General features: G+C 59.5%; 102 protein-coding genes and 1 pseudogene (1 of these 103 only partly in view). 57 read left to right on the top strand and 46 right to left on the bottom strand.

Annotated features, from left to right (window positions below; translation table 11 throughout):
- The 6 genes from HU718_RS05760 to HU718_RS05785 all read left to right on the top strand — a co-directional run.
- Nucleotides 1-261 carry the 3' portion of a DUF3649 domain-containing protein gene (locus HU718_RS05760; protein ID WP_016986986.1) on the top strand. Its footprint begins 45 nt before the window's first position, so only the last 261 of its 306 coding nucleotides appear in the window; its start codon lies off the left edge, out of view; it ends in the stop codon at nt 259-261.
- The gene (locus tag HU718_RS05765) at nt 258-1,844 is read left to right on the top strand and encodes a PepSY-associated TM helix domain-containing protein (protein WP_186616530.1); all 1,587 of its coding nucleotides are present in this window, start codon (nt 258-260) and stop codon (nt 1,842-1,844) included. Before HU718_RS05760 ends, HU718_RS05765 begins: the two co-directional genes overlap by 4 nt.
- Nucleotides 1,844-2,170: a DUF3325 domain-containing protein gene (locus HU718_RS05770; RefSeq protein ID WP_186616529.1), complete on the top strand. Its 327-nt coding sequence runs from the start codon at nt 1,844-1,846 to the stop codon at nt 2,168-2,170. Before HU718_RS05765 ends, HU718_RS05770 begins: the two co-directional genes overlap by 1 nt.
- A 1-nt stretch (nt 2,171) precedes the next feature.
- On the top strand, nt 2,172-2,738 hold the full coding sequence (locus HU718_RS05775) for an RNA polymerase sigma factor (RefSeq protein WP_186616528.1): 567 nt from the start codon (nt 2,172-2,174) through the stop codon (nt 2,736-2,738).
- On the top strand, nt 2,735-3,724 hold the full coding sequence (locus HU718_RS05780) for a FecR family protein (RefSeq protein WP_186616527.1): 990 nt from the start codon (nt 2,735-2,737) through the stop codon (nt 3,722-3,724). The genes HU718_RS05775 and HU718_RS05780 overlap by 4 nt, the downstream gene beginning before the upstream one ends.
- A 211-nt stretch (nt 3,725-3,935) precedes the next feature.
- Complete coding sequence (locus tag HU718_RS05785) at nt 3,936-6,365, top strand: TonB-dependent siderophore receptor (RefSeq protein ID WP_186616526.1); 2,430 nt, start codon at nt 3,936-3,938, stop codon at nt 6,363-6,365.
- A gap of 200 nt (nt 6,366-6,565) precedes the next feature.
- Here HU718_RS05785 and HU718_RS05790 read toward each other — a convergent pair whose 3' ends face one another.
- Nucleotides 6,566-7,441: an AraC family transcriptional regulator gene (locus HU718_RS05790; protein ID WP_186616525.1), complete on the bottom strand. Its 876-nt coding sequence runs from the start codon at nt 7,439-7,441 to the stop codon at nt 6,566-6,568.
- A 139-nt stretch (nt 7,442-7,580) separates the two neighbouring features.
- Here HU718_RS05790 and HU718_RS05795 point away from each other — a divergent pair, with 139 nt between their 5' ends.
- Nucleotides 7,581-8,483, top strand: a complete 903-nt coding sequence (locus tag HU718_RS05795) for a DMT family transporter (protein WP_186616524.1) — start codon at nt 7,581-7,583, stop codon at nt 8,481-8,483.
- Between the two features lie 19 nt (nt 8,484-8,502).
- On the opposite strand, the gene HU718_RS05800 is transcribed toward HU718_RS05795, so the two are convergent.
- The 4 genes from HU718_RS05800 to HU718_RS05815 form a co-directional block, all read right to left on the bottom strand.
- On the bottom strand, nt 8,503-9,012 hold the full coding sequence (locus tag HU718_RS05800; RefSeq protein WP_077571198.1) for a DUF2165 domain-containing protein: 510 nt from the start codon (nt 9,010-9,012) through the stop codon (nt 8,503-8,505).
- Between the two features lie 147 nt (nt 9,013-9,159).
- Complete coding sequence (locus tag HU718_RS05805; protein WP_116029528.1) at nt 9,160-10,134, bottom strand: 2-hydroxyacid dehydrogenase; 975 nt, start codon at nt 10,132-10,134, stop codon at nt 9,160-9,162.
- 958 nt (nt 10,135-11,092) lie between these two features.
- A complete protein-coding gene (locus HU718_RS05810) occupies nt 11,093-11,467 on the bottom strand; it encodes a DUF6124 family protein (RefSeq protein ID WP_077571200.1) in 375 nt (124 codons plus the stop codon).
- A gap of 407 nt (nt 11,468-11,874) precedes the next feature.
- Nucleotides 11,875-12,843: a LysR family transcriptional regulator gene (locus HU718_RS05815; RefSeq protein WP_007914118.1), complete on the bottom strand. Its 969-nt coding sequence runs from the start codon at nt 12,841-12,843 to the stop codon at nt 11,875-11,877.
- Between the two features lie 275 nt (nt 12,844-13,118).
- Here HU718_RS05815 and HU718_RS05820 point away from each other — a divergent pair, with 275 nt between their 5' ends.
- The 5 genes from HU718_RS05820 (at nt 13,119) to HU718_RS05840 (ending at nt 18,985) form a co-directional block, all read left to right on the top strand.
- Nucleotides 13,119-14,618, top strand: a complete 1,500-nt coding sequence (locus HU718_RS05820) for an efflux transporter outer membrane subunit (RefSeq protein WP_186612376.1) — start codon at nt 13,119-13,121, stop codon at nt 14,616-14,618.
- Nucleotides 14,619-14,760: 142 nt separating this feature from the next.
- Nucleotides 14,761-16,953 carry an FUSC family protein gene (locus HU718_RS05825; RefSeq protein WP_186612377.1) on the top strand — a complete coding sequence of 731 codons (2,193 nt, stop codon included), beginning with the start codon at nt 14,761-14,763 and terminating at the stop codon, nt 16,951-16,953.
- The gene (locus HU718_RS05830) at nt 16,943-17,143 is read left to right on the top strand and encodes a DUF1656 domain-containing protein (protein WP_007914106.1); all 201 of its coding nucleotides are present in this window, start codon (nt 16,943-16,945) and stop codon (nt 17,141-17,143) included. Before HU718_RS05825 ends, HU718_RS05830 begins: the two co-directional genes overlap by 11 nt.
- A 10-nt stretch (nt 17,144-17,153) precedes the next feature.
- Nucleotides 17,154-18,011 carry an efflux RND transporter periplasmic adaptor subunit gene (locus tag HU718_RS05835; protein WP_095119399.1) on the top strand — a complete coding sequence of 286 codons (858 nt, stop codon included), beginning with the start codon at nt 17,154-17,156 and terminating at the stop codon, nt 18,009-18,011.
- A 236-nt stretch (nt 18,012-18,247) separates the two neighbouring features.
- The gene (locus HU718_RS05840; RefSeq protein WP_095119398.1) at nt 18,248-18,985 is read left to right on the top strand and encodes a hypothetical protein; all 738 of its coding nucleotides are present in this window, start codon (nt 18,248-18,250) and stop codon (nt 18,983-18,985) included.
- A 61-nt stretch (nt 18,986-19,046) separates the two neighbouring features.
- Here the strand turns inward: HU718_RS05840 and HU718_RS05845 are convergent, their stop codons facing one another.
- From HU718_RS05845 to yaaA, 15 genes are all read right to left on the bottom strand, one after another.
- Nucleotides 19,047-19,871, bottom strand: coding sequence for an SDR family oxidoreductase (locus HU718_RS05845; RefSeq protein ID WP_186612378.1), 825 nt, complete (start codon nt 19,869-19,871; stop codon nt 19,047-19,049).
- Between the two features lie 36 nt (nt 19,872-19,907).
- The gene (locus HU718_RS05850) at nt 19,908-20,372 is read right to left on the bottom strand and encodes a multidrug transporter (protein WP_123594994.1); all 465 of its coding nucleotides are present in this window, start codon (nt 20,370-20,372) and stop codon (nt 19,908-19,910) included.
- Nucleotides 20,373-20,606: 234 nt separating this feature from the next.
- Entirely contained in the window at nt 20,607-22,058 is a 1,452-nt protein-coding gene (locus HU718_RS05855; protein ID WP_186612379.1) for a mannose-1-phosphate guanylyltransferase/mannose-6-phosphate isomerase, read from the bottom strand.
- Between the two features lie 102 nt (nt 22,059-22,160).
- Complete coding sequence (locus HU718_RS05860) at nt 22,161-22,817, bottom strand: alginate O-acetyltransferase AlgF (RefSeq protein ID WP_007914291.1); 657 nt, start codon at nt 22,815-22,817, stop codon at nt 22,161-22,163.
- Between the two features lie 14 nt (nt 22,818-22,831).
- Complete coding sequence (locus HU718_RS05865) at nt 22,832-24,007, bottom strand: alginate O-acetyltransferase (protein WP_186612380.1); 1,176 nt, start codon at nt 24,005-24,007, stop codon at nt 22,832-22,834.
- Between the two features lie 10 nt (nt 24,008-24,017).
- On the bottom strand, nt 24,018-25,583 hold the full coding sequence (locus HU718_RS05870) for an MBOAT family O-acyltransferase (RefSeq protein ID WP_064118394.1): 1,566 nt from the start codon (nt 25,581-25,583) through the stop codon (nt 24,018-24,020).
- Between the two features lie 391 nt (nt 25,584-25,974).
- Nucleotides 25,975-27,099 carry a mannuronate-specific alginate lyase gene (locus HU718_RS05875; protein ID WP_186612381.1) on the bottom strand — a complete coding sequence of 375 codons (1,125 nt, stop codon included), beginning with the start codon at nt 27,097-27,099 and terminating at the stop codon, nt 25,975-25,977.
- An 8-nt stretch (nt 27,100-27,107) separates the two neighbouring features.
- Nucleotides 27,108-28,568 (bottom strand): alginate O-acetyltransferase, encoded by a 1,461-nt coding sequence (locus HU718_RS05880; RefSeq protein WP_186612382.1) that lies wholly within the window; start codon nt 28,566-28,568, stop codon nt 27,108-27,110.
- Nucleotides 28,569-28,578: 10 nt separating this feature from the next.
- Nucleotides 28,579-30,165 carry a mannuronan 5-epimerase AlgG gene (algG, locus tag HU718_RS05885; protein ID WP_186612383.1) on the bottom strand — a complete coding sequence of 529 codons (1,587 nt, stop codon included), beginning with the start codon at nt 30,163-30,165 and terminating at the stop codon, nt 28,579-28,581.
- A 26-nt stretch (nt 30,166-30,191) separates the two neighbouring features.
- Nucleotides 30,192-31,673 carry an alginate export family protein gene (locus tag HU718_RS05890; RefSeq protein ID WP_095119394.1) on the bottom strand — a complete coding sequence of 494 codons (1,482 nt, stop codon included), beginning with the start codon at nt 31,671-31,673 and terminating at the stop codon, nt 30,192-30,194.
- A complete protein-coding gene (gene algK / locus HU718_RS05895; protein ID WP_186612384.1) occupies nt 31,670-33,172 on the bottom strand; it encodes an alginate biosynthesis TPR repeat lipoprotein AlgK in 1,503 nt (500 codons plus the stop codon). The genes HU718_RS05890 and algK overlap by 4 nt, the downstream gene beginning before the upstream one ends.
- 15 nt (nt 33,173-33,187) lie before the next feature.
- A complete protein-coding gene (locus tag HU718_RS05900) occupies nt 33,188-34,357 on the bottom strand; it encodes an alginate biosynthesis protein Alg44 (protein WP_077571216.1) in 1,170 nt (389 codons plus the stop codon).
- 35 nt (nt 34,358-34,392) lie between these two features.
- Nucleotides 34,393-35,874, bottom strand: a complete 1,482-nt coding sequence (alg8, locus tag HU718_RS05905; protein ID WP_175555292.1) for a mannuronan synthase — start codon at nt 35,872-35,874, stop codon at nt 34,393-34,395.
- Nucleotides 35,875-35,972: 98 nt separating this feature from the next.
- Nucleotides 35,973-37,289 carry a nucleotide sugar dehydrogenase gene (locus HU718_RS05910; RefSeq protein ID WP_095119390.1) on the bottom strand — a complete coding sequence of 439 codons (1,317 nt, stop codon included), beginning with the start codon at nt 37,287-37,289 and terminating at the stop codon, nt 35,973-35,975.
- Between the two features lie 810 nt (nt 37,290-38,099).
- Nucleotides 38,100-38,879 carry a peroxide stress protein YaaA gene (yaaA, locus tag HU718_RS05915; protein WP_150729538.1) on the bottom strand — a complete coding sequence of 260 codons (780 nt, stop codon included), beginning with the start codon at nt 38,877-38,879 and terminating at the stop codon, nt 38,100-38,102.
- 252 nt (nt 38,880-39,131) lie between these two features.
- On the opposite strand from yaaA, the gene HU718_RS05920 reads away from it, so the two are divergent.
- The 6 genes from HU718_RS05920 (at nt 39,132) to HU718_RS05945 (ending at nt 44,460) form a co-directional block, all read left to right on the top strand.
- Nucleotides 39,132-40,271 (top strand): polysaccharide deacetylase family protein, encoded by a 1,140-nt coding sequence (locus HU718_RS05920; protein WP_437180872.1) that lies wholly within the window; start codon nt 39,132-39,134, stop codon nt 40,269-40,271.
- 337 nt (nt 40,272-40,608) lie between these two features.
- A complete protein-coding gene (locus tag HU718_RS05925; RefSeq protein WP_102900624.1) occupies nt 40,609-42,003 on the top strand; it encodes a PhoH family protein in 1,395 nt (464 codons plus the stop codon).
- A gap of 239 nt (nt 42,004-42,242) precedes the next feature.
- Nucleotides 42,243-42,716 carry a cyclic pyranopterin monophosphate synthase MoaC gene (moaC, locus tag HU718_RS05930; protein ID WP_038357633.1) on the top strand — a complete coding sequence of 158 codons (474 nt, stop codon included), beginning with the start codon at nt 42,243-42,245 and terminating at the stop codon, nt 42,714-42,716.
- A complete protein-coding gene (locus HU718_RS05935; protein ID WP_186612388.1) occupies nt 42,713-42,955 on the top strand; it encodes a MoaD/ThiS family protein in 243 nt (80 codons plus the stop codon). The genes moaC and HU718_RS05935 overlap by 4 nt, the downstream gene beginning before the upstream one ends.
- Before the next feature lie 3 nt (nt 42,956-42,958).
- Nucleotides 42,959-43,411, top strand: a complete 453-nt coding sequence (gene moaE, locus HU718_RS05940) for a molybdopterin synthase catalytic subunit MoaE (protein WP_038357637.1) — start codon at nt 42,959-42,961, stop codon at nt 43,409-43,411.
- 272 nt (nt 43,412-43,683) lie between these two features.
- Nucleotides 43,684-44,460, top strand: a complete 777-nt coding sequence (locus tag HU718_RS05945) for an ABC transporter substrate-binding protein (RefSeq protein ID WP_186612389.1) — start codon at nt 43,684-43,686, stop codon at nt 44,458-44,460.
- Between the two features lie 101 nt (nt 44,461-44,561).
- Here HU718_RS05945 and HU718_RS05950 read toward each other — a convergent pair whose 3' ends face one another.
- From HU718_RS05950 to HU718_RS05970, 5 genes are all read right to left on the bottom strand, one after another.
- Nucleotides 44,562-45,188, bottom strand: coding sequence for a helix-turn-helix transcriptional regulator (locus HU718_RS05950; protein WP_064393297.1), 627 nt, complete (start codon nt 45,186-45,188; stop codon nt 44,562-44,564).
- A gap of 93 nt (nt 45,189-45,281) precedes the next feature.
- A complete protein-coding gene (locus tag HU718_RS05955; protein WP_186612390.1) occupies nt 45,282-46,409 on the bottom strand; it encodes an NAD(P)/FAD-dependent oxidoreductase in 1,128 nt (375 codons plus the stop codon).
- Nucleotides 46,410-46,559: 150 nt separating this feature from the next.
- Nucleotides 46,560-47,504 carry an ornithine cyclodeaminase family protein gene (locus HU718_RS05960; RefSeq protein WP_186612391.1) on the bottom strand — a complete coding sequence of 315 codons (945 nt, stop codon included), beginning with the start codon at nt 47,502-47,504 and terminating at the stop codon, nt 46,560-46,562.
- Nucleotides 47,505-47,639: 135 nt separating this feature from the next.
- Nucleotides 47,640-49,118: an ATP-dependent RNA helicase RhlB gene (gene rhlB / locus HU718_RS05965; RefSeq protein ID WP_095119383.1), complete on the bottom strand. Its 1,479-nt coding sequence runs from the start codon at nt 49,116-49,118 to the stop codon at nt 47,640-47,642.
- Between the two features lie 97 nt (nt 49,119-49,215).
- A complete protein-coding gene (locus tag HU718_RS05970) occupies nt 49,216-49,872 on the bottom strand; it encodes an alpha/beta hydrolase (RefSeq protein ID WP_095119382.1) in 657 nt (218 codons plus the stop codon).
- Nucleotides 49,873-50,340: 468 nt separating this feature from the next.
- Here HU718_RS05970 and HU718_RS05975 point away from each other — a divergent pair, with 468 nt between their 5' ends.
- From HU718_RS05975 to HU718_RS05990, 4 genes are all read left to right on the top strand, one after another.
- On the top strand, nt 50,341-51,372 hold the full coding sequence (locus HU718_RS05975) for an amino acid ABC transporter substrate-binding protein (RefSeq protein WP_007914328.1): 1,032 nt from the start codon (nt 50,341-50,343) through the stop codon (nt 51,370-51,372).
- Nucleotides 51,373-51,438: 66 nt separating this feature from the next.
- Nucleotides 51,439-52,620, top strand: coding sequence for an amino acid ABC transporter permease (locus tag HU718_RS05980; protein ID WP_007914329.1), 1,182 nt, complete (start codon nt 51,439-51,441; stop codon nt 52,618-52,620).
- Nucleotides 52,621-52,630: 10 nt separating this feature from the next.
- Nucleotides 52,631-53,725 (top strand): amino acid ABC transporter permease, encoded by a 1,095-nt coding sequence (locus tag HU718_RS05985; protein ID WP_007949911.1) that lies wholly within the window; start codon nt 52,631-52,633, stop codon nt 53,723-53,725.
- 13 nt (nt 53,726-53,738) lie between these two features.
- The gene (locus HU718_RS05990; protein WP_038357653.1) at nt 53,739-54,503 is read left to right on the top strand and encodes an amino acid ABC transporter ATP-binding protein; all 765 of its coding nucleotides are present in this window, start codon (nt 53,739-53,741) and stop codon (nt 54,501-54,503) included.
- A gap of 52 nt (nt 54,504-54,555) precedes the next feature.
- On the opposite strand, the gene HU718_RS05995 is transcribed toward HU718_RS05990, so the two are convergent.
- Together HU718_RS05995 and HU718_RS06000 are read right to left on the bottom strand one after the other, a co-directional pair.
- On the bottom strand, nt 54,556-55,041 hold the full coding sequence (locus tag HU718_RS05995; RefSeq protein ID WP_134174754.1) for a type II TA system antitoxin MqsA family protein: 486 nt from the start codon (nt 55,039-55,041) through the stop codon (nt 54,556-54,558).
- Nucleotides 55,038-55,349 (bottom strand): annotated as a pseudogene (locus tag HU718_RS06000) (type II toxin-antitoxin system MqsR family toxin). The gene HU718_RS05995 and the pseudogene HU718_RS06000 overlap by 4 nt, the downstream one beginning before the upstream one ends.
- Before the next feature lie 166 nt (nt 55,350-55,515).
- On the opposite strand from HU718_RS06000, the gene HU718_RS06005 reads away from it, so the two are divergent.
- The 5 genes from HU718_RS06005 to HU718_RS06025 all read left to right on the top strand — a co-directional run bounded on the left by HU718_RS06005 (nt 55,516) and on the right by HU718_RS06025 (nt 59,506).
- Nucleotides 55,516-56,175, top strand: a complete 660-nt coding sequence (locus HU718_RS06005; protein WP_186612392.1) for a FadR/GntR family transcriptional regulator — start codon at nt 55,516-55,518, stop codon at nt 56,173-56,175.
- Complete coding sequence (locus HU718_RS06010) at nt 56,165-57,469, top strand: CynX/NimT family MFS transporter (RefSeq protein ID WP_186612393.1); 1,305 nt, start codon at nt 56,165-56,167, stop codon at nt 57,467-57,469. Before HU718_RS06005 ends, HU718_RS06010 begins: the two co-directional genes overlap by 11 nt.
- Before the next feature lie 204 nt (nt 57,470-57,673).
- Nucleotides 57,674-58,144, top strand: a complete 471-nt coding sequence (locus HU718_RS06015) for a nuclear transport factor 2 family protein (protein WP_077571232.1) — start codon at nt 57,674-57,676, stop codon at nt 58,142-58,144.
- A gap of 39 nt (nt 58,145-58,183) precedes the next feature.
- Nucleotides 58,184-58,486, top strand: a complete 303-nt coding sequence (locus tag HU718_RS06020) for a GIY-YIG nuclease family protein (protein ID WP_008083651.1) — start codon at nt 58,184-58,186, stop codon at nt 58,484-58,486.
- Nucleotides 58,487-58,570: 84 nt separating this feature from the next.
- Complete coding sequence (locus HU718_RS06025) at nt 58,571-59,506, top strand: glutathione S-transferase family protein (RefSeq protein WP_186612394.1); 936 nt, start codon at nt 58,571-58,573, stop codon at nt 59,504-59,506.
- Nucleotides 59,507-59,608: 102 nt separating this feature from the next.
- Here the strand turns inward: HU718_RS06025 and HU718_RS06030 are convergent, their stop codons facing one another.
- Both HU718_RS06030 and yejK read right to left on the bottom strand, forming a co-directional pair.
- Complete coding sequence (locus HU718_RS06030) at nt 59,609-59,959, bottom strand: glutaredoxin family protein (RefSeq protein ID WP_186612396.1); 351 nt, start codon at nt 59,957-59,959, stop codon at nt 59,609-59,611.
- Nucleotides 59,959-60,963, bottom strand: coding sequence for a nucleoid-associated protein YejK (gene yejK, locus HU718_RS06035; RefSeq protein ID WP_007909053.1), 1,005 nt, complete (start codon nt 60,961-60,963; stop codon nt 59,959-59,961). The genes HU718_RS06030 and yejK overlap by 1 nt, the downstream gene beginning before the upstream one ends.
- 395 nt (nt 60,964-61,358) lie before the next feature.
- On the opposite strand from yejK, the gene HU718_RS06040 reads away from it, so the two are divergent.
- The gene (locus HU718_RS06040) at nt 61,359-61,640 is read left to right on the top strand and encodes an HU family DNA-binding protein (RefSeq protein WP_003221909.1); all 282 of its coding nucleotides are present in this window, start codon (nt 61,359-61,361) and stop codon (nt 61,638-61,640) included.
- 192 nt (nt 61,641-61,832) lie between these two features.
- On the opposite strand, the gene rlmF is transcribed toward HU718_RS06040, so the two are convergent.
- From rlmF to HU718_RS06065, 5 genes are all read right to left on the bottom strand, one after another.
- Entirely contained in the window at nt 61,833-62,852 is a 1,020-nt protein-coding gene (gene rlmF / locus HU718_RS06045) for a 23S rRNA (adenine(1618)-N(6))-methyltransferase RlmF (RefSeq protein WP_186612398.1), read from the bottom strand.
- A gap of 233 nt (nt 62,853-63,085) precedes the next feature.
- The gene (locus tag HU718_RS06050; protein ID WP_150706011.1) at nt 63,086-65,932 is read right to left on the bottom strand and encodes a valine--tRNA ligase; all 2,847 of its coding nucleotides are present in this window, start codon (nt 65,930-65,932) and stop codon (nt 63,086-63,088) included.
- Between the two features lie 128 nt (nt 65,933-66,060).
- Complete coding sequence (locus HU718_RS06055) at nt 66,061-66,468, bottom strand: DNA polymerase III subunit chi (protein ID WP_150729527.1); 408 nt, start codon at nt 66,466-66,468, stop codon at nt 66,061-66,063.
- An 8-nt stretch (nt 66,469-66,476) separates the two neighbouring features.
- Nucleotides 66,477-66,905: a DNA polymerase III subunit chi gene (locus HU718_RS06060; RefSeq protein WP_186612400.1), complete on the bottom strand. Its 429-nt coding sequence runs from the start codon at nt 66,903-66,905 to the stop codon at nt 66,477-66,479.
- 57 nt (nt 66,906-66,962) lie between these two features.
- Nucleotides 66,963-68,453 carry a leucyl aminopeptidase gene (locus HU718_RS06065; RefSeq protein ID WP_077571238.1) on the bottom strand — a complete coding sequence of 497 codons (1,491 nt, stop codon included), beginning with the start codon at nt 68,451-68,453 and terminating at the stop codon, nt 66,963-66,965.
- A 576-nt stretch (nt 68,454-69,029) separates the two neighbouring features.
- Here HU718_RS06065 and lptF point away from each other — a divergent pair.
- The 8 genes from lptF (at nt 69,030) to pdxJ (ending at nt 77,433) form a co-directional block, all read left to right on the top strand.
- Nucleotides 69,030-70,151 (top strand): LPS export ABC transporter permease LptF, encoded by a 1,122-nt coding sequence (gene lptF / locus HU718_RS06070; protein ID WP_016986095.1) that lies wholly within the window; start codon nt 69,030-69,032, stop codon nt 70,149-70,151.
- A complete protein-coding gene (lptG, locus tag HU718_RS06075) occupies nt 70,144-71,205 on the top strand; it encodes an LPS export ABC transporter permease LptG (protein WP_102900609.1) in 1,062 nt (353 codons plus the stop codon). Before lptF ends, lptG begins: the two co-directional genes overlap by 8 nt.
- 173 nt (nt 71,206-71,378) lie before the next feature.
- Complete coding sequence (gene lepA / locus HU718_RS06080; RefSeq protein ID WP_038357686.1) at nt 71,379-73,178, top strand: translation elongation factor 4; 1,800 nt, start codon at nt 71,379-71,381, stop codon at nt 73,176-73,178.
- A gap of 5 nt (nt 73,179-73,183) precedes the next feature.
- Nucleotides 73,184-74,038: a signal peptidase I gene (lepB, locus tag HU718_RS06085; protein ID WP_095119368.1), complete on the top strand. Its 855-nt coding sequence runs from the start codon at nt 73,184-73,186 to the stop codon at nt 74,036-74,038.
- A 169-nt stretch (nt 74,039-74,207) separates the two neighbouring features.
- Nucleotides 74,208-74,897, top strand: coding sequence for a ribonuclease III (rnc, locus tag HU718_RS06090; protein WP_016986099.1), 690 nt, complete (start codon nt 74,208-74,210; stop codon nt 74,895-74,897).
- Entirely contained in the window at nt 74,890-75,792 is a 903-nt protein-coding gene (era, locus tag HU718_RS06095; RefSeq protein WP_016771562.1) for a GTPase Era, read from the top strand. Before rnc ends, era begins: the two co-directional genes overlap by 8 nt.
- Before the next feature lie 168 nt (nt 75,793-75,960).
- Nucleotides 75,961-76,650, top strand: a complete 690-nt coding sequence (gene recO / locus HU718_RS06100; RefSeq protein ID WP_186612402.1) for a DNA repair protein RecO — start codon at nt 75,961-75,963, stop codon at nt 76,648-76,650.
- A gap of 39 nt (nt 76,651-76,689) precedes the next feature.
- Nucleotides 76,690-77,433 (top strand): pyridoxine 5'-phosphate synthase, encoded by a 744-nt coding sequence (gene pdxJ, locus HU718_RS06105; protein WP_186612404.1) that lies wholly within the window; start codon nt 76,690-76,692, stop codon nt 77,431-77,433.
- A 126-nt stretch (nt 77,434-77,559) separates the two neighbouring features.
- On the opposite strand, the gene mltF is transcribed toward pdxJ, so the two are convergent.
- A complete protein-coding gene (gene mltF / locus HU718_RS06110) occupies nt 77,560-79,020 on the bottom strand; it encodes a membrane-bound lytic murein transglycosylase MltF (RefSeq protein ID WP_102900605.1) in 1,461 nt (486 codons plus the stop codon).
- A 285-nt stretch (nt 79,021-79,305) separates the two neighbouring features.
- Between mltF and purL the strand changes: the two genes are divergently transcribed.
- The 4 genes from purL to HU718_RS06130 all read left to right on the top strand — a co-directional run bounded on the left by purL (nt 79,306) and on the right by HU718_RS06130 (nt 85,756).
- Entirely contained in the window at nt 79,306-83,202 is a 3,897-nt protein-coding gene (purL, locus tag HU718_RS06115; protein ID WP_186612406.1) for a phosphoribosylformylglycinamidine synthase, read from the top strand.
- Between the two features lie 20 nt (nt 83,203-83,222).
- Nucleotides 83,223-83,534 carry a YqfO family protein gene (locus HU718_RS06120; RefSeq protein WP_042607740.1) on the top strand — a complete coding sequence of 104 codons (312 nt, stop codon included), beginning with the start codon at nt 83,223-83,225 and terminating at the stop codon, nt 83,532-83,534.
- A 1,338-nt stretch (nt 83,535-84,872) separates the two neighbouring features.
- Nucleotides 84,873-85,235 carry a DUF6124 family protein gene (locus HU718_RS06125; RefSeq protein ID WP_095119363.1) on the top strand — a complete coding sequence of 121 codons (363 nt, stop codon included), beginning with the start codon at nt 84,873-84,875 and terminating at the stop codon, nt 85,233-85,235.
- Between the two features lie 224 nt (nt 85,236-85,459).
- Entirely contained in the window at nt 85,460-85,756 is a 297-nt protein-coding gene (locus HU718_RS06130; protein WP_016986354.1) for a hypothetical protein, read from the top strand.
- Nucleotides 85,757-85,805: 49 nt separating this feature from the next.
- Here the strand turns inward: HU718_RS06130 and nagE are convergent, their stop codons facing one another.
- From nagE to HU718_RS06165, 7 genes are all read right to left on the bottom strand, one after another.
- Entirely contained in the window at nt 85,806-87,551 is a 1,746-nt protein-coding gene (nagE, locus tag HU718_RS06135; RefSeq protein ID WP_186612408.1) for an N-acetylglucosamine-specific PTS transporter subunit IIBC, read from the bottom strand.
- Nucleotides 87,552-87,574: 23 nt separating this feature from the next.
- Nucleotides 87,575-90,088 (bottom strand): phosphoenolpyruvate--protein phosphotransferase, encoded by a 2,514-nt coding sequence (gene ptsP, locus HU718_RS06140; RefSeq protein WP_186612410.1) that lies wholly within the window; start codon nt 90,086-90,088, stop codon nt 87,575-87,577.
- A 137-nt stretch (nt 90,089-90,225) separates the two neighbouring features.
- Nucleotides 90,226-91,248 (bottom strand): SIS domain-containing protein, encoded by a 1,023-nt coding sequence (locus HU718_RS06145; RefSeq protein WP_186612412.1) that lies wholly within the window; start codon nt 91,246-91,248, stop codon nt 90,226-90,228.
- A complete protein-coding gene (gene nagA, locus HU718_RS06150) occupies nt 91,229-92,335 on the bottom strand; it encodes an N-acetylglucosamine-6-phosphate deacetylase (protein WP_186612414.1) in 1,107 nt (368 codons plus the stop codon). Before nagA ends, HU718_RS06145 begins: the two co-directional genes overlap by 20 nt.
- Before the next feature lie 22 nt (nt 92,336-92,357).
- Nucleotides 92,358-93,089 (bottom strand): GntR family transcriptional regulator, encoded by a 732-nt coding sequence (locus tag HU718_RS06155; protein WP_102900597.1) that lies wholly within the window; start codon nt 93,087-93,089, stop codon nt 92,358-92,360.
- A gap of 283 nt (nt 93,090-93,372) precedes the next feature.
- Entirely contained in the window at nt 93,373-93,888 is a 516-nt protein-coding gene (locus tag HU718_RS06160; RefSeq protein WP_077571251.1) for a L,D-transpeptidase family protein, read from the bottom strand.
- An 87-nt stretch (nt 93,889-93,975) separates the two neighbouring features.
- Nucleotides 93,976-94,527 carry an NUDIX hydrolase gene (locus HU718_RS06165; protein ID WP_095119357.1) on the bottom strand — a complete coding sequence of 184 codons (552 nt, stop codon included), beginning with the start codon at nt 94,525-94,527 and terminating at the stop codon, nt 93,976-93,978.
- 147 nt (nt 94,528-94,674) lie between these two features.
- Here HU718_RS06165 and HU718_RS06170 point away from each other — a divergent pair, with 147 nt between their 5' ends.
- The 5 genes from HU718_RS06170 to purT all read left to right on the top strand — a co-directional run bounded on the left by HU718_RS06170 (nt 94,675) and on the right by purT (nt 98,136).
- Complete coding sequence (locus HU718_RS06170; protein ID WP_150729519.1) at nt 94,675-95,274, top strand: CoA pyrophosphatase; 600 nt, start codon at nt 94,675-94,677, stop codon at nt 95,272-95,274.
- A gap of 45 nt (nt 95,275-95,319) precedes the next feature.
- Nucleotides 95,320-95,844 (top strand): gamma carbonic anhydrase family protein, encoded by a 525-nt coding sequence (locus HU718_RS06175; RefSeq protein ID WP_095138284.1) that lies wholly within the window; start codon nt 95,320-95,322, stop codon nt 95,842-95,844.
- Entirely contained in the window at nt 95,841-96,050 is a 210-nt protein-coding gene (locus HU718_RS06180; protein ID WP_186612416.1) for a DUF1289 domain-containing protein, read from the top strand. The genes HU718_RS06175 and HU718_RS06180 overlap by 4 nt, the downstream gene beginning before the upstream one ends.
- Nucleotides 96,051-96,386: 336 nt before the next feature.
- Nucleotides 96,387-96,854 carry a VUT family protein gene (locus HU718_RS06185; protein WP_016986366.1) on the top strand — a complete coding sequence of 156 codons (468 nt, stop codon included), beginning with the start codon at nt 96,387-96,389 and terminating at the stop codon, nt 96,852-96,854.
- 100 nt (nt 96,855-96,954) lie between these two features.
- On the top strand, nt 96,955-98,136 hold the full coding sequence (gene purT / locus HU718_RS06190) for a formate-dependent phosphoribosylglycinamide formyltransferase (protein WP_102900595.1): 1,182 nt from the start codon (nt 96,955-96,957) through the stop codon (nt 98,134-98,136).
- A gap of 120 nt (nt 98,137-98,256) precedes the next feature.
- Here purT and HU718_RS06195 read toward each other — a convergent pair whose 3' ends face one another.
- The 3 genes from HU718_RS06195 to HU718_RS06205 form a co-directional block, all read right to left on the bottom strand.
- The gene (locus tag HU718_RS06195) at nt 98,257-99,573 is read right to left on the bottom strand and encodes an MFS transporter (protein ID WP_186612418.1); all 1,317 of its coding nucleotides are present in this window, start codon (nt 99,571-99,573) and stop codon (nt 98,257-98,259) included.
- 303 nt (nt 99,574-99,876) lie between these two features.
- The gene (locus HU718_RS06200; protein ID WP_186612428.1) at nt 99,877-101,118 is read right to left on the bottom strand and encodes a transporter associated domain-containing protein; all 1,242 of its coding nucleotides are present in this window, start codon (nt 101,116-101,118) and stop codon (nt 99,877-99,879) included.
- Nucleotides 101,119-101,130: 12 nt separating this feature from the next.
- Nucleotides 101,131-101,943 carry a cytochrome C assembly family protein gene (locus HU718_RS06205; protein WP_038357737.1) on the bottom strand — a complete coding sequence of 271 codons (813 nt, stop codon included), beginning with the start codon at nt 101,941-101,943 and terminating at the stop codon, nt 101,131-101,133.
- A gap of 210 nt (nt 101,944-102,153) precedes the next feature.
- Between HU718_RS06205 and ffh the strand changes: the two genes are divergently transcribed.
- The 6 genes from ffh to HU718_RS06235 all read left to right on the top strand — a co-directional run bounded on the left by ffh (nt 102,154) and on the right by HU718_RS06235 (nt 106,343).
- Nucleotides 102,154-103,530, top strand: a complete 1,377-nt coding sequence (ffh, locus tag HU718_RS06210; RefSeq protein ID WP_007908988.1) for a signal recognition particle protein — start codon at nt 102,154-102,156, stop codon at nt 103,528-103,530.
- 311 nt (nt 103,531-103,841) lie between these two features.
- Nucleotides 103,842-104,093 carry a 30S ribosomal protein S16 gene (rpsP, locus tag HU718_RS06215; RefSeq protein ID WP_016986371.1) on the top strand — a complete coding sequence of 84 codons (252 nt, stop codon included), beginning with the start codon at nt 103,842-103,844 and terminating at the stop codon, nt 104,091-104,093.
- A gap of 5 nt (nt 104,094-104,098) precedes the next feature.
- Entirely contained in the window at nt 104,099-104,635 is a 537-nt protein-coding gene (gene rimM, locus HU718_RS06220; protein WP_016986372.1) for a ribosome maturation factor RimM, read from the top strand.
- Between the two features lie 2 nt (nt 104,636-104,637).
- The gene (trmD, locus tag HU718_RS06225; RefSeq protein WP_095119350.1) at nt 104,638-105,390 is read left to right on the top strand and encodes a tRNA (guanosine(37)-N1)-methyltransferase TrmD; all 753 of its coding nucleotides are present in this window, start codon (nt 104,638-104,640) and stop codon (nt 105,388-105,390) included.
- 45 nt (nt 105,391-105,435) lie between these two features.
- Complete coding sequence (gene rplS, locus HU718_RS06230) at nt 105,436-105,786, top strand: 50S ribosomal protein L19 (RefSeq protein ID WP_003175895.1); 351 nt, start codon at nt 105,436-105,438, stop codon at nt 105,784-105,786.
- A 143-nt stretch (nt 105,787-105,929) separates the two neighbouring features.
- Nucleotides 105,930-106,343, top strand: coding sequence for an acyl-CoA thioesterase (locus HU718_RS06235; protein ID WP_186612430.1), 414 nt, complete (start codon nt 105,930-105,932; stop codon nt 106,341-106,343).
- Nucleotides 106,344-106,460: 117 nt separating this feature from the next.
- Here the strand turns inward: HU718_RS06235 and HU718_RS06240 are convergent, their stop codons facing one another.
- The gene (locus HU718_RS06240; protein ID WP_186612432.1) at nt 106,461-108,269 is read right to left on the bottom strand and encodes a cation:proton antiporter; all 1,809 of its coding nucleotides are present in this window, start codon (nt 108,267-108,269) and stop codon (nt 106,461-106,463) included.
- A 108-nt stretch (nt 108,270-108,377) separates the two neighbouring features.
- Between HU718_RS06240 and xerD the strand changes: the two genes are divergently transcribed.
- The 6 genes from xerD (at nt 108,378) to HU718_RS06270 (ending at nt 115,221) form a co-directional block, all read left to right on the top strand.
- Entirely contained in the window at nt 108,378-109,274 is an 897-nt protein-coding gene (gene xerD / locus HU718_RS06245; RefSeq protein WP_186612434.1) for a site-specific tyrosine recombinase XerD, read from the top strand.
- A 241-nt stretch (nt 109,275-109,515) separates the two neighbouring features.
- Nucleotides 109,516-110,247 carry a bifunctional protein-disulfide isomerase/oxidoreductase DsbC gene (dsbC, locus tag HU718_RS06250; RefSeq protein WP_095119347.1) on the top strand — a complete coding sequence of 244 codons (732 nt, stop codon included), beginning with the start codon at nt 109,516-109,518 and terminating at the stop codon, nt 110,245-110,247.
- A gap of 131 nt (nt 110,248-110,378) precedes the next feature.
- On the top strand, nt 110,379-111,683 hold the full coding sequence (locus HU718_RS06255; protein WP_007908972.1) for a homoserine dehydrogenase: 1,305 nt from the start codon (nt 110,379-110,381) through the stop codon (nt 111,681-111,683).
- A 109-nt stretch (nt 111,684-111,792) separates the two neighbouring features.
- A complete protein-coding gene (gene thrC / locus HU718_RS06260) occupies nt 111,793-113,202 on the top strand; it encodes a threonine synthase (RefSeq protein WP_102900587.1) in 1,410 nt (469 codons plus the stop codon).
- A 120-nt stretch (nt 113,203-113,322) separates the two neighbouring features.
- The gene (locus tag HU718_RS06265) at nt 113,323-114,696 is read left to right on the top strand and encodes a transporter substrate-binding domain-containing protein (RefSeq protein WP_095119345.1); all 1,374 of its coding nucleotides are present in this window, start codon (nt 113,323-113,325) and stop codon (nt 114,694-114,696) included.
- A 117-nt stretch (nt 114,697-114,813) separates the two neighbouring features.
- Nucleotides 114,814-115,221, top strand: coding sequence for a response regulator (locus HU718_RS06270; RefSeq protein WP_095119344.1), 408 nt, complete (start codon nt 114,814-114,816; stop codon nt 115,219-115,221).
- Nucleotides 115,222-115,343: the final 122 nt, after the last annotated feature.

Genomic DNA, 115,343 nt, shown 5'->3' on the forward strand with positions numbered 1-115,343 from the left:
GTCACTTCTCGGGTGCTGGCGGCGGTGTTTGGCGGCTATCTCGTTGCGGCGCTGGCCAGTGTCACCCTGACGCTGTGGCTGCCGTTGAGTCGCGCCGAAGCGGTGGTGACCGGCATGACTATTTCCTTTCTGGTCTATCTGGTGGCGGTGCTGTGGTGTTTCGCCTGCCGTACGGCGTGGTCAGCCTGGGTCGGTTTGCTGGTGCCGAGCGTGATTCTGGCAACCATCTCCGGCGCAGCACGCGGATTGGGCCTGGCATGAAAGAGGGCTTTCGTCAGGCGATGGCCTGGCTGCACACCTGGGCCGGACTGCTGTTCGGCTGGTTGCTGTTCGCGATTTTTCTGACCGGGACGCTGGCCTATTTCAAGGATGAGATCAGCCACTGGATGCAGCCGGAAATCCCCGCGCGATCGGTGACTGCCGAAACCAGCCTGACGCTGGCCCAGGATTATCTGCAGCAACACGCGGCGGGCGCGTCACGCTGGCTCATCGATTTGCCCGATGCCCGTGATCCCGGCCTGACCGTGCGTTGGCAGCAAGCACCGGCAAAACCGGGTGAGCGCGGACGTTTCGAAGCGAAAACCCTTGATGCGCAAACCGGCGCCGAAGTGCAGGGCCGCGACAGCATGGGCGGCGAGTTCTTTTATCGCTTCCACTTTCAGCTGCAAATGCCTTACCCGTGGGGCCGTTGGCTGTCGACCATCGCCGCGATGGTGATGTTTGTCGCGCTGATCAGCGGGATCATCACCCACAAGAAAATCTTCAAGGACTTCTTCACCTTCCGCCCGCGCAAGGGTCAGCGCTCCTGGCTCGACGGGCATAACGCGGTCGGCGTATTGGTGTTGCCGTTTCACTTGATGATCACTTACAGCAGCCTGGTGATTTTCATGTCGATGGTCATGCCGGCGAGCATCGTCGCGTCGTATGGCAGTGACGTGCGCACGTTCTATGACGAAGTTTTCCCCGCTTCGAAGACCCCGGAGCGCGCCGATGTAGCGGCACCGTTGGCGGCCATGGCGCCGCTGTTGAGCAAGGCCAGCGAGCAATGGTCGGGCGGCCATACGGCGCGTCTGTCGGTGAGCAATCCGGGGGATGCCAATGCCACGGTGGTGCTGTCCCGTGCGGGGGATCGTGTGGTGCATGATTTCGGCCGCGCCGTGACCTTCAACGGTGTGACCGGGCAGATGCTCGGCAGCACACCGGAGCAACCGCTGGCGATGGCGGTGGGGGGCGCGTTCTATGGTTTGCACATGGGCCACTTCGCCGGGCCGCTCTTGCGCTGGCTGTATTTCATCTGTGGGCTGGCCGGCACCGCGATGATCGGCACCGGGCTGGTGATCTGGCTCGGCAAGCGTCAGCTCAAACACGCCAAGAGCGGCGTGATGCCGTTTGAATTGCGGCTGGTCGAAGTGCTGAACATTGCCAGTATGGCCGGGCTGGTGTCGGCGGTGGCGGTGTTCTTCCTGGCCAATCGTCTGTTGCCGGTGAGCCTTGCCGGGCGTGCCGATTGGGAGGTGAACGCATTCTTTATTGCCTGGGGCTTGAGCGTGGCACACGCGATGTTGCGGCCGGGGCGCAAAGCCTGGATTGAACAGCTTGTGCTCGGTGCCGCGCTGTTTGTCGCGGTGCCGCTGATCAATGCGCTGACCACCCCTTGGAACCTCGGCGTGGCTTTGATGCAGAGCGATTGGGCGTTGGCCGGTTTTGATCTGACCTGCCTCGCCACAGGTCTGTTTCTGGCGTGGGCCGCATGGAAAATGCAGCGCGCCGGCAGCACCGTCAGCGTTAAAAAGCCACGTCGCGAAACGCCTTGGCCGATCACTCTTGAGCAAGGGGCTAACTGATGCTGCTGGCACTGTTGCTCACATACGCCGGATTCACCGCGTTGTGCCTGTCGATGCCTCGGCACCACGATGAATTGCTCAGCCGCAAGTCTTCCACGCGTCGCCGTCAGGGCCTGAAACTGGCCGGGTGGTTTTTGTTGGGCTTGTCGCTGTGGGCCGCCGTTTCTGCCAATGGCTGGAGCTTCGGTCTGGTCGACTGGTTCGCCGTGCTGATGCTCAGCGCCCTGGCGTTGGTATTGCTGCTGCCGTATCGCCCGCGTTTCGCATTGGCACTGGCCGGTGTCAGTCTGCTGGCCAGCCCGGTCGCCGCATGGGCGCAGTGCTGAAGTGCTGATCGATCATCCGCCGGAATCGCGCGACGACGAGCCGCGCGGGGCGCGTGCGCATTTTCTTCAGGTGTTTTTGTCCCAGCGTTCGCAAATGGAAGCGCTGGTGAGCCGGCGCGTCGGTTGCCGGGCGACGGCGGCGGATCTGGTGCAGGATCTGTTTCTGCGTTTCTGGCGGCGACCGCTGGTGCAGGTCGAAGAACTCAGCACCTATCTTTTGCGCTGCGCCGGCAACATCGCCATCGACCATCTTCGCAGCGAAGGCACGCGCACGCGCGTCAACGAGGGTTGGCAACCGGACGCGCCGGACAGCCACGGCAGCGAACCGCAAGCGGCGCTGGAAGCGGGCAATGATCTGAAGCATGTCGAAGCAGCGTTGCGTGCGTTGCCCGAGCGTACCCGGCAGATCTTTTTGCTCAATCGCATCCACGGCCGCAAGTACGCGGAAATCGCCAAAGCCATGGGCCTGTCACAAAGTGCCGTGGAAAAACATATGATGCGCGCCCTCGAGGCCTGCAAGGCCAGCCTGCGCGAACCCGCGCCACGCCTGCCAGGGAAAGCACCGTGAAGCCATCCGACTCCATCACCCCAACGCCCGCTCAGGAGCAGGCCGCGTTTGCCTGGTTGAGCCTGCTGCATGACCGGCCGAGCGCGGGTGATCAACTGACCTTCAGCCAATGGCTGCGTGCCGATCCTGCGCATGCCGAGGCGTATGCGCAGGCGCAAGTGCTCTGGGAACTGAGCGAAGGCCCGGCGCGAACGCTGGCCGATGAAGAGGCTGTGGCGTTGCAGGGCTATCTCGATGCGATGGATCGCCCGCGTCGTCCAGCGCTGTTGCAATGGTCGGGGGCGCTGGCGATGGCGGCGTGTCTGTTGTTGATGGTCAGCCTCGGCACCGGCTGGCAGCCGCAGCGCTGGATCGATGATCTGGGCGCGGATTACGTTTCAGCGCCGGGGGAAATACGCACCGTGACCTTGGCTGATCAATCGCAAGTAACGCTGGATGCTGACAGTGCGATTGCCGTGGATTTCAGCCGTGGCGAGCGGCATGTCCAGTTGCGTCGCGGTGCCGGATTTTTCACGGTGACGCACACCGGCGAGCCGTTTGTGGTCGAGGCCGAGAAAGGTCAGGCGCGGGTGCTCGGCACGCAATTCGAAGTGCGACTGCAACCGCATGGCGCACAGGTGACGGTGTTGTCCGGGCGCGTTGGGGTGACGGCGGATCGTGGTGGTGAACAGCAGATTCTCAGCGCCGGCCAGCAAGTTGCTTATGCTGAAGGCACGGCAGAAAAACTCCATGCGGTGGACAGTGAGGCGCAGTTGGCCTGGCGTCAGGGCTGGCTGACTTACTACAAGTCGACGCTGGCCGATGTGGTGGAGGATCTGCGCCGTTACTACCCGGGACGGATTGTGTTGCTCAACGATGAGCTGGCGGCGCGCAAGGTCAGTGGCAGTTTTCCGAGCAAGGATCCGCAGGCGGTGCTCAGTTCCCTGCAAGGGGTGATGGGGTTTGAGCAGCATCAGGTGTTGGGGCATCTGATAATTTTGCGTTGAGGCTTATGGCCTCTTCGCGAGCAGGCTCGCTCCCACAGGTAACGCATTCCAAAATGTGGGAGCGAGCCTGCTCGCGAAGGCGTCGGCCGAAACAACACACCTGCAAAAATATTTTCAGATTTGTGGTGAGGTAAACCCGAGCCCAATCCGTGTAGTGACTGAAACTGCGATTCATTCGCATCCGTTGCGTTTCTACACAGGTCATTGAGCAATGAAGTCCAGGGCAAAATCGGGTTCGGTCAAACAGTGGTTGGGCGTGTCGGCACTGAGTTTGTCGGCATTGGCATTGCTGCCGAAAAGCGTGTCTCTGGCCGCTGAAACCGTCAGCAGCCAGGCGCAAAAGCAGTTCAATTTTTCCCTGGCCGCCAAACCGCTGCCGCAAGCCTTGAGCGACTTCAGCCGCGTCACCGGGCAGAGCGTGGTCTACACCGACGAAGCGCCGTACGGCCTCACCGCACCGGCCGTCAATGGCCAGATGAGTGCCGAACAGGCCCTGCAACGTCTGCTCAGCGGTTCCGGCCTCAACTTCCGTCGCACCGATAGTCACACGCTGGCACTGGAACCCAAACCCACCGAAGGCGCGTTGAACCTCGGCGCCACCACCATCACCTCGACCCGCGACGAGTCGATGAGTTACCAACCACCGGAAACCAGTTCGGTGATGCGTTCCTCAGCGTCGTTGCAGGAAGTCCCGCAGACCATCAACGTCATCCCGGCGCAAGTGATCCGCGATCAGGCGCCGCGCAATCTGGATGACGCGCTGGCCAATGTCAGCGGCATTACCCAAGGCAACACCTTGGGCAGCACGCAGGATTCGGTGATGACCCGCGGTTTCGGTGACAACCGCAACGGCTCGATCATGCGCGACGGCATGCCGATCGTGCAGGGCCGTGGCATGAACGCCACGGTTGATCGCGTCGAAGTGCTCAAAGGTCCGGCCTCTTTGCTGTACGGCATTCAAGACCCCGGTGGTGTGGTCAACATGGTCAGCAAGAAGCCCGAACTGACGCAATACAATGCGCTGACCTTGCGCGGGTCGACTTACGGCGAGGACAAGAACGGCAGCGGCGGCACCTTCGACAGCACCGGCCCGTTGGGCGATTCCGGGCTGGCCTATCGCATGGTGCTCGACCACGAAGACGAAGATTACTGGCGCAACTTCGGCACCCATCGTGAAACCCTGATCGCCCCGTCGCTGGCCTGGTTCGGCGAAAGCACCAAGCTGTTGTTCGCCTATGAACATCGCGAATTTCTCACGCCGTTCGACCGTGGCACGCTGATCGATCCGCGCACCAATCACCCGCTGGATATCTCGCGCAAGGAGCGTCTGGACGAACCGTTCAACAACATGGAAGGCCGCTCGGACCTGTATCACTTTGAAGCCGACCACGACCTCAATGACGACTGGAAAGCGCATTTCGGCTACAGCTGGAACCGCGAAACCTACGACGCCAGCCAGGTTCGTGTCACCGCCATCGACACCAAAAAAGGCACGCTGACCCGCAGCATGGACGGCACCCAGAACGCGATCAGCACCGACCGTTTCACCACCGCCAGTCTCGAAGGCAAGGTCAACGTGCTGGGCATGCAGCATGATCTGGTGTTCGGCGTCGATGACGAGTACCGCAAGATCTACCGCGAGGACTTGATCCGGCAGAAAAGCCTGACCACGTTCAGCTACCTCAATCCGGTGTATGGCCGCGAAGTCGCCGGCACGACCGTCAGCGCCCCCGACAGTGCGCAGACCGATGAACTGCGCAGCGATTCGGTGTTCATGCAGGACTCGATTCACCTCAATGACCAGTGGATTCTGGTCGCCGGCGGGCGCTTCCAGGAGTACGACCAGCACGCCGGCAAAGGCGTGCCGTTCAATGCCAACACCGACAGCAATGGGCAGAAGTGGGTGCCGCGCGCCGGTCTGGTGTACCGCTACACCGACGCCTTGTCGTTCTACGGCAGCTACACCGAATCGTTCAAACCCAACTCGACCATCGCCCCGCTGAGCGGCAGCAGCACCGTGCTCGACGGCAGCATCGCGCCGGAAGAAGCCAAGTCATGGGAGCTGGGTGCGCGCCTGGATCTGCCGGGGCGCGTCACTGGCAACATTGCGTTGTTCGACATCAAAAAACGTAATGTGCTGGTGGCCAACTCTGAAGGCCCGACGACGATTTACAGCGCGGCCGGCGAGGTGCGTTCGCGCGGTCTGGAAATGGACCTGACCGGGCAGTTGAGCGATCACTGGAGCATGATCGGCAGCTACGCCTACACCGATGCCGAAGTGACCGAAGACCCGGACTACAAAGGCAAGCGCCTGCAAAACGTGGCGAAGAATTCCGGCTCGTTGTCGGCGGTGTATGACTTCGGCAGCGTGATCGGCGGCGATCAATTGCGCGTCGGCGCCGGGGCACGTTATGTCGGGGAACGTGCGGGTAACGCGGTGAATGATTTTGATCTGCCCAGCTATACCGTGGCCGATGCGTTTGCCACTTACGACACCAAAGTCGAGGGGCAGAAGGTCAAGTTTCAGCTCAATGTGAAGAACCTGTTTGATCGCACTTACTACACTTCGGCGGCGAGCCGGTTCTTTGTGTCGATGGGCGATTCGCGGCAGGTATCGCTGTCCAGCACCCTAGAGTTTTAAGGCAAGATCAGAAGCCCCTCACCCTAACCCTCTCCCGGAGGGAGAGGGGACTGACCGTGGGATATTCCAGAGGTACACCGACTTGAACGTGATGCTTTGAATCCATAATCGATTCGGTGTTTCAGGTCGATGTACAACGCCAGACAGCTCGGTCGGCTCCCTCTCCCTCCGAGAGAGGGCTGGGGTGAGGGGAAAAGGGCTCAACGCAAAAACGCCTGCCGATACTCTCCCGGCGTCCCGCCCAACACCTGCTTGAACCGATTAGTGAAATGACTGGCACTGGCAAACCCGCACGCCAGCGCAATCTCGCCCAACGGCAACGCCGTCCCGCGCAACAACTCCCGCGCGCGGCTCAAGCGCCGCGCCAGCACATATTGATGCGGCGGCAGGCCGAAACTCGTGCGAAACATTCGCGCAAAGTGGTATTCCGACAGGGCACACATCCCGGCCAGTTGCCCCAGGCTAATCGGCTCGGCCAACTGAGTGTCGATGAACTCCACCAATTGCCGACGCTGATGCGGTGCGAGCCCGCCCTTCAAACGCAAACCCTGACGTGCGCCGACCTGGCTGAGCAAGGTGTGGCTGATCAATTCATGGGCGAGGCTGCTGGTCAGCAAGCGTTCGGCGGGTTCATCCCAATTCAGCGTCAGCAACTGCCGGAAGCGTTGTGCCTGTTGTGGGTCTTCGAGGAAGGTCTGCTCGCGCAATTGCATCTCACGGGGTTCGCGATCCAGCAGCGTGACGCAACCGAGGGCAAATTGTTCGGCGCTGAAATACAGGTGCGCCAAGCGGATATCGCCGTTGATCACCCAGCCTGACTCGTGATCGGCCGGCAGGATGCACAGCTTGTCCGGCCCGCCTTTTTGACCGGGTTGATCGCGACGGAATGTGCCGGTACCACCGGCGATGTAGCAGGACAGGGTGTGGTGGCTCGGCGCTTCATAATCCTGCGCATCGTGGTGGTTGGTCCACAAAGCGGCAGACAAGCCGTCACCGAGCTCGGCGCTGTGCACAAGGCGTGCGTTCGGCGAGCTGTTTAACGCTTGAAAGACTTGCAGGGTATCGATGGCGGCCATGGTCGGTTCTCTTCAACGCCTTGCATCCTACTCCGTGGGCGCCGCGCTGCCAGCCTGCCGCCAGACAAAAGCGCAAGAATCTGCAAGCGCGCAACGCCCGCCCGGGCAGACACTCAAGGCCTATCGAGGAGTGTGTGCCATGAACCTGTCGTTGTATTTGCTGACCGTGCTGATCTGGGGCACCACGTGGATTGCCCTGAAATGGCAACTGGGCGTGGTGGCAATTCCGGTGTCGATCGTCTATCGCTTCGGCCTCGCCGCGTTGGTGCTGTTTGTGCTGTTGCTGCTCAGCCGGCGCCTGCAACCGATGAACCGCCGTGGGCATTTGATCTGCGTGGCGCAGGGGTTGTGTCTGTTCTGCGTCAACTTCATGTGCTTCCTGACCGCCAGTCAGTGGATCCCCAGCGGTCTGGTTGCAGTGGTGTTCTCTACTGCGACGTTGTGGAACGCGCTGAATGCGCGAGTGTTCTTTGGCCAGCGCATCGCACGCAATGTGCTGATGGGCGGTGCGCTTGGGTTGTTTGGGTTGGGCATGTTGTTCTGGCCGGAATTGGCCGGGCATCAGGCCAGCCCGCAAACCTTGCTCGGTCTGGGCCTGGCGTTGTGCGGCACCTTGTGTTTCTCGGCGGGCAACATGCTTTCGAGTCTGCAGCAGAAGGCCGGTCTCAGACCGCTGACCACCAACGCCTGGGGCATGGCCTATGGGGCGGCGATGTTGTCGGTGTGGTGCCTGGTCAAGGGCATTCCGTTCGACATGGACTGGAGCCCGCGTTACGTCGGTGCGCTGCTGTATCTGGTAATCCCGGGTTCAGTGATCGGTTTTACTGCGTATCTGACGCTGGTCGGACGCATGGGCCCGGAGCGCGCGGCTTACTGCACCGTGCTGTTCCCGGTCGTGGCGCTGAACGTCTCGGCATTTGCTGAAGGTTATCAGTGGACAGCGCCGGCGCTGGTCGGTCTGGTGTTAGTGATGCTGGGCAACGTACTAGTGTTTCGTAAACCGAAAGCGGTGGTGGCGCCGGTACAGGGAAAGTTGGCTTGAAATAAACGAGCGCTGAACTTCAGCGCTCGACTTTCAATGTGATGTAAATCATTGCCGGGAAGATGAAGTCAACGATATGTCGCGCCCAATCCTTGGCATTCCAAGATTGCGAAGTGTCCATGTCAAACCATTCCACACCCACGGTTTGCAGGCACACGTAATAAATGAAAATGGCTGCCAATATGCCCATGATCGAGAACTTTTTTGCCTCGTGGAATATCTCTGCGGAAGCATCGATGTGGCGATATAACTGATAAGTGCCTATCAGGCACAGGACGGTATACGTGACTTCCAGCGTGATGATGAACCAGTAGATCCGGTGATGAATCATCGGTGATTCAATGGCTCGGTACTTGATGGATTCACTGGCGGTGGTGGTGTCCATACTCAGGATATGAGCCACGTAGGTGTAGTTTGAATTGTAGTCGGTAAAGTTGTGGATCATCACCAGCACGCCAAAGAAGCTGATGTAAGCCATCAATATGACTTTGCTGTAACGAATGAGTTTTTCGGTTGTCAGGGTGTTCAAGGTATTGGCTCTCCATAGCGTTTGTCGATTATTCGACAGGCAGGCAGAGCTTATAATGCTGTTGTTTAATTGGCTTTGTTGTTCAATTTCAAGTTGTGTAAGGCATAACTAACGGGCAAGTGCGATAACGCACTTGCCCGTGTTTTTTTATCCGCGCCAGACTTGCGGGTTGACCAGATCCTGCGGGCGTTCGCCGAGCAGGGCGCTGCGCAGGTTGGCCAGTGCACGATTGGCCATGGCTTCACGGGTTTCATTCGTCGCCGAGCCGATGTGCGGCAGAGTCACGGCATTGCTGAGCTGGAACAGCGGCGACTCGGCCAGAGGTTCTTTTTCGTAGACGTCGAGGCCGGCGCCGCGAATGCGCTTGGTTTGCAGGGCCTCGATCAAGGCCGGTTCATCGACGACCGGGCCACGCGATATGTTCACCAAAATGGCGTCCGGTTTCATCAGGGCCAGTTCGTGATGGCTGATCAGGTGGCGGGTCTTGTCGCTGAGCGGCACGACCAGGCAGACGAAATCGGCTTCGGCGAGCAGTTGATCGAGGCTGCGAAATTGTGCGCCGAGTTCTTGTTCCAGGTCGGTCTTGCGGCTGTTGCCGCTGTAGATGATTGGCATATTGAAGCCGAAGCGGCCACGACGGGCGACGGCGGCGCCGATGTTGCCCATGCCGACGATGCCGAGGGTTTTGCCGTGCACGTCACAGCCGAACAGCGGGGCGCCGACGCTGGCTTGCCATTGGCCGGCCTTGGTCCAGGCGTCGAGTTCGGCGACGCGGCGGGCGCTGCTCATGATCAGGGCGAAGGCGAGGTCTGCGGTGCTTTCGGTGAGCACATCCGGGGTGTTGGTGAGCATGATTCCGCGTTGGTTGAAGTAGGCGAGGTCGTAGTTGTCGTAGCCGACGGAGACGCTTGAGACCACTTCCAGTTTTGTCGCGGTTTCGAGTTGGGCCTGGCCGAGTTTGCGGCCGACGCCGATGAGGCCGTGGGCGTGGGGCAGGGCTTCGTTGAATTGGGCGTTGATGTCGCCGGCTTTTGGGTTGGGGACGATGACGTCGAATTCTTGCTGGAGGCGTTCGATCATGGGTGGGGTGATGCGGCTGAAGGCCAGGACAGTCTTTTTCATCGTTTTTGGCTCTTGTTCGGGCTTGATACCAAGCACGCTAACATTTCTGGCTTGGGGTTGTCTTGGCGGCCTCTGGGCCGACCATGTTGTGGTTGTTCGGTGTGTATATCCGTTTCTTCGGTAACGGCGGCTTAGGGTTTCGCCCTGACGGCGACTCACTTTTTTTACAAACGCCTAAAAAAAGTAAGCAAAAAAACGCTTGCTCCTACGTGCGGCCCGCTCGCTGGGGCTCGGGGTTCCTTCGCTCCGGGATCGATCCGGGCGCAGCGCCTACGGTTTGCTTCGCTGCACCTCCTCTCGCTGTGTTTGGCTTCGCCAAACGGTCGCTGCGCTCCCACGCCCGGATCAATCCCTCCACTCAGCCTTCCGACGTCGCCCGTGGATCAAGATCAAGAGCTGCAGCCGAGCTAACGCTCATCCTGTTGAGTGGTGAAGAGCACGGGTGTTCGGCTTTTGATTTGCGTTGTTGCTGCCCCTCACCCCAGCCCTCTCCCCTGGGAGAGGGAGCCGATTTGTGGTCTTATCAAGGCCGGAGTTCAACGCGGTATTGCACGTCGGCGTAACTCTCGCAATCACCTCGGTCAGTCCCCTCTCCCTCCGGGAGAGGGCTAGGGTGAGGGGCTTTTGATCTGATTCAAAATCTGAGGGTCGACTCGGTATTTCACGTCGGCGTATCTCTCGCAATCACCTCGGTCAGTCCCCTCTCCCTCCGGGAGAGGGCTAGGGTGAGGGGATTTTGATCTGTTTCAGAATCTGAGTTCGACTCGGTATTTCACGTCGGCGTATCTCTCGCAATCACCTCGGTCAGTCCCCTCTCCCTCCGGGAGAGGGCTAGGGTGAGGGGCTTTTGATCTGTTTCAGAACCTGAGTTCGACTCGGTATTTCACGTCGGCGTAACTCGCCCAAACACCACGGTCAGTCCCCTCTCCCTCCGGGAGAGGGTTAGGGTGAGGGGCTTTTAGTTGTGTGCCGGGGATTGCGGGATTTCGTGATTATCCAGCACCCGGTTCACCGCCAGTTCGGCAAGCATGATGATCTGCTGAATCGCCAGAATCGTCCGCCGTTGCGGCAGGTCGATGTAGGCGGCGATGTCGCTGGTCATCAGGCTGGCCTGTGCCAGTGATTCGCAGGCGTGGACCAGCAGGCTTTCGCTGTCCTGTTCCGGGGCGACCTGGAACATGGTGCTCGGTTTGTGGAAGCGCAGGGTGAGGGCGTTGGGTTTGAGGTAGTGATCGAGGGCGCGTTCGGCGGCTTCGTGGAATTTCTTTGAGCCGGGGAATTCGTAGGGGGTAGTGTCGTCGGTTTCGGGTGGATTAGGTGTTGGTTTGAACATGGCAAAGATCCTTTTAAGAAAATGGAGCTGCCACTTTTCGTTTTCCAGACGAAGAGGGTGGCAGCTGTACGCGGACTGGAAAAACCGGCAAAAGGATCAACCCCGGCAGACCCGAAGGTCTCCCACGTACAGCCGCCATAACAAAACTTCGGCGCCGAAAAAGCGCGGCATTATGTCATGTGCTGTGATCCTGCGGGTTTTCCAGACCCGGTCGCTGATGCGTCAGCGACACCCAAATCCTAGCCACCGCACTTCCGACGGACAACCGTCAAAACCTGTCGGAAAGATCCGCGAAACCCTGATTTCTGTAGGCTCTGCCGTAGGCTGCGATCTTTTGATTTTTAAACATCAAGATCAAAAGATCGCAGCCTGCGGCAGCTCCTACACGTTTCGTGGTGTGTTGAAAATCAGTTAGCGACGCGCGCGCCGGCGAGGCTGCCGCTCAGTTCGTAGGCGGCCAATTCCGCCTGGTGCGCCGCCAGAATCTCCGGCAACGACCCACGCAGATACTCGACCCACGTCTTGATCTTCGCATCCAGATATTGCCGCGACGGGTAGATCGCATACAGGTTCAGCTCTTGCGAGCGGTAGTTCGGCATGACCCGCACCAGTGTGCCGTTACGCAAACCTTCGATCGCCGCATACACCGGCAGCACGCCCACGCCCATGCCGCTGGTGATCGCGGTTTTCATCGCGTCGGCGGAGTTCACCAGAAACGGCGAACTGTTGATGGTGACCATTTCCTGGCCTTCCGGGCCGTCGAAGGCCCACTTCTCCAACGGAATCACCGGGCTGACCAGGCGCAGGCAGGCGTGGTTGAGCAGGTCGCTGGGCTTTTGCGCGGCGCCGTTGGCTTTCACGTAGGCCGGCGAGGCGCAGACGATGCTGTAGGTGATGCCCAGCCGTTGCGAGACGAAACCCGAATCCGGCAGTTCGCTGGCGAGCACGATGGACACGTCGTAGCCCTCGTCGAGCAGGTCTGGCACGCGGTTGGCCAGGGTCAGGTCGAAGGTCACGTCGGGGTGGGTCTTGCGGTAGCGGGCGATGGCGTCGATGACGAAGTGCTGGCCGATGCCGGTCATGGTGTGCACTTTCAATTGCCCGGCCGGGCGCGCGTGGGCGTCGCTGGCTTCGGCTTCGGCTTCTTCGACGTAGGCCAGAATCTGTTCGCAGCGCAGCAGGTAGCGTTTGCCCGCTTCGGTGAGGGCGATGCGCCGCGTGGTGCGGTTGAGCAAGCGGGTTTGCAGGTGGGCTTCCAGGTTGGAGACCGCGCGCGATACGTTGGCGGTGGTGGTGTCGAGTTGCACGGCGGCGGCGGTGAAGCTGCCGGCTTCGGCCACGCAACTGAAGGCGCGCATGTTTTGCAAAGTGTCCATGGGGTGCTCTCAAGGGAGATGGCAAATTGTGACACGAAGTTTCCGGGGCGAGACCCCCGACTTAGGGATTATCTCGTTAACCGTAACAAAGATTCACAGAAATCCCAGCTTATCGCCGTACAGGGCCTTCCATAGAATTGCGCCGATCCCTGTAGGAGCTGCCGCAGGCTGCGATCTTTTGATTTTGTTTTAAGGGAATCAAGATCAAAGGATCGCAGCCTGCGGCAGTTCCTGCACGGGTCCTCGATCTACCCCTCTCTCAGGAATTCGCAGCTGTGCCGCGTCGCATCAACAGAGCGCTTTTGCCGCTCAGTGTTCTGGCTTTTACCCTGGGTCTTGGCGGCTGCATCTCAACGGACGGAATTGCTCCACAGGGCAAGGCGCTGGAGGCCAATTCACTGGCCACCGACGACGCCATCGCCCACGCCGCCCGTGACGCCAATTGGCCCACCGCGCAATGGTGGCAAGCCTACGGCGACCCACAACTCAATCGCTGGATCGACCTCGCCGTGCAGGGCAGCCCGAGCATGGCCATGGCCGCCGCACGAGTCCGCCAAGCCAAAGCCATGGCCGGCGTCGCCGAGGCGGCTGAGTCGTTGCAGATCAATGGCGAGTCGACCCTCAAACGCCACAACTGGCCGACCGATCAGTTCTATGGCCCTGGCGAGCTGGCCAACACCACCACCTGGGACAACAACGCTGCGCTGGGTTTCAGCTACGCCCTCGACCTCTGGGGCCGTGAAAGCAATGCCAGCGAGCGGGCAGTGGATCTGGCGCACATGAGTGCGGCCGAGGCGCGATTGGCGCAGCTCGAATTGCAGAACAACATCGTCCGCGCCTACATCGAACTGTCGCTGCATTACGCCCAGCGCGACATCGTCGGCGCGACGCTCAAACAGCAACAGCAGATTCTCGATCTGGCGCAGAAGCGTTTGAATGGCGGCATTGGTACGCACTTCGAAGTCAGTCAGGCGGAAACGCCGCTGCCGGAAACCCATCGGCAAATCGATGCGCTGGATGAGGAAATTGCCCTCAGTCGCAATCAACTTGCAGCGCTGGCGGGGAAAGGGCCGGGGGAGGGCGCGCAGTTGCAGCGTCCGACCTTGTCCCTCGGTGCGGCGTTGAAACTGCCGTCGGCATTACCCGCCGAGTTGCTCGGCCAGCGTCCGGATGTGGTCGCCAGTCGCTGGCAAGTCGCGGCGCAGGCGCGTGGGATTGATGTGGCGCACGCCGGGTTTTATCCCAACGTCGATCTGGTCGGCAGCCTTGGTTACATGGCCACCGGCGGTGGCGCGCTGGAGTTTTTGACCGGCAAGAAACTCAACTACAACGTCGGCCCGGCGATCTCGCTGCCTATCTTTGACGGTGGCCGACTGCGCGCCGAGTTGGGTGAAGCCTCCGCCGGTTACGACATCGCTGTCGCGCATTACAACCAGACGCTGGTGAATGCGTTGAAGAACATTTCCGACCAGTTGATCCGCCGCGAGTCGATGGACAAGCAGCAAGGTTTTGCCGCCGAGTCGGTCGCCACGGCGCAGAAGACTTACGACATCGCGATGATCGCCTATCAACGCGGCCTCACCGATTACCTCAACGTGCTCAATGCGCAGACGTTGCTGTTCAAGCAGCAGCAAGTGCAGCAGCAGGTGCAGGCGGCACGGTTGAGTGCGCATGCCGAGTTGGTGACTGCGCTGGGCGGTGGCCTCGGTGCCGGCAACGACGTGCCGACTGCCGAGAAAACCCAGGCCCCGAAAACCCCGGTTCTCCTGCGTTGAACACACAACCCAATGTGGGAGCGAGCCTGCTCGCGAAAGCGGTTTATCAGTCGACGTCAACGTTGAATATGAAAACGCATTCGCGAGCAGGCTCGCTCCCACAGGTTCTGCGACCAGACCGAATCTCTTTGAGCACAATTAAATGACCCCCTTGCCCGCACCTCTGCGCTGGCTCTACTCCCTGGAATGGCGCCGTGGTTTTTTCGACTGGGCGCGCAGCGATGGCGTGACCTGGGTCTACATCTTCAAGGTGCTGATCGCGGCATTCCTCACCCTGTGGCTGGCCATGCGCCTGGAATTGCCGCAGCCGCGCACGGCGATGATCACCGTGTTCATCGTCATGCAGCCGCAGAGCGGCCAGGTGTTCGCCAAGAGTTTCTATCGCTTCCTCGGCACGCTGGCCGGGTCGGCGATGATGGTCACGCTGATCGCGTTGTTTGCGCAGAACACCGAACTGTTCCTCGGCTCACTGGCGATTTGGGTCGGCATCTGCTCGGCCGGTGCCGCGCGTTGCCGCAACTTCCGCGCTTACGGTTTTGTCCTCGCCGGTTACACTGCCGCGATGGTCGGTTTACCGGCATTGGCGCACCCGGACGGCGCATTCATGGCAGCGGTGTGGCGGGTGCTGGAGATCTCGCTGGGGATTCTCTGCTCGACTCTGGTCAGCGCCGCGATCCTGCCGCAAACCGCCAGCGCCGCCATGCGCAATGCCTTGTATCAGCGCTTCGGCGTGTTCGCGCTGTTCGTCACCGATGGCCTGCGCGGGCGCAGCAAAGCCGAGTCCTTTGAAGCCAGCAACGTGCGCTTCATTGCCGAAGCTGTAGGCCTTGAAGGCTTGCGCAGCGTGACCGTATTCGAAGACCCGCACATGCGTCGGCGCAACGGCCGACTGAGCCGTTTGAACAGCGAATTCATGGGCATCACCACACGCTTTAACGCCTTGCATCAGTTGCTTGAACGCTTGCGCGGCAATGGCGAAGAACATGTGGTCGCGGCGATCAGACCGGGCTTGCAGGACTTGGCCGAAGTACTCGACGGCTTCAGTGGCCGCGCCCTGACCACCCCCGATGCCGCGCGCTTGGCGACAGCGCTGGCGAGCTACAAGGAAGGCCTGCCGGCACGCGTGCGCAGCCTGCGCGCTATCTTCCAGGAAACCGAGCCGAGCGACGCCGAGCAACTGGATTTCCACACCGCTTACGAACTGCTTTATCGCTTCGTTGACGATCTGCACAGTTATGCACAGACCCACGCATCCTTGGCCGATCACCGCCACGAACGCGAGCGCTGGGACGAACCGTTCACCCCGCAAACCAACTGGTGGGCCGCCGCTGCGTCGGGCATTCGCGCTTCGTTCATTCTCATCGTGCTGGGCAGTTATTGGGTCGCTACCGCTTGGCCAAGTGGCGCGACGATGACGTTGATTGCGGCCGCCACCGTGGGCCTTTCGGCCGCCACGCCGAACCCGAAGCGCATGGCATTCCAAATGGCTTGCGGCACTTTTCTCGGTGCCCTGATCGGCTTCGTCGAGATGTTTTTCATCTTCCCGTGGATCGACGGTTTCCCGCTGCTGTGCGTGATGCTCGCGCCGGTGATCGTGCTCGGCTCATTCCTGACGTCGCGGCCGCAATACGCCGGTGTCGGCCTCGGTTTGCTGATCTTTTTCAGCACCGGTTCGGTGCCGGATAACCTGACCATCTACAACCCCTATACCTTCATCAACGACTACATCGCCATGGTCATGGGCATGCTCGTTTGCGCCGCCGCCGGGGCAATTATTCTGCCGCCGAACAGTCGCTGGTTGTGGAAGCGTCTGGAGCAGGATCTGCGTGGGCAAGTGGTTTACGCGATCAGCGGCAAACTCAAAGGCCTCGCCTCGAGTTTCGAGAGCCGCACTCGCGATTTGCTGCATCAGGCTTATGGCCTCGCCGCTGGTGAACCGAAGGTGCAGAAAAACCTGCTGCGCTGGATGTTCGTGGTGCTGGAAGTTGGCCACGCGATCATCGAGCTGCGCAAGGAGCAGGCGATCTTGCCGGTGCACCCGGCCTATGCCGAATCGCAGCCGTGGCGGCAGGCAATCCGCGTGATGGGCCGCGCGCTGGTGCGACTGTTCCTGCAACCGAACTCCAGCAATCTCGAGCGCGCACTGGTCGCGGTCGATCATGCGATCAGCCGTGTGGCGGCCACCGATGAGCCGTTCGCGCCGCACTTCGATACCTCGGCGTTGCGTCGGGTGAAGAGCTATCTGCACTTCATCCGTACCTCGTTGCTCGACCCGCAATCACCACTCGCTGCCTACGCCATCGCCAAGCCCGAAGGACTTGCCCATGCCTCGTGAAATCGCCTTCCACGGCGTGTACATGCCGACCATGACCCTGATGTTTTTCATCGCTGCGGCACTGGCCTGGGCGGTGGACCGGTTCTTGTCCGGGTTCGACCTGTACCGCTTTTTCTGGCACCCGGCGCTGCTGCGCCTGAGTCTGTTTACCTGTCTGTTCGGCGCCATGGCGCTGACTGTCTACCGTTGAGAACGATCTGATGAAAAAGTTTTTCAGCCTGCTCGCGACCCTGCTGGTGCTGGCCCTGGCGTTGTGGATCGGCCGCACGTTGTGGGAGCACTACATGAATACGCCGTGGACCCGCGATGGCCGGGTGCGCGCCGACATTATCAACGTTGCCGCCGATGTTACCGGTGAAGTGATCGACGTGCCGGTGCGTGACAACCAACTGGTCAAGAAAGGCGATTTGCTCATGCAGATCGACCCCGAGCACTACCGCATCGCAGTGAAACAGGCGCAGTCGCTGGTTGCCTCGCGCAAGTCGACCTGGGAGATGCGCAAGGTCAACGCCCATCGCCGCGCCGATCTGGACAACCTGGTGATCTCCAAGGAAAACCGCGACGACGCCAGCAACATCGCCGACGCCGCACTGGCCGATTATCAACATGCGCAAGCGCAACTGGAAGCGGCCGAACTCAACCTGAAACGCACCGAAGTGCGTGCGGCCGTCGACGGCTACGTGACCAACCTCAACGTGCATCGCGGTGATTACGCGCGTATCGGCGAGGCGAAAATGGCCGTGGTCGACATGAATTCGTTCTGGGTTTACGGCTTCTTCGAGGAGACCAAACTGCCTCACGTGAAAGTCGGTGACAAAGCCGACATGCAGTTGATGAGCGGCGAAGTCTTGAAGGGCCACGTGGAGAGCATCTCGCGCGGCATTTATGACCGCGACAACCCGGAAAGCCGCGAGCTGATCGCCGATGTGAACCCGACGTTCAACTGGGTGCGGTTGGCCCAGCGGGTGCCGGTGCGGATTCACATTGATGAAGTGCCGGAGGGCGTGCTGCTGGCGGCGGGGATTACTTGCACGGTAGTTGTTGATGGTTTGAACTAATAGCAAGCATGTCGCGAGAGGTAAGTACTTTCGCGACTTGTGCTTTTAGTTGTGCTTGTTAGTGGGTTGTTTGCTGTTTTTTGAATTGTAAGTATCCGTTGTTTTTTGGTTCCTGACTTTATTCCCGTGTTAGTGTTTTTTCGTCGTCTGGAAAAGGCGCTATCTCGTTAATTTTAATATTGCCGATTGCAATCAGGCATTGGCAGCTATTGCTTTTTAAAAGGAAGTTTTAAGTTATGGAGCTGATTGATATCAGTATGGATGATTTTGTCAGTCATATAGTCAGCGGGGAACCGGTGACATTGGGCTTTACAATGTTGACCGATGGTACGCCACCCCCCGTTGGCTCGCGTATGCAGTTTCGGGCCTACAACGGCGCGGCATTTGTGCACGCTTCGATGCCCGCCAGCGGTGCGCAGATGAGCTATTCCGAAGCGTCAAACTCCGCCACTTTGACCATTACCGAAGATCAACTTGAAGGGTGGAATCCACGGCGCACGCTGACGTTTACAACACCTGCAAACATGAATCCTTCAGAAGTGCGCGAGATGTTAGGTATTGTTTATTATCAGCCCCGATATGAGGCTGGGTACTTTTCCGTACTCGTTCAGTCGGATGGAGAACAGGCCATTTCGTCCCGACAGGTATTAGCTGCAAAATGGCAGGACACTGTGACCGGCGGCTGGATATACAGTTACGACGTTATGGTTAAAGCAAATAATCAATCGTTTGCCCAATGGAAGTTTTCAAGTGCAGGGTTGCCGGTGGGAACGAAAATTCACACCAATCCGTGGCTTGACGTCGTTCATGATGCAAAAGAAGGCATTGTCGAACTGGCTACACCACCGGGAGACAGGTATTTGCTGACCCCGGGCCAGGAAGTCGCCATTTCGATCCAGCTCTTATACCCAGCCGCATCGGGACAATCTCCAGCGTTTGAATCCTTGCCTAATCTGATGGCCTTCCCGCGCTGACGCTAAGGGCAACCAGGTAGTGATGGTTTGAGCTCGCTGATGGCGAGCTCAAATCTCTGGATCAGAGCTTCCCGCGCAGCCCGAAGCGCTTCATTAACGTCGACTCCAGCAAGCCCTTGGGCAACAACGCCGCCAGCAACGGCAAAGCGCGGCTGCCGTTGCCGATGCGGATCAAGCGCGGCGGTTTGTTCTGCTGCACAGCCTTCAACAGTTCAGCAGCAAACTCCCTGGCCGGCGTCGGCTTGTCCTGCGACGCCTTGGCCCGCGCGCGAATGCCCTCACGCAGCGGAAACCACGGCGATTGTTCATTGATCAACTGCTCGGCTTCATGCCCGGCATTTTTGGCAAAACTCGATTGAATCGCCCCCGGCTGCACTTCCATCACGCGAATACCGAACGGTGCCAGTTCCATACGCAAGGCATCGCTCAACGCATGCACTGCCGCCTTCGATGCGCAATAGGCACCAGCGAACGGCGTGACCAAAATCCCGGACACACTGCCGATATTCACCACCAGTCCCTTGGCCCGGCGCAATACAGGAAACAGTGCGCGCGTAACGCCGACGATCGAAAACACATTGGTCTCGAACTGCCGTTGCATCGCCGCCACACCGCCATCGAGCAGCGGCCCCATGGCGCCATACCCCGCGTTGTTGATCAGCACATCGAGGCCGCCGTGTTGCTGGTTGATCCGCTCACCCAGTTGCTCCAGCGCCGCGCTGTCATTGACATCGAGTTGCACGGCGGTGAACCCGGCTGACGCCAGCAGCGCCACGTCTTCAGCCTTGCGCGCACTGGCCCAGACTTCGAAGCCGGCGGCTTTGAACGCATCGGCGAGGGCGCGGCCGATGCCGCTGGAACAACCGGTAATCAACGCAACGGGCATGGCGCATTCCTTGTGCAAATAGAGTGGGGAAGGGGATCAGTCGGAGAAACTACCCTGCAAGCGCTCGGCGCGAAATTCCAAGGTTTGCGGGCGATAACCGGGGCGCAGCGGTGGCATCGGCAGACAGTCTTCCCATTCGCCGCCGGCTTGCAGTTCGCCGGGGCCGCGATAGCGCGGGGCAGTGTATTGGTTGTCGGCCAGATTGACTGTGTCGCCCGGCGCATAGGCTGCGATGCGCCAGCGCAGTTCGGTCAGGGGCACGTCGTTGGCGTTTTTCATTTTCAGTTGCAGCGGACGATCAGCCGGGCATTGTTCCGGGGCGTAAGCGATACGCATCTCAAGACGCGCCAGTTGCTTGACCTCGCGGTTGTCCAGCCACACCACCCACATGGCCACAAAACCCAGGCCAATCGCCGCCGCCACCGAGACCGGCAAGGCCTTGGCCGGGTAGCGCAACAGCAGGATCAACCAGGTGATGACCAGCAGAATGCCGATGAACATGTCCACAACCTCGACGAGAGAGAGGGTCATCCTACCTAAGCGTAGGTGAGGTTGGCGATGGGCAGGGCAAAGTCAAAAGATCGCAGCCTGCGGCAGCTCCTACAGTTGGAACGCGTTTGTCCTGTAGGAGCTGCCGCAGGCTGCGATCTTCTGATTCTAAAAAAAAGCCCCCACCCAACCCGCTGCGGATAGGGGACGCAGCGGGCTGGACGAGGGCTTCTTATTGCAGATCGATCACTGCGCGATGGTTTTCACCGACACGCCGCGTTCGATCGGGGTGGAGCGGCCGTAGATATCTTCGAAGCGCTCGATATCGTCTTCACCCAAGTACGAACCCGACTGAACTTCGATGATTTCCAGCGGGATCTTGCCCGGGTTGCGCAGGCGGTGCACCGAGGCGATCGGGATGTAGGTCGACTGGTTTTCGCAGAGCAGGAACACGTTTTCATCGCAGGTCACTTCGGCAGTGCCGCTGACCACGATCCAGTGTTCGGCGCGGTGGTGGTGCATCTGCAGCGACAGGCACGCGCCCGGTTTCACCGAGATGTGCTTGACCTGGAAACGCCCGCCCATGTCCACCGAGTCGTACGAGCCCCACGGACGATAGACTTCGCAGTGGTTCTGGGTTTCGCTGCGGCCCTGCTCATTGAGCGTGTTGACCATCTGCTTGACGCCCTGAACCTTGTCTTTGTGGGCAATCATCATGGCGTCTTTGGTTTCGACCACAACGATGTTTTCCAGGCCGATCACCGACACCAGTTTGCCGTTGCCGTGGATCATGCAGTTCTTGCTGTCCTGAATCACCACATCGCCTTTGGTGACGTTGCCGTTGGCGTCTTTCGCGTTGACTTCCCACAGCGACGACCAGCAACCGACATCGCTCCAGCCAGCGGTCAACGGCACGACGCAGGCGCGCTGGGTTTTTTCCATGACGGAGTAGTCAATGGAGTTGTCCGGGCAGCAGGCGAAGGTGGCTTCGTCGAAGGTGATGGTGTCGGCGTCTTGCTGGCTGCGCTCGAGGGTCAGCAGGCAGGTGTCGTAGATGTCCGGATCGTGCTTTTTCAGCTCTTCGAGGAAGCGGCTGGCGCGGAACAGGAACATGCCGCTGTTCCAGTAGTAACCGCCGGATTCGACGTACTCGGTGGCACGTTTGACGTCAGGTTTTTCGACGAAGTGCAAAACGCGGCTGACGCCTTCGGGCAGCAGCGAATCGCCGGTGGATTTGATGTAGCCATAACCGGTTTCCGGTTTGGTCGCCGGCACGCCGAACAGGACCATTTCGCCGTTTTCGGCAGCGACGGTGGCCAGGGCGAGGGCGCGTTGCAGGGCTTTCTGGTCTTCCAGTACGTGGTCGGCCGGCAGCACCAGCATCAACTCGTCACGGCCTTCATTGACCAGCATCATCGCGGTCAGCGCCACGGCCGGCGCGGTGTTGCGGCCGAACGGTTCCATGAGGATGCGCTGGCATTCCAGTTTGCGATTGGCCAACTGCTCGTTGACGATGAAGCGGTGATCCTTGTTGCAGACCACGATCGGGGTGTCCATGCCTTCGAACACCAGACGCTCGAGGGTCTGCTGGAATAGAGTGTGTTCGCCGGTCAGGGCGAGGAACTGTTTAGGGAACTGCTTACGCGAAAGCGGCCAGAGACGCGAACCGCTACCACCTGACAAGATCACCGGAATCATATTGTTTACTCCATAAAATGCAGTTGAGAGCTGCAAGCTGCAAGTGGCGAGTTAGAAGCACTTCACTTGCAGCTTGAGGCTTGTAGCTGATAGCTCGAGCGATTAGCGAGTCGACACCGGGCGTTTTACCCAGACTGGCGACAGGCTGCTGCCGCTGCCGGTGACGTACAGCACTGCGGCTTCACCGCGCTCAAGGGCGACCGGTTTGACGTCGCCGACTTTCTTGTCACCTTCGTACAGCGCCAGGCTGACTTTCACCGGGTTGATTTCACGTTCGCCACGGCCCTTGGCTGCCACGTTCGGCACCACGTCGGTCTTGCCGTCGGCGGTCTTCAGGGTCAGCGGTTTGTCGCTGAGGTTCTGCACGCGTACCAGGGATTTCTGCTTGTTCTTGAACGGCGGCTCTTCGATCAGTTGCGGCGCGCCGGAAGCGTTGTTGACCAGGGTGTAGTAGTGGTCACCAGCCAGTTTCACCGGCAGGGTCTGGCTGCCAACTTTGGCGCTGTAATCACCGCCCGGCATGAAGCTGAAGTCACTGCTGGCCAGTGGCGCAACGTCGCTCAGGTTGGTGCTGCCGACAGTCGCGCTGACTTCAGCGTTGCTGGCGTTGTAGACACGCACAAAGGTCGAGCCTTTCGGTGCGGTCGGGCCGTACAGCGCGGCGTCGCCACCGGCGAAGGCAGGGACGGAAAGCACGCTGAGGCCAGCAACCAGTGCGAAGCTTTTAGCGAGACGACGAGGAGTAGTCGTGAAAGTCATGGTGTACCTCTCTTTCAGTTTTGCGCCCGATCGGGCGTCTCGGATTTAGTGTTTACAGCTACGTTTTGTTGGCGCGCGCCGGCTTGTTTAAGCTCTGCGACCCACTGCGGGTCGGCGTCGCCGATTTCGTTGTTCACAGGCAGATATCGTTCAGGGAACTCCCAGATCAGCACCTGTGGCGGGCTGTTCTTGAAGTCATCGCTTTTCAGGTAGCTGAGCATCGGCAGGATCGGGCCGTGGCCGTCTTCGGCGTAGCTCACCACGTCGCTGTGCAGCGCTTGTTTCAGTGCACCGACGAAGTTCCAGTTAGGGTTGGCGCTATAGCTGGTGCCGACCAGTGCCACTGGTACTTCATTGCTGGCGAACAGTGCGTCGTCACTGGCAGGCTGTTCGCCAGCCGCGACGGTGTTGCGCTTTTGCAGCGGCTCTTGCGCCGGCATCAGGTTTTCGAACAGCGGATCGAGCGGCAGGAACAAGCGCAGATCGCCCTTGTGCGTGACCTTCTCCGCCGGGGTGGTGACGAAGCGCTGCGGCTCACCGCTGAGCGGGAACTTGTCAGCGATGGTTTTCGCCAGGGTGTTCGCCGCGATCTCCGCGCCTTCCGGCGTCCAGTGGGTGTCGGTGCGCAGGAACACTTGCTGACCGTTTTGCTTGGCCTGTTGCAATGGCTTGAGCAGGTCAGGGGCGAGGATCTTGTCGGCCGCAACACGGGCGTGGAAATCCTCATAAAGGTTTTCGTGAATGCTCGCCGGTTTCACTTCACCCAGATGTTCCGGGTACAAACGAACCTTGGCCGGCACGATCGCCATCACCAGTTTCACGCCTTTGTCTTTGAGGGTCTGGCGCACGCCTTCGACCAGCGCGTAGTTGCCTTGCAGGTTCAGCTCTTCGTTGACGATCGGGTTGAATTCCTCATCGCTGTACAACCACTGATCGCGACCGAGCACGACGCCCGGACGACCTTCGTTGAACAGTTTGAAATCCAGCGCGGCCCAGAGATTGGTGCCCAGACGCTTGATCGGGAATTCATCGTCGTAGTGGGTTTCCACAGCCTTGGTCCAGCGGCCGTTGAGCACTGTCGCATCGGCGTTGGTGCTGAAGCCGAAGAAGCTGCGAACCGACCACAGACCGAGGACCAACAGCGTCACCAGGAACAGGGCGATGTAGAAGATGCGTAATGAGCGGGTCATGTCAGATCCCTCAGAACTGGAAGTAAAGGAACGGCGAGAAGCTTTGCGCCGAGAGTTTGAGAATCGAGGCGATGAACAGCAGCAGGATCAGGCCGCGCATCACATAGCGGGACCAGTCCGCGCTCCAGTAGGCCGGTTGCACCTGGGCTTCGACGCCGACGGTGTAGCCAGGCTCGTGGATGCTCGCCGGGTTTTCGCCAGGCGCTGCTTTGATCATTCCCGGGGTCGCGGTGGCAGGGCCGTTGGCCTCGACGTTGACTTCAGGCTTGGTCTTGGCTGGCGGCTGGTTGGTGTAGAGATCGCGCAGACCGAAAAAGGCCAGCGTCACGTACGCCACGACCAGAGTCGCCACTTGCAGACCGGTGAGGCTGGCCTGATTGAGTTCCGACAGCGACCAGTCGCCGAAGCTGAACATCGCGCCGTACATGCGCCCGGCAACGTGCAGGTTTTCCGCGCGGAAGATCACCCAGCCCATGACCACGAGCAGGAAGGTCAGCGCCCAGCGGATCGGGTTGAGGCTGCGCGGCGAAGTGTTCAGGCCCAGCGCTTTTTCAATCGCCAGCCACATGCCGTGCCAGGCGCCCCAGACGATGTAGGTGATGTTCGCGCCGTGCCACAGACCACCGAGGAGCATGGTCAGGAACAGGTTGCGATAGGTCATCAGCGTGCCTTTACGGTTACCGCCGAGGGTGATGTACAGATAGTCACGCAGCCAGGTCGACAGGCTGATGTGCCAGCGACGCCAGAACTCGGTGATCGACTGGCTGATGTACGGCTGTTTGAAGTTTTCCATGAAACGGAAACCCATCATCAAGCCCAGACCGATGGCCATGTCGCTGTAACCGGAGAAGTCGAAATACAGCTGCGCGGTGTACGCCAGCGCGCCGAGCCAGGCATCACCGGTAGTCGGGTTTTGCAGGGCGAAGCAATGGTCAGCGACCACCGCGAGGGTGTCGGCGATAAAGACTTTCTTGATGAAACCCTGCATGAACCGCGTGCAGCCCTCGGAGAACTTGTCGAGGGTGTGCGTGCGGTTGTTGAACTGGTCGGCGAGGTCGCGGAAACGCAGAACCGGGCCGGCAATCAAGTGCGGGAAGATCGCCACGAACGCCGCGAAGTCGATCAGGTTGCGCGTGGCCGGGGTGTCGCCGCGATACACGTCGATGATGTAGCTGATCGATTCGAAGATGTAGAACGAGATCCCGATCGGCAGCAGCACGTGGGTGAGGATGAACGGCTCAAGACCGACCGACGTCATCATCGCGTTGATGCTGTCGACGCCGAAGTTGGCGTACTTGAAGTAGCCGAGGATGCACAGGTCGACTGCTACGCCGAGCAACAGCCAGCGCTGCGCCGGTTTGGTCCGCACACCGGCGGCACCGACTTTGAGGCCGATCCAGTAGTTCCACAATGTGACGGCGGCGAACAGCGCGAGGAAGTCCACACGCCACCAGGCATAGAACACGTAGCTGGCGATCAGCAGCAGCAGGTTGCGATAGCGTTGCCCGCTCAAGTAGTACAAGCCGAGAAAGATCGGCAAGAACAGAAACAGGAACACGTTGGATGAAAATACCATCCCGATCTCTCCATGTTTGAACCAACAGTCAAGGGCCAAAGCCCCCCCAACCCCCCCGTGGTAGTGGAGGGGTGATGCGTGTTTGCTTGAGGTTTCGGGGAGGCCTTCAGACCGCGCCCCTCACCCCCCGCCCTCTCCCGGAGGGAGAGGGAGCCTGATCTCCATGGTTTTCAAAAATGGAGATCGACTCGGTATTTCCTTACAGCCTGATCTCAGATGTTTTTCAAAGCCTGAGATCGACTCGGTATTTCTGTGCAGCCTGATCTCGATTGTTTTTCAACACCTAAGATCGACTCGATGTATCAGGTCGGCGGATTTCTCAAAAGCACCTCGGTCAGTCCCCTCTCCCTTTGGGAGAGGGTTAGGGTGAGGGGCTTTTGCTGTTCGCCTTTCATGAACCCTTGTTGCCCTTCTCATGGGACGGGTCGTAGACCTTGGTCAGATCCCCACCCAGGCGGAAGGTCTTGAACGGCTGCATGCCGCGCTTCTTCTCGATCACATCCGGCGCACAGGTGTAGAGCGTGCAAAACGGTTCGAGCCAGGCGAATTTCATGTCCTCTTTCAGATCGGTCATGTCCTGCTCTTTGCCGTTCTTCTTCTCGAACTCATCCGGGTCTTTCACCCCCGCCAACACCCGATCACCAAGACGCTTCAGCGCACCGTTGTTTTCCTGACGCAAATCAACCCCGTTGACCTGGGCAAAACTGGCGATCATCGCCAGCGGCGGCAGGGCGTAGTTGTGATAGGCGAGAGCGCGTTGCTGACGCTTGAGTTCGTTCGGCAGGAAGCCGTCGGCATCGACTTGATTGACGCCGACCTTGTATTCCTTCACTGCCCAGTCAAACAGGTCGCGGCGGTTGGTCGCGACCGACGTCGCCATCACCGACCACGCTGCCCAGTACGAGTGGTTGTTGGTTTTTTCCAGCGGCAGGTTGTCCCAGTCGCTGACGACCTGATCGGCCATTTTGCTGAACCACGCCTCGATCAACTGCGCTTCCTGCTGATGCTGGGCCAGCGGGTGCGAGTCGGAGAACTTCAGACGAATGTACGAAGAGGCCATGCTGCCCAACGCCCATTTGCGCATCGACTTGCCGGTGTGGTTGAAGTCTTTCGACATCAACGCATCGGCCTTGGCCCACGCGGTCAGCCAGTTCAGCGTGCAGTCGAGCTGTTCCGGGCGACCGTCGCGCATGAACTGCATCACCCGTTTTGCAGTGCCGCGTTCCAGCGTGGTGATGTCTTTGGTGGTGTCGCGGAAGGCTTTTTCCGACTGCACGTTCAGCGTTGCGCGGGCCTTGTCCGAACCTTCGTATTTGCTGCGAAATTGCAGCGGCCCGGTATACGGCGTCGGCATCGCATCGCAGCCTTCGCTTTTGTCACCGGTCTTGAATTTATCCACAGGCGCGAAATAGCCCTGAGGTGGACGCAGTGGCGCGGCGGCCTGAGTCGCCCCGGCGAACATCGCCAGCCCGAGCAGCGTCGGCGCTAAAAGAGTTTTCAGTTTCGAGTTTCGCATAGCAGACCTCATTGCCCGACCTGAGCGGTTTGTTGCCCAGCGCCCGGGAATACGTTGCGTTTGCAGATTTTCGCTTCGACTTTCTGTGGCGCGGTGCCCGCTTCCGGGCCCTGGACTTCGACCGCCAGCAGGTTTTGCGAGGCCCAGTCTTCGTCCGTGCGCAACTCAAAGGCGAAACGACCGTCGGTGTCGGAGGTTTCCGGTTTCTCGATCTTGATGTCCTCGTGGCGACCGTTCATGTACCAGAGGGTGGCTTGCAGGGTTTTCACCGAAGGGTCGGCGAAGCGGATGTCGACCTGATGGCTGCTGTTCTGCAGGTTCAGGTTCTTGCTGTTGACCAGCAGTTCTTGTTTGCTGCCCGGCTTGAGCGTAGTGCTCGCGGACATTTGCGCGTCTTTGCCTTCGCAGCCGTTGTCGAGAAGAGACATCATCTGGCGATAGATGGTTTCCTGATCGAGGCGGTACAGCGGCGAGAATTCCCAGATGAGAATTTTCGGCGGAGTCTTCTGGAATTCGTCGCTGCCGAGGTACTGCAACATCGAACCTTCCAGACCACCGCCGGGGAAGGCGACGTTGAGAATGTCGGCGCCAATGGCTTCTTCGAGGAAGCCGGCGAAGTTGTAGTTCTTGCCGCTGTGCGAAGTACCGACGAGGGTAATTTGCGGGTTGCCGGAATCACCGAACAGGTCGCCGCCACCCGCTTCGCCCTTAGGCTCGGTGGTGAATTGATCCATGTACTGGATCGCGTAACTGGTGCCACAGAGTTGCCCGGCCATGTTGTGCAGGGTGCCGGTCTTGCCCATGCGCCCGGAGCGCTTGGTCTCGAATTCACGCTTGGGAATGTCGGCGAACGCCGGGATCTGCTTGACCTTCTCGGCGACGATTTTCGCTGTGCGCTGCGCACCGTATGGCGTCCAGTGCTGATCGCCACGGAAGTAGAAATCGTGGGCGGGCAGGGTGTCCGGCAGCGACTCGTTGGTCAGCGGCGACAGGTCCGGCACCACGTAACCCATCTTGGCAAAACGGCCGAGCATGGTCTTGTAGTTGCCCAGCGCTTTCTCGTAATCGAACGCGGCTTTTTCCTGCGGGTTGAGCTTGTTGCGGTTCACCAGGCCACGGGTTGGCTGATAGACGATCACCAGCTCAACGCCTTTGGCCTTGAACGCATCGTGCAGTTGTTGCAGGCGTTTGTAGCCGGCCGGGGTGGTGTTGAACTCGGTACGCAGATCTTCCTGAGTCCGGAACAACCAGTCGCCCTGGGCCTGCACCAGCGTGGTGAAGTTCTGCTGATAACGCGTGGTGTAGTTCTTCGCGTCATGGGCGGCCGGGCACAGGTTGCAGCACGGTTCGGCGCTGAATTTTGGCGGCGTGGCAGCGGCGCCTTCATCGGCGCGGGCGCCGTTGCTGGCCGCGAGAATGCCCACGGTCAGGGCCGACAGGCTGAGTAATCTGATCAAGTGTGGGTGCATAAAATTATCCTCAGTCCCGCATTTCGGTCTGGCGTTCGACAGGGTCGATCAGCACGGCTTTCTGCTGGCGCACCAGCAGGTCGAGAATTTCATCCTGGCGCTCGCCGAGGATGCCGTTGAAGCTGATGCCACTGGATTTGGTCGGCGCCAGCATCGACACGCGATACAGCTCGACACTCAAAGGCGAATCGATCGACAGCGGGCCGCTGCCATTGGCCGCCAGCTCACCGCCAACGACGATCAGCGACACCTGCGCATCGAACGGGTCGAGCTTGATGTCACGGTCGGTGTCGGTGAGGTCCTTGATGTGGCCGTAGACGCCGGTCAAACCGTTGGCCATGGCGACGTTTTCGTAGAGGCGGATGTTCACGCTGTTACGAATGCGGATGCCGTGGCGCTTGTTGCTGATGACCTTGTTGCCCCACAGCAGGTTGTCGGCAGACTCGTAGAGGGTGATGCCGTCGGTGTGGTTCTTGTAGATCTCGTTGTAGGCAATGATGTTGTTGACGCTGTTACGGTCGATCACCAGGCCCGAGAGGTGGTTGTCGAAGCTCTTGTTGTTGAAGATGAAGCTGTCGTTGACCTCACGGGAAATAATGATCCCGTGCTTCTTCTTCGTACCGTAAACGGTGTTCTCGGCAATGATCAGACCGTGGGAACGGTCGTGCGGGTCGATGCCGTAGACGATGTTGTCTTTGTAGGTGTTGCCCTTGACCACGAAGTCGCGGGTCTCGTAGCAGTAGAAGCCGTACCACATGTCGGAGAACTCGGAGCCGACGATCCAGCCAGTCGGTTCAGGACGCTTGAGGACCTTGGCCATGTTCGGCGTGTACTGGGAAATACTCACGCCGTACGACTTACTGTTGGCGTAGCCGAAACTGGCCATCTTGCTGTTGACGATGTAGGTCTCGGTGCCACCCCAGGCGAGCAGGAACGGACGGAATTCCTTCGGCGAACGGAAGGTCGCCGGGCCGTTTTCCTTCTCGCGCCAGCCGGTGACTTTGGTGTCACGCACGAACAGCTGGCCGTCGTTGACCATGAACGCACCGGCCTCTTGCGACAGGCGCAGTTCCTGGGTCTGGCCGTCGATTTCGAGGATGCCTTTACGGCCAACCACGATCGGCAGCTTCGACAGGTACACGCCCGGCGCGGTCTCGCTGAAATACTGCTTGGGCAGTTTCTGCGCCAGATCCTTGAGGTTCATATAGCCGTCATCGACGAAGATCGCTTGCGGGATACCGTGCTGACGCACCACCCATTCGGCCATCTTGTTGTCGCCGCCGATAAAGTCCTTCAGCGCATCTTCCTGCATCATCCGGCGCACGCTGATCTTGCCCGCTTTGCTGCGGTTGATCTTCGCCGCAGCGGCTTCGGCGGTGTTGCCGGAAATGTCCGGCAGTTTCGGCGCGGCCAGATTCAGCGCTTCGGTCGGCGCGCTGCTGACGGTGTAGGTCTTGGCTTGTTGCAGCTCTTTAGCCATGGTGGCCGGCTTGGCCGGTTGTGGCACCGTCGGCTCCACGTTGGCGAAGGCGCCAGCGCTGGCCAGCAGCATCGCGCCGGCCAGCAGGCTGAGTGAGCCTATCCTGGTGCTGATCATGTCGGGCACTCCCTTGGCGGTTTGCATCAGAAGCGCCAGATCACGTCGATGAACGCGCGGTGCATGTACGAATCAACCTGCTTGCCGTAGGCATCGCCCGGTTTGAACACACCGCCACGGAAGCGCACCAGGGCCGAAGGCTCGTCGATCGACTGGCTCAACGCCGCCGGCAACAGGCCTTGCTTGAAGTACTTGGTGACGACCAGGTCCATCTCCTGACCCAGATCCTTGTTGCCGTCTTCAAGCGGCAGCGAGGTGCTGGAGAGGATCGCGCCGGTGGCGTCGTCGGTGTTGTTTTCCACGGCGTTGATACCGTTGCTGCCCACCGGCTTGTTGCCGTCGACACGCCAGAACTTGTGGTAGATCAGGCTGGCGTCGTACTCGTCGTTTACCATCCACGAACCGAACAGGGTCGCGGTCTGCATGTTGTTCATTTCGCCACGGAACGCTTCGCCGAAACGGTGCACACGCGAGCGCGTACCGGTGTAGTTGGAGCGGTTGCTCTCCAGACCGGTCTGCTCGTAATCGGCGCTGGCACGGGCATAGGCACCGCCGACTTGCCATTGCGGATCGAGGCGCAGGCGCACACCGATGTCGGTGGCCCAGCCGTTGACGTCATCGCTGCGCTTGGCTTGCGCCGGGCGCGAACCATCGGCGTTCAGCGCGTTGACCGTGTCGCGGTCACCGCTCATGCCGGTGATGCTGCCCCAGTAGTTGACGGTGTTGGTGTTGCGCCAGTTGTAGGCGTCGCTGTCAGCGGTCAGGCCGATCCAGCTGATGTCGCCGTTCTCGGTTTTGTCCAGCGAGTCGCGCGGCACGCCCGGTTCGGCGTAATCGAGTTTGCCGTCATCGTGGGTGTGATGACCGCGAATACCGACCCAGTTGCCCGGCGTCCACTGGTAAGCGGCGTCGGCGTAGGCGTGCAGGCGATCCTTGTCTTTTGGCGCCAGCTCTTTGAGGTCGGTGCGGTATTCGCTGAAGCGTTCGGCAACACCGGCGTTGGCACGCAACAGGGTGGTGTCGAAGGTCCAGTTCAGCGCTTCGATGTTGGTGTCGCGCCACTGGCCATCGTCATTGCGCAAACGCTGACGACCGAACTTGAGCATCTCGCCCGGGTACGGGGTGAGGCCGCTGTAACCGACCCAGAACTCGCGCATCGCCAGGTAGTTTTTCTTGGTTTTGCGATCACTGTTGTCGGTGGCTTGTTCGCCGTCGGATTGTTGCAGGGTGTCGGTTTCGATGATGTCGGTCGAGGTCACGGCCTGGCCCATGGCGTAGGCGCTCCACGCGCCGCTTTCGCCGTAGATCCATGGACGCAGGTCGAGGCCGACGCCGTTGACGTCGCCGCCGCTGGCAGTGCCGAGGTCACGGTCATCTTCGGACTGGCCGGTGACTTTCACTTCGAGGCCGAAGTTCTTGGTTTCAGTCATCGCGGCCAGTGTCGGGCAAGACCAGATCAGCGCGAACGAAAGGCCAATGCCGGCCTTCACGAATGGATTCAGCTTCATAGTTTTTCCTCGCCGTCTTCTTCTTGCAGGGCGTGCAGTTGCAGCGTGTTCGGGTTCAGAGCGCCACGGCTGGCTTGCTCTTGTTGCAGCAGACGTTGCGCTTCGGCGAGACGCTCGGGCGGCAGTTGCGCGGCGAGGGTGGTCGCCAGCTCATCGGCTTGCGGAGTGTTTTGTGCCTTGGCCAATTGGCTGAACACGTAGGCGTTGAGCGGGTCGGGTTTGGTGCCCTTGCCTTGGGAGAACAGCTGGGCGATGGCGAAATCGGCGCTGTTCTGGCCGTTGCGCGCGGCGGTCAGCAAGTGGTCGAGAGCCTTCTGCGGATAGACCTTGCCGAGGTAGCCACGGCGATAGATCTGGCCGAGGTAGTAGTCGGCGGCGACTTCACGGCCAACGGCTTTCTGGAAATGTTCTTCGGCGACTTTGGCGTCGGCCGGGACCATTTTGCCTTCGTAGTAGAGCTTGCCCAGCAACAGCTCGGCGCGCGGCTGGTCGGCGGCGCGGCCGTTGTCGAGGTACTTCATCATCTGATCGACGTCGCCCAGTTCCGGGTAGTCGTAAAGCAGTTGTGCGAGGGTCACCCACGACGCCGGGTAGCCCGGAGCGATCGGCTCCAGCAGCGACTGCGCGGTTTTCTCGTCGGTCTTGCCGAGGGTCGAGTCGGCCAGTACGCGGGCGACGGAATCGACGCGCTGTGCAGTGACGGTGCCACGGCTGTAACCGGCCTGCATCTGCTCGATCAGCTCGGCTTGCTGTTCTGGCTGGGCACGTTTCTGATAAACCGTGGCCAGTTCGACGTAGCAGATGTCGGTGGTGTTGAGCGCGGCTTTGCAGATCTTTTCCACGTCATCCAGGTGCTGGTCGTAAGTGCCCTGAGTGCGATACAGCAGCACTTGCGCCAGACCCGCTTCCGGGTAACCGGATTTGCGCCACTGATCGATCTGCTGCTGCGCGTTGATGTTGGGGAAGCTGTGCGGGTATTGCAGATAGAGCATCGCCAGCGGGATCAACGTGTTGCCTTCGCCATTGGCGGCGGCTTTTTTCAACAGGGTTTCGGCTTCGTGGTGCTCGGCTTCGGTGGAACCCGGTTTGGCCACCAGCAAACGGCCGAGACGGGCCTGAGCGCGCGGCGAAACACTGGCGGCGGCACGGTAAGTCGCCTCGGCCTGTTTCATTTGCGCAGGGTCGCGGCTGTCGACCTGGATATCGGCTAGGCCGACTTGCGCCTCGCTGTAACCGAGATCGGCCAGTTGCTGATAATTCTGCGCGGCGGTGGCGGTGTCGCCACGCTTGAGCGCTTCGTTGGCCAGACGCTGATCGGGCAGGCCGGCGCAACCGGCCAGACTGACCGCCAATGCCAAGGCACACACCGTCCCCATGTAGGAGTGAGCCTGCTCGCGATGCAGGCGATGCGGTACATCAGACACACCGCGCTGATCCAATCGCTGGCAGGCCAGCTCCCACAGGGATCGCGGTGTTTTCAGGATGGGTGGAGTAGTCACAGGCATGTCCTCGACTTAAAGACCAGCAGCCATGGCTTTGTCGATCAGCCAGTTCAGGTTCGGGCCACGGTCGCTGTTCACTTCCACCGGGCGGCCGGCGAGGCTGCTGTCGAGCGGCTCGTCAGGCTGGATCTGCACGCGGATGTCGGAGGACAGGTCGGCGCTCTTCAGGCTGGTGCTGCTGACGATCTTGCCGGTGCGGGTCTTGTCTTCGCCTGCGATCTGGAAGCTCACTGGGGTACCCGGACGCACGTCGCCGAACTGGCGATAGGAGAAGCGCGCATCGACGGTGGCCTGGGTGTTGCGCGGCACCAACTGGAAGATCACGTCGCCCTTGCTCGCGTACTGACCGTCAGCCACCAGTTGCTGGGCCACGGTGCAATCGCACGGCGAGGTCAGGGTGCCGGTCATTTGCTTGCCGAACAGTTCTTCAACCTTGGCCGGCGACAGTTGATCTTCTTCCAGATGGCCCTTGAGCACGTCGAGCATGCTGGTGCTGAAGGTCGCCAGTGGCGCGCCTTTCGCCGCAACGCCGTCGGACTTGACCAGACTCTGCACGGTGCCGTCACGCGGCATGGTGATGTTCATCCCCGGCACGCTGACCAGACCGGCCTGCGCGTGGCTGACGAAGTACATGCCGTATACCGATTTGAAAATGAACCCCGCCGCGACCAGGCCGACCGCGAAGATACCGGCGCTGAACGTAACTGCTTTCAGGCGCCCGAACGGGGTCATGCCGGAGCCGCCGTCCTTGACCTTGCGTGCCTTGGTGAAGTTGTCGCGCTGCAGGGTAGCCAGCACTTCGCCGATGCTGACGATGTCGCCAGCCAAGTGCGAAGTGATCAAGTGGCGCAGGGTGGAAATGTCCTGCTGCTCGAGGTTCTGGAACTGGCAGCCGACGCGGCCAGTCTGGCGGTCGTAGGAGCGCACTTGCAGTTCAACGTCCATGGCCAGGCCGAGGTTGTCGATGACGAATTGCAGGCGCGCCTTGTACACCTCGCCGATGGTCAGTGGCATTTGCCCGGCGTTGAACGCCAGACCACCGGCCGAGAGGTCCAGGACCCGCGCTTCGACCGGCGTCCGGTCGGGACCGAAGAAGCGCAGTTTGGCCGGGATTTTCACGCGGGCGTGTTGGCGCTGGGCTTCGGATTCATGCACTACGTTGGCGTTGACGGCGGTATTCATAGGGGCGATTTCCTTGTTAATTCAATAGGGGCGGGTCAGACCATCATCAGCAGCACGGCGACGAAAATGCTGCCGGCGGAGAAGGTCATGGTCCGAGACGACCAGGTGTTGAACCAACGTTGAAAGCTGGCGAGATCACGGGTCAGGGATGTGGGTTGGCGAGTCCAGGATTGTTGGTCGAGGCGGAAGAACACGTAGATCTTCACCAGCGCACCGACGATCTGGTTGTAATACAGAATCGCTGGGTAAGCCGGGCCGATGCGGTGACCGGAGCACGACAACAGCAGGGTCAGAATCAGGCGGGTGATGCCGATCCACAGCAGGTAAACCAGGATGAACGCGGTGCCGTATTTGAAGCTGGCGATCATCGCCACGGTCAGGCCGAGCAAGGAGGTCCACATCGATACGCGTTGATCGAACAGCACCACCGAGGTGAACGCGCCAAGGCGTTTCACACCCAGGCCCAGTGCTCGCGAGTTCTGCCGCAGGTTGTTGCCGTACCAGCGGAACATCAGTTTGCGGCTGGCCTTGATGAAGCTTTTTTCCGGCGGGTGTTCAACGGTGTTGATCGCCGCGTCAGGCACGTAGAAGGTGTCGTAACCGAGGCGCATCAGGCTGAACCAGCTCGACTTGTCGTCGCCGGTCAAGAATTTGAAGCGGCCCAGACGCCAGTGTTGCAGCGAGTCGCTTTCAACGTCGGCGATGAATTCCGGGTTGGTCACCACGGTGGCGCGGAACACCGACATACGACCGGTCATGGTCAGTACGCGTTTGGACAGGGCCATCGAGCACATGTTGATGTGGCGCTGGGCGAAACGCAGCTTGTGCCATTCGCTCATGATGTAGCCGCCGCGCACTTCGCAGAATTCGTTGGTGGTCAGGCCGCCGACGTTGCCGAACAGCTGGAACCACGGCACGGTCTTGCGCACGGTGCCTTCGCCGAGCACGGTGTCGCCATCGATCACGGCCACCACGGCGCGGTCGTCCGGCAGGTGACGGGAGATCGCGCGGAAACCGTAGGCCAGGCCATCGCGTTTGCCGGTGCCGGGAATGCGCACGAAGTCGAGCTTCACGCGATCGGGCGGATTCATCCGTGCCCACAGCGCCTTGACCAGCAGCTCATCGGACATTTCCACGATCGAGCAAACCACGGTGGTCGGCAGTTCGCAGTCGATGGCTTCACGGATCACCGAGCTGTAGACCTGCGCGGTGGTGAGCGCGTCGATACGGAAACTGGTGACCATCAGAAACACATGCGACGGGTCCGCCGCTTTACCCAGCTTGCGCACTTTGCGGCGCAGGTGCGGGTAAACGATGTAGAGAAAAATCATGCCGCGCACAAAGTGCGTTGCACCCATCGAGTAGCGCCAGATACCCACGGCGCCAATCAGGAAAATGAAGTCCTTCGACTCGGAGTCGAATGTGGACGTGGGCAGCATCAAGGCCAGGCCCATCAGCAGACTGAGATAAAAAAGCCAGCCGGCTGATTGCAGAAAAAAATGTTTGAGCTTGGTCATCAACGTCATCCGAAGGTGAGAAGGCTTCAAGCCGCAAGCTTCGAGCTGCAAGCGGAACGCTTTGGCTTGCAGCTCGAGGCTTGTCGCTTAGGGCTGCTTTACCAGCAGATACCTTCGGTGCGAGTACCGGCGTCGGTGGCTTTGGCCATGAAGCCCACCAGGTCGATGACCTGTTTGCCGTGCGGCGCTTGCTGCGCCAACGGGCGGAACTTCTCGTCGCGGTTGCCGAGGATGATCACGTCGGAGTTGTCGATCACCGAATCGAAGTCCGCGTTGAGCAGGGACGAAACGTGCGGGATCTTCGACTCGATGTAGTCCTTGTTCGCGCCGTGAACACGGGCGTACTCGACGTTGCTGTCGTAGATGCTCAGGTCGTAACCCTTGCCGATCAGCATCTCGGCCAGCTCTACCAGCGGGCTTTCGCGCAGGTCGTCGGTACCGGCCTTGAAGCTCAGACCGAGCAGGGCGACTTTGCGTTTGTCGTGGCTTTCAACGATGTCGAAGGCGTTCTGCACTTGCGATTCGTTGCTGCGCATCAGCGAGTTGAGCAGCGGCGCTTCGACGTCCAGCGAACCGGCGCGGTAGGTCAGGGCGCGCACGTCTTTCGGCAGGCACGAACCGCCGAAGGCGAAGCCCGGGCGCATGTAGTACTGGGACAGGTTGAGGGTCTTGTCCTGGCAGACCACGTCCATCACTTCACGGCCATCGACGCCGACGGCTTTGGCGATGTTGCCGATCTCGTTGGCGAAGGTCACTTTGGTCGCGTGCCAGACGTTGCAGGTGTACTTGATCATCTCGGCAACGGCGATGTCCTTGCGGATGATCGGTGCGTCGAGTTCTTCGTACAGCGATTGCAGAACGTCGCCCGAGGCCTTGTCGAACTCGCCGATGACGGTCATCGGTGGCAGGTCGTAATCGGCAATCGCGGTGGATTCACGCAGGAATTCCGGGTTGACCGCAACGCCGAAGTCGACACCGGCCTTCTTGCCCGAGCAGTCTTCGAGAATCGGGATCACCACGTTGGCGACGGTGCCCGGCAGCACGGTGCTGCGCACGACGATGGTGTGGCGAGTGGTTTTTTCACGCAGAACAAAACCGATCTCGCGGCATACCGCTTCGATGTAGTTCAGTTCGAGGTCGCCGTTCTTCTTGCTCGGCGTGCCAACGCAGATCATCGACAGGTCGGTGTCACGAATCGCTTCGGCGAAGTTGGTCGTGCCACGCAGACGACCGGTCTGGATACCCTGTTGCAGAAGTTCGCCCAGGCCCGGTTCAACAATTGGCGACTTGCCGGCGTTGATCATGTCGATCTTGTCTTTGGCAACATCGACGCCAACTACGTCATGGCCCCGTGCAGACAGGCAACCGGCACATACTGCGCCAACGTAACCCAAACCAAATATGCTGATGCGCATCGCAATTACCTCTGTATATATCAGGCCTTAGAAGGCCGGAGTTAATGGTGTTCAGCGTTCATTAGTGCACTCGAAAGTGCGGCATACAGGCGCCACAATGCCGTGTGCAGGCATACTAAGTTCCGAGTGTCTAAATAAGTGCACTCAAGATGTGCGCAACCAGGCCTTGTTGTTATGACTTGCCCTGTTATGCAGCCGATCTTCTTTGGAGAAGACTCTTGTGCAATCGTCTTGCGCGCTCGATGTCAGGATTAAAGTCCCGTGAATCAAGCGGTTGGGTGCTCAGGCGAGCACGTTTATAAGGGCGCGGCCATGGCCTTTGTAGGGGATATAAATGGTGCGTATCTCCTGTTCATCGTCTGTTTTGAGACTAGTTAGTCATCTAGGCAAGTTGCTGTGACAACTTGGTTACATGGCTATCTGCTCTGCGTAAGTTATCTCGTACAAACTCGGCGAGAATCGTTACCGGTGGTATGAGCTATGCATTCGGACGAAGTTCCTGCCCGCTCATCGCGAAAGTTGAAATTTCTTGAAATATTGTCAGAGATGGCACTAGTCTCAATTTGATAGCACTTTCGTTTTCGACCTTTAATAACAGGCGAAAAATCACGTTAGATAGTTTTGTGCCACTACGGTGAAAAAATTTAGGTGCCACTACTGAAAAAAATGATCAGTGTCGAGTGAAACTAATCTTAGAAAAGACAGGGAGGTTTTTCTGGCGCCAGTAAAATGGCGAAATGTAGCGAGGGTTTTTTGACATCGTGCGAGCTGCACGACTCTTTATAGAAAGAGTCGTGCATTGGGCATGCTTTATTCGGGGGCGTGGTCGCGCAAAAACACCAGATTGTCCGGTTTCGACTGTTCGGCGCTGTAGCGATAACCCTGCACATCGAACTGCTTGAGCAGGGCCGGATCGTTGATCTTTTCCTGAATCACGAAACGGCTCATCAGGCCCCGCGCTTTCTTCGCGTAGAAACTGATGATCTTGTACTGGCCGTTCTTCTGATCCTTGAACTCTGTATTGATGATCCGCGCGTTCAGAGCTGTGCGCTTGACCGCCGAGAAGTACTCGTTGGAAGCGAGGTTGAGCAGCACGTCATCGCCCTGATCGGCCAGTGCTTCGTTCAACCACTCGCTGATGCGCGTGCCCCAGAAGGCGTACAGATCTTTGCCACGGGCGTTGGCCAGTTTGGTGCCCATTTCCAGACGGTACGGCTGCATCAGGTCGAGCGGGCGCAGCAGGCCATAGAGGCCGGAGAGCATACGCAAGTGTTTTTGCGCGTAGTCGAAGTTGGCTTCGCTGAAGGATTGCGCGTCGAGACCGGTATAGACGTCGCCCTTGAAGGCGAGCAGCGCCTGTTTGGCGTTGTCCGGGGTGAACGCAGGCGTCCAGCTGCCGAAACGCGCGGCGTTGAGCCCGCCGATCTTGTCTGACACGTGCATCAGTTCGCTGATCTGCGCCGGCGTCAGCTCGCGCAATTGCTGGATCAGTTCCTGCGAGTGGTCGAGGTATTGCGGCTGGGTGAAGCGCTGGGTCGCCGGCGGTGTTTCGTAATCGAGGGTCTTGGCGGGGGAAATCACCATCAGCATGAAGTCGTCTCCTTTAATCGTGGGGGCGATTCTAGGGGGTTGTCGGTGTTGACTCCAGCTATCAAGCCCATAGGTGATCGACGGCTTAACTCAACACCCCTGTGGGAGCGAGCCTGCTCGCGAAAGCGGATTCAGATTCACTATAAATATCGACTGATACACCGCATTCGCGAGCAGGCTCGCTCCCACAGGGGATATGTGTTGCTGCGGGAAATGGGGCAGGATCAGCTATAGTGCCGCGCGGGTTTTGTTATGGAGACATCCCTTTTGCGCATTGTTCTTTTATTCACCGCGTGGCTGTTGAGCTTCGGTGCCATCGCGGCGCCGGGTGATGTGGCGACGCTGGATCGCAGCACCTGGCCGGAGCAGCTCAGCAATCCGACGCTGTTTGATGTGGCTTCACGGGCAGAAATCCTCATGTTCGCCCGTGGCCTGCTCGGTACCGAATCGATGGACGAAGCCGCTTTGGCTCAGCGTCTGGGCCTGCGCACGATCAACATCGACGCGATCAACAGCCTGCGCCAGCGTCTCTGGCAGCGGCTGTTGGCCAACTACAACTACGCCCAGCAAAGCTGCGATCAGGACGCCTCGTTCTGTTTCCTCGTCGAAGACCTGCCGACCCTGCGTGAGCAAGCTGCCAAGTTCGTGGTCAGCGATGACAGCTATTACACCAAGTGGGCCGAGCCGAGCCGGATCTTCCATTTGCAGTATCTGGATGAACTGATGCGCAAGGCGGCGCTGTCACCGCAGACCAGCAGCGAAATCGATCGTTTCGGCGACTACGAGCGTAACGGCGACGAGATGCATGACCGGCTGTTTTTGCTGACCTTCGACAGCGCCGCCAACCTGCAACCGGACAACACTGACTGGCTCACCGAATACCTGCGCAAGTCCAACCTGAGCGGCACGTTCTTTGTGTTGGGCAAGGATATTCAGGCGCGGCTGGCCGATCGTTCGGTCAGCAGCCTGCAAGCCGGGTTCTCGAAACAGTGCGTCGGCGTGCAGGGTTGGGAGTTCCGTTCCCACAGCCACTGGCAGGACTGGCAGGATTCGGTGCGACGCAGTGCTGATCTGGTGAAGAGCAAGTTGCCGGAGAACTACGTGCCGCTGTTCCGTCCGCCGGAAGGGCAGCGTCGCAGCGATGCGCAAGGTTTTTTCAATACCCAGGGCCTGCAAGTGGCGCTGTGGGACATCGACGCCCAGGACGGCGCCGGCAAACTCAAGGGCTCAGCGAGCGCGCAGCGGGTACTGACGCTGATGCTGTTGTGGCGCCATGGGGTGATCAATTTCAACATGAAGCAGGACGCGGTGAAGACTTCGTTGCCGTGGCTGATCACGCAAACCGCGCAGAGCGGCATCGGTTGGGAAGACTGTCAGGATGCGTTTCGCTGAGAAACGGCAAAAGCCCGGAAACATTGGGCTTGGGGTGATTTTTTACGGGATTTCGGTGCAGGCGGACTTCCGACTTTAGCGGGCTATGGACAGTCCGCCAAGGGCTTTTCGTCACTCTGCAAAATAAACTTAAAAAAACCGTCAAAGTACTTTTTTATGTCATCGGTTTTGGAGTATTACGAAGACAGACCGCCGAAACCTGCAACACAGGTGGCGTCTTCCAAGACCCGTTTGTTTGCAGTCACTTGAATCTCCGCAGGTGAGATTTCGGCAGTCACTTCGAGGCGCAGCACCGCTCAGGTATTGCGTCTACTGGCTCTGACAAAGGTGACCGAGTATGGATGATCACGGACGTAGCCCTTCCTCCAACCAGCCAATCCTTTATGTACTCGATACCAACGTATTGATTCACGATCCAAACGCCCTGCTGAATTTCGAAGAACACCACGTCGCGATCCCGATGACCGTGCTTGAAGAGCTGGACAAGCTCAAGAGCGGGCATCACAGCGTGGCTGCTGAATGCCGTCAGGCCATCCGGTTGATCGACAAGACCCTGGGCGATGCGTCCCCGGAAGACGTCGAACTGGGTGTGCCGATCCAGCGCGGCAAGGGCGGACCGAAGGGCTTGCTGTCAATTCTGATGAGCAAGCAGGCCGAATCGAACCTGATTCTGCCCGAGCATCTGAACGACAACAAAATCATCAACCAACTGATCGACCTGCACACCCGCGACCCGAAAAAACCGGTGGTGCTGGTCACCAAAGACATCAACATGCGCCTCAAGGCGCGCGCCTGCGGTATTGCCTCCGAGGACTACAGCACCGACCAACTGGTCGACGACGTGTCCCTGTTGCCCAACGGCTACCACAACATGACCGGCTCCTTCTGGGACCGCGTGAGCAAGGTCGACACCCGTCAGGATCACGGCCGCACCTGGCATCAAGTGCAACTGATCGACAACTTGCCGGCAGTGCACATCAACGAGTTCATCATTGATGAACAGGGCTTTGTCGGCTGGATCAAGGAGATTGACGAGGCCAAACTGCTGATCCTCGACCTGCATCAGGAACCGCTGCTGCACCAAGAGGCGTGGGGGCTCAAACCGCGCGACATCTATCAGAGCCTGGCGCTGTATGCGCTGCTGGATCCGGACATCCATCTGGTCAACCTGTCCGGCGCCGCCGGTTCCGGTAAGACCATTCTGGCGCTGGCCGCTGCGATCGAGCAGACCATGGTCAGCAAACGTTATCGCCGAATCATCGCCACTCGCAGCGTGCAGGGCCTTGACCAGGAGATCGGTTTCCTGCCCGGCACCGAAGCGGAAAAAATGGAGCCTTGGCTGGGCGCCATCACCGACAACCTCGAAGCCTTGCACATGGATGACGAAAACACCCATGGCAGCGTCGATTACATCCTCAGCAAAGTGCCGTTGCAGTTCAAATCGCTCAACTACATTCGCGGTCGCAGCTTCCAGCAGAGCCTGATCCTGATCGACGAATGCCAGAACCTCACGCCGCACCAGATGAAAACCATCATCACCCGTGCCGGCGCCGGTTCCAAAGTGGTGTGCCTGGGCAACCTCGCACAGATCGACACCCCTTACCTGTCCGCGACCAGCTCCGGGCTGACCTACCTGACCGAACGCTTCAAGGATTTCCCCAACGGTGTGCACATCACCCTGCAAGGGGTGCCTCGCTCGATTCTGGCTGAATACGCCGAAACCCATCTGTAACCCTTCATCCAAAACCGGGCGGCCAAAAAGCCGCCCGGTTTTTTTATGGATAAATGCATATCCCCTGTGGGAGCGAGCCTGCTCGCGAATACGGTGTATCAGTCGACATTTATAGTGAATCTGAATCCGCTTTCGCGAGCAGGCTCGCTCCCACAGGGGGCAACGGTGATTTCATAATCAGTGATGCGGAATTTTGACCCGCAGGTTTACAATCCACGCTCCTGATCAGGAGTAATCCCGTGCTGACTCATCTCGATTCCCAAGGTCGCGCCAACATGGTCGACGTCACCGAAAAAGCCGTGACGTTCCGTGAAGCGACGGCCCAAGCGCTGGTGCGCATGCTCCCCGCAACGCTGCAGATGATCGTCAGCGGCGGCCATCCCAAGGGCGACGTGTTCGCCGTGGCGCGCATTGCCGGCATTCAAGCGGCGAAGAAAACCAGCGATCTGATTCCCCTGTGCCATCCGCTGATGCTCACCGGCGTCAAAGTCGAACTCAGCGCGGATGGCGATGACACCGTGCGCATCGTCGCCCGTTGCAAATTGTCCGGGCAGACCGGTGTGGAAATGGAAGCATTGACCGCCGCCAGCGTTGCCGCCCTGACCATTTATGACATGTGCAAAGCCGTCGATCGTGGCATGACCATCGAAAGCGTGCGCTTGCTGGAGAAGGTCGGCGGCAAGAGCGGGCACTTTCAAGCGGAGCAGCCATGAACCTGACCGTGAAATTTTTTGCCCGTTACCGTGAAGCTTTGGGCGTGGATTCGCTGAAGATTGAGGGTGATTTCGCTACCGTCGACGACGTGCGTGTGCTGTTGGCGCAACGTGATGGCGCTGAAGTGCTGAGCGAACAGAACCTGATGTGCGCACGTAACGAAGACCTCTGCCAGCTCGATGAACCAGTGGTCGATGGCGACGAAGTGGCGTTTTTCCCCACCGTGACCGGAGGCTGAGCCATGGCGATTCGTGTGCAGGCCACGCCGTTCGACCCAGGCGCTGAAGTCAACGCGATGCACGCGGCTAATGTCGGCGTCGGCGCAGTGGTGAGTTTTGTCGGCTACGTGCGCGACTTCAACGATGGGCTGGATGTGGCCGGGATGTTCCTTGAACACTACCCAGGCATGACCGAAAAGGCCCTTGGCAAGATCGCCATCGAAGCCGAACAGCGCTGGCCGCTGTTGAAGCTGGAAGTGCTGCACCGCATCGGCGCGCTGGAGCCGGGTGAGCCGATCGTGTTTGTCGGCGCCGCCAGTGCCCATCGCCAGGCCGCATTCGATGCCTGCGCTTTCGTCATGGACTACCTGAAAACCCGTGCACCGTTCTGGAAGAAAGAAAACACCAGCGATGGCCCGCGTTGGGTTGAAGGGCGGGACAGTGATCATGCCGCGGCGGATCGCTGGAAAAAGTAAGTCTTGTAGCGCCCTTCAGTAAGCCTTCGCGAGCAAGCTCGCTCCCACATTGGATCTTCATGAACGCAGATATTGTGTTCGCTACAGATCCCCTGTGGGAGCGAGCCTGCTCGCGAAGGCGTCATCTGCATCACCACAATCCTCCCGCCTGGCCCGATTGACGGCATGTACATATAAGTCCAGTATGGATTTCCAAGTACAAAAAATCCCATCTGTTTTTCAGCTCTTTCTTCTGTCTTGCCAAACCAACAACAACCTGCGAGAGAACGAACATGAAGAAACTCCCCCTCATCACCGGTCTGGTCCTCAGCCTGTTAGCCTCAGCCAGCGCGTTCGCCGCCGAACAAACCCTGCGCATCGGCATCGAAGCCGCTTACCCGCCATTTGCGTCGAAAACCGATAAAGGCGAAATCGTCGGTTTCGACTACGACATCGGCAACGCCCTGTGCGCGCAGATGAAGGTCAAGTGCGTGTGGGTCGAAGGTGAGTTTGATGGTCTGATCCCTTCGCTGAAAGTGAAGAAAATCGACATGGCGCTGTCATCGATGACCATCAACGAAGACCGCAAGAAGTCGGTGGATTTCACCCACAAGTACTACTTCACTTCGTCGCGACTGGTGATGAAGGAAGGCGCAACGGTCGATGACCAGTACGCCAGCCTCAAGGGCAAGAACGTCGGCGTGCAGCGCGCAACGACTACTGACCGTTATGCCACCGAGGTGTTCGAGCCGAAGGGCATCAACGTCAAGCGCTACAGCAACAACGAAGAGATCTACATGGATCTGGCGGCGGGGCGGCTGGATGCGATTTTTGCCGACACTATTCCGCTCAATGACTTTCTGTCGATGCCGCGGGGCAAGGGTTATGCGTTTGTCGGGCCTGAGTTGAAGGATCCGAAGTACGTGGGCGAGGGCGCGGGGATTGCGGTGCGCAAGGGTAATGCCGAACTGGTCAGCCAGTTGAATGGCGCGATTGATGGCATTCGTGCGAGTGGCGAGTACCAGAAGATTTCCGAGAAGTATTTCAAGTCCGATATCTACGGCGACTGATAGTCCGCTATCGCGAGCAGGCTCACTCCTACATTTGGAATGCGTTCCCCCTGTAGGAGTGAGCCTGCTCGCGATGGCGTCAGAGAAATCACCGCAAATCTCTAGCCCTTCATTTCCTTCAAATGCTTGTACACCGTCGCCCGCCCCATGTTCAGCACATTGGCCACATAGTTCGAGGCGCTCTTGCCTTTGAACGCGCCTTCGGCGTGCAGTGCCAGCACCAGTTCACGCTTGTGATCGCGGGTCAGCACATTCAGGCTCAGTTGCCGCTCACGCAGCCAGGCGTGGAGGAAAGTGTTGATGCGCTCCTGCCAGTCATCACGAAACAGTGAGTCCGGTTGTGGAATCAGCTTGCTCGGCGAGAGGAACAGGTCCAGCGCCGCCTTGGCATTTTCGAACAGCGAAATATTCAGATTGATGCACAGCACCGCCAGCGGCAGGCCTTCGCTGTCGCGCAGGACGCTGCTCAGGCTGCGAATCTTCTGGCCGTCCCAATTGAGCTTTTCGTACGGACCGATATTGCGGTCACTGACATCCTCACTGAGCATGTCTTCCAGCGACGAGTCGTCGCCGATCTCGCGTTTGGACAGGTTGTTGGCGATGTAATCGACCTTCTGCGTGCGCAGGTCGTGCAGCACTACTTCGGCGTGCGGAAAGAACAGTGTGGCGATGGCATCGGCGATGGCGCGGAAGTTATCCAGCGCCGGGTCGAACTCAGGGGCGGTCATGACAGTGGAGCTCCAGGCAGCGTCAACGCCCCCGTGATCAGGAGGCGCTGCGAGTGTGCCGCAATCCGTTGTGCGCGTCATCCGGGTGGACGATCAGGCGAGGCGGGCAGGGGAGAGCATGGCGCTGCTCAGGCCGAAGTTGCGCAAGTGCTCGGGCAACGGCTCGCCGCGCACCAATGCCGCACTGGCCTGGCCCATCGCTGGCGAAGTCTGGATGCCGTAGCCGCCTTGCGCGGCGACCCAGAACAGCCCCGGCACCTGCGGATCGAAACCGCTGAGCAGATCACCATCGCCGACGAAACTGCGCAGCCCGGCCCAGGTGCGGGTCGGGCGGCGGATGGTCAGCGTCGTGGCTTCTTCGATCTGGTAGATGCCCATGGCGATGTCCAGTTCTTCCGGCTGCACATCGTGAGGTTCGACCGGGTCGGCGTTGGCCGGCGAGCCGAGGAACATGCCGGCGTCAGGCTTCATATAGAAGGATTCGTCGAGGCTGACCAGCATTGGCCAGTGATGAATATCGAGGCCTTCGGGGCCGGCGAAAATAAATGCGGCGCGGCGTTTCGGTTGCAGGCCCAGCGGCTTGGCGCCGGCCAGTGCGCCGATTTTGTCGGCCCAGGCGCCGGCGGCGTTGATGATTACCGGTGCGCTGAAGGTCTGGCCGTTGGTTTGCACGTGCCAGAGGCCGTCGGCGTCGCGGTTCAGGCCGAGTACTTCGCAATCGGTGTGCACTTCGCCGTGGTTACGGCGGATGCCGCGCAGGTAACCTTGGTGCAGGGCGTCGGTGTCGATGTCACTGGCGCTCGGGTCGTAGATCGCGCCGTGGACTTTTTCCCGGCGCAGGATCGGCAGTCGCGCACAGGCTTCGTCGGCGCTGAGCAATTGCATCTCCGGCACGGTGGCTTTGGCGCTGAGGTATTGGTTGTTCAGTTCGGCAGAGTCGCCGGTGAAATCCACGGTCATCTCGCCGCGTGGGGTCAGCAGCGGGTGTTCGCAGAAACCGGCCGGCGGATGATCGAAAAACGCACGACTGGCCTGGGTCAGGGCGCGTACTTGTGGTGTGCCGTACGCGGCGGTGAACAGCGCGGCGGAGCGTCCGGTGGAGTGATAGGCCGGGTGCGATTCACGTTCGAGCACGATCACTTTGCCGTGGGGCGACAGCCAGAAACCGCTGGAAGCGCCGGCAATCCCGCCGCCGATGATGATGAAATCTGCCTGGCTCATGAAGGTCTCCAGTGGATACGCAATATCAAAGCGTTCGCTAGTCCCTTGTGGGAGCGAGCCTGCTCGCGAAAGCGGTGTGTCAGTCGACATCTTCGGTGAATATCAGACCGCATTCGCGAGCAGGCTCGCTCCCACAGGGGATTCGTGCTGTTAGTGGGTCAAGCGATAAATCGCATTGGCGAGGGCGATGTCTTCCAGGCCCAAGCCGATTGAGCGGAAAAACACGTGACGATCGTAATCCGGGCGCTGCACTTTTTCGCTGAGCAGATCGGCGAGATCACCAACAATTAAATCCTTGCTCCAGCCATGTTGTTCACTGGCAATCAACATCTCCCCGGCCGACCCCGGCGTGGTCAGACGATAGTCGCAGAACACCTGCATGTCGTTGAGGCTCTGCGGCGGGACTTCGTGGGCACGTGGGGCGTTGGTGCTGATCGAGGTGATCAGGGCCGGTTTGCTCAGCGCGGCAGGATCGATCACCTGGCCGGGGGACGAGGTGCACAGCATGATCACATCAGCCTCGGCAATGGCCGCTTCACGGCTATCGGCAATTTTCAGATTGGGCGTGATGGCTTTCAACAATGCCTGGGTTTGCGCGTCGGCGGACAGGCTAGGCGAATACAGGCTGATGCTCTGCCAGTCACGCAGCGATTTCACGTAGTGCAAATGCGCCTGGGCAACCTTGCCGCTGCCGATGATCGCCAGTCGCGTGGCATTGACCGGAGCGAGGGCGTCGACCGCAACGGCGGTGGTCGCGGCGGTGCGCGCGGTGGTCAGTTCACCGGCATCGCAGAGCAGCAGCGGTTGGCCGGTTTTCATCGACATCAGCAGCGTCCACGCCGTCACCAGCGGGCCTTGCTCACGAACGATGTAGGGCGAGGTCTTCACACCGTACACGCCGTCTTCAGCCAGTACGCCCAAGTAGTTGATGAAGTCGCCGGCACCTTGAGGAAATTCCACCAGTTGTTGCGCCGGTTGCACGGCATTACCCGCTGCAAGATCGCGAAACAGTTTGCGCAGAATCTGCGGCACGTCGATGCGCACCAGAAGCTCGCGGGCCTGATGCTGGTCGATCACGTAGGGCGTACTGGACATGTCAGGCTCCGGAGTCTTATTTAAACTAATTTGTCCATTATGGACTTTTAGTTTTCTCCCGCAAGCACCTCATGAAACGCCGGGCGAAAAAAAAGCGCAGTCCGTTGCCGGCTGCGCTTTTCTTTTAAACGTCGCTTACTGCGGACGCTTGCGCTCAACCGCACGCAACAGATGCGTCGGCGGCGTTTCACAGCTGATCTTGCGACCGAGCTTTTCTTCGATGGACGGCAACTGGTAGGAGTCGTCCTCACCGGCGAAGCTGATCGACACGCCGTCGGCGCCAGCACGACCGGTCCGGCCGATGCGGTGCACGTAGTCGTCCGGGACTTCCGGCAGGGTGAAGTTGATCACGTGGCTGATGCCGTCGATGTGGATGCCGCGACCGGCCACATCGGTGGCGACCAGTACGCGAATCTTGCCTTCGCGGAAACCTTCCAGAGTCTTGATGCGCTTGTGCTGCGGCACGTCGCCGGACAACTGCGCCGCATTCACACCGTCGCGCACCAGACGTTCTTCAATGCGGCGCACTTCGTCCTTGCGGTTGGCGAAGACCATCACCCGCTCCCAGCCATTATCGTTGACCAGGTTGTAGAGCAATTTGTACTTGTCGGCACCGGCCACGGCGTAGATGTGTTGCTCGACGTTTTCGCTGGCGACGTTGGTGACTTCGATTTCGACGATGGACGGATCGGTCGTCCATTGCTTTGCGAGGTTCATCACGTCTTCAGTGAAGGTCGCGGAGAACAGCAAGGTCTGGCGCTCGGACTTCGGCGGCGTCTGGCGAATGATCTGGCGTACTTGCGGGATGAAGCCCATGTCGAGCATGCGGTCGGCTTCGTCCAGCACCATCACTTCGACCATGTCCAGATGCACGTCGCCGCGCTGGTTGAAGTCGAGCAGGCGGCCCGGGGTTGCCACGAGAATGTCGCAGTGGCGCGCTTCGAGGTGCTTGAGCTGCTTGTCAAAGTCCATGCCGCCAACAAACGTCATGACGTTGAGGCCGGTGTACTTGGTCAGGTCGGCGGCGTCCTTGGCGATCTGCACCACCAGCTCACGGGTCGGCGCGATGATCAGCGCACGGGGTTCGCCCATGTAGCGTTCTTTCGGCGGCGGCGTTTGCAACAGTTGGGTGATGATCGAAATCAGAAACGCGGCGGTTTTGCCGGTGCCGGTCTGTGCGCGACCAATGGCGTCTTTGCCGGCGAGGGTGAAACCCAGCACCTGCGCCTGGATCGGCGTGCAATACGGGAAGCCCAGATCCTGAATGGCGTGCATCAGTTCTGGCGACAGTTTGAAATCATGGAAGCGGGTTTTGCCTTCCTGTGGCTCGACGACGAAATCTTCGAGTTTCCACGGAATAACCGGTGCCTTGGGCTTCGGTTCGCGGCGCGGTCTGGCCGGTTTCGGCGCTTCGCTGCGGGCAGGTTCGGCGGCGATTGACGCGGCCGGTGCAGGTTGCGGTTCTGCCTTCGGTGCCGCTACGTGAGCGGGGCGGTCGGCCTGTGGGGCATCGCTGCGATGACCGGGGGCGTGCGACGGCGCACTGGGAACTGGCGCGAGCTGCTCAGCCTCGCTTTTACCGAACATCTTCTTGAGTGCTTTGAGCACGGTCATCTCATCAATTGGTTAAGGAATGTACGCCGGCCAGTGTAATGCAAGAAACGGGCGCGGCGTAGGGGGAGGGATCAAAGGGCGATTTTAATCTCGACGCTTAGCGCAGACGTTCGCTCAACCAGACGCCGATGTCGCGAATTTCCTCGGGTAACACTTCGTGCTCCATTGGGTATTCCTGCCATGTCACGGTGACACCATGCTTCACCAAATGCTCGTAGGCACTGCGGCCCATCGAGTTCTGCACCACGCCATCGAACTGACCGTGCAGACACAGCGCGGGAATCCGCTGCTGACTGGCTGAAAGCTGCATGTCATCGCTGAACGTCGGCGCATAAGTCGACAGAGCAAGTACACCACCCAGTGCGCCTTGCCATTTCACAAAAGCGGTGTGCAAAACGACAGCGCCACCTTGGGAAAAACCGGCAAGGAAAATCCGCGAGGCGTCTATTCCGCTGGCGCGCTCGTTTTCGATCAATTCGATGATGCGATCCGCCGATGCTTCCAACTGGTCACGGTCAATCGCCCGCGCCGGGCTCATGGCTTTAATGTCGTACCAGCTCGGCATGGCATATCCGCCATTTATCGTCACTGGAAGTGTGGGCGCCTGCGGCAGCACGAAGCGTGTGCTCAGCAAGCTTTCTTGCAGCGCTTCGGCCACTGGCAAAAAGTCATAGCGATCGGCGCCGAGGCCGTGCAGCCAGATCACGCAGGCGTCTGCGGGCTTAACAGGCTGAAGAATCAAGGGCTCGGTCATGTCTGCTCCAAATATGTGCGGGCGCTCTCATTGAGTGCGTGATTCGAGTGCGCGTCCGGTTGATCCGTTAAGAAGATGTCGCAAGGTTACAAGTTTTGCTATTGACCTGTCGCCGAATCGATTCGGCGAGCGGTGTGGTACGGGCTTTGCTATGGAAGGTTCTGTACGAAGCATCCTACGCGTGGCGGTAACACTATCAGTGTACGACCCGCGACGGGATGGCAAAGAATCCGGTGATGGATGTTCGCCAATGGCCGCTACGGGCGCAGCGAACGTGAAAGGGCTACAGCCCGTTCGGCCGATTGGTGAGAAGTGAGTTGTCCATGATGTGGATTTTCTCCTACTAGACTCATAGCGAAGGTCTTACGTCGGTTGACCCCAAAAAAAGCCAACACGGGTCAACAACGCCTCAAAAGGGTGCGACTGGACTCAAGCTCCGACACAACAAGAGCAAAACTGGAGGTTTGAATGAAGATGTTGAAATCCACCCTGGCCATCGTGACTGCAGCAACAGTACTCGGTGTCAGCGGGTTCGCTCAGGCGGGTGCAACCCTGGATGCAGTGCAGAAGAAAGGTTTCGTGCAGTGTGGCGTGAGCGACGGTCTGCCGGGCTTCTCGGTACCGGACGCAACCGGCAAGATCCTCGGGATCGACGCTGACGTCTGCCGCGCTGTGGCCGCTGCCGTATTCGGCGACGCGACCAAGGTCAAGTTCAGTCAGTTGAACGCCAAGGAGCGCTTCACCGCGCTGCAATCGGGCGAGATCGACATCCTGTCGCGCAACACCACCATGACCAGTTCGCGTGACGCGGGCATGGGCCTGAAATTCCCGGGCTTCATTACCTACTACGACGGCATCGGCTTCCTGGTGAATAACAAACTGGGCGTGAAGAGTGCCAAAGAGCTGGACGGTGCAACCATCTGCATCCAGGCTGGCACCACCACCGAGCTGAACGTTTCCGACTACTTCCGTGGCAACGGTCTGAAATACACCCCGATCACTTTCGACACCTCCGATGAAAGCGCCAAGTCGCTGGAATCCGGTCGTTGCGACGTGCTGACCTCCGACAAGTCCCAACTGTTCGCCCAGCGCTCCAAGCTGGCATCGCCGAAGGACTACGTGGTTCTGCCGGAAACCATTTCCAAAGAACCGCTGGGCCCGGTCGTGCGTAACGGCGACGACGAGTGGCTGGCCATCGTCCGTTGGGTCGGCTACGCGCTGCTCAACACCGAAGAAGCCGGCATCACTTCGAAAAACGTCGAAGCTGAAGCCAAGTCGACCAAGAACCCGGACGTTGCCCGTATGCTCGGCGCTGACGGCGAGTACGGCAAAGACCTGAAACTGCCGAAAGACTGGGTTGTGCAGATCGTCAAACAAGTCGGCAACTACGGCGAAATCTTCGAGAAAAACCTCGGCAAGAGCACTCCGCTGGAAATCGACCGCGGCTTGAACGCCCTGTGGAACAACGGCGGCATTCAGTACGCACCACCAGTGCGCTAATGGTTCTATCACCCGGCGGGCCAACCGCCGGGTGATGTTCTTGTTCCATTTTTTCCGGGGCACTTCATGCAAAATTCAATCGGCGCACCAAAGCAGAGGCTCAGCCTCAGCGATCCACGAGTGCGTGCGTGGCTATTCCAGATCATCACCGTTGTGGCGGTGGTCTCGCTGGGCTGGTACTTGTTCGACAACACGCAAACCAACCTTCAGCACCGGGGCATTACCTCCGGTTTCGGCTTTCTGGAGCGCAGTGCCGGGTTCGGCATCGCTCAACACCTGATCGACTACACCGAAGCGGACAGCTATGCCCGCGTCTTTGTCATCGGTCTGCTTAACACTTTGTTGGTGACGGTGATCGGCGTGGTTCTGGCGACGATCCTCGGTTTCATCATCGGTGTGGCGCGGCTGTCGCAGAACTGGATCATCAGCAAACTGGCGACTGTGTATGTGGAAGTGTTCCGCAACATTCCGCCGCTGCTGCAAATCCTGTTCTGGTACTTCGCGGTATTCCTGACCATGCCGGGGCCGCGCAACAGCCACAACTTCGGCGACACCTTCTTCGTCAGCAGCCGTGGCCTGAACATGCCGGCCGCGCTGGCGGCTGATGGTTTCTGGGCGTTCGTGATCAGCATCGTGGTGGCCATTGTCGGCATCGTGCTGATGACGCGCTGGGCCAACAAACGCTTTGAAGAAACCGGCGTGCCGTTCCACAAGTTCTGGGTAGGCCTGGCGATTCTGCTGGTGATCCCGACCTTGTGCGCACTGATCTTCGGCGCTCCGCTGCATTGGGAAATGCCCGAGCTCAAAGGCTTCAACTTTGTTGGCGGCTGGGTGCTGATCCCGGAGCTGCTTGCCTTGACCTTGGCCCTGACCGTGTACACCGCGGCGTTCATTGCCGAGATCGTGCGTTCCGGGATCAAGTCGGTCAGCCATGGTCAGACCGAAGCGGCGCGTTCCCTCGGCCTGCGCAACGGTCCGACCCTGCGCAAGGTGATCATTCCGCAAGCCCTGCGCGTGATCATTCCGCCGCTGACCAGCCAATACCTCAACCTGGCGAAAAACTCTTCGCTGGCCGCCGGTATCGGTTACCCGGAAATGGTGTCGCTGTTCGCCGGCACGGTGCTTAACCAGACCGGTCAGGCGATCGAGGTGATTGCCATCACCATGAGCGTGTACCTGGCGATCAGTATCAGCATTTCCCTGCTGATGAACTGGTACAACAAGCGCATTGCGCTGATCGAGCGGTAAGGAAAAGCGCATGAGTACTCATACTTTCAAACCCGACATGCCCCCACCGAACAGCAGCATCGGCGTGGTGGCGTGGATGCGCGCGAACATGTTCTCCAGCTGGCTCAATACCCTGCTGACGCTGTTTGCGTTCTACCTGATCTACCTCGTGGTGCCACCGATCCTCAGTTGGGCGATTGTCGATGCCAACTGGGTCGGCACCACCCGCGCCGACTGCACCAAGGAGGGCGCCTGCTGGGTGTTCATTCAGCAGCGTTTCGGCCAGTTCATGTACGGCTACTACCCGACGGAACTGCGCTGGCGCGTCGACCTGACCGTGTGGCTGGCGGTGATCGGCGCGGCGCCATTGTTCATCTCGCGTGTGCCGCGTAAAGCGATCTACGGGCTGAGCTTCCTGGTGTTGTACCCGATCATTGCGTTCACCCTGCTGCACGGCGGTTTCGGTCTGACCCCGGTGGCAACCAGCCAGTGGGGCGGCCTGATGCTGACCCTGGTGATCGCCACTGTCGGTATTGCCGGTGCTTTGCCGCTGGGGATTGTGCTGGCGTTGGGTCGTCGCTCGAACATGCCGGCGATTCGTGTGGTCTGCGTGACCTTCATCGAGTTCTGGCGCGGCGTGCCGTTGATTACCGTGCTGTTCATGTCTTCGGTGATGCTGCCGCTGTTCCTGCCGGAAGGCATGAACTTTGACAAGCTGCTGCGGGCGCTGATCGGCGTGATCCTGTTCCAGTCGGCCTATGTCGCCGAAGTGGTGCGCGGCGGTCTGCAAGCGATTCCCAAAGGTCAGTACGAAGCGGCTGCGGCGATGGGCCTCGGTTACTGGCGCTCGATGGGCCTGGTGATTCTGCCGCAAGCCCTGAAGCTGGTGATTCCCGGCATCGTCAACACCTTCATTGCGCTGTTCAAGGACACCAGCCTTGTGATCATCATCGGCCTGTTTGACCTGCTCAACAGCGTCAAGCAAGCCGCTGCCGATCCGAAATGGCTGGGCATGGCCACCGAAGGCTACGTGTTCGCCGCCCTGGTGTTCTGGATTTTCTGTTTTGGTATGTCGCGCTATTCCATGCATCTGGAACGCAAGCTCGACACTGGCCACAAGCGTTAGGAGTTCTCTGTAAATGAGCGAAGCAATCAAAAAGCCTGCAGGTCCTGAAGGCATTATTCAGATGCAGGGCGTCAACAAGTGGTACGGCCAGTTCCACGTGCTGAAAGACATCAACCTCAACGTCAAACAGGGCGAGCGTATCGTCCTGTGCGGCCCGTCGGGTTCCGGCAAATCGACGACGATTCGTTGCCTCAATCGTCTGGAAGAACACCAGCAGGGCCGCATCGTTGTTGATGGCGTGGAACTGACCAACGACCTCAAGCAGATCGAAGCGATCCGCCGCGAAGTCGGCATGGTGTTCCAGCACTTCAACCTGTTCCCGCACCTGACCATTTTGCAGAACTGCACCCTGGCGCCGATGTGGGTGCGCAAGATGCCCAAGCGCAAGGCCGAGGAAATCGCCATGCATTATCTGGAGCGCGTACGCATTCCGGAGCAGGCGCACAAATTCCCGGGGCAACTGTCCGGTGGTCAGCAGCAGCGTGTGGCGATTGCTCGCGCGCTGTGCATGAAACCGAAAATCATGCTGTTCGATGAACCGACTTCAGCGCTCGATCCGGAGATGGTGAAAGAGGTTCTGGACACCATGATCGGTCTGGCCGAAGACGGCATGACCATGCTCTGCGTGACTCACGAAATGGGCTTTGCCCGCACCGTGGCGAACCGTGTGATCTTCATGGATAAAGGTGAAATCGTTGAGCAGGCGGCGCCGAATGACTTCTTCGATAATCCGCAGAATGAGCGGACGAAGTTGTTCTTGAGTCAGATTTTGCATTGATGGTTTGTGTGTAAAAACAACCCGGCCTTGTGCCGGGTTTGTTTTTTGTGGGTCAGGAGGCGGTGAGAGGTTCTTGTTCTTTGTGCTCAGTGAACTTGAACGCGCCTCTTAAATCAGCCCCTTCAGCCAAGACTCTCGCGTCGGCAAGCAAGTGTGGATAGCGATCCAGCAGACGCATAAGCAGCATCAATGCTTTCGGCGGAAGTACCTCGCCGCGCTCGTATCGTGAAAATGCGTTGTGCCCGCCCCCTGAAAGCAATTGCACCGTTTCCTTTTGCGTCAGGTGCAGTTTGCGACGGATCTTTTTCATTTCGTCACCTACCATTTTTCTACAGGCGATAACGAGTTCATCGCATGCGTCGGAATACCGCTGCCCGCACTCATCGTCCAATTCGACCTCACCGCACTTCTGGCACTCCCAGCCCGACAAATCGTCGATCCGACGCTCCATTCCCTTGGCGCTCACGGTTTCGCCTCGACCCTTGAAATGCACCATGCCTTCCGGAGCGCCGCAACTGACACACTGCTGCGTATTCATGAATGGTTCTCCTTGAAAGAGATCACGGGTGGGCGCCTGTCGTAGTGATATGACACCTTGATGTAAATCTCCAAACCATGTGATTGGATGTGATAGACGTCTTGCCAAATACGGTGATCGTCATAAGTCGTCATCGATTTGTACAACATGCTGCGCTGCAGCTTGAGAACGATTTCTTGCATCTCTTCGAGAGTGAGTTTGAGTGCAGTGCCCGTTTTTCTTGCCGTGTGCGTGAAAGCCCTCCAGCCAAGTCACCTGACATCCGCCTTGATCACCGCCAAGTCGTAATGGGGTGTGTTCTTTTCCATAAGAAACCAAAACCCTGTCCCTGAAATTACCCTTAAAGGGTAATTTTGACCAATCGAAAATACCGCTTCATGTGTCTCCGATTGACCCTAGGTGGTTGCCGTCCTACACGGGTCTGACTAACATGTCAGAAAATTCATCCTATGATTGGATGAAAGGGCGAATCCTATGTCAGACATTTCTCCACTCATCAAACGATCCCTGGTCGATCAGGCCTTGGATCAACTCCGTCAGCGCATCAACAGTGGTGCCTGGCAGGTTGGCGAGCGGTTGCCGACCGAACCCGAGCTCTGCGCCGAGCTGGGCATCAGCCGCAACACCGTGCGCGAAGCCATGCGCGTGCTGGCGTTTTCCGGACTTATCGAAATTCGCCAGGGCGACGGCAGTTATTTGCGCGCGGTGGTCGATCCGCTCGACACGTTGAAAGCGCTGTCGCGCTGCTCGCTCGATCAGGCACGGGAAACCCGGCACATCCTCGAAGTCGAGGCCATCGGCTTGGCAGCGCTACGCCGCACCGACGAAGACCTCGTCGCATTGCGCGAGGCGCTCGGCACCAGCGGCACTCACTACCACGGCGATCTCGACACCTACATCGCCTGCGATCTGGTGTTCCACCGTCGCTTGGTCGACGCCGCGCACAACCCGACCCTCAGCGAGTTGTATCGCTATTTCTCCAGCATCGTCGGCGCGCAGTTGCGCCAGACGCTGAACATCGTCCCGCGCCGTCAGGAAGTGTTCGACCTGCACATCGCGTTGCTCGATGCGGTCGAGCAACGCGACCCGGAACGGGCCAAAGCCTTGTCGAGGCAGTTGATCAATGAACCTTGAAACCGAGAAAACCATGTCCCGCAGTAAGATATCCACAGCCCCGAAGCGCACGGCAGAGCTTGAAGAACTGCTGATCGACGCCGAGGCCGATGACGAACAAGTGCAACAAAGCCATCCGCTGGTGCGCCGGCCGTGGCTGTTGCTGCTGGGGCTGATTCTGGTGGCGCTGAACTTGCGTCCGGCGTTGTCGAGCATGGCGCCGTTGCTCAGCGACGTTTCCAAAAGCCTCGGCTTGTCGGCGGCTCAGGCCGGTTTGCTGACCACGTTGCCGGTGCTTTGCCTCGGTTTGTTTGCGCCACTGGCACCGATTCTGGCGCGGCGTTTTGGCGCTGAGCGGGTGGTGCTGGGGATTCTGCTGACACTGGCAGGCGGAATCATTTTGCGCAGCAACTTTGGCGAGATCGGCTTGTTCGCCGGCAGCGTATTGGGCGGCGCCAGCATCGGCATCATCGGTGTTCTGCTGCCGGGGATCGTCAAGCGCGACTTCGCCAAACACGCCGGCACCATGACCGGCGTCTACACCATGGCGCTGTGCCTGGGCGCGGCTATGGCAGCGGGCTCCAGTGTGCCGCTCAGTGAGCACTTCGGAGGTGGCTGGGCGATGGGCCTGGGTTTCTGGGTGATTCCGGCGCTGGTTGCGGCGGTGTTCTGGTTGCCGCAAGTCGGGCAAAAGCATGGCGCGCACAATGTCGCTTACCGTGTGCGCGGTCTGCTGCGTGATCCGCTGGCCTGGCAGGTGACCTTGTACATGGGCCTGCAATCGTCGCTGGCCTACATCGTCTTTGGCTGGTTGCCGTCGATCCTGATTGGTCGCGGCCTGACGCCAACCCAGGCCGGCCTGGTGTTGTCCGGTTCGGTGATCATTCAACTGGCCAGCTCGTTGGCCGCACCATGGCTGGCCACTCGCGGCAAGGATCAGCGTCTGGCCATCGTCGTGGTCATGGCGCTGACCCTTGGCGGTCTGTTCGGCTGCCTGTACGCGCCGATCGAAGGCCTGTGGGGCTGGGCGATTTTGCTGGGTCTGGGGCAGGGCGGTACGTTCAGTCTGGCGTTGACGTTGATTGTGCTGCGTTCGCGCGATTCCCATGTTGCGGCGAACCTGTCGAGCATGTCTCAGGGCTTCGGCTACACGCTGGCGTCGATGGGGCCGTTCGCGGTCGGCGTGGTGCATGACTGGACCGGCGGCTGGAATGCGGTGGGCTGGATCTTCGGCATCATTGGTACAGGCGCGATCATTGCCGGGCTTGGCGCCGGGCGTGCGCTGTACGTGCAAGTGCAAAGCGAAAGAATCTGACACCGCTCAAACTGTAGGAGTGAGCCTGCTCGCGATAGCGGTGTGTCCGTTTGCGCATTGTGGGCTGGAAGAACGCAATCGCGAGCAGGCTCACTCCTACAGTGGTTTTGTGTACTTCGGGAATTCGGTTTACGAATGCCGATAGTGTTTCTGCGCATTGCGGATTATCGTGCTGGCACTCTGTACCTATTTTGGAGTTTGCCCATGAGTGAAGCCCACGCCGCGTTGATCACCCGTTTCTATCAGGCTTTCCAGCGCCTGGATGCCGAAGCCATGGCCGCCTGCTACACCGACGACGTAGTATTCAGCGATCCGGCCTTCGGTGAACTGCGCGGGCGCGATGCCGGCGACATGTGGCGCATGCTCACCACACGCGCCAAGGACTTCTCCCTGACCTTCGACAACGTCCGCGCCGACGAGCGCAGCGGCGGCGCACATTGGGTCGCGACCTACCTGTTCAGCCAGACCGGCAACATCGTCATCAACGATATCCAGGCCCGTTTTGTCTTTCGTGACGGCAAGATCTGCGAGCACCACGACCACTTCGATCTGTGGCGCTGGTCGCGTCAGGCGCTGGGTTTCAAAGGCCTGCTGCTCGGCTGGACACCGCTGGTGCGCAACGCCGTACGCGCTCAGGCGCTGAAGGGACTGAAGGCATTCCAGGCCGGTCGCTGATAAGATCGCCGCCTGTTTCCTACACGTCTTGATCCCGAAGTGACCAGCCTTAGCGAAAAATCTGTCGATGTCGCCGAACCGGTGAGCAAATCCTGGTTCGTCTACCTCGTTCGCGCCGCCAATGGCTCGTTGTACTGCGGGATCAGCGATGATCCGGTGCGTCGCTTCGCCAAGCATCAAAGCGGCAAAGGCGCGCGGTTCTTCCTTTCCAGCCCGGCCATGGCGCTGGTTTATACCGAACTGTGCCGCGATAAAAGCGATGCGTTGCGCCAGGAACGGTTAATCAAAAAACTCAGGAAGAGCGCGAAGGAGTGTCTGGTCGCGTCTTATCAATCTGACTGATCAGTTCCCATCAGGCAGATCTGTAGGCTGCTAAGCAAATGCACGCTAAGCTGCTGGCTCACTATCTGAGCGGCGGAGCCGAGCATGTCCGAGTTGATTCTCCACCATTACCCGACCTCTCCATTTGCCGAGAAGGCCCGCTTGCTGCTGGGCTTCAAAGGCTTGTCGTGGCGCTCGGTGCACATCTCGCCGGTGATGCCGAAACCGGATCTGACCGCGCTGACTGGTGGCTACCGCAAGACCCCGGTGCTGCAGATTGGCGCTGATATCTATTGCGACACATCGCTGATCGCCCGTCGCCTGGAGCAGGAAAAAGCCTTGCCGGCGTTCTTCCCCGAAGGTCAGGAATTCACCGCAGCGAGTTTTGCCACATGGGCTGATTCGGTGGTGTTTCAGCATGCGGTGAGCCTGGTGTTTCAGCCGGAATCGGTGGCCGTGCGCTTCGCCAAGTTGCCGCCGGAAGCGATCAAGGCTTTTATCGCCGATCGCGCCGGCTTGTTCTCCGGTGGCAGCGCCACGCGTTTGTCTGCCGAACAAGCCAAGCACCAGTGGCCGACGATCATGGCGCGACTGGAGCAGCAGTTGCAGCGCGAGCAGGGCGACTTCCTCTTTGGTGAACCGTCGATTGCTGACTTCGCATTGGCGCATCCGCTGTGGTTCCTCAAGGCCACTCACGTCACTGCACCGCTAGTGGATGAGTATCCGGCAGTTGCGGCCTGGTTGGGCCGAGTGCTGGGCTTTGGCCATGGCGCAGCCAGTGCGATGACGTCGGAAGAGGCGCTTGAGGTTGCACGCAACGCGACACCGGCGGCATTGCCTGGCGAGCAGTTTGTAGATCCGAACGGCTTCAAGGCTGGGCAGCAGGTGGCGATCTCTGCGACCGATTACGGGGTTGATCCGGTGGTGGGTGAGTTGCTGTTTGCCGGTCGCGAAGAGTTGATCATTCGTCGCGAAGACGAGCGTGGCGGTGTGGTGCATGTGCACTTCCCGCGTTTCGGTTTTCGTATCGAAGCCCGCTAAAGATCCATTGTGGGAGCGAGCCTGCTCGCGAAAGCGCTGTGTCAGACAACAACAGTGTTGAATGATCAGCCGTCTTCGCGAGCAGGCTCGCTCCCACATTGTTTACTTCAGGGCCGCGAGGATTTCGTCCGGGTCGAATCCGCGAATCAACGTGCCGTTCACATCAATCAGCGGAATCCTGCGCCCACCCAATGCCTCATACGCCTTGCGCGCTTCGGCATCCTTCTCGATATCGAACTCCTTGAACGCAATCCCCTTGCTGTCGAGAAAACGTTTCGTCTGCTTGCAGTAGCCGCACCAGTCGGTGGCGTAGAGCACGACGTTGGCTTGCGCGCGCGTCTGCTCTGCAACCATCTGCGACGGATTGAACACCCGCTCGATCTTGCCCCAGTTCTGATAGACCACGACCACCAGCAGAGCCAGTGCAACTTTCTTCAGCACATTGCCGAGCATCAGTTACGCCGCTTCAACTGATCGGTGAGCGACGTTGGCAGGCCTTTGATCACCAGCGTGCCAGCCTCTTCGTCGTACTCGATCTTCGAGCCCAGCAGGTGCGCTTCGAAGCTGATCGACAGGCCTTCGGCGCGTCCGGTGAAGCGACGGAATTGATTCAAGGTGCGTTTGTCCGCCGGAATCTCTGGCGACAGACCGTAATCCTTGTTGCGGATGTGATCGTAGAAGGCTTTCGGCCGTTCTTCGTCGATCAGCTCGGACAACTCTTCCAGGCCCATCGGTTCGCCGAGCTTGGCCTGGCTGCTGGCATAGTCCACCAACGTCTTGGTCTTCTCGCGGGCGGATTCTTCCGGCAGGTCTTCGCTTTCTACGAAGTCGCTGAAAGCCTTGAGCAGCGTGCGCGTCTCGCCCGGGCCGTCGACGCCTTCCTGGCAGCCGATGAAGTCGCGGAAGTATTCCGAAACCTTTTTGCCGTTCTTGCCCTTGATGAACGAGATGTACTGCTTGGACTGCTTGTTGTTCTGCCACTCGGAAACGTTGATGCGCGCCGCCAGGTGCAGTTGACCGAGGTCGAGGTGGCGCGACGGGGTCACGTCCAGCTCGTCGGTCACCGCCACGCCTTCGCTGTGGTGCAGCAGGGCGATCGCCAGGTAATCGGTCATGCCTTGCTGATAGTGAGCGAACAGCACGTGGCCACCCACGGACAGGTTCGATTCTTCCATCAGCTTTTGCAGGTGCTCGACCGCGACTTTGCTGAACGCGGTGAAGTCCTTGCCGCCTTCCATGTATTCCTTCAGCCAGCCGCTGAAGGGGAATGCGCCGGACTCCGGATGGAACAGACCCCAGGCTTTGCCCTGTTTGGCGTTATAGCTCTCGTTGAGGTCGGCGAGCATGTTCTCGATGGCTGCAGACTCGGCCAGTTCCGTGTCACGGGCGTGCAGAACTGCGGGTGTGCCGTCGGGTTTTTTGTCGATCAGGTGGACGATGCAATGACGGATCGGCATGGGCTTCTCGGCTGTTGGAAGGGAGGAGGGCAGGCTCCCCCGAAAAAGCGCTAAGTGTACCGCAACCACTGGTTTTGGCGCGGGTTGTAGGGCGAAACCGGGGCGCACGACCGGCCTTATGCAGTTTTTTACCGATTTAGAGCAATAAAGCTGACCAAATGGGTAGCTAGAGGCGGATATTTCCCCGTCTCTGTGCTAGTTTTGCCCGGTCTTACGCGAAGTCACTGCGTTAAGCGTGCAATCAGCATTTGTCAGGTCGAACCAAACCCTGATTTCGGTATCTATAACCCGACTCGTCGTGGTTATCGCCGAGGGTGCCAGATCCAGAAGATCGGGCTCGATGGCTGACACTGCACTCTGCAATCCATATGAATTTGATAGGGAAGGAACACTACATGGCTCTTACTAAAGACCAACTGATCGCCGACATCGCTGAAGCTATCGACGCGCCGAAAACCACCGCGCGTAACGCTCTGGACCAACTGGGCCAAATCGTTGCCGATCAGCTGGAAAACGGCGGCGAAATCACCTTGCCAGGTATCGGCAAGCTGAAAGTGACCGAGCGTCCTGCCCGCACTGGCCGTAACCCTTCGACTGGCGCTGCCATCGAAATCCCTGCGAAGAAAGTGATCAAGCTGGTTGTGGCCAAAGGCCTGACCGACGCTGTGAACAAGTAAGACGCGGCAATAAAAAACCGTGCACCGGAGTGATCCGGGCACGGTTTTTTTGTGTTTGCGATTTGGTGGCTGAATCGCAGGGCCAATGTGGGAGCGAGCCTGCTCGCGAATGCGGTGGATCAGTCGATATTGAAGCTAACTGACACGCCGCCTTCGCGAGCAGGCTCGCTCCCACAGGGGATCTTCGGTGTCTTAGCGTACCCAGCGCTCGCGGCGCCAGATCTGCTGCTCGGACTTGGTCTGAAAAGTCCAGGCCACAAAGCGGCTCTGCTTCTGGCCCTGAGACATCTCGACGACCTGGCTTTCCAGCACGCCGGCCTTTTTCAGCGCGGTTTCGATGGCTGGCAGGTTCGAAGCTTTCGACACCAGCGTGCTGAACCACAGCACCTTATGCTGGAAATTCGCGCTTTCGGCGATCAATTGCGTCACGAAACGTGCTTCGCCACCTTCACACCACAGCTCGGCCGACTGGCCACCGAAGTTCAGCACTGGCAGTTTGCGTTTCGGGTCGGCCTTGCCCAGTGCGCGCCATTTGCGCTCGCTGCCCTTGGTCGCTTCATCCATCGAAGCGTGGAACGGCGGGTTGCACATGGTCAGGTCAAAGCGCTCACCCGGCTCCAGCAAGCCGATCAGGATGTGCCTGCGGTTTTCCTGCTGGCGCAGTTGGATAACCTTGTTCAGATCGTTGGACTGAACGATGGCTCGCGCGGCAGCCACGGCGGTCGGATCGATCTCCGAGCCGAGGAAGTGCCAGCGGTATTCGCTGTTACCGATCAGCGGATACACGCAGTTGGCGCCCATGCCGATGTCCAGCACGTTGACGATCGCGCCGCGCGGGACCTTGCCGTCGTTCATGCTCGCCAGCAAATCCGCGAGGAAGTGCACGTAATCGGCGCGGCCAGGCACTGGTGGGCAGAGGTAGTCGGCCGGGATGTCCCAATGCTGAATGCCGTAAAACGACTTGAGCAACGCCCGGTTGAACACACGCACCGCATCGGGGCTGGCGAAGTCGATGCTTTCCTTGCCGTACGGGTTGGTGATCACGAACTTCGCCAGTTCCGGCGTGGTTTTGATCAGCGCCGGGAAGTCGTAACGACCCTGATGGCGATTGCGCGGGTGCAGGCTGGCCTTTTCACGCGGCTCGACGGTCTTGGCCGGGGTCGCGGAGTCAGGCTTCTTGCGCGCAGGTTTGGGTGTGCGGGGGGCGTTCATGGGCGTGGTCGATTCGGGTATGGCTGAAAGTGGCGGGTATTGTCCCACATCTAAAGGCAACACCGTTCAAACTGTGGGAGCGAGCCTGCTCGCGAAGGCGGTTTCACATCCGGCAGATTTGTCGACTGACACACCGCTTTCGCGAGCAGGCTCGCTCCCACAGGGGATTTGTGGTGTTGCAGGAATAAAAAAGGGAGGCCACCTGGGCCTCCCTTTTTTATTGCGATTTGCCGTTACAGGCTGGCAATCCGCGCGTGTTGCTCGGCCAGTTTGCCCAAGGCTTGTTCAGCCTCGGCCAGTTTGGCGCGTTCCTTCTCGATGACTTCGGCCGGGGCCTTGTCGACGAAACCGGCGTTGGACAGTTTGCCGCCAACGCGCTGGACTTCGCCCTGCAGACGCAGGATTTCCTTGTCCAGACGCGCCAGTTCAGCGCCCTTGTCGATCAGGCCGGCCATTGGCACCAGCACTTCCATCTCGCCAACCAGTGCGGTGGCGGACAGCGGTGCTTCTTCGCCAGCCTTCAGAACAGTGATCGATTCCAGACGTGCCAGCTTCTTCAGCAGCGCTTCGTTCTCGGTCAGACGGCGCTGGTCTTCAGCGCTGACGTTCTTCAGGTAGATCGGCAGTGGCTTGCCCGGGCCGATGTTCATTTCGCCACGGATGTTACGCGTGCCGAGCATCAGTTCCTTGAGCCATTCGATGTCGTCTTCGGCGGCCGGATCGATGCGCTCTTCGTTGGCCACTGGCCACGCTTGCAGCATGATCGTCTTGCCCTGGATACCGGCCAGCGGCGCGATGCGCTGCCAGATTTCTTCAGTGATGAACGGCATGAACGGATGCGCCAGACGCAGCGCCACTTCCAGTACGCGAACCAGCGTACGACGGGTGCCGCGCTGACGTTCAACCGGCGCGTTCTCGTCCCACAGCACAGGCTTGGACAGTTCCAGGTACCAGTCGCAGTACTGGTTCCAGATGAACTCGTACAGCGCTTGTGCCGCCAGGTCGAAACGGAACTGATCGAGTTGACGGGTCACTTCGGCTTCGGTGCGTTGCAACTGCGAGATGATCCAGCGATCCGCCAGCGACAGCTCGTAGGCTTCGCCGTTCTGGCCGCAGTCTTCGCCCTTGTCCAGAACGTAACGTGCGGCGTTCCAGATCTTGTTGCAGAAGTTGCGATAGCCTTCAACACGGCCCATGTCGAATTTGATGTCGCGACCGGTGGAGGCCAGCGAGCAGAAGGTGAAGCGCAGGGCGTCGGTGCCGTAGCTGGCGATGCCGTCGGCGAACTCGTCGCGGGTCTGCTTCTCGATCTTCTTCGCCAGTTTCGGCTGCATCATGCCGGAGGTGCGTTTCTGCACCAGTTCTTCCAGCTCGATACCGTCGATGATGTCCAGCGGGTCAAGGACGTTGCCCTTGGACTTGGACATTTTCTGGCCCTGGCCATCGCGCACCAGGCCGTGCACATAAACGGTCTTGAACGGAACCTGCGGGGTGCCGTCTTCGTTCTTGATCAGGTGCATGGTCAGCATGATCATCCGGGCAACCCAGAAGAAAATGATGTCGAAGCCCGTCACCAGTACGTCGGTGGAGTGGAATTTCTTCAGGAATTCGGTCTTTTCCGGCCAGCCCAGAGTGGAGAACGTCCACAAGCCGGAACTGAACCAGGTGTCGAGTACGTCATTGTCCTGTTGCAGCGCCACGTCCGGGCCGAGGTTGTGCTTGGCGCGCACTTCGGCTTCGTCGCGACCGACGTAGACCTTGCCCGACTCGTCGTACCAGGCCGGAATCCGGTGGCCCCACCACAGCTGACGGCTGATGCACCAATCCTGAATGTCGCGCATCCACGAAAAGTACATGTTTTCGTACTGCTTCGGCACGAACTGGATACGACCGTCTTCAACCGCGGCAATCGCAGGCTCGGCCAACGGTTTGGTCGACACGTACCACTGGTCGGTCAGCCACGGCTCGATGATGGTTCCGGAGCGGTCACCTTTCGGCACTTTCAGGCCGTGGTCGTTGACGCTGACCAACAGGCCGGCGGCGTCGAACGCAGCAACGATTTGCTTGCGCGCTTCGAAACGCTCAAGACCGGCGTATTCAGCCGGAATCGCGCCATCGACGCTGTCGTTCAGCGTGCCGTCGAGGTTGAACACCTGGGCTGCCGGCAGCACGTTGGCATTCTTGTCGAAGATGTTCAGCAGCGGCAGATTGTGGCGCTTGCCGACTTCGTAGTCGTTGAAATCGTGGGCCGGGGTGATTTTCACGCAACCGGTGCCGAATTCAGGATCGCAGTAATCGTCGGCGATGATCGGGATGCGGCGGCCAACCAGTGGCAGCTCGACAAACTTGCCGATCAGGGCCTGGTAGCGCTCATCGTTCGGGTTCACCGCGACGGCGGAGTCGCCGAGCATGGTTTCCGGACGGGTGGTTGCGACGATCAGGAAATCGTTGCCATCAGCGGTTTTCGCGCCGTCGGCCAGCGGGTACTTCAGGTTCCACAGGAAACCTTTCTCGTCGTGGTTCTCCACTTCGAGGTCGGAAATCGCCGTGTGCAGTTTGGTGTCCCAGTTGACCAGACGCTTGCCGCGGTAGATCAGACCGTCTTCGTGCAGGCGCACGAACGCTTCTTTAACCGCTTCCGAAAGGCCGTCGTCCATGGTGAAGCGCTCGCGGCTCCAGTCAACGGACGAGCCGAGGCGGCGGATCTGACGGCTGATGTTGCCGCCGGACTGATCCTTCCACTCCCAGACTTTCTCGAGGAATTTTTCGCGGCCCAGATCATGGCGATTCTGGCCCTGGGCTTCGAGTTGACGCTCCACCAGCATTTGCGTGGCGATACCGGCGTGGTCGGTGCCCGGCTGCCACAGGGTGTTGCGACCCTGCATGCGGCGGAAACGGATCAGGGCGTCCATGATCGCGTTGTTGAAACCGTGACCCATGTGCAGGCTGCCGGTGACGTTCGGCGGCGGGATCATGATGGTGTAGGAGTCGCCCGCGCCTTGCGGGGCGAAGTAGTTCTCGGACTCCCAGGTGTTGTACCAGGAAGTTTCAATGGCGTGCGGCTGGTAGGTCTTATCCATGCGCGGCGGGACCCTATTGGCATTAATTCAGGAAAAGCCGACGAGTATAGCCGCGGGGACAGCTGCAAGCTACAAGCCACAAGCTGCAAGAAGAGAGTGGCAGGTTTGTTTCAGCTCTGGCTTGCAGCTTAAAGCTTACCGCTCGTAGCTGCGGCGAGTAGCCGTTCCATGCGCGCATCGAGGCGGCGTTTGATTTCGGTTTCGATGTGCGGGGCGAAGTCGTCGATCACGTCTTGCATGATCAATTGCGCGGCGGCGCGCAGTTCGCTGTCGAGGTGGAGCAGGGCGTCCGGGCCTTTATCCACAGGTGCCGCCCGTTGTACGGCGGGTGTCGGAGCTGGCGCGGGTGGTGGTTCGACAGCGGCCGGCTCGTTGCCAACCGAATCGAACAACATCGGAATCTGTTCCTGTTCGCCGTCATCGACCGTATCGGTCAGCAGTGGCGGTTGCAGGTTGTCATCGCCGAGCAACTGGCGGATCGATTCGAGATCGTCCAGCAGATGTGCGGACTTTTGCTGCGGTTTCGGAGTGTCCATTGGAATGCTCAGAGTCGCTGTAAACGGTGATCTTGCAGAGGATAGCCCTGTTCGCGGTAGAAACGGAAACTCTCCCGCGCGGCCGCCCGAATCGTCGGATCTTCGACCACCACTTCCGCCACTCGGGCGAATTTGCTGGCGAAGGCCGGGACTTTCAGGTAGAGATTGACCAGTAAATCCTGATGCTGACCGCAGTCGTCACCCAGGCCCAAAACGATCAAACCGTCCGGCTCACTGTCGGCAGGGCCATGCGGCACGAACGTTTCGCCCTTGAATGCCCAAAGGCGCGCATCGAGATCATCGCGCTGAGCCGCATCACTGCAATGCAGGTAGATGCGGTGCCCCATGCGCCAGGCTTTCTCGGTGAGCTTGCAGGCAAAGTCCAGGCGAGCCGAAGGGTCGGCGCTGGGCAAAATATAAAAGTCGACTTTGGTCATTGCGGTTCCAGAGCAGCAGGCGGCGTCACCCGAAAGTGACGCCGCCCGTCAGCGGGTTCAGGCTTTGGCGCGATCCAGCAGGTACTGGGTCAACAGAGGCACCGGACGGCCGGTTGCGCCCTTGTCCTTGCCGCCGCTGGTCCACGCGGTGCCGGCGATGTCCAGGTGCGCCCAGTTGAGGTTTTTGGTGAAGCGCGACAGGAAGCATGCAGCCGTGATGGTGCCGGCTTTCGGCCCGCCAATGTTGGCGATGTCGGCGAACGGGCTGTCCAGTTGCTCCTGGTATTCGTCGAACAGCGGCAATTGCCAGGCACGGTCATCAGCGGCTTTACCGGCGCTGAGCAGTTGGTCGATCAGTTCGTCGTTGTTGCCCAGCAGGCCCGAAGTGTGGGCGCCCAAGGCAACGACGCAAGCGCCGGTCAGGGTGGCGATGTCGATCACCGCTTGAGGCTTGAAGCGCTCGGAGTAGGTCAGCGCGTCGCACAGCACCAGTCGGCCTTCGGCGTCGGTGTTGAGGATTTCCACGGTCTGGCCGCTCATGGTGGTGACGATATCGCCCGGACGGGTCGCGTTGCCGCTAGGCATGTTCTCGGCGCAGGCGAGGATACACACCAGGTTGATCGGCAATTTCAGTTCAAGCACGGCACGCAGGGTACCGAACACGGAGGCCGCGCCGCCCATGTCGTACTTCATTTCGTCCATGCCGGCGCCTGGTTTCAGGCTGATGCCGCCGGTGTCGAAGGTGATGCCTTTACCAACCAGCGCGTACGGCTTCTCGGATTTCTTGCCGCCGTTGTATTGCATGACGATCAGGCGCGGCGGTTGCTCGCTGCCTTGGCCGACGGCGTAGAACGAGCCCATGCCCAGGGATTTGATCTTCTTCTCGTCGAGGACTTCGACTTTCAGATCCTTGAACTCTTTGCCCAGATTCTTGGCCTGTTCGCCGAGGAAGGTCGGGTGGCAGATGTTCGGCGGCAGGTTGCCCAGGTCGCGGGTGAACGCCATGCCGTTGGCGATTGCAGTGGCGTGGTTCACCGCGCGCTGCACTTCAGCTTGTGCAGCCTTGATGGTCAGCAGGGTGATTTTCTTCAGGGCGCGCGGTTCGGCTTTCTGGCTCTTGAACTGGTCGAAAGTGTATTCACCATCGACCAAGGTTTCCGCCAGCAGACGGGTTTTGCCGTAGCTGTCACGATTTTTGACAATGACTTCATCCAGCGCCAGCACGGCGTCGCTGCCGCCCAGACCCTTCAGGGTGTTGAGGATGCCAGCCACGATTTTACGGAACGGACGGTCGCCCAGTTCTTCATCCTTGCCCACGCCGACCAGCAGCACGCGCTCGGCTTTGAGGTTCGGCAGGCTGTGCAGCAGCAGGCTTTGACCGACTTTACCAGCCAGATCGCCACGCTTGAGTACGGCGCTGATCGCGCCACCGCTCAGTTCGTCGACTTGTTTGGCGGCGACACCGAGTTTGCGGCCTTCGCCGACGGCAACCACCAGGGTGGCGGTTTTCAACGTTTCTGGGCTAACGCTTTTTACAACCAGTTCCATGTGCGGATCCCTGAATGAATGGTCAACACGCAGGCGTTCGACGGTGTCCGCAGTCGCCTGCTTATAGATAGAAGAGGCGCAGGCCAAAGCCTGCGACAAGGGCCGCAGTTTGAACCTCGCTCCCCGCACCTGACAACCCTAGGGGGTGTTCTCAATTAGTTTTCACACCGCGTTGTCGCCTTAAAGCCAGCCAGGCAAGGCGCAGGCCGCAGGGAATGGTTGTTCCCTTTCCAAGGCCTGCAACGCAGACTGGCCGGCTTTAAGGCACAACCCGAAGGGCCGGGCCTGCTGTTGTGCAGGGCTGCGTTGCTCGAAGCTTATTTGGAATGACCAAACCACGCTTCTCGCGCCTTGCCCTGCACAACAGCAGACCCGGCGCGGTGTGAAAACTAATTGAGAACGCCCCCTAGGTTGTACGATCTGCAAAGGATTACAACGATGGATGAGTGTGCGCAGTGACATGCGCCCTCAATCACAGGATAATGCCGCATCTTTTTTCGACGGCTCTGCGTTGCGGGCCGGTCGATGTGTTTGCTTGTTTGGCCGCCTTAGCCTGACAACCCTGGAGTGTCTGGTTTGATCGTCTTCCGTTATCTGTCCCGCGAAGTCCTGTTGACCCTCAGCGCCGTGAGTGCCGTGCTGTTGGTTATCATCATGAGCGGTCGCTTCATCAAATATCTGGCACAGGCCGCTGCCGGCCAGCTCGATCCGGGCTCGCTGTTCCTGATCATGGGCTTTCGTCTGCCGGGTTTTCTGCAACTGATTCTGCCGCTGGGCCTGTTCCTCGGGATCCTGCTGGCGTACGGTCGCCTGTACCTGGAAAGCGAGATGACTGTGCTCTCGGCCACCGGCATGAGCCAGCAGAAGCTGTTTCGCATGACCTTGTTTCCAGCGACCCTGGTTGCGCTGGTGGTGGCGTGGCTGAGCCTGGGCCTGGCCCCGCAAGGCGCCAACCAGTTCCAGTTGCTGCTGAACAAGCAGGACGCGCTGACCGAATTCGATACCCTCGAACCAGGGCGTTTCCAGGCGCTGCGTGACGGTACTCGGGTGACCTACACCGAAACCCTGAGTGATGATCGCGTCAATCTGGGCAGCGTATTCATTTCGCAGAAGAACCTCGGTGCCGATCAAAAGGATCGCGGGATTTCCGTGCTGGTTGCCGAAAGCGGTCGCCAGGAAGTGCGCCCCGACGGCAACCGCTATTTGATCCTCGATAACGGCTACCGCTACGACGGCAGCCCGGGTCAGGCCGATTACCGTGCCATTCATTACGAAACCTACGGCGTGCTGTTGCCCAAGCCGGACGTCAGCGAAGAAGTCACCGACCGTGACGCCATGCCGACCTCGTCCCTGCTGGGCAGCGATGACATCCGCTCGAAAACCGAACTGCAATGGCGTTTGTCCCTGCCGCTGCTGGTATTTATCGTGACCCTGATGGCGGTGCCGCTGTCGCGCGTCAATCCCCGCCAAGGGCGTTTCCTCAAGCTGCTGCCGGCGATTCTTCTTTATATGGCTTACCTGACCATCCTGATTGCCGCCCGCGGCGCCCTTGAAAAAGGCAAGATCCCGCCGGCCCTCGGTCTGTGGTGGGTGCATGCGATCTTCCTTGTCATCGGTCTCGGCCTGCTCTATTGGGAGCCGCTACGCCTGAAGATGGCCAGCCGTCGCTCCGCAGCGCTGGAGGTGGCCCGTGGTTAAACTCGACCGCTACATCGGCAGCAGCGTATTCATGGCGATTATTGCCGTGCTGGCAATCATTCTCGGTCTGGCGACCTTGTTTGCCTTTATCGATGAGATGGGCGACGTCAGCGATACCTACACGCTGGTCGATGTTCTGAGCTTTGTATTGCTGACCGCGCCGCGCCGTCTCTACGAAATGTTGCCAATGGCCGCATTGATCGGCTGCCTGATCGGTCTCGGCAGTCTGGCCAGCAGCAGTGAACTGACGGTCATGCGCGCTGCGGGCGTGTCCATCGGCCGTATCGTCTGGGCTGTCATGAAGCCAATGCTGGTGCTGATGCTGGCTGGCGTGCTTATCGGCGAATACGTTGCTCCGGCGACCGAAAGCATGGCCCAGGCCAACCGCTCGCTGGCGCAGGGCAGCGGCGACGCGCAAAGCGCCAAGCACGGTATGTGGCACCGTCAGGGTGAAGAGTTTATCCACATCAACGCCGTGCAACCGAACGGCCTGCTGTATGGCGTGACCCGTTATCACTTCGACAAGGAGCGCCATCTGCTCAGTTCGAGCTTCGCCAAAAAGGCTGAGTTCGATGGCAATCATTGGCAGCTCACCGATGTGGCGACGACCAAATTCAATGAGCGCAGCACTGAAGTCGTGAATACGCCTACCGAGCGCTGGGACGTGTCCCTGAGCCCGCAACTGCTCAGCACCGTGGTCATGGCTCCGGAATCGCTGTCGATCAGCGGTCTGTGGGGCTATATCCACTATTTGTCCGAGCAAGGCTTGAGCAATGGTCGCTACTGGCTGGCATTTTGGGTCAAGGTGTTGCAACCGCTGGTCACCGCCGCGCTGGTGCTGATGGCCATCTCCTTCATCTTCGGCCCGCTGCGCTCGGTGACCCTCGGCCAGCGGGTGTTCACCGGCGTGCTGGTGGGCTTCACCTTCCGTATCGTCCAGGATTTGCTCGGCCCGTCGAGCCTGGTGTTCGGTTTCTCGCCGCTGTTCGCGGTGCTGGTGCCGGCCGGTGTCTGTGCGCTGGCGGGTGTCTGGCTGCTGCGAAGAGCCGGTTGATGACAGCCGATTGACCTGTGCTTCAAACCTTGAAAACGCCTCGGTCGCCAGATCGGGGCGTTTTTGCATGCAATCCGGGTGACAGGTGAGCGTGACGCTTGCGCCGTGTATCAGGTACAATTCCCGGCTATTTTTCGGCGGGCTATGCCTGCAGCCTTTTTGAGTGTTGATCCGTGAGTGATTTGAGTCATATCCGCAATTTCTCCATCATCGCCCACATTGACCATGGCAAGTCGACGCTGGCCGATCGCTTCATCCAGATGTGCGGCGGCCTGGCCGAGCGTGAAATGGAAGCCCAGGTACTGGACTCCATGGATCTGGAGCGTGAACGCGGGATCACCATCAAGGCCCACAGCGTCACCCTTTATTACACGGCCAAAGATGGCATCAAGTATCAGCTGAACTTCATTGACACCCCGGGTCACGTCGACTTCACCTACGAAGTCAGCCGTTCCCTGGCTGCTTGTGAAGGCGCTTTGCTGGTGGTCGACGCCGGTCAAGGCGTAGAAGCCCAGTCCGTAGCCAACTGCTACACCGCCATCGAGCAGGGCCTTGAGGTCATGCCGGTGCTGAACAAGATCGACCTGCCACAGGCCGATCCCGATCGCGTCAAGGACGAGATCGAGAAGATCATCGGCATCGACGCCACCGACGCCGTCACCTGCAGCGCCAAGACCGGCCTGGGTGTTGACGAGGTGCTCGAGCGTCTGGTGCACACCATTCCTGCGCCGACCGGCAACATCGAAGATCCGCTGCAAGCGTTGATCATCGACTCCTGGTTCGACAACTACCTGGGCGTTGTCTCCCTGGTGCGCGTGCGTCATGGCCGCGTGAAGAAGGGCGACAAGATCCTCGTCAAGTCCACCGGCAAGATCCATCTGGTCGACAGCGTTGGGGTGTTCAACCCGAAGCACACCGCTACTTCAGATCTGAAGGCCGGCGAAGTGGGCTTCATCATCGCCAGTATCAAGGACATTCACGGTGCACCGGTCGGTGACACCCTGACCCTGAGCTCGACCCCGGACGTTGAAGTGCTGCCCGGCTTCAAACGCATCCAGCCACAGGTTTACGCCGGTCTGTTCCCGGTCAGCTCCGACGACTTCGAGGATTTCCGCGAAGCGCTGCAGAAGCTGACCCTCAACGACTCGTCGCTGCAATACACCCCGGAAAGCTCCGACGCGCTGGGCTTCGGCTTCCGTTGCGGCTTCCTCGGCATGCTGCACATGGAGATCATCCAGGAGCGCCTCGAGCGCGAGTACGACCTGGACCTGATCACCACGGCGCCTACGGTGATTTTCGAGCTGGTGCTGAAAACCGGTGAAACGATTTACGTCGACAACCCATCCAAGCTTCCGGATGTGTCGTCGATCGAAGACATGCGCGAGCCGATCGTGCGCGCCAACATTCTGGTGCCGCAGGAACACTTGGGCAACGTCATCACCCTGTGCATCGAGAAGCGCGGCGTTCAAGTCGACATGCTGTTCCTCGGCAATCAGGTGCAAGTCACTTACGACCTGCCGATGAACGAAGTGGTCCTGGACTTCTTCGATCGTCTCAAATCCACCAGCCGCGGCTATGCTTCGCTGGATTACCATTTCGACCGTTACCAATCGGCTAATCTGGTGAAACTGGACGTGCTGATCAACGGCGACAAGGTCGATGCCCTCGCATTGATCGTGCACCGTGACAACTCGCACTACAAAGGTCGCCAGTTGACCGAGAAGATGAAAGAACTGATTCCTCGTCAGATGTTCGACGTAGCCATTCAGGCCGCCATCGGTGGTCAGATCGTTGCCCGGACAACCGTCAAGGCGCTCAGAAAGAACGTATTGGCCAAATGCTACGGTGGTGACGTCAGCCGTAAGAAGAAACTGCTCGAGAAGCAAAAGGCCGGTAAGAAACGCATGAAGCAGGTCGGCAACGTGGAAATTCCACAAGAAGCCTTCCTTGCAGTGCTCAGGTTGGATAGTTAGGTCCTATGTCACTAAATTTCCCGCTGTTGCTGGTCATCGCCGTGTTCGTCTGCGGCCTGTTGGCGTTGCTTGATCTGTTGATCCTGGCGCCGCGTCGCCGGGCGGCCATTGCCTCTTATCAAGGCAGTGTCAGCCAGCCCGATGTCGTGGTAGTCGAGAAACTCAACAAAGAGCCGCTGCTGGTTGAATATGGCAAGTCGTTCTTCCCGGTGTTGTTCATCGTACTGGTGCTGCGTTCGTTCCTCGTGGAGCCGTTCCAGATTCCGTCCGGCTCGATGAAACCGACCCTGGACGTCGGCGACTTCATTCTGGTGAGCAAGTTTTCTTACGGGATCCGCCTGCCGGTGATCGACAAGAAAATCATCGAAGTCGGTGACCCCCAGCGTGGCGATGTAATGGTGTTCCGTTACCCGAGCGACCCGAGCGTCAACTACATCAAACGTGTAGTCGGCCTACCGGGCGACACGGTGCGTTATACCGCTGACAAACGTCTGTTTGTGAATGGCGAATCGATTGCCGAGCAGATGGTCGGTGCCGAACCGGGCACGCTCGGCAGCGCCGAGCTGTACAAAGAGAAACTGGGCGCCGCCGAGCATCTGATCCGCAAGGAAATGAGCCGCTACCGCGCCACGCCGGACCGCTCGTGGACAGTCCCCGCCGGGCACTACTTCATGATGGGCGACAACCGCGACAACTCGAACGACAGTCGCTACTGGGATGATCCGAACATTCCCAAGGATCTGCTGGGCATGGTTCCCGACCAGAATATCGTCGGCAAGGCCTTCGCGGTCTGGATGAGCTGGCCGGAACCGAAACTCAGTCACCTGCCGAATTTTTCGCGGGTTGGCCTGATCAAGTAATCACACACGGCGCTGTTGACCACAGCGCCGAATGCATTTCTGGAGCCGGCACAATCGGCTTCGCAATCGCCAGGATTTAATTTTTGAACACAGCGTTAATTGTCCCAGGCCTGCGCCGCATCCCGGCGATGGCAGTGGAATCCAGCCACGAACTCAGCGTGGGTAAACCGTGAGCGTTTCTCTAAGCCGTCTCGAGCGCCAGCTCGGTTACACCTTCAAGGATCAGGAGCTGATGCTGCTGGCCCTGACGCACCGCAGTTTTGCCGGGCGCAACAACGAACGCCTGGAATTCCTCGGTGATGCCATCCTCAACTTCGTTGCTGGCGAGGCGCTGTTCGATCGCTTCCCGCTGGCCCGCGAAGGCCAGTTGTCGCGTTTGCGCGCACGTTTGGTAAAAGGTGAGACGCTGGCCGTACTGGCGCGCGGTTTCGACCTTGGCGATTACCTGCGACTGGGTTCCGGCGAGTTGAAAAGCGGCGGTTTCCGTCGCGAATCGATTCTGGCCGATGCCCTCGAAGCGTTGATCGGTGCGATCTATCTCGATGCCGGCATGGACATGGCGCGCGAACGCGTTCTGGCCTGGCTGGCGGGCGAGTTCGAAGGCCTGACCCTGGTCGACACCAACAAGGATCCGAAAACCCGTTTGCAGGAACACTTGCAATCGCGCGGTTGCGATCTGCCACGCTATGAAGTGGTGGATATCCAGGGCGAGCCGCACTGCCGAACCTTCTTCGTCGAGTGCGAAGTTGTCTTACTGAATGAAAAAAGCCGAGGTCAGGGTGTGAGCCGTCGTATTGCCGAACAGGTAGCGGCCGCCGCAGCACTGATTGCCCTGGGCGTGGAGAATGGCAATGACTGATACAAACGCAACTCGCTGTGGCTATGTTGCCATCGTCGGCCGTCCCAACGTTGGCAAGTCCACGTTGCTGAACCACATCCTTGGCCAGAAGCTCGCGATCACTTCGCGCAAGCCGCAGACCACTCGCCACAATATGCTCGGGATCAAAACCGAAGGTGACGTGCAGGCGATCTACGTCGACACCCCCGGCATGCACAAGGGTGGCGAAAAGGCCCTGAACCGCTACATGAACAAAACCGCTTCGGCGGCGTTGAAAGACGTCGACGTGGTGATCTTCGTCGTTGACCGCACCAAGTGGACCGACGAAGACCAGATGGTTCTCGAGCGCGTGCAGTACGTGACCGGCCCGCTGATCGTCGCGCTGAACAAGACCGACCGCATCGAAGACAAAGCCGAGCTGATGCCGCACCTGAGCTGGTTGCAGGAACAACTGCCGAACGCGCAGATCATTCCGATTTCCGCGCAGCACGGGCACAATCTCGAAGCGTTGGAAAAGGTTATCGCTGATCATCTGCCGGAGAACGATCACTTCTTCCCGGAAGACCAGATCACCGACCGCAGCAGCCGTTTCCTCGCCGCTGAACTGGTGCGCGAGAAAATCATGCGCCAAATGGGCGCCGAGCTGCCGTACCAGATCACCGTCGAAATCGAAGAGTTCAAGCAGCAGGGCAAAACCCTGCACATCCACGCCTTGATCCTCGTTGAACGTGACGGCCAGAAGAAGATCATCATTGGCGACAAGGGCGAGCGCATCAAGCGCATTGGCACCGAAGCGCGCAAGGATATGGAGCTGCTGTTCGACTCCAAGATCATGCTCAACCTGTGGGTCAAGGTGAAGGGCGGCTGGTCCGACGACGAGCGTGCGCTGCGTTCGCTGGGTTACGGCGACCTGTAATCACCGTTCCAGAGAACGCCGATACCCACTGTGGGAGCGAGCCTGCTCGCGAAGAGGACGTAACATTCAGCCTTGATGTTGACTGTCACTCCGCTTTCGCGAGCAGGCTCGCTCCCACATTTGGTTCTTGGGTTGTGTGTAAATCTGCGTTTCTTCATCGAGAACTCAATGTCGCAAAACCCGCCTCCCGCCCAACCTGCCTACGTCCTGCACAGTCGCGCCTACCGCGAAACCAGCGCGTTGGTGGACTTCCTCACGCCGCAAGGGCGGCTGCGGGCGGTGTTGCGCAGTGCGCGGGGCAAGGCCGGGACATTGGCGCGGCCGTTCGTGTCGCTGGAAGTGGAGTTCCGCGGCAAGGGTGAGTTGAAGAATGTCGGGCGCATGGAGAGTTCTGGCACTTCGGCTTGGCTCAATGGTGAAGCGTTGTTCAGCGGTCTCTATCTCAATGAGTTGCTGATCCGTTTGCTGCCCGCTGAAGATCCGCACCCGGGGGTATTCGATCACTACGCCGCGACCTTGCTGGCACTGGCTGAAGGCCGTCCACTGGAGCCGTTGCTACGTTCGTTCGAATGGCGACTGCTGGACGATCTCGGTTATGGCTTCTCGCTGAACACCGATATCCACGGCGAGCCCGTCGAGGCAGATGGTCTCTATCGTCTGCAAGTGGATGCCGGTCTTGAGCGGGTCTTTCTACTGCAACCCGGCCTGTTCAACGGCGTCGAATTGCTGGCCATGGCCGAAGCCGACTGGACCGCTCCCGGCGCTCTCTCTGCTGCCAAGCGCTTGATGCGTCAGGCACTGGCTGTTCACTTGGGCGGTCGGCCTCTCGTCAGTCGCGAGCTGTTTCGCAAGCCCTGATATGCTGTGCGCCGAATCTCTCAATTCAGGAGCGCATCCGTGACCACCAGCAATCGCATTCTTCTTGGCGTGAACATCGACCACGTCGCCACCCTGCGTCAGGCCCGTGGCACGCGCTACCCGGATCCGGTCAAGGCTGCACTGGACGCGGAAGAGGCGGGCGCCGATGGCATCACCGTGCACCTGCGTGAAGACCGTCGGCACATTCAAGAACGTGACGTACTGCTGCTCAAGGATGTGCTGCAAACCCGCATGAACTTCGAAATGGGCGTCACCGAAGAAATGATGGCGTTCGCCGAGCGTATCCGCCCGGCGCACATTTGTCTGGTCCCGGAAACCCGTCAGGAGCTGACCACTGAAGGTGGTCTGGATGTCGCCGGGCAGGAAGAACGCATCAAGGCCGCGGTCGAGCGTCTGTCGAAGATCGGCAGCGAAGTGTCGCTGTTCATCGATGCCGACGAGCGTCAGATCGCTGCATCGAAGCGTGTTGGCGCTCCAGCCATCGAGTTGCACACCGGTCGTTATGCCGACGCCGAAACCCCGACTGAAGTGGCTGAAGAATTGAAGCGTGTGGCGGACGGTGTGGCGTTTGGTCTGGCCCAAGGTCTGATCGTCAATGCCGGTCATGGCCTGCACTATCACAACGTTGAAGCCGTAGCGGCGATCAAAGGCATCAACGAACTGAACATCGGCCATGCGCTGGTGGCGCATGCGTTGTTCGTCGGCTTCAAGTCTGCGGTATCGGAAATGAAGGCGCTGATTCTGGCTGCTGCCAAGAACTAAAGGTCACCGCATAACAACTGTGGGAGCGAGCCTGCTCGCGAAAGCGGTGTATCAGTCAAAGATGATGTTGACTGACACGACGCCTTCGCGAGCAGGCTCACTCCTACATTTGATTTGGGGTGTTGGTTAGAGCGGGGCAGGCTCTTGAGTGGGCTTTGATTTGTCGATGCCGGGCACATGCAAATTGCCCTCAGCGACTTGATCGCCCTCAAGTTGCGGCTGCGTCACCCAGGTCAAAATGTCGTAGTAGCGACGAATGTTCGCCACAAAATGCACCGGCTCGCCGCCCCGGGCGTAGCCATAACGCGTCTTGCTGTACCACTGCTTCTGCGACAGACGCGGCAGAATCTTTTTCACGTCCAGCCATTTGTCCGGGTTCAACCCTTCCTTGGCCGTCAGTTTGCGCGCGTCATCCAGGTGACCGCTGCCGACGTTATAGGCTGCCAGGGCAAACCAGGTGCGATCCGGTTCCTTGATCGAGTCGTCGAGCTGATCCTTCATATAAGCCAGGTATTTCGCCCCGCCCATGATGCTTTGCTTCGGATCGAGACGGTTGGATACGCCCATCGCTTGCGCGGTGTTCTGGGTCAGCATCATCAACCCGCGCACGCCGGTCTTCGAGGTAACCGTCGGCTGCCACAGCGATTCCTGATAACCAATGGCCGCCAGCAGGCGCCAATCGACTTTCTCTTTCTTCGCGTAGTTCTTGAAGTGTTGTTCGTATTTCGGCAGGCGCTGCTGCAAGTGCTGGGCGAAGGTCGTGGCGCCCATGTAGCCAAGCACGTCGACGTGGCCGTAATAGCGGTCTTTCAAGCGTTGCAGGGTGCCGTTTTTCTGCACCTTGTCCAGATACGCGTTGATTTCGTTGAGCAGGCTGTTGTCTTCGCCCGGGCCAACCGCCCAGCTCTGGCTGCGCGCATCGCCGAGGTCGAAGGCCACGCGAATATTGGTGAAGTACACCTGATTCATCGCCACTTCGTTGGAGTCGACCAGGGTCAGGTCAATCTGCCCTTCATCGACCATGCGCAGTAGGTCGACCACTTCAACCGCGTCGGACTCTTCGTATTCGATGCCGGGGAATTTCTTTTTCAGCTCCGCCAGTTGTTCAGCGTGGGTGCTGCCTTTAAGCACCATGATCTTCTTGCCGACCAGATCACCCGGATCGGTCGGCCGCGACTGGCCGTTGCGATAGATGATCTGCGGGGTGACTTCAAGGTAGGAGTGCGAGAAGCGCACCTGCTGCTTGCGCTGATCGCTGCTGACCAGACCGGCGGCGGCCAGCACCGGGCCGTTGGGTTTGCCGATCTGGTTGAAGAGGTCGTCGAGGTTGTCGGCGGTCTCGATCTTCAGCTCGACACCCAAATCGTCGGCGAAACGCTTCACCAGCTCGTATTCGAAGCCGGTTTCACCGCTGCGATCCTGAAAGTAGGTGGCGGGGCTGTTACGGGTAATCACCCGCAGCACACCATCCTCCTTTACGCGCTCGAGTGTGTTGGGTTTATCAACACAGCCACCGAGCATCAGGAAGAGTCCGGTTGCGATCAGCCATTTGGCGTACCGCGGACGCAAAGCCGTTGGGAAAAACATCTGCGCAGTATACGCAAACGGCCACGGGCGCCATATCTCGACAGTGCAGAGCGAGTCTGCTAGCGATCACAAAACCGAGCGAAACCCCATAGAAACGGGCCTTTACGGCTTTTTGTTACAGTAAAAATAAGCGGCCTCTGAATAGCTGATTTACCTGACTCTGAAGTCGGAAACACAGATTGATACCCGAGTGCAACCGTGCGTAGCGTTTCGGGTGATGTTGAGGGCGGTTTAGGCTAGAATGCACGGCCTCAAAGCACACCCCTTCCCGAGGCTGTCCCGAAGATGTTGATCCTGCGCGGCGCTCCTGCCCTTTCTGCCTTTCGCCACAGCAAACTCCTTGAGCAACTGAGCCAGAAGGTTCCGGCTGTCAGTGGCTTGTATGCTGAATTCGCTCACTTCGCCGAAGTCACCGGCGTCCTGACCGGCGACGAACAGCAGGTGCTTGCGCGCCTTCTGAAGTACGGTCCAAGTGTTCCGGTTCAAGAGCCGACCGGCCGTCTGTTTCTGGTGTTGCCGCGTTTCGGCACCATCTCGCCATGGTCGAGCAAGGCCAGCGACATCGCCCGCAACTGCGGCCTGAGCAAGATCCAGCGTCTGGAGCGCGGTATCGCCTTCTACGTGGCTGGTCAGTTCAGCGAAGCCGAAGCCCAGCAGATTGCCGACGTGCTGCATGACCGCATGACCCAGATCGTCCTGGCCAACCTCGAACAGGCCGCCGGTCTGTTCAGCCACGCCGAGCCGAAGCCGCTGACCGCGATCGACATCCTCGGTGGCGGTCGTGCCGCGCTGGAAAAAGCCAACACCGAGCTGGGCCTCGCCCTGGCCGAAGACGAAATCGACTACCTGGTCAACGCCTTCAACGGTTTGAAGCGCAACCCGCACGACATTGAACTGATGATGTTCGCCCAGGCCAACTCCGAGCACTGCCGCCACAAGATCTTCAACGCCAGTTGGGATATTGATGGTGAGAACCAGGAAAAAAGCCTGTTCGGCATGATCAAGAACACCTACGTGATGCACAGCGAAGGCGTTCTGTCGGCTTATAAGGACAACGCCTCGGTGATCGTCGGCAACGTTGCCGGCCGTTTCTTCCCGAACCCTGAAACCCGCCAGTACGGCGCGGTGCAGGAGCCGGTGCACATCCTGATGAAGGTTGAAACCCACAACCACCCGACCGCGATCGCTCCGTTCCCGGGCGCGTCTACCGGTTCCGGTGGCGAGATCCGTGACGAAGGTGCCACCGGCCGTGGCGCCAAGCCAAAGGCTGGCCTGACCGGTTTCACCGTATCGAACCTGCAGATCCCGGGCTTCGAACAGCCGTGGGAAGTGCCGTACGGCAAGCCTGAGCGCATCGTTACTGCACTGGACATCATGATCGAAGGCCCGCTCGGCGGCGCCGCGTTCAACAACGAATTCGGTCGTCCGGCCCTGACCGGCTACTTCCGTACCTTCGAACAATCGATCACCACCCCGCACGGTGACGAAGTTCGCGGTTACCACAAGCCGATCATGCTCGCTGGCGGCATGGGCAACATCCGCGAAGAACACGTCAAGAAAGGCGAGATCGTCGTTGGCTCCAAGCTGATCGTCCTCGGCGGCCCGGCGATGTTGATCGGTCTGGGCGGCGGCGCCGCTTCCTCGATGGCCACCGGCACCAGTTCGGCGGATCTCGACTTCGCTTCCGTACAGCGTGAAAACCCTGAAATGGAGCGTCGTTGCCAGGAAGTCATCGACCGTTGCTGGCAACTGGGCGACAAGAACCCGATCAGCTTCATCCACGACGTGGGTGCGGGCGGTCTGTCCAACGCCTTCCCGGAACTGGTCAACGACGGCGACCGCGGTGGCCGTTTCGAACTGCGCAACATTCCCAACGACGAGCCGGGCATGGCCCCGCACGAAATCTGGTCCAACGAATCCCAGGAACGTTACGTTCTGGCGGTCGGCCCGGAAGACTTCGAGCGCTTCCAGGCGATCTGCGAACGTGAGCGTTGCCCGTTTGCCGTTGTTGGTGAAGCCACCGCTGAACCGCAACTGACCGTGACCGACAGCCACTTCGGCAACAACCCGGTGGACATGCCACTGGAAGTGTTGCTGGGCAAAGCCCCGCGCATGCACCGTTCGGTGGTTCGCGAAGCGGAACTGGGTGATGACTTCGATCCGTCGAACCTCGACATCAGTGAGTCCATCGAGCGCGTTCTGCATCACCCGGCCGTGGCGAGCAAAAGCTTCCTGATCACCATCGGCGACCGCACCATCACCGGCCTCGTGGCCCGTGACCAAATGGTCGGCCCATGGCAGGTTCCGGTGGCCGACGTTGCCGTCACCGCCACCAGTTTCGATGTCTACACCGGTGAAGCGATGGCGATGGGCGAGCGTACTCCGCTGGCATTGCTGGACGCTCCGGCGTCGGGTCGCATGGCCATCGGCGAAACCCTGACCAACATCGCTGCTTCGCGCATCAACAAGATCTCCGACATCAAACTGTCGGCGAACTGGATGTCGGCTGCCGGCCATCCGGGCGAAGATGCACGTCTGTACGACACCGTGAAAGCGGTCGGTATGGAACTGTGCCCTGAGCTGGGCATCACCATTCCGGTGGGCAAGGACTCGATGTCCATGGCCACCCGTTGGAGCGATAACGGCGAAGAAAAAACCGTGACCTCGCCGATGTCGCTGATCGTGACCGGTTTCGCGCCAGTGGCTGACATCCGTCAGACCCTGACCCCGGAACTGCGCATGGACAAGGGCACCACCGATCTGATCCTGATCGACCTCGGTCGCGGTCAGAACCGTATGGGTGCTTCGATCCTTGCTCAGACACACGGCAAGCTCGGCAAACACGCACCGGACGTCGATGACGCCGAAGACCTGAAAGCCTTCTTCGCCGTGATCCAGGGCCTCAACGCCGATGGTCATCTGCTGGCTTACCACGACCGTTCCGACGGTGGTCTGCTGACCTCCGTGGTGGAAATGGCCTTCGCCGGCCACTGCGGTCTGAGCCTGAACCTCGACAGCGTTGCCGAGTCCTCGGCAGAAATCGCTGCGATTCTGTTCAACGAAGAACTGGGCGCAGTGATCCAGGTTCGTCAGGACGCCACACCAGACATCCTCGCGCAATTCAGCGCGGCCGGTCTGGGCGACTGCGTGTCGGTGATCGGTCAGCCGATCAACAATGGCCAGATCAACATCACCTTCAACGGTGACACCGTGTTCGAAGGCCAGCGTCGTCTGCTGCAACGTACCTGGGCTGAAACCAGCTACCAGATCCAGCGTCTGCGCGACAACGCCGACTGCGCCGAGCAAGAGTTCGACGTGCTGCTGGAAGAAGACAACCCGGGCCTGAGCGTCAAGCTCAGCTACGACGTCAACCAGGACATCGCTGCGCCTTACATCAAGAAAGGCATCCGCCCACAGGTTGCCGTGCTGCGCGAGCAGGGCGTCAACGGTCAGGTGGAAATGGCCGCTGCGTTCGACCGCGCCGGTTTCAACGCAATCGACGTGCACATGAGCGACATTCTGGCCGGCCGTGTCGACCTGAACGAGTTCAAAGGTCTGGTGGCCTGCGGTGGTTTCTCCTACGGCGACGTGCTCGGCGCCGGTGAGGGCTGGGCCAAGTCGGCGCTGTTCAACAGCCGTGCCCGCGATGCGTTCCAGGGCTTCTTCGAGCGTAACGACAGCTTCACCCTCGGCGTGTGCAACGGTTGCCAGATGATGTCCAACCTGCACGAGCTGATTCCGGGCAGCGAGTTCTGGCCGCACTTCGTGCGCAACCGCTCCGAGCAGTTCGAAGCCCGTGTGGCGATGGTGCAGATCCAGGAATCGAACTCGATCTTCCTGCAAGGCATGGCCGGTTCGCGTATGCCGATCGCCATTGCTCACGGTGAAGGTCACGCCGAGTTCTCCAGCGAAGAGGCACTGCTGGAAGCCGATCTGTCGGGTTGCGTGGCGATGCGTTTCGTCGACAACCATGGCAAGGTCACCGAGCGTTATCCGGCCAACCCGAACGGTTCGCCGCGCGGGATTACCGGTCTCACCAGCCGTGATGGCCGTGTGACGATCATGATGCCGCACCCGGAGCGGGTGTTCCGTGCCGTGCAGAACTCGTGGCGTTCGGAAGACTGGAACGAAGATGCACCTTGGATGCGTATGTTCCGTAATGCGCGGGTCTGGGTAAACTAAAAGCGGGTGAACTAAGGCCTGTGTACAAGCTGGCGTTTTTTGTTCCTGACAGTCATGTCGAGGTGGTCAAAGGGGCTGTGTTCGCTGCCGGTGGTGGGCGGATCGGTGACTATGACCACTGTGCTTGGCAGGTGCTCGGTTTGGGCCAGTTTCGACCTTTGGACGGCAGTCAGCCGTTCATTGGCGAGGCGGGGCAGGTTGAGCGGGTTGAGGAATGGAAGGTTGAGCTGGTGGTGGCGGATGAGTTGATCGTGGCTGTTGTGGCGGCGTTGAAGCTCAGTCATCCGTACGAGACGCCGGCTTATGAGGTGTGGCGGCTGGAAGATTTCTGATCTTTCTTGCTGCTTAAACAGGAAACCCGCAGATGAGTGATTGTCTGCGGGTTTTTTGTTGCCTGCGATTTTGTGGGCGATGGGGTTCCAATGTGGGAGCGAGTCTGCTCGCGAAGGAGTCGGATCAGGCAATGATGTTCTGACTGATCGGGTACATATCCGTTGCTGCGGTAACGGCTTCTTAGGGTTCCGCCCTTACGGCGGGTCACTTTTTACAAACGCCTAAAAAGTAACCAAAAACGCTTGCCCCAACGTTCGGCCCACTCGCTAAAGCTCGGGGTTCCTTCGCTCCGGGATCCATCCGGGCGCATCGCCTCCGGTTTGCTGCGCTGCACCTCCTCTCGATGCATTTGGCTACGCCAAACGGTCGCTGCGCTCCCACCCCCGGATAAATCCCTCCACTCAGCCTGCCGACGGGGCCGGTGGATCAAGATCAAAAGCAGGCGAGCTGACACTCGGCCTATTGAGTGGTGACGAGCACGGGGTGTTCGGCTTTGGTTTTGTGGTGGATTCGCCCCTCAACGCCGCCCGCACAGCCCTCTCCCGAGGGAGAGGGAGTCGATTTTTGGGCTTTTCAAGATCTGAATTCGACTCGGTCTTTCACGTCAGCGTAGATCCACCAAACACCCCGGTCAGTCCCCTCTCCCTCTGGGAGAGGGCTAGGGTGAGGGGCTTTTGATCTGTTTCAGAATCTGAATTCGACTCGGTCTTTCACGTCGGCGTACATCCACCAAACACCTCGGTCGGTCCCCTCGCTCTCTGGGTGAGGGGAAGGTAATGGCTTTTGATCTGTTTCAGAATCTGAATTCGACTCGGTATTTCACGTCGGCGTACATCCACCAAACACCTCGGTCGGTCCCCTCGCTCTCTGGGTGAGGGGAGGGTGAGGGGCTTTTGATCTGTTTCAGAATCTGAATTCGACTCGGTATTTCACGTCGGCGTACATCCACCAAACACCTTGGTCGGTCCCCTCTCCCTTTGGGAGAGGGCTAGGGTGAGGGTTTGCTTTTGGCTGTTTAATGATGTGTCGAATAGCCAGAACCTTCCCACAAGGTTTTCAGGTTGTCCGTCGGACGCCCGCTCTCTAGTCTTTGCCTGTCGCTGCCAATTCAGCGACCGGGCGTGAGATCCCCGGAATGCTTGCAACTAGCGCCAACACTACGATAATTGGCGCCAGCTCAATCTGCTGCCTGTTTTATGGCGGCTGTGTGCGGGCAGACTTCGGTCTGGCCGGTTGCCTGCTCCGGTGGATCTCACCCTGCACATAGCTGCCACCTCTTCGCCGCGTGAGATCCGGCGAACGATGGCATCCCCACTTGCAGTAGCAGGAGTTGAACTTTGGACAAGCTGATCCCCGACCCACCCCACGAAACCAAAACCCCACTCGAAGAAGCCCTCCGCGCCGAAGACCAGGCCCGAAACCGCGAAGCCATCAAGCGTGCCCTCGACTTCTACCTGTGCCCCGAGCCCGCAAAGCCACGCCGGCCTAGCACCATGTTCATGGTCTGTCCGCAGGTCGACACCGAAAGCCTGCTCGCCCACGCTTGCGAGTCATTAGCCTCTGCAAGTACCGCGGCCGGCAACTTCGCCAATGAGCTAAACGGTTCTCAGCGCAGCACCGTATTGGGCATCCAGCAAATCGTCATGCTCGCCGAACTGGCGGTAAATCGCGCACTGGATCGGGTAGACCCGCAAACCTGATCCATACGGGGACATCGCAAACAGGCTGGCCCCATTGGGATAGGGGCGAGCCTGCTCAAGCGCATGACTTTGTAGATTGACGTTCGCGGCTCAACTCAGTGGCAGATGTGGCATTGACCGTTCATCGGAAACACCCCTTAACCTGTAATTTCTGACAGTGGCGCGATACCTCCAACTCCTGTCAGATAAGCCTTCCATCCAAACGGGTAAGAAGGAACTTGACTATGTCTGCTGAAAAAAATGTTGTGCCAGTCATCACCTCTGTGAGAGACGATAAGGGAGTGATTGACAACGGTGGCACCACCTCGGCAACTTCTGTGCAATTGAGCGGGGTTGCAGATGCTGGAGAAAAAGTTGAAATTTTCGACGGTGCTGTTTTGAGGGGGCAAGTAGTCGTCGGCGCTGCAGGACTCTGGGATTCGCACCTAACGAGTCTGATGGTGGGTGCTCATTCGGTTACGGCCAGAGGAAGCGCTGGTACGTCACCGGTTCGCACGTTTATCGTTGTTCCAGCGAAGTAACACGATATAAAAAGCCGCAGCGCTTCCTGGCACGGCGGCTTTTCATGGGTCAGTAAGGCTGTTGGACTTTTATTGCGGTTAAAACCTTCGCACTTGGCTCAATGCGATTGAGCAGAGCTTCAAGTGCTCCACTCAAACTCGCAGCTTTGTCACCCACCAACAAGTGCCAAACACCACCCTCCAACTGGCTGACACCCTGACAACCCAGCTCTTTTAACTGCGCGTCGGACAGAGCCTTGCCATCTGCCAGCAACAAGCGAATCCGGCTCATGGCAATGCAATCCAGTTGCAGCACGTTGTCGCCGCCACCCAGTGCATTCAGCCATTGCTGCGCTTCCGAACTCGCGACCACAAAAGCTTTCGGCTCATCAGCAATAACAGCTGTTTCAACCAGAACCGCACGCCCCAGTGAAGGCATGGCGAGGCGAATCTCATCCGCAATACTGTCCGCCATCGGCCCGACAACCACCTGCAAACTTCCACCCTTGCCCGGACGCACAACCGCCATCGCACCCAACGCTTTCAAATCAGCATCGGACGCCTTGTTGCGATCGACCATTTCCAAGCGCAACCGCGTAGTGCAGGCGCCGACCGTCAGTAGATTTTCAGCACCACCCAATGCCTTGATATAAGCGCTGGCGCGTTCGTTCTCGGTCAGAACCACTTTCTCTGCCGTTGCGACATCCTCACGCCCCGGCGTCTTCAAGTTGAAGCGACGAATACAGAAATCAAACACCGCGTAATACACCACGGCGTAAGCCAGCCCGACCGGAATCACCAGCCAGCCATTGGTCGAGCGCCCCCAGCCCAGCACCATGTCGATGAAACCGCCGGAGAAGGTGAAGCCGAGGTGAATGTTCAGCGCATTGGTAATCGCCATCGACAACCCGGTCAGCAACGCATGCAGCAGATACAACAGCGGCGCCAAAAACATGAAGGCGAATTCGATCGGCTCAGTTACCCCGGTTAGGAATGACGTCAGCGCCATCGACAGAAAGATCCCGCCCATCACCTTGCGCCGCTCCGGCAGGGCATTGCGATACATCGCCAAACATGCGGCAGGCAGACCGAAGATCATCATCGGGAACATGCCGGTCATGAACTGGCCGCCCTTCGGATCACCGGCGAAGTAACGCGAGAGATCCCCTGTCACCAGAGCACCTGTTGTTGGATCGGTGAAATTGCCGAACACGAACCACGCCATGTTGTTGAGGATATGGTGCAGGCCAGTGACGATCAGCAGGCGGTTGAACACGCCAAACACGAACGCGCCGAGGCTGCCGCTTTCCATCATCAACGCACCGAAGGCGTTGATGCCGTGCTGGATCGGCGGCCAGATATAGCCGAACACTACGCCGAGTCCGACCGCTGCAAACCCGGTGACAATCGGCACGAACCGCCGGCCGCCGAAGAACGCCAGATACTCCGGCAGCTTGATGTCCTTGAAGCGGTTGTACAGCGCGCCGGCCATCAGGCCGCTGACGATCCCGGCGAGCATGCCCATGTTGATGCTCGCATCGAGCACCTTGAGCGTGGAGATCATCACCAGATAACCGATCACCCCGGCGAGGCCGGCGGTGCCGTTGTTGTCCTTGGCGAAACCGACGGCGATGCCGATGGCGAAGATCATCGCCAGGTTGGCGAAGATCACTTGGCCGGCGTCGTGGATGATCGCGATGTTCAGCAGATCGGTATCACCCAGACGCAGCAGCAGGCCGGCAATCGGCAGGATCGCGATCGGCAGCATCAGCGCGCGGCCGAGGCGTTGCAGGCCTTCGATGAAGAGTTGGTACATGGCGTTTGTCCTTGTTGTTTTTGTTAGCGCAGAGGCCAATGTTGATGACAGGCGTGGCGCACGGCGGCGGCGCTGCTCAGCTTGAGCAGGTCACGAGCGAGGCGCTGGCATTCGGCTTCGTGCACCTGGCGCACGCGATCCTTGATTTCACCGATCTGCACCGGGCTGACCGACAGTTCGGTAACGCCCAGACCAATCAACACCGGCGTCGCCAGCGGATCGGAGGCGAGGGCGCCGCAGACGCCGACCCAGCGCTTGTGCACCGCCGCGCCTTCGCAGGTCATGGCGATCAAACGCAGCAGCGCCGGATGCAAGGCATCGACGCGGGCTGCCAAACCTGCGTGATCGCGATCCATGGCCAAGGTGTATTGCGACAAATCGTTGGTGCCGATCGAAAGGAAGTCGGCGTGTTCGGCGAGTTGTTCGGCCTGCAGCGCGGCGGCGGGGACTTCGATCATCACGCCGATTTCCGGGCGTTGCGTGATGCCCATCTCCAGGCACAGCGCATCGACGCGCTGGCGGATGTGCAGCAGCTCATCCACTTCGGTGACCATCGGCAGCAGGATTCGGCAGCGGCGCAGCGGGCTGACTTGCAGCAGCGCGCGCAATTGTTGATCGAGAATTTCCGGACGCGCCTGAGCCAGGCGAATGCCACGCAAACCGAGCACCGGGTTGGCTTCGATCGGCAGCGGCAGGTAATCGAGTTGCTTGTCGCCGCCGACATCGATGGTGCGGATGATCACCGAGTGGTCGCCCATCGCATCCAGCACGCCTTGATAGGCCGCACGCTGTTCTTCGATATCCGGCGCGGTCTGGCGATCAACGAAGAGGAACTCGGTGCGTAGCAAACCGACCCCATCGGCGCCGTTGGCAAAGGCCTCCACCGCTTCAGCGCTGGAGGCAACGTTGGCAACGACTTCGATGTCCACGCCATTGCGGGTTTCGGCCGGCAAATGGGCCTTGGCTTGTTGCGCGTCGCGGCGTTGCTGGCGGTCGATTTGCGCCTGTTGCACTTCAGCCAGACGTTCAGCGTTGGGCGTCAGTTCCAGACGACCACCGTCGGCATCGAGCACAACCGATTGACCTTGCGGCTGATCAAGCAGCGTCGAACCCAGCGCCACCATGCACGGCAAGCCTTTGCCGCGCGCCAGAATCGCCACGTGTGAAGTCGCGCCACCCTCGGCCATGCACAACCCGGCGACACCTTGCGCGCTGAGTTGCAGCAGATCCGACGGCGTCAATTCATGTGCAGCAACGATGGCACCGGCGGGTACATCGTAATTCCACGCCTCGCCGAGCAATGCGCGCAGCACGCGTTGTTTAAGGTCGCGCAGATCATTGGCGCGTTCGGCCAACAGCGCGCTGCCGGTGTGTTGCAGGACTTCGCACTGCACATCGATCGACTGGCTCCAGGCGTGAGTCGCCGCCGTGCCTTGTTCGATGGATTGCTGTGCAGCATCGAGCAGTGCCGGATCTTCCAGCAGTGCTAAGTGCGCGGCAAAGATCGCTTCTTCGTCGGCATGCTTGTGCTTTTTCGCTTGGGCGAGGGTACCGTCTATTTCACTGCGCACCTGATTCAATGCAGTGTCGAGCGCCTGCAGTTGTTGCAACGGATCATGATTGCCCGTATCCACCGGCAAACTGATCGCGTTCAAACGAAACAGCGGCCCGCCGACCAATCCCGGTGCGGCGCAGACACCGTGCAACACACCTGCTTCGGCCGGACGTTTAAGAGGCGCAACATGGATCGGTGCAGCAGCGTGATGATCATCCGGCAGCGCCGTGGCCAACGCCGTGAGCAACGCCTGCAGCGCCGCTTCAGCATCCGGCCCCTGACAGCTGACCTGCACTTCATCCTGCTCGCCAACCGCCAGGCCCATCAGACCGATCAGGCTGTTGCACGGCGCCGATTTGCCGGCGAAGTGCAGTTGCGACTGGCTCTTGAAACCTTGCGCAGTCTGCCGAATCAATGCGGCTGGGCGCGCATGCAAACCACCGCGATGAGCCACCAGCACATGACCATGAACCTCCGGCCCGCCGACGACTTCAGCGCTCGCTGCCGAACCGTTGCGCGCAACAATGTGCAGCAGCGGCTCGCCGACTTTCACCGCTTTCAACGTGATCGGCCGTACCTGGAAATCCTGGCTGTTGGTCAGGATCAACAAGCTGACGAGGCTTTTGCACTGTTGGCCGACCTTGTCGAGGTCATAGCGCAACAACGGCTGGCCCTTGCTGACGCGCGTGCCATCCTTGACCAGCATCGAGAAGCCTTCGCCGTTCAACTCAACGGTGTCGAGCCCCAGGTGCAGGAGGATTTCCGCGCCGTTGTCGGCACGCACCGTGAGTGCATGGCCGGTGCGCGCGACGTGAATGATCACCCCGGCGCACGGCGAGTACAGGGTGTCGTTGATCGGGTCGATGGCAATGCCGTCGCCCATCGCGCCGCTGGCGAACACCGCGTCCGGGACTTTGGCGAGCGTGAGCACCGGGCCGCTGAGCGGGGCGCTGAGGGTCAGCTCTTTATTGTTGTTGTGCATGGCTCGGTCTCATCGGTTAAATCTCGGGTTCGATGTCCCCTGTAGGAGCTGCCGAAGGCTGCGATCTTTTGATCTTGTTTTTTTGGATCAAAATCAAAAGATCGCAGCCTTCGGCAGCTCCTACAGGTTTGCTTCAATTAGTGCGTGCGGGTCACTTTGCTCAAGTGGCGCGGCTGATCCGGGTCCATGCCACGGGCCACGGCCAGACCGGCAGCCATCACATAGAAACTCTGAATTGCCAGAATCGGATCGAGGGCCGGGTGCTCGGCGCGGGTCAGGGTCAGATCGCGTTCGCTCACGTCGTCCGGCGCGGCCAGCAACACGCGAGCGCCGCGTTGACGCATTTCTGCCGCCAGACTCAACAGACCAGCCTGCTCGGCGCCGCGAGGGGCGAAGACCAGCAACGGATAGTGTTCGTCGATCAGCGCCATCGGGCCGTGACGCACTTCGGCGCTGCTGAACGCTTCGGCCTGAATCGCCGAGGTTTCCTTGAATTTCAGCGCTGCTTCCTGAGCAATGGCAAAACCGGCACCACGGCCGATGACCATCAAGCGCTCGCAATCGCGCAGCGCTTCGATGGCTACGCTCCAGTCCTGTTTGGCGGCTTCGCGCAGGCCTTCGGGCAGGGCGTTGCCGGCTTCGAGCAATTCGCTGTCCTCTTTCCAGTGCGCGATCAACCGGGCGCTGGCGCTGAGGGTGGCGATAAAACTCTTGGTCGCGGCGACGCTGCTTTCAGTGCCGGCGAGCAGCGGCACGCTGAATTCACACGCCGCTTCCAGTGGCGAATCGGCGGCGTTGACCATCGACACACTGAGCGCGCCACGCTTGCGCAGCAAACGCAGGCTGTTGACCAGATCCGGGCTCTGCCCCGATTGCGAAAAGGCGAACGCGACCTGACCGCTGACCTTCAACGGCGCCTGCTGCATGGTCACCACCGACATCGGCAACGACGCCACCGGCACGCCCAGTTGCTGCATGGTCAGGTAGGCGAAGTAGCTCGCCGCGTGGTCGGAGCTGCCGCGCGCCACCGTCATCGCCACTTGCGGCGGCTGACGGCGCAGACGCCCGGCGATCTCGATCAGTTGCGGGTCGAGCTGTTGCAGTTGGGCTTGCACGGCCTCGAACGAGGACAGCGCCTCCTCAAGCATTTTTGAAGTCAATGTCTTCTCCTTCGACCATGACGGCGGTCAGTGTGAGTGAGCGATCGAGCCGCACGCAGTCGGCCCAGGCCCCGGGTTGCAGGCGCCCGCGTTCAGTAATGCCGAGGTAGTCGGCGGGGAATTGCGAAAGACGTTGTGAGGCTTCGGCGATCGGCAGACCGATCTTCACCAGATTGCGCAGGGCTTGATCCATGGTCAGCGTGCTGCCGGCCAAAGTGCCGTCGGGCAGGCGCACGCCGCCCAGGCATTTGGTCACGGTGTGGCTGCCGAGCTTGTATTCACCGTCGGGCATGCCGGCGGCAGCGGTCGAATCGGTGACGCAATACAGGCACGGGATCGAACGCAGGGCCACGCGAATGGCACCGGGATGCACGTGCAACAAATCCGGAATCAGTTCGGCGAATTTGGCGTGGGCCAGTGCGGCGCCGACGATGCCCGGCTCGCGGTGATGCAGCGGGCTCATGGCGTTGTAGAGATGGGTGAAACTGGTCGCGCCGGCATCGAGTGCGGCGACGCCTTCTTCGTAACTGCCGAGGGTGTGGCCGATCTGCATGCGCACGCCACGGCTGCTCAGTTCACGAATCAAAGCGTCGTGGCCGGCGATTTCCGGGGCGATAGTGATCACGCGGATCGGCGCCAGTGCCAGGTATTCTTCGACTTCGGCCATCAACGCGGTGTGGGCGAAGTTCGGTTGCGCGCCGAGTTTGCCGGGGTTGATGTACGGGCCTTCGAGGTGGACGCCGAGGACGCGCGCGGCGCCTTTCGGACGCTTTTCGCAGAATTCTCCTACTTCCTTCAACACGCTGGAGATCTCGGCACTCGGCGCGGTCATGGTGGTGGCCAGCAGCGAGGTGGTGCCGAAACGCACGTGGGTTCTGGTGATGGTTTCGAAAGCGCTGGCGCCTTCCATGATGTCTTTGCCGCCACCGCCGTGGACGTGCAGATCGATGAAACCGGGCAGCAGATACGGCAGATCATTAGTTGCCGGATCACAGGGTACGCCTTCGATCGACACGACTTTGCCGTGTTCGTGGATCAGCCGGCCGCGAACCCAGCCGCTGGCGGTGAGGATGTTGTCTTCGGACATTTTGATTCTCGCTTTGGGCCGCCTAGCGGCGCAGCTCTGCAACAAAGTCGTAATAGTCGTTGCGGCAATAGGTGTCGGTGACTTCGATCGGTGTGTTGTCTTCCAGATAGCCGACGCGGGTCATCAGCAGCATCGCGGTGCCGGGGGCGATGCCGACCAGTGCGGCGAACTCGTCGGAGGCGTTGATCGCCTGGATGTGCTGCAGGGCTCGGACGATCGGCTTGCCGATGCCGTCGAGGTATTCGTAGAGCGAATCGCCGACCAGTTGCGGCTTGGGCATGATCGAGGCGGGCAGGGTGCTCATTTCGATGGCCATCACCGTGTCATCGGCTTTGCGCAGACGCTTCATGCGCGCAACCTTGTCGTTCGGCGACAGGCTGAGGCGGATCAGTTCTTCGTGGGTCGGCAGGGTGATTTCCCGCTCCAGCCATTGCGAGCTGGGCACGAAGCCCTTGAGGCGGAGCATTTCGCTGAAGCCGGAGAGGCGCGATAGCGGTTGTTCGAGGCGTGGGGTGATGAACGTGCCGGAACCTTGCAGGCGACGGATCAGGCCTTGATCGAGGAGGACTTCCAATGCCTTGCGGGCAGTCACCCGGGAAATGCCCAGTTGCTCGCTGAGGTTGCGTTCCGAGGGCATCGCCTGCTCGGACTTCCACTGCCCGGCATGAATCGCAGCTTCCAGATTGCGTGCCAGCTGCAGGTACAGCGGCGTCGGCTGGGAGTCATCGGGACGTAGGGCGTGGAGGTCGTTCATGTAGGGCATTTCCGTCGCGAGTATAGGATTGTTGTGGCTCGCTTGTGAGGCGGAAATTAATACCACTTGAATACCATGTCAACGCAGGCAATGGGCGGTTAATCCAATGAAATGGCGATTTTTAGAGGGGTTGGTTTGAAGTGGTATTAAAGGTGGGCTGTAAAAAGCAAAAGATCGCAGCCTGCGGCAGCTCCTACAGTTGAGAGTGGTATCACCCTTGTAGGCGCTGCCGCAGGCTGCGATCTTTTGATTTATTTTTTTGCGGGTGACCAGCGGTCGCTGGTTAAGGGCGGATTTCGACCATCGTGCCGTCCGGCACCAGATTCCACACTTCGCGCATATCAACGTTGCGCATGGCGACGCAGCCATCAGTCCAGTCGAGGGTGTGGAACAGGTCTTCCGGGGTTTCTTCCGAATCCGGCGTGCCGTGGATCATGATCATCCCGCCGGGCTCGACGCCTTCACGCCGGGCGCGGGCCGAGTCGCTGATATTCGGGTAGGAAATGTGCATCGACAGATTGAATTTGTCGCTGGTCTTGCGCCAGTCGATCCAATAGAAACCTTCCGGCGTGCGTTTGTCGCCTTCAATCAGTTTCGGACCTTTTTTAGCGCCCTTGCCCAAGGAAATGCGATAGGTCTTGAGTGGCTTGCCGTCGGCGATCAGCTGCAATTGATGCGCCGATTTGAGCACCAGGACTTTTTCGATAAGCGGGGTATTCGCAGGCGTCACGGTGGTCACGAATGACGCTTGGGAGACGGTAACGAACGACAGGCAGAACAGGGCAAGCAACCAGCGCATTGAAACGATTCCCCAGGAATGACGCAGATATATGATTTATAGGTGTTGTGCAGACGTGCTCGAGTTATCGGCTGGCCGGCGACGAAATCAAGTAATGGCAGGCTGAGCAAGCGGCGGAATCGATTCCGAACGAACCGGATACACCTCAACACGCCGATCAGCAAAGAAGCATTCTAAGGTACGCCCCACCGTGCGGAAAGCCAGCTCGTCCCAGGGAATGTCGGCTTCGTCGAATAGTTGCACTTCGAGGCTCTCGGGGCCCGCAGCAAAGTCCAGATCCACCAGTTCAGCGCGGAAGAACACATGCACCTGACTGATGTGCGGCACGTCGATCAGCGTATAGATGCTCAAGTTACGCACCCGGGCGCAGGCTTCTTCGGCAGTTTCGCGCACGGCGGCCTGCTCGATGGTCTCGCCGTTCTCCATGAAACCGGCGGGCAAGGTCCAGTAACCGAGGCGCGGCTCGATGGCGCGGCGACAGAGCAACACTTTCGTGCCCCAGGTCGGCACGCAGCCGGCAACGATATTGGGATTTTGATAGTGAATGGTCTGACAGCTGTCACAGACAAATCGCAGCCGCGAATCGCCTTCGGGAATGCGCTGGGTGACCGGGTTACCGCAGTGGCTGCAAAATTTCATGCTGGGCTTCCTGAATGCTGCGCCTATCTTGGCGTGCAGCGGTGCCGGTCGGCAAGTTGTCGTTTCGCGACACGGCGGGTTTCGGGGGCTTGGGCGGCTGCAATGATTGGTGCATGATGCAGGGTAAGGCACTGATCGAGAACACTCATGCTGGACGAGCTACTGCATAGGGTAAGCAACCACACACCGCGCGCGCTGGAGACCGACACACGTTTCCCCGAGGCCGCCGTTCTGGTGCCGATCACCCGCAGTGACGAGCCGGAACTGGTGCTGACCCTGCGCGCCAGCGGGCTCTCGACGCACGGTGGCGAAGTCGCCTTCCCAGGGGGGCGCCGTGATCCGGAAGACCCGGATTTGATCTTCACCGCACTACGTGAGGCCGAAGAAGAAATCGGCCTGCCGCCGGGCCTGGTAGAAGTCATTGGTCCACTCAGCCCCCTGATTTCTCTGCACGGCATCAAGGTCACACCGTATGTCGGCGTCATCCCCGATTTTGTCGAGTACCGCGCCAACGATGCCGAAATCGCAGCCGTGTTCAGTGTGCCGCTGGAGTTCTTCCGCAAAGACCCTCGCGAACACACGCACCGCATCGACTATCAGGGCCGCAGTTGGTACGTGCCGAGCTATCGGTTTGGCGAATACAAGATCTGGGGGCTGACCGCGATCATGATCGTCGAGTTGATCAATCTGCTCTATGACGCCAAGATCAGTCTGCACCAACCGCCGAAAAGCTTTATTGATACGTAAGCCATCGTTCGAATGGCCATCACCGTGAGCCCTGAGGAAAACAAGATGAAATACCGCTTGGGCGACGCCCGTGTCGAGACCCATCCACAAAGCTGGGTCGCCCCCAATGCCGTGCTGGTGGGCAAGGTCAAACTCGAAGAGGGCGCCAACGTCTGGTTCAACGCCGTGCTGCGCGGCGACAACGAACTGATCCTGATCGGCAAGAACAGCAATGTGCAGGATGGCACTGTGATGCACACCGACATGGGCTACCCGCTGACCATCGGCACCGGCGTGACCATTGGCCACAATGCCATGCTGCATGGTTGCACCGTCGGCGATTACAGCCTGATCGGCATTAATGCGGTCATTCTCAACGGCGCGAAAATCGGCAAGAACTGCATCATCGGCGCCAACTCGCTGATCGGCGAAGGCAAGGAAATTCCTGACGGTTCGCTGGTGATGGGCTCGCCGGGCAAAGTCGTGCGTGAGCTGACCGAGGCGCAGAAGAAGATGCTCGAGGCCAGCGCCGCCCACTATGTGCATAACTCCCAGCGTTATGCGCGCGATCTGGTTGAGCAGGAAGAATGAACACGCCCGAAAGACCTGTCGCCTCGCCGTGCGTGAATATCTGTGCGCTGGATGAGGCTGATATCTGCACTGGCTGCCAGCGTACGGTCGAGGAGATCACGCGCTGGGGCCGCATGAGCAATGACGAGCGCCGTGTGGTGTTGGGGGTGTGTCATGAGCGAGCGAAGGCGAGTGGGCTGGTGTGGATGATCCCTTCGAAGTCGTGATCGGCTTGAGAGTGCCCTCACCCTAACCCTCTCCCAGGGGGAGAGGGGACTGACCGAAGTGTCTTTCGCTATACGCCGACCTGACATGTCGAGTCGGACTCAAGATTTGAAAGGCCCCCAACAGGCTCCCTTCCCTTCGTTTGAAGGGGGAGGGAATGACCGGGTTGATTGTTCGGTCCGTACCGGCCTGCGTTCTCCAGTCGAACTCGGGATTTGATTCAACGAAGATCTGCTCCCTTTTCCCCTCGCCCCCCATGGGGGAGAGGGCTGGGGTGAGGGGGTGGCTCTTGATCTGCGGGTCCAGTAATCTGTGCGCCAATCTGCCAGGTCGCCTCCATGATTTTCCTCATCGCCTACATCAGCAGCGTCGTGCTGATCAACTTCGCCTTCTCCACCGCGCCACACCTGGACATCATCTGGTCGGCCTGGGGCGGTTTGGTCTTCGTGTTGCGCGATATGGTGCAAACCCGCTTCGGCCACGGCGCCATCGTGGCAATGCTGGCGGCGCTGGTGCTGTCCTACGTCACCTCCGATCCCTCCATCGCGCTGGCCAGCGCCACGGCGTTCGCGGTTTCCGAGTGCATCGACTGGCTGGTGTTCAGCATCACCAAACGGCCATTGCGCGACCGCTTGTGGATAAGTTCGGCACTGAGCATCCCCCTCGACACCTTCATCTTTTTCGGCATGATCGACCTGCTGACACCACCGGTGATCATCACCGCGCTGGCCTCGAAATTCGCCGGTGTCACCGCCGTCTGGCTGATCATGGCCTGGCGTGAGCGCAAACAGGCCGTCGCCGGCTGAAGCCAAACCCTCAGGTTCATGTAAAATGCCGCGCTTTCTCCCCATGGAAAGCGCGTCAGGCGTTGCTTTCCTCGATGATCCGCTTCTTTGAGGACCTGAGATGACCCGTATCGGAACTCCATTGTCGCCAACCGCGACCCGCGTATTGCTGTGTGGCTGTGGTGAGTTGGGCAAGGAAGTGGTGATCGAGCTGCAACGCCTGGGCGTTGAAGTGATCGCTGTTGACCGTTACGCCAACGCGCCGGCCATGCAAGTTGCGCATCGCAGCCACGTGATCAACATGCTGGACGGCGCCGCCCTGCGTGCCGTGATCGAAGCCGAGAAGCCGCACTTCATCGTGCCGGAAATCGAGGCCATCGCCACCGCCACCCTGGTCGAACTGGAAGCCGAAGGCTTCACCGTGATCCCGACCGCACGCGCAGCGCAACTGACCATGAACCGTGAAGGCATCCGTCGTCTGGCCGCTGAAGAGCTGGACCTGCCGACCTCGCCGTACCACTTTGCCGACACTTTCGAGGACTACAGCAAAGCCGTTGAGGACCTGGGCTTCCCATGCGTCGTCAAACCGGTGATGAGCTCGTCGGGCAAAGGCCAGAGTCTGCTGCGCAGCGCCGATGACGTGCAGAAAGCCTGGGATTACGCGCAAGAGGGCGGTCGCGCCGGCAAAGGTCGGGTGATCATCGAAGGCTTTATCGATTTCGACTACGAAATCACTCTGCTGACCGTTCGCCACATCGGCGGCACCACGTTCTGTGCGCCAGTTGGCCACCGTCAGGAGAAGGGCGACTATCAGGAATCGTGGCAGCCACAAGCCATGAGCCCGATTGCCCTGGCTGAGTCCGAGCGTGTTGCCAAAGCCGTGACCGAGGCGCTGGGTGGCCGTGGTCTGTTCGGCGTCGAGCTGTTCATCAAAGGTGATCAGGTGTGGTTCAGCGAAGTCTCGCCGCGTCCGCATGACACCGGTCTGGTGACACTGATTTCGCAGGACCTGTCGCAGTTCGCCCTGCACGCTCGCGCGATTCTGGGCTTGCCGGTGCCATTGATCCGTCAGTTCGGGCCATCGGCTTCGGCGGTGATTCTGGTGGAAGGGCAGTCGACTCAGACCGCTTTCGCCAACCTCGGCGCGGCGTTGAGCGAGCCGGACACGGCGCTGCGTCTGTTTGGCAAGCCGGAAGTGAATGGTCAGCGTCGCATGGGTGTGGCGCTGGCGCGGGATGAGTCGATCGAGGCTGCTCGTGCCAAGGCGACTCGTGCTGCTCAGGCTGTTGTCGTAGAACTCTAAACCGAGTTGCGACATTCGCGAGCAGGCTCGCTCCCACATGGGATTGGGTTAACACAGAATCTGTGACCAACCCTAAAACACTGTGGGAGCGAGCCTGCTCGCGAAGCTTTTGATCTTCTGTCAGGCAATCTGATTCAGGTCGCTATTGCGGGTTTCCTTCAAACACAGCACCGCAATCAAACTCAGCACCGCCGCTGCCGACACATAGCCGCCGACATAACTCAAACCACCCATCGCCACCAGTTTTTGCGCAAAGAACGGCGCCGCCGAGGCCCCGACAATGCCGCCCAGGTTATACGCCGCCGAAGCACCGGTATAACGCACGTGGGTTGGAAACAGCTCCGGCAACAACGCGCCCATCGGCGCGAACGTCACGCCCATCAAAAACAGCTCGATGCATAGAAACAGCGCTACGCCCCAAGTGGAGCCCTGAGTCAGTAACGGCTCCATCAGAAACCCGGAAAGAATCGCCAACACACCGCCAATGATCAGCACCGGTTTGCGCCCGTAACGGTCGCTGGCCCACGCGGACAATGGCGTAGCGGCGGCCATGAACAGCACAGCGAAGCACAGCAACCCAAGGAACGTCTCACGGCTATAGCCGAGTGTGGCAACCCCGTAACTCAGGGAAAACACCGTCGAGATATAGAACAGCGCATAGCAGACCACCATTGCCGCCGCGCCCAGCAGTGTCGGCGCCCAGTACTGGCTGAACAGCTCGACCAGCGGCACTTTCACCCGTTCCTGACGGGCGATGGCGTTGGCGAACACCGGTGTTTCATGCAGTTTCAATCGCACATACAGACCGACCATCACCAGTGCTGCGCTGAGCAGAAACGGAATCCGCCAGCCCCAACTGCGGAATTGCTCATCATCGAGCGTCATGGCCAAGGTCAGAAACAAACCGTTGGCGGCGAGAAAACCAATCGAAGGGCCGAGCTGCGGGAACATGCCAAACCAGGCACGTTTGCCTTTCGGCGCGTTTTCCGTGGCGAGCAGGGCGGCACCGCCCCATTCGCCGCCCAATCCCAGCCCCTGCCCGAAGCGCAGCACGCACAGCAGAATCGGCGCCCATGCGCCGATGGTGGCGTACCCCGGCAGCACGCCAATCAGCGTTGTGCACACACCCATCAATAGCAAGGATGCGACCAGCGTCGATTTGCGCCCGATACGGTCACCAAAATGGCCGAACAACGCCGAGCCCAGCGGTCGGGCGAGGAAGGCAATGCCAAAGGTCAGAAACGCCGAAAGCATCTGTGCGGTGCCGGAGGTCTGTGGAAAGAACACTGGCCCGATCACCAAAGCGGCCGCCGTGGCGTAAACATAGAAGTCGTAGAACTCGATGGCGGTGCCGATAAAACTCGCCGTCGCCACGCGGGTGGCGGAATTCGTCGGTTGGGCAGGCGCGGTGTCGCTATAAGCGGTACTGGTCGTCATGCGGTGATCCCTGACAGTCATGAGCTCCGTTGGAGCGAATTATTATGGTCGAACACCCAGGGATGTGGGATGAGGCGCGGTCGCTGTTTCAGGTAGGAACAGTCGCCGGAGTACAGCGGAAATAGCCGAAACCTGTTGGGTGCGGGGTAAGCACGCGGTTTGGCGGGGCTTGGGTAAGCTGATTTGATTATAGGAAGGGGGCTAACGATCAAACAAGAGCAAAGATCGCAGCCTGCGGCAGCTCCTACATGGGAACGCATTTCAAATGTAGGAGCTGCCGCAGGCTGCGATCTTTTGATCTTTCTATCGGGCAGGCACCAAAGCAGGCACAGAAGAGGTATGCCAAATCAGCACTTTGCTAACCCGGTTCTCTTCAGTCTCAAGAATCTCCAGCCGATAACGCCCGATCTTTAGGCAAACCGAACTCTCGGGAATCGTCTCCAACGCTTCAGTCACCAGTCCATTCAGCGTTTTCGGCCCATCGCTCGGCAAATGCCAGCCCAAACACTTGTTCAATTCGCGGATCGACGCGGCACCGTCAATGACCATGCGGCCATCGCCCTGCGGATGAATATGCGGATTATCCAGGCTGTGCTCGCTTTCAAATTCGCCGACTATTTCTTCGAGAATGTCTTCCAGAGTGACGATGCCAAGCACTTCGCCGTACTCGTCGACCACCATGCCGAGGCGGCGTTGTTGCTTGTGGAAGTTCAGCAGTTGCAGTTGCAGCGGCGTGCTTTCCGGCACGAAGTACGGCTCGTAACTGGCGGCCAGCAAGGCTTCGAGCGTCAGATCTCCGTTGCTCAGCAGATGGCGGATCTGCCGGGTGTTGAGCACCGCTTCAACCTGATTGATGTCGCTGTGAAAAACCGGCAGGCGCGTACGTTTGTTGTGACGCAGTTGCTCAATGATCTCTTCGAGAGAATCGTCGAGGTTGATGCCGTCGACGTCACTGCGCGGCACCAGAATGTCGTTGACCGTGATGTTGTCCAGCGCATGAATGCCTGAAACCGGGTGCGCGCGCACTGGATGCTCTGGATCGTCGTAGCGATCGGCGGGCGAGTCATCTTCGCTTTGCTGCACGACCTGAACTTTGCGAGCAAACGGGCTCATCAGCAAACCGCTGATACGGCTGAACAGCCAGGCAAACGGATAAACAATCTTCAACGGCACGGCCAGCAAGGTATTGCCGAACGCCAGCACCGCATCGGGGTAGCGCTGGGCGACGGTGCGCGGGAAGTAATCGGCAAACACCAGCAGGATTGCCCCGGCACCGAGGCACGCAGCCCACGGGCCATTTTCCTCGCAGAGGAAGATCGCCAGCAGCGTCGCGATGATCACGGCGAGGGCACGGCAAAGGGTATTGCAGAGAATCAGGCTGTCGAGCGGGAAGCTCAGCTTCGCCAGCGGTTTATCGCTGGCGCGCGAGGCGGTGCGTTGCGCGAGCAAGTGTTGCTGCGCGATTTCGACGGCGGTAAACAGCCCTGACCACAAAATCAGCAGGACAAATACCGCGAGCATCGGCCCTATGGGCAAAGCGTCCATTTATGCCGCCCGTCAGATGTGCAGGATGTATTCACGAACCAGTTTGCTGCCGAAGTACGCCAACATCAGCAGGCAGAAACCGGCGAGGGTCCAGCGAATCGCCTTGTGGCCGCGCCAGCCGAGGCGATTGCGGCCCCACAGCAGTACGCTGAACACGATCCAGGCGAGGCACGCCAGCAGGGTCTTGTGCACCAGATGCTGAGCGAACAGGTTCTCGACGAACAGCCAGCCGGAAATCAGCGACAGCGACAACAGCGTCCAGCCGGCCCAGAGGAAACCGAACAACAGGCTTTCCATGGTTTGCAGCGGCGGAAAGTTCTTGATCAGCCCGGACGGGTGCTTGTGCTTGAGCTGGTGGTCTTGCACCAGCAGCAGCAAGGCCTGGAACACCGCGATGGTGAACATGCCGTAGGCGAGGATCGACAACAGAATGTGCGCGAGGATACCCGGCTCTTCATCGATGATCTGCACCGTGCCGGTTGGCGCGAACTGCGCCAGCAGCACGGTCACCGCACCGAGCGGGAACAGCAGCACCAGCAGGTTTTCCACCGGAATGCGCGAGCAGGCGATCAGCGTCAGCGCGATCACTGCCGCTGCAATCAGGCTGGAGGCGCTGAAGAAATCCAGGCCCAGGCCGATCGGGGTCAGCAAATGCGTGAGCAGGCTGGCAGCGTGGGCCACCACGGCGAGCGCGCCGAGGCTAACCAGCAGGCGCTTGTTCGCCTTGGCGCCGGTGGCCAGACGGGTGCTCTGATAAAGGGTCGCAGCGGCATATAGAAGGGCGGCGGCGAGGGTGGTCAGCAAACTCGGTGACAAGGGGAGCATAAATCCTGTTAGGCAAGCCCGAAAGGGGCTGAGTTTGGCATAGAACCGCCACGACACGAAAGACTCAGGAAGCTGACAGCGAGGTGTCCGCCAGCCGCAGTCTTCGCTATAATCCGCGACCTGCCCACGCCGCAGGCTCGCCGAGCACATGTTGATTCCGGTCTGGGCCGCCATTATCCCGGTCTACACAGGGCCTGAAAGGATCGCGCAATGTTTGAAAACTTAACCGACCGTCTCTCGCAGACGCTGCGCCATGTCACTGGCAAGGCGAAGCTGACCGAGGACAACATCAAAGACACCCTGCGTGAAGTGCGCATGGCGTTGCTCGAAGCCGACGTCGCCCTGCCGGTGGTCAAGGACTTCGTCAATTCGGTCAAGGAGCGCGCTGTCGGCACCGAGGTGTCGCGCAGCCTGACGCCGGGCCAGGCGTTCGTGAAGATCGTCCAGGCTGAGCTCGAAAGCCTGATGGGCGCGGCCAACGAAGATTTGAACCTGAGCGCCGTACCGCCAGCCGTCATTCTGATGGCCGGTCTGCAGGGCGCCGGTAAAACCACCACCGCCGGCAAACTGGCGCGCTTCCTTAAAGAGCGCAAGAAGAAGTCGGTCATGGTCGTGTCGGCGGACGTTTACCGCCCGGCCGCTATTAAACAGCTGGAAACCCTGGCCAACGACATCGGCGTGACGTTCTTTCCGTCCGATCTGAGCCAGAAACCGGTGGACATCGCCACCGCTGCTATTAAAGAAGCCAAACTGAAATTTATCGACGTGGTCATCGTCGACACCGCCGGTCGTCTGCACATCGACGAAGAAATGATGGGCGAGATCAAGGCGCTGCATGCCGCGATCAACCCGGTCGAAACCCTGTTCGTGGTCGACGCCATGACCGGTCAGGATGCGGCCAACACGGCCAAGGCCTTCGGTGATGCGCTGCCGCTGACCGGTGTGATTCTGACCAAGGTCGACGGCGACGCCCGTGGCGGTGCCGCCCTGTCGGTACGCGCCATCACCGGCAAGCCGATCAAGTTCATCGGTATGGGCGAGAAGAGCGAAGCGCTCGATCCGTTCCACCCTGAGCGTATCGCTTCGCGGATTCTCGGCATGGGCGACGTGCTCAGCCTGATCGAACAGGCCGAAGCGACCCTCGATAAAGACAAAGCCGACAAACTGGCCAAGAAGCTGAAGAAGGGCAAGGGCTTCGACCTCGAAGACTTCCGTGATCAGCTGCAACAAATGAAGAACATGGGCGGCCTCGGCGGGCTCATGGACAAGCTGCCGAGCATCGGCGGCGTCAACCTGTCGCAAATGGGCAATGCCCAGAACGCTGCAGAAAAACAATTCAAACAGATGGAAGCCATCATCAATTCCATGACCCCGGCCGAGCGCCGCGACCCTGAGCTGATCAGCGGTTCGCGCAAGCGCCGGATCGCCATGGGTTCCGGTACTCAGGTGCAGGACATCGGTCGCTTGATCAAGCAGCACAAGCAGATGCAGAAGATGATGAAGAAATTCTCCGCCAAAGGCGGAATGGCGAAAATGATGCGCGGTATGGGCGGAATGTTGCCCGGCGGCGGCATGCCGAAAATGTAAGGTGTCCCGTCTCGCCCATTCTGCTCGCCAAAAGTGAGCGAAAAGGGTGAGACAGGACACTAAGACTTCGCCGGTCGTCGCACCGGCGCAGACCCTGCAAGGACGCAGGATCAACAGCAAACCCGCACTCGGCGGGAGCTGACTGGCCGTTTTCATCGACGGCTCTATATGCAAATCCGCACGGCATGCCATAGGCGCCGGAAAAAGTCATTTGCAAAAGTCCGGATATTCCTTAGAATATGCGGCCTTTCGGGCACCCATGCCCGCTGTGCATTTAGATTTGCAGCACCGACTACAGGAACGATGTTCACATGCTAACAATCCGTCTTGCCCTTGGCGGCTCCAAAAAGCGCCCGTTTTACCACCTGACCGTAACCGACTCGCGTAACCCGCGTGACGGCTCCCACAAAGAACAGGTTGGTTTCTTCAACCCTGTTGCCCGTGGTCAGGAAACCCGTCTGTCCGTGAACCAAGAGCGCGTAGCCTACTGGCTGAGCGTTGGTGCACAGCCTTCTGAGCGTGTTGCTCAGTTGCTGAAGGAATCTGCAAAGGCTGCGGCCTGAGCAATATGAACGCGACGCCTGCTGTTGCCGATGATTTGATCGTTATTGGCAAAATTTATTCTGTTCATGGCGTTCGCGGCGAAGTGAAGGTTTATTCCTTTACTGATCCGACTGAAAACCTGTTGCAGTACAAAACCTGGACGCTCAAGCGCGAAGGCAATGTCAAACAGGTCGAGCTGGTCAGTGGACGCGGGAACGACAAGTTCCTGGTCGCAAAGCTCAAGGGTCTTGATGATCGTGAAGAAGCTCGTCTTCTGGCCGGTTACGAGATCTGCGTGCCGCGTAATCTGTTCGCTGAATTGACCGACGGTGAGTACTACTGGTACCAGCTGGAAGGTCTGAAGGTCATCGACACACTTGGGCAATTGCTCGGGAAAATCGATCATCTTCTGGAAACCGGCGCCAATGATGTAATGGTCGTCAAGCCTTGCGCTGGCAGCCTGGATGATCGCGAACGCCTGTTGCCCTATACGGAGCAATGCGTGTTGGCTATCGACCTCGCAGCGGGCGAGATGAAGGTGGATTGGGACGCGGACTTCTAAACGTGGCTAATTTGCGCGTAGAAGTGATCAGTTTGTTTCCCGAGATGTTTTCCGCCATCAGCGACTACGGCATCACCAGTCGTGCGGTCAAACAGGGGCTCTTGCAGCTGACCTGTTGGAATCCGCGGAACTACACGACGGATCGGCATCACACTGTGGACGATCGCCCGTTTGGCGGTGGTCCGGGCATGGTGATGAAGATCAAGCCCCTGGAAGATGCTCTGGTTCAGGCCAAGGCAGCAGCCGGGGAGGCGGCGAAGGTGATTTACCTGTCCCCCCAAGGCCGTCAACTGACTCAGTCGGCGGTACGCGAGCTGGCACAATCGGATGCATTGATCCTGATTGCCGGCCGCTATGAAGGCATTGACGAGCGCTTTATTGAGGCTCATGTCGATGAAGAGTGGTCGATTGGCGACTATGTACTGTCTGGCGGCGAGCTGCCGGCGATGGTCCTGATCGATGCGGTTACACGACTGCTGCCTGGAGCTTTAGGGCATGCGGATTCCGCTGAGGAAGATTCCTTTACGGATGGTCTGCTGGATTGCCCGCACTACACCCGACCTGAGGTGTATGCGGATCAGCGTGTTCCCGACGTGTTGCTGAGTGGCAATCACGCGCATATCCGGCGTTGGCGTTTACAGCAGTCCCTTGGTAGGACCTTTGAACGACGCGCCGATCTTCTGGAAAGCCGCTCGCTTTCTGGAGAAGAGAAGAAGCTGCTCGAGGAATACATCCGCGAGCGGGACGATAGTTAACAACGTATCGATGGTAGATCGAACGATTTACCTTAGGAGCACAGCATGACCAACAAAATCATCCTTGCACTCGAAGCAGAGCAGATGACCAAAGAAATCCCTACCTTCGCCCCAGGCGACACTATTGTCGTTCAGGTGAAAGTGAAGGAAGGCGATCGTTCCCGTCTGCAAGCGTTCGAAGGCGTTGTAATCGCCAAGCGTAACCGCGGCGTGAACAGTGCGTTCACCGTTCGTAAAATCTCCAACGGTGTTGGCGTAGAACGTACTTTCCAGACCTACTCCCCGCAGATCGACAGCATGGCTGTTAAACGTCGCGGTGACGTACGTAAAGCCAAGCTGTACTACCTGCGCGACCTGTCGGGTAAAGCAGCTCGCATCAAGGAAAAACTGGCTTAAGCCCAGCTTCCGATGCAGAAAAAAGCAGCCTACGGGCTGCTTTTTTGTTGCCCGAAATTCCCCCCCTTTGTAGGAGCTGCCGAAGGCTGCGATCTTTTGATCTTGCTTTCGATCCGCGATCCACTGTTTACGAGCTGTCCGACATGACCCCCCGCGACCAGGAAATCCAACGCCGCACCGAACTCTCGGTGACCCGCGTGACCAAGGCTGTCTTCCCGCCGACCACCAACCACCACAACACGCTGTTCGGCGGCACTGCGCTGGCATGGATGGACGAAGTGTCGTTCATCACCGCCACACGCTTCTGCCGCTTGCCACTGGTGACCGTGTCCACTGATCGCATCGATTTCAATCACGCGATTCCGGCCGGTTCCATCGCCGAGTTGGTCGGGAAGGTGATCAAGGTCGGTAATACCAGCCTCAAGGTCGAGGTGGAAGTGTTTGTCGAGAGCATGAACTGTGATGGCCGCGAGAAGGCGATTCATGGCCAGTTCAGCTTCGTTGCCATTGATGATGACAAGCGGCCGGTACCGGTGTTGCCGGGTTTTGCGGCTTGATCTGATACCGAGTCGCGCCATTCGCGAGCAGGCTCGCTCCCACAGTGATCGGGTGAACACAACATTTGTGTCCGTCACAGAACCTGTGGGAGCGAGCCTGCTCGCGAAGGCGTCAGCTCAGGCGCCGCTGGCCTCCGGCTGAATCAACGCCAGCAACGTCCACCCCGACCCAGGTTTCACGGTAGTCTCCGGCGTCACCACATGCACCCAACCGCTGTCATCGCGCATGAACAGCAAGGTCGCACGATTACCATGCAGCGCCCGGTAATCCTCCCAGCCGAAACCATCCGTCAACGTCGTGCTGTACAGCTCGGCACCTTGGCCCATCTGACTGGCCAGTTTCGCGTAGGTAAACGCCTCGCTACCGAGTTGATTGCCACGATGCTCCAGGCTCGCACGGTGCTTGTCGCTACGACGGCTTTCATGACCGCTGGCCAATCCGAATAATCGCTGATGGCCGAAGTCATGCCGAAAGCGCATCGCCGCCAAGGTATTCAGTTCACCCGACGGTGACAGCGCCAGCAAATGCCCCAGCCCAACCAGATCCAGATGCGCATCGGCATGTTGCGAGGCCGGATTGCCAAAGTATGTCGGCAACCCTTCCATGCGCGCCGCACGAATATTCTCCCAGCTCGAATCGGTCAGCAACACGCGGCTGCCCAGTTGCTGCAGCGACTTGCCCAGCTCCCGCGCCGGGCCGTTCGCGCCGACGATCAAGAATCCGCTTGGCGCCGGTTCTGCAACCTTCAACAGGCGAGCCAACGGTCGTGCCGTGGCGCTCTGCAGCACAACGGTGCCGATAATCACCGCGAAGGTCAGCGGCACCAGCAGCAACGCGCCCTCGTGCCCGGCCTCATGCAGACGAATCGCAAAAATCGCCGACACCGCCGCCGCGACAATCCCGCGTGGCGCAATCCAGCACAACAATGCACGCTCGCGCCAGCTCAGACTGGACCCCGCTGTACTGAGCAACACGTTCAACGGCCGGGCGATCAGTTGAATCACCAGCAGCAGAATCAGCACCAACGGGCCCAGTCCGATCAAGGCATACAAGTCCAGACGCGCCGCCAACAAAATGAACAGGCCGGAAATCAGCAGCACGCTGAGGTTTTCCTTGAAGTGCAGGATATGCCGCACATCCACGCCTTTCATGTTGGCCAGCCACATGCCCATCAACGTCACGGCCAGCAGACCGGACTCGTGCATCACTTCGTTGGCGGCAATGAAAATCCCCAGCACCGCCGCCAGCGAGGCGAGATTATGCAGATATTCCGGCAGCCACTGCCGGCGGATCACCGTGCCGAGCAGCCAGCCGCCCACAACGCCGAACACTGCGCCGCAGAGAATCACTCCACCAAAAGTAAACAGGCTCTGCTTGAGGCCATGACCTTCAGCGCTGGCAATAATGAAGCTGTAAACCACCACGGCGAGCAGGGCGCCGATCGGGTCGATGACGATGCCTTCCCAGCGCAAAATATTGGCAATCGAGGCTTTCGGTCGCACCACTCGCAGCATCGGCACGATCACCGTCGGGCCGGTGACCAGCGTCAGGCTGCCGAACAGGATGGCCAGCATCCAGTCGAAGCCCAGCAGAAAATGCGTGGCAACCGCGATGACAATCCAGGTCGAGATCGCACCAAGGGTCACCAAACGATGGACGACGCTGCCGATCTCCTTCCACTCCGACAGGTGCAGGGTCAGGCTGCCTTCGAACAGAATCAGCGCGACGGCCAGCGAAACCAGCGGCATCAGCAGCGGCCCGAACATTTCCTGCGGATCGAGCCAGCCCAGCACTGGGCCGACCAGAATGCCGGTCAGCAACAAAAACAGAATCGCCGGCAGCTTCAGGCGCCAAGCCAGCCATTGGCAACCCAGCGCCGCCGCGCCAATCCCGCCAAATGCCAGTAGAATTTGCTGCTCGTTCATTGATGCTCCCTGTTCCTTGAAATAGCCGGCTATGAAAGACTAGCGGCCATTCCTACAGTTCACTCTACATTTGCGCACAGTCCATGAAGCTGTGTGTCTTGAGCGCCCATGTCTGCCATCGACCATCCATTGATTGACCAATTCCTCGACGCTTTATGGTTGGAGAAAGGCCTGTCCGACAATACGCGCGATGCTTATCGCAGCGATCTGGCGCTGTTCAATGGCTGGTTGCATGAGAAAAATCTCGAGCTGATCAATGCAGGCCGCGAGCTGATCCTTGATCATCTGGCCTGGCGTCTGGAGCAGAACTACAAACCGCGTTCCACGGCGAGATTTCTCTCCGGTGTGCGTGGCTTTTATCGCTATCTGTTGCGGGAAAAGATGATCAGCGTCGACCCGACATTGCGCGTCGACATGCCGCAACTCGGTAGGCCACTGCCCAAGTCCTTGTCGGAAGCCGACGTCGAGGCGCTGCTCAAGGCGCCGGACCTGAGCGAAGCCATCGGCCAGCGTGACCGCGCCATGCTTGAAGTGCTTTACGCCTGCGGCCTACGGGTAACTGAACTGGTCAGCCTGACACTGGAACAGGTCAACCTGCGTCAGGGTGTGTTGCGGGTGATGGGCAAGGGCAGCAAGGAGCGCCTGGTGCCAATGGGCGAGGAGGCAATTGTCTGGGTCGAGCGTTATATGCGCGACGGGCGCGGCGAACTGCTCGGTGGCCGGCCCAGCGATGTGCTGTTCCCCAGCCAGCGCGGCGAGCAGATGACCCGCCAGACCTTTTGGCACCGCATCAAGCATCAGGCCAAGGTTGCCGGGATCGGCAAGTCGCTGTCGCCGCACACCTTGCGTCATGCGTTTGCCACGCACTTGCTCAACCACGGCGCAGACTTGCGCGTGGTGCAGATGCTGCTCGGGCACAGCGACCTTTCCACTACGCAGATCTACACCCACGTCGCCCGCGCTCGATTGCAGGATCTGCACGCCAAACACCACCCGAGAGGTTAACTCCATACCTCCCCCTGTAGGAGCTGCCGAAGGCTGCGATCTTTTGATCTTAAAAACAAAATCAAAAGATCGCAGCCTTCGGCAGCTCCTACATAAAGCAGTGTGATCTATGGCGACAGGCGCATTCGGCCACCGTGGCCTTATGTGTTAGGCTTTGCCGGTTTGCACGATGGACGGTTATGACCCGGTGTTCCGGCACGGGCGTTCTGATCGTTCCATTTGTCCGCCTTCAGGAGTTCTCATGCGTCTGACCCAGATTTTCGCCGCCGCAGCCATTGCGTTGGTCAGTACCTTTGCCGTCGCCGATGACGCGGCCGACAAAGCGATTCGTCAAAGCCTGGAAAAACTCGAACTCGAGGTTCCGGTAGAAAGCATCAGCGCCAGCCCGTTGCCGGGCATGTACGAAGTCAAACTCAAAGGCAGCCGCGTGCTGTACGCCAGCGCCGATGGCCAGTACATCGTTCAGGGCTACCTGTTCCAGCTCAAGGACGGCAAACCGGTCAACCTGACCGAGAAGACCGAACGCCTGGGCATCTCCAAACTGGTCAATGCCATCCCGGTCGCCGAAACCGTGGTTTACCCGGCCGTGGGCGAGACCAAATCGCACATCACCGTGTTCACCGACACCACCTGCCCGTACTGCCACAAGCTGCACGCCGAAGTGCCTGAGCTGAACAAGCGCGGCATCGAAGTGCGTTACGTTGCGTTCCCGCGCCAGGGTCTGAACTCGCCGGGTGACGAGCAACTGCAAGCCGTGTGGTGCTCGAAAGACAAGAAAGCCGCCATGGACAAAATGGTCGATGGCAAGGAAATCAAGGCCGCCAAATGCGATAACCCGGTTTCCAAGCAGTTCGCCCTCGGTCAGTCGATTGGCGTGAACGGCACACCGGCCATCGTTTTGGCTGACGGACAAGTGATTCCGGGCTACCAGCCTGCGCCACAAGTCGCCAAACTGGCGCTGGGCGCGAAGTAAATTCGCATCGTCACGGTCAGCCGTGACGATCATGGTCCGGCAGCCACATCGCCGGGCCATTAATAGAGAGCCGCGAGCACGCGGTTGTTTTCCGGCCGACCCCGCGTCGGCCGTTTTATGGGGAGTTCACAGTGAATCCGGTCAAAGTAGGCATCTGTGGGTTAGGGACCGTCGGTGGCGGTACCTTCAACGTACTTCAGCGCAACGCCGAGGAAATTGCTCGTCGTGCCGGGCGTGGAATCGAAGTGGCACAAATTGCCATGCGCACGCCAAAGCCTCAGTTCCAGACGACCGGTATTGCGATTACCAACGATGTCTTCGAAGTGGCCACGAACCCTGAGATCGACATCGTCATAGAGCTGATGGGCGGCTACACCGTTGCCCGCGAGCTGGTACTCAAGGCCATCGAGAATGGCAAGCATGTGGTCACCGCGAACAAGGCTCTGATTGCCGTTCACGGTAATGAAATTTTCGCCAAGGCTCGCGAGAAAGGCGTGATCGTCGCATTCGAAGCGGCCGTGGCCGGTGGCATTCCGGTGATCAAGGCGATCCGTGAAGGCCTGTCCGCCAACCGCATCAACTGGGTCGCCGGGATCATCAACGGCACCGGTAACTTCATCCTCACCGAAATGCGCGAGAAGGGCCGTACCTTCGAAGACGTGCTGGCCGAAGCTCAGGCACTGGGCTACGCCGAAGCCGATCCGACCTTCGACGTTGAAGGCATCGACGCCGCGCACAAGCTGACGATTCTGGCCTCCATCGCCTTTGGCATTCCGCTGCAGTTCGATAAGGCTTACACCGAAGGCATCACCAAACTGACCACCGCTGACGTCAACTACGCCGAAGCGCTGGGCTATCGCATCAAGCACCTCGGTGTCGCTCGCAGCACCGCTGCCGGTATTGAGTTGCGCGTACACCCAACGCTGATCCCGGCCGATCGTCTGATCGCCAACGTCAACGGCGTGATGAACGCGGTGATGGTCAACGGTGATGCTGCCGGTTCAACGCTGTTCTACGGCGCTGGCGCCGGGATGGAGCCGACCGCTTCGTCGGTGATTGCTGACCTGGTCGACGTGGTTCGCGCCATGACTTCCGATCCGGAAAACCGCGTGCCGCACCTGGCCTTCCAGCCGGATTCGCTGTCGGCCCATCCGATCCTGCCGATCGAAGCCTGCGAAAGCGCTTACTACCTGCGCATTCAGGCCAAGGACCATCCGGGCGTACTCGCTCAGGTGGCGAGCATCCTCTCGGAGCGCGGCATCAACATCGAGTCGATCATGCAGAAGGAAGTCGAGGAACACGACGGTCTGGTGCCAATGATCCTGCTGACCCACCGTGTGGTCGAGCAGCGCATCAACGATGCCATCGCTGCCCTCGAAGCGCTGGCCGGCGTGAATGGTCCGGTTGTACGGATCCGCGTCGAGCACTTGAACTAAACAGAAGCAGCTGCAAGCTTCGAGCTGCAAGCGGCAAGAGAAAAGCGGTCTGGCTTTTACTTGCAGCTTGTAGCTCGTAGCTTGAAGCTCAAACCGAAGGTTTGAAATCATGCGTTATATCAGTACCCGCGGCCAGGCACCGGCCCTGAATTTCGAAGACGTCCTGCTGGCTGGTCTGGCGACCGACGGCGGTCTGTACGTTCCGGAAAACCTGCCACGTTTCACCCAGGAAGAAATCGCTTCCTGGGCCGGTCTGCCGTATCACGAACTGGCCTTCCGGGTGATGCGCCCGTTCGTCACCGGCAGCATTCCGGACGCCGATTTCAAAAAGATTCTCGAAGAAACCTACGGTGTGTTCTCGCACAGCGCCGTCGCGCCGCTGCGTCAGCTGAACGGCAACGAATGGGTGCTGGAGCTGTTCCACGGCCCGACCCTGGCGTTCAAGGACTTCGCCCTGCAACTGCTCGGTCGTCTGCTCGACTACGTGCTGGAAAAGCGCGGCGAGCGCGTTGTCATCGTCGGCGCTACTTCCGGTGATACCGGTTCGGCCGCCATCGAAGGCTGCAAGCACTGCGAAAACGTCGACATCTTCATCCTGCACCCGCACAACCGTGTGTCCGAAGTGCAGCGTCGCCAGATGACCACGATTTTCGGCGAGAACATCCACAACATCGCCATCGAAGGCAACTTCGATGACTGCCAGGAGATGGTCAAGAACAGCTTCGCCGACCAGAGCTTCCTCAAAGGCACGCGTCTGGTGGCGGTGAACTCGATCAACTGGGCGCGGATCATGGCCCAGATCGTTTACTACTTCCATGCAGCCCTGCAGTTGGGTGGTCCGGCGAGGTCGGTGTCGTTCTCGGTGCCAACCGGCAACTTCGGTGACATCTTCGCCGGTTACCTGGCACGCAACATGGGTCTGCCGATCAACCAGTTGATCGTCGCCACCAACCGCAACGACATCCTGCATCGCTTCATGAGCGGCAATCAGTACGTCAAGGAAACCCTGCACGCCACGCTGTCGCCGTCGATGGACATCATGGTCTCGTCGAACTTCGAACGCCTGCTGTTCGACCTGCACGGTCGCAACGGTGCGGCGATCGCCGGGCTGATGGACACGTTCAAGCAAGGTGGTGGCTTCAGCGTCGAACAAGAGCGCTGGACCGAAGCGCGCAAACTGTTCGACTCGCTGGCTGTGGACGATGCGCAGACTTGCGAAACCATCGCTGAAGTCTACGAGCAGACCGGCGAAGTGCTGGATCCGCACACCGCCATCGGCGTCAAGGCTGCACGCGAATGCCGACGCAGCCTGGACATCCCGATGGTGATCCTCGGCACCGCGCATCCGGTCAAATTCCCGGATGCAGTGGAGAAAGCCGGTGTAGGAAAAGCACTCGAACTACCTGCACATCTTTCTGATTTGTTTGAGCGAAACGAGCGCTGCACCGTTCTGCCAAACGAGCTGAAAGCCGTGCAGGCCTTTGTCAGCCAGCATGGCAACCGCGGCAAGCCGCTTTAAGCCTGCAAAAGCTGTCACATTTTGAAGCCCGTCTCCTGACGGGCTTTTTTGTTTCTGCTGCCACACTGCTCGGGTTTTCACCCACGAAGGACGGGTGAGTCGATCACGAAGGAAGTGGCAATGCTGTTTTATAGAGGTTTGAAACCGGCACTGGGCTGGTTGTTCTTGTTCGGATTGCTTGGGTTGATGCGCTGCAGTGTGGCGGCGCAACTGGCGCTGAACGATGACGTTATGGCACTCAACGTCGAGCCTGTTGAACTGGACGCACACGAGCGCCAATGGATTCGCGACAATCCGCGGGTAACGGTAGCGTCGGTGCAATACCCGTTGTATCTGTTCCAGGATGAACATGGACAGTGGAGCGGTTTGAACAATGATGTGCTCAAGCGCGTCACTGCGATGACCGGGTTGAAGTTCATGCATCAGGAGTCGTTTTCCACCGATCACATGCTGGAGCGTCTCGAAAGTGGCCAGGCGGACATCAGTACGACCCTGGCGATGAGCGATGAACGCAAGGCGTTTCTGGATTTCAGCCACGCCTTCGGTGGGGCTGGCTGGGTGTTTGTCGGGCGCGCCGGTGCGCCGTCGGTAGAGTCACTGGAGCAGCTGGCCAAACGGGTGCTGGTGTTGCCGGCCCGGCACGCCCTGGAGGATGTCATTCGCCGCGATTACCCGTCGATCGAGATCCGTTCGGTCAAGACTTACGCCGAAGCGCGGGCATTGGTCGAAAGCGGCGAGGCCTACGCGACGATCGAGAATGAAATCGGAGCGCAACTGTACCCGCTGGGGCTGCTTAAGGTGGGGGGCTTGGTGGAAGGCAAATGGGAGGCTGATCATCTGGCCGTGCGCAAGGGCATGCCAGAGCTATTAAGTATTCTCAACAAGGCACTGGAGGCCTTTCCCGCTCCCGAGTTACGCGCTATTCGCCTGAAGTGGCTGGAGGGAATCTCGCTCAAGCCCGTCCCCACGCTCTGGCAACGGATGATTGAGTGGGGCTGTTGGGCAGCGGTGATCCTCGGTGTGTTCGGCTCGCTGTCGCTGGTGTGGAACCGCCGCCTGACGGTGGTGATCAAGCAACGTCGTGCTGCCGAGAAAAGTCTCGGTGATCAATTGGCTTTCCAGCACGCACTGATCGACTCCATGCCTGATCCGATGTTTGTCCGTGATCTTCAGGGGCGGCTGATCATGTGCAACCGCAGCTATGAAGAGGCACTTTCGGTACGTCAGGATCAGGTGCAGGGGCGGTTGTTGATGGAGGTCGATGCGCTGCCAGAAGCAACCGCGCGCATGCTTCACGACGAATTCATGGTGCAGTTGCGCACGCGTAAGTCACGTTTCAGCAAGCGGCAATTGCTGTTCAAGAACGGTACGCGGGAGGTCTATCAGTGGACGGTGCCGTTTTACAGTGTCGACGGCAAATTGCGCGGACTGCTGGGCGGCTGGACGGACATAACCCAGCGCCGGGCGGAGAGCGGGTGCCGATGTCTGCATTGAAAATGGGAAATGTCCTATAAGACGCGGCTACTTTTCCGATGGGAGGCTTCAAAGGGCTGCCCTACAGTGAGTGGCAACTGCGGTGAGAGTCCGCGATTGTCGCTTCAGAGGTCGCCCATGCGCTCGCTTAAAGTCCTGATTCTTGAACCCAATCCGTTCCAGCTGATGGCGTTGCACCAAATGCTCAATGCTATCGGCATTTATGATGTCCTGACCGCGTCATCGCTGGCATCGGCCTTATGTTCACTGGGGCATCGTGGCGTGGTCGATATCGCTATTTGCGATCCGCAGCTCAAGGGCGGTGATGGCCTGGCCCTGATCCGGCACGTAGCAGTGGAGCGCGAAGCGCGGGCGCTGATCCTGCTGGGCGCGGTTGCGCCGAGCGTGCTCAACGACCTCCAGCCGTTGCTGTGCGAGCATCGGTTGCGACTGCTGGGGCGTCTGCAAACACCTGTTTCGGCGGTACTGATGCGCAGTTTGCTGGACAGCTACCTGATTTCTCCTTCGCTGCCGGTCGAGGCCTGAAGCGGCCGGTTATTTTTCTGTCATCTTTGCCGTGCATGCTCTGACAGACCGGTGATACCTCCGTGACACGCCGGTGCTGGCGAGCGGAATGCAGAACTTTCTTCTCGGGCCGGTGGTCATTT

Source organism: Pseudomonas tensinigenes, from assembly GCF_014268445.2.
In the GTDB taxonomy this organism is placed as follows: Bacteria; Pseudomonadota; Gammaproteobacteria; order Pseudomonadales; family Pseudomonadaceae; genus Aquipseudomonas; species Aquipseudomonas tensinigenes.

What these genes read in the sequence shown, in the direction of transcription:
- HU718_RS05790 (WP_186616525.1), bottom strand. Translation starts at nt 7,441, where the DNA reads ATGGCCGCCATCGATACCCTGCAAGTCTTTCAAGCGTTAAACAGCTCG.
- HU718_RS06055 (WP_150729527.1), bottom strand. Translation starts at nt 66,468, where the DNA reads ATGGACACTCCGAAACCGCAGCAAAAGTCCGCACATCTGCTGGACGAT.
- HU718_RS05880 (WP_186612382.1), bottom strand. Translation starts at nt 28,568, where the DNA reads ATGCACCCACACTTGATCAGATTACTCAGCCTGTCGGCCCTGACCGTG.
- HU718_RS05945 (WP_186612389.1), top strand. Translation starts at nt 43,684, where the DNA reads ATGAAGAAACTCCCCCTCATCACCGGTCTGGTCCTCAGCCTGTTAGCC.
- HU718_RS06175 (WP_095138284.1), top strand. Translation starts at nt 95,320, where the DNA reads ATGAAATACCGCTTGGGCGACGCCCGTGTCGAGACCCATCCACAAAGC.
- HU718_RS05770 (WP_186616529.1), top strand. Translation starts at nt 1,844, where the DNA reads ATGCTGCTGGCACTGTTGCTCACATACGCCGGATTCACCGCGTTGTGC.
- HU718_RS06205 (WP_038357737.1), bottom strand. Translation starts at nt 101,943, where the DNA reads ATGCTCCCCTTGTCACCGAGTTTGCTGACCACCCTCGCCGCCGCCCTT.
- HU718_RS06180 (WP_186612416.1), top strand. Translation starts at nt 95,841, where the DNA reads ATGAACACGCCCGAAAGACCTGTCGCCTCGCCGTGCGTGAATATCTGT.
- purT (WP_102900595.1), top strand. Translation starts at nt 96,955, where the DNA reads ATGACCCGTATCGGAACTCCATTGTCGCCAACCGCGACCCGCGTATTG.
- xerD (WP_186612434.1), top strand. Translation starts at nt 108,378, where the DNA reads ATGTCTGCCATCGACCATCCATTGATTGACCAATTCCTCGACGCTTTA.
- HU718_RS06195 (WP_186612418.1), bottom strand. Translation starts at nt 99,573, where the DNA reads ATGACGACCAGTACCGCTTATAGCGACACCGCGCCTGCCCAACCGACG.
- HU718_RS05855 (WP_186612379.1), bottom strand. Translation starts at nt 22,058, where the DNA reads ATGATTCCGGTGATCTTGTCAGGTGGTAGCGGTTCGCGTCTCTGGCCG.
- HU718_RS06170 (WP_150729519.1), top strand. Translation starts at nt 94,675, where the DNA reads ATGCTGGACGAGCTACTGCATAGGGTAAGCAACCACACACCGCGCGCG.
- lepB (WP_095119368.1), top strand. Translation starts at nt 73,184, where the DNA reads ATGTCACTAAATTTCCCGCTGTTGCTGGTCATCGCCGTGTTCGTCTGC.
- algG (WP_186612383.1), bottom strand. Translation starts at nt 30,165, where the DNA reads ATGATCAGCACCAGGATAGGCTCACTCAGCCTGCTGGCCGGCGCGATG.
- HU718_RS06185 (WP_016986366.1), top strand. Translation starts at nt 96,387, where the DNA reads ATGATTTTCCTCATCGCCTACATCAGCAGCGTCGTGCTGATCAACTTC.
- HU718_RS05960 (WP_186612391.1), bottom strand. Translation starts at nt 47,504, where the DNA reads ATGTCCAGTACGCCCTACGTGATCGACCAGCATCAGGCCCGCGAGCTT.
- yejK (WP_007909053.1), bottom strand. Translation starts at nt 60,963, where the DNA reads ATGCCGATCCGTCATTGCATCGTCCACCTGATCGACAAAAAACCCGAC.
- HU718_RS06040 (WP_003221909.1), top strand. Translation starts at nt 61,359, where the DNA reads ATGGCTCTTACTAAAGACCAACTGATCGCCGACATCGCTGAAGCTATC.
- HU718_RS06010 (WP_186612393.1), top strand. Translation starts at nt 56,165, where the DNA reads ATGAACCTTGAAACCGAGAAAACCATGTCCCGCAGTAAGATATCCACA.
- HU718_RS06155 (WP_102900597.1), bottom strand. Translation starts at nt 93,089, where the DNA reads ATGAACGACCTCCACGCCCTACGTCCCGATGACTCCCAGCCGACGCCG.
- HU718_RS05865 (WP_186612380.1), bottom strand. Translation starts at nt 24,007, where the DNA reads ATGACCCGCTCATTACGCATCTTCTACATCGCCCTGTTCCTGGTGACG.
- HU718_RS06015 (WP_077571232.1), top strand. Translation starts at nt 57,674, where the DNA reads ATGAGTGAAGCCCACGCCGCGTTGATCACCCGTTTCTATCAGGCTTTC.
- HU718_RS05815 (WP_007914118.1), bottom strand. Translation starts at nt 12,843, where the DNA reads ATGGACACTTTGCAAAACATGCGCGCCTTCAGTTGCGTGGCCGAAGCC.
- HU718_RS06240 (WP_186612432.1), bottom strand. Translation starts at nt 108,269, where the DNA reads ATGAACGAGCAGCAAATTCTACTGGCATTTGGCGGGATTGGCGCGGCG.
- thrC (WP_102900587.1), top strand. Translation starts at nt 111,793, where the DNA reads ATGCGTTATATCAGTACCCGCGGCCAGGCACCGGCCCTGAATTTCGAA.
- HU718_RS05995 (WP_134174754.1), bottom strand. Translation starts at nt 55,041, where the DNA reads ATGAATACGCAGCAGTGTGTCAGTTGCGGCGCTCCGGAAGGCATGGTG.
- HU718_RS05910 (WP_095119390.1), bottom strand. Translation starts at nt 37,289, where the DNA reads ATGCGCATCAGCATATTTGGTTTGGGTTACGTTGGCGCAGTATGTGCC.
- HU718_RS06270 (WP_095119344.1), top strand. Translation starts at nt 114,814, where the DNA reads ATGCGCTCGCTTAAAGTCCTGATTCTTGAACCCAATCCGTTCCAGCTG.
- HU718_RS05950 (WP_064393297.1), bottom strand. Translation starts at nt 45,188, where the DNA reads ATGACCGCCCCTGAGTTCGACCCGGCGCTGGATAACTTCCGCGCCATC.
- rimM (WP_016986372.1), top strand. Translation starts at nt 104,099, where the DNA reads ATGAACGCGACGCCTGCTGTTGCCGATGATTTGATCGTTATTGGCAAA.
- recO (WP_186612402.1), top strand. Translation starts at nt 75,961, where the DNA reads ATGTCGCAAAACCCGCCTCCCGCCCAACCTGCCTACGTCCTGCACAGT.
- HU718_RS06050 (WP_150706011.1), bottom strand. Translation starts at nt 65,932, where the DNA reads ATGGATAAGACCTACCAGCCGCACGCCATTGAAACTTCCTGGTACAAC.
- HU718_RS06025 (WP_186612394.1), top strand. Translation starts at nt 58,571, where the DNA reads ATGTCCGAGTTGATTCTCCACCATTACCCGACCTCTCCATTTGCCGAG.
- nagA (WP_186612414.1), bottom strand. Translation starts at nt 92,335, where the DNA reads ATGTCCGAAGACAACATCCTCACCGCCAGCGGCTGGGTTCGCGGCCGG.
- yaaA (WP_150729538.1), bottom strand. Translation starts at nt 38,879, where the DNA reads ATGCTGATGGTGATTTCCCCCGCCAAGACCCTCGATTACGAAACACCG.
- HU718_RS06200 (WP_186612428.1), bottom strand. Translation starts at nt 101,118, where the DNA reads ATGGACGCTTTGCCCATAGGGCCGATGCTCGCGGTATTTGTCCTGCTG.
- mltF (WP_102900605.1), bottom strand. Translation starts at nt 79,020, where the DNA reads ATGTTTTTCCCAACGGCTTTGCGTCCGCGGTACGCCAAATGGCTGATC.
- HU718_RS05860 (WP_007914291.1), bottom strand. Translation starts at nt 22,817, where the DNA reads ATGACTTTCACGACTACTCCTCGTCGTCTCGCTAAAAGCTTCGCACTG.
- HU718_RS05955 (WP_186612390.1), bottom strand. Translation starts at nt 46,409, where the DNA reads ATGAGCCAGGCAGATTTCATCATCATCGGCGGCGGGATTGCCGGCGCT.
- era (WP_016771562.1), top strand. Translation starts at nt 74,890, where the DNA reads ATGACTGATACAAACGCAACTCGCTGTGGCTATGTTGCCATCGTCGGC.
- purL (WP_186612406.1), top strand. Translation starts at nt 79,306, where the DNA reads ATGTTGATCCTGCGCGGCGCTCCTGCCCTTTCTGCCTTTCGCCACAGC.
- HU718_RS06060 (WP_186612400.1), bottom strand. Translation starts at nt 66,905, where the DNA reads ATGACCAAAGTCGACTTTTATATTTTGCCCAGCGCCGACCCTTCGGCT.
- HU718_RS06030 (WP_186612396.1), bottom strand. Translation starts at nt 59,959, where the DNA reads ATGCTCGGCAATGTGCTGAAGAAAGTTGCACTGGCTCTGCTGGTGGTC.
- HU718_RS05975 (WP_007914328.1), top strand. Translation starts at nt 50,341, where the DNA reads ATGAAGATGTTGAAATCCACCCTGGCCATCGTGACTGCAGCAACAGTA.
- HU718_RS05785 (WP_186616526.1), top strand. Translation starts at nt 3,936, where the DNA reads ATGAAGTCCAGGGCAAAATCGGGTTCGGTCAAACAGTGGTTGGGCGTG.
- HU718_RS05890 (WP_095119394.1), bottom strand. Translation starts at nt 31,673, where the DNA reads ATGAAGCTGAATCCATTCGTGAAGGCCGGCATTGGCCTTTCGTTCGCG.
- HU718_RS05920 (WP_437180872.1), top strand. Translation starts at nt 39,132, where the DNA reads ATGGAGACATCCCTTTTGCGCATTGTTCTTTTATTCACCGCGTGGCTG.
- HU718_RS05830 (WP_007914106.1), top strand. Translation starts at nt 16,943, where the DNA reads ATGCCTCGTGAAATCGCCTTCCACGGCGTGTACATGCCGACCATGACC.
- rpsP (WP_016986371.1), top strand. Translation starts at nt 103,842, where the DNA reads ATGCTAACAATCCGTCTTGCCCTTGGCGGCTCCAAAAAGCGCCCGTTT.
- rhlB (WP_095119383.1), bottom strand. Translation starts at nt 49,118, where the DNA reads ATGACCGTGCTCAAAGCACTCAAGAAGATGTTCGGTAAAAGCGAGGCT.
- HU718_RS05980 (WP_007914329.1), top strand. Translation starts at nt 51,439, where the DNA reads ATGCAAAATTCAATCGGCGCACCAAAGCAGAGGCTCAGCCTCAGCGAT.
- HU718_RS05805 (WP_116029528.1), bottom strand. Translation starts at nt 10,134, where the DNA reads ATGAAAAAGACTGTCCTGGCCTTCAGCCGCATCACCCCACCCATGATC.
- HU718_RS06160 (WP_077571251.1), bottom strand. Translation starts at nt 93,888, where the DNA reads ATGCGCTGGTTGCTTGCCCTGTTCTGCCTGTCGTTCGTTACCGTCTCC.
- HU718_RS06065 (WP_077571238.1), bottom strand. Translation starts at nt 68,453, where the DNA reads ATGGAACTGGTTGTAAAAAGCGTTAGCCCAGAAACGTTGAAAACCGCC.
- HU718_RS05925 (WP_102900624.1), top strand. Translation starts at nt 40,609, where the DNA reads ATGGATGATCACGGACGTAGCCCTTCCTCCAACCAGCCAATCCTTTAT.
- HU718_RS05970 (WP_095119382.1), bottom strand. Translation starts at nt 49,872, where the DNA reads ATGACCGAGCCCTTGATTCTTCAGCCTGTTAAGCCCGCAGACGCCTGC.
- HU718_RS05825 (WP_186612377.1), top strand. Translation starts at nt 14,761, where the DNA reads ATGACCCCCTTGCCCGCACCTCTGCGCTGGCTCTACTCCCTGGAATGG.
- alg8 (WP_175555292.1), bottom strand. Translation starts at nt 35,874, where the DNA reads ATGACCAAGCTCAAACATTTTTTTCTGCAATCAGCCGGCTGGCTTTTT.
- HU718_RS05935 (WP_186612388.1), top strand. Translation starts at nt 42,713, where the DNA reads ATGAACCTGACCGTGAAATTTTTTGCCCGTTACCGTGAAGCTTTGGGC.
- rlmF (WP_186612398.1), bottom strand. Translation starts at nt 62,852, where the DNA reads ATGAACGCCCCCCGCACACCCAAACCTGCGCGCAAGAAGCCTGACTCC.
- nagE (WP_186612408.1), bottom strand. Translation starts at nt 87,551, where the DNA reads ATGTACCAACTCTTCATCGAAGGCCTGCAACGCCTCGGCCGCGCGCTG.
- HU718_RS05835 (WP_095119399.1), top strand. Translation starts at nt 17,154, where the DNA reads ATGAAAAAGTTTTTCAGCCTGCTCGCGACCCTGCTGGTGCTGGCCCTG.
- ptsP (WP_186612410.1), bottom strand. Translation starts at nt 90,088, where the DNA reads ATGCACAACAACAATAAAGAGCTGACCCTCAGCGCCCCGCTCAGCGGC.
- HU718_RS05870 (WP_064118394.1), bottom strand. Translation starts at nt 25,583, where the DNA reads ATGGTATTTTCATCCAACGTGTTCCTGTTTCTGTTCTTGCCGATCTTT.
- HU718_RS05985 (WP_007949911.1), top strand. Translation starts at nt 52,631, where the DNA reads ATGAGTACTCATACTTTCAAACCCGACATGCCCCCACCGAACAGCAGC.
- HU718_RS05990 (WP_038357653.1), top strand. Translation starts at nt 53,739, where the DNA reads ATGAGCGAAGCAATCAAAAAGCCTGCAGGTCCTGAAGGCATTATTCAG.
- HU718_RS05850 (WP_123594994.1), bottom strand. Translation starts at nt 20,372, where the DNA reads ATGTTCATCGGCATTCTGCTGGTCATCACCTGGTTGATCCTGCTGTTG.
- HU718_RS05900 (WP_077571216.1), bottom strand. Translation starts at nt 34,357, where the DNA reads ATGAATACCGCCGTCAACGCCAACGTAGTGCATGAATCCGAAGCCCAG.
- moaE (WP_038357637.1), top strand. Translation starts at nt 42,959, where the DNA reads ATGGCGATTCGTGTGCAGGCCACGCCGTTCGACCCAGGCGCTGAAGTC.
- dsbC (WP_095119347.1), top strand. Translation starts at nt 109,516, where the DNA reads ATGCGTCTGACCCAGATTTTCGCCGCCGCAGCCATTGCGTTGGTCAGT.
- HU718_RS05765 (WP_186616530.1), top strand. Translation starts at nt 258, where the DNA reads ATGAAAGAGGGCTTTCGTCAGGCGATGGCCTGGCTGCACACCTGGGCC.
- HU718_RS06130 (WP_016986354.1), top strand. Translation starts at nt 85,460, where the DNA reads ATGTCTGCTGAAAAAAATGTTGTGCCAGTCATCACCTCTGTGAGAGAC.
- HU718_RS05795 (WP_186616524.1), top strand. Translation starts at nt 7,581, where the DNA reads ATGAACCTGTCGTTGTATTTGCTGACCGTGCTGATCTGGGGCACCACG.
- HU718_RS06235 (WP_186612430.1), top strand. Translation starts at nt 105,930, where the DNA reads ATGACCCCCCGCGACCAGGAAATCCAACGCCGCACCGAACTCTCGGTG.
- HU718_RS06265 (WP_095119345.1), top strand. Translation starts at nt 113,323, where the DNA reads ATGCTGTTTTATAGAGGTTTGAAACCGGCACTGGGCTGGTTGTTCTTG.
- HU718_RS05840 (WP_095119398.1), top strand. Translation starts at nt 18,248, where the DNA reads ATGGAGCTGATTGATATCAGTATGGATGATTTTGTCAGTCATATAGTC.
- HU718_RS05875 (WP_186612381.1), bottom strand. Translation starts at nt 27,099, where the DNA reads ATGCGAAACTCGAAACTGAAAACTCTTTTAGCGCCGACGCTGCTCGGG.
- HU718_RS06165 (WP_095119357.1), bottom strand. Translation starts at nt 94,527, where the DNA reads ATGAAATTTTGCAGCCACTGCGGTAACCCGGTCACCCAGCGCATTCCC.
- rplS (WP_003175895.1), top strand. Translation starts at nt 105,436, where the DNA reads ATGACCAACAAAATCATCCTTGCACTCGAAGCAGAGCAGATGACCAAA.
- HU718_RS05845 (WP_186612378.1), bottom strand. Translation starts at nt 19,871, where the DNA reads ATGCCCGTTGCGTTGATTACCGGTTGTTCCAGCGGCATCGGCCGCGCC.
- HU718_RS06005 (WP_186612392.1), top strand. Translation starts at nt 55,516, where the DNA reads ATGTCAGACATTTCTCCACTCATCAAACGATCCCTGGTCGATCAGGCC.
- ffh (WP_007908988.1), top strand. Translation starts at nt 102,154, where the DNA reads ATGTTTGAAAACTTAACCGACCGTCTCTCGCAGACGCTGCGCCATGTC.
- HU718_RS05810 (WP_077571200.1), bottom strand. Translation starts at nt 11,467, where the DNA reads ATGTTCAAACCAACACCTAATCCACCCGAAACCGACGACACTACCCCC.